Origin of the sequence: Streptomyces sp. NPDC046727, from assembly GCF_040645635.1 — a bacterium.
Classification (GTDB): domain Bacteria; phylum Actinomycetota; class Actinomycetes; order Streptomycetales; family Streptomycetaceae; genus Streptomyces.
This window is the reverse complement of the sequence record NZ_JBEYYR010000025.1, coordinates 1-102,820: the sequence shown is the minus strand read 5'-3', so window position 1 is coordinate 102,820 and position 102,820 is coordinate 1. Positions and strand designations below refer to the sequence as shown.

Sequence of the window (102,820 nt, the reverse complement as noted above, 5' to 3'; positions counted from 1 at the left end):
GGGGGGGGGGGGGCCGGGCCCCCCCCGGGGCCCGGGGGGGGGGGGGGGGGCCCCCCCCCCCCCGCGCCGTTCATGCCCCCGCCGCCTGTGCGAACAGCTCGTGCAGCGGCACCGGTGACAGCAGCCGGGTGAAGGGGCCGTACAGGCCCTTGCCCGCCCGGACCGCCCCGTGTGTGCGCAGCTTGCCGCTCTCCACGGGCAGATGGGGTGCGTCGAGGGTCTCCCAGGTGTCGCGGGCGAAGGCCGTGCGCCCGGCCCGGGCCCGCCGGCCGGTCTCCACCGCCCCGACCGCCACCAGCTCCGCCTGCGCCGCCTTGTGCCGGGCGGCCGTCCAGCCGTTCCAGCGGCGGACGTTGCGGTCCGTGGGCCGGGCGAGCGCGCCCAGCTGGAGGTGGAGCGCGGCGGCGTCCGCACCGACACCGAGCCGCCGCGCGACCTCGGCGACCAGGTCGGGGACGCTGAGCGCCGGGTTGGCCTCGTAGCCGCCCGCGGGCACCGGAGTGCCGGCCGCCCGGTCCGCCATCCGGACCAGGCCGTCGAGCAGCGCCCGGGTCTGCGTGACCTCCCGCCGGAGCCGGGGCAGGTCCAGCCGGTCGCACAGGTCCAGCGCCCGTGCCACGCGTTCCGGGTCCGCCAGGGCGGCCGTGCGCAGGAAGACGTCCCCGCTGGGGACCGCGACGACGAACATCCCGTCGTCCGTCGCCGCGGAAGCCTCCTTGACGGTGTCCAGGAGCGGCTCCGCGCACGGGATCACGGTGCCCGCGTAGGGCCGGAAGGCCGGATCCTCGGCGGCGGCCCGGGCGAGGGCCGGGTTCGACAGCAGCTGCAGCAGCGTGCCCGGCGCGGCGAACCAGGCCCGCAGTCGGGCGTGCAGCTTCAGCGCCCCGTCGGCGGCGGGGTCGCCGACCGGCCGCTCGGTCAGGGCCCAGGCGATCACGGACAGCGTCCGGGTGTGCGGGGCTCGGTCGCTGCGGATCCACTCCCCGGCCGTGCCGTCCGGCTCCGCCTGGTGCAGATGGAGCCGGCCGGTGCGGCTGCCGACCAGGACGTGGCCGCCCGGTTCGGCCGGCGGGCGGCCGGCGGGCAGGGTGCGGGCCCAGTCGGCGGACAGCCCCAGGTCCGTCTCCAGGGCCTCGGCCAGCTCCTCGTCGACGTAGGGCCGGGTGCCGAGCAGCTCGGCCCAGACGGCCGCCATGCGTTCCGCGGCGCGGACGAGGCCGTCCGGCGTCCACAGGTCGGCCGGGTCCTCCGGGACTCCGGCGGCGAGCAGCGCCCGGCGGCCGTGGAGGCCGAGCCGGTGGCAGAAGTCGTCGTACTCCGTGGCCGTGGTCTTGTTCGCCTTGTAGGGCTTGGAGCGCAGCATCCTGGCGTGCTCGTCGTACCCCGCGCGGCGCGGGAGGCCGCCGAGGGCCAGGGTGGCGACGGGACGGCGGACTCCGGTGCGCCAGGAGAAGACGGCGAGGGCCTCGGGGGTGAGCGGGACCAGTCCGTGGCGTTCGGTCAGTTCCAGGAGGCGGGTGAGACGTGCGGCGTCGTCCCGGGTGATCGTGACGGTCTGCTCCTCCTCGGTGCGGGCCGGGGCGGGGGCCGTGGCCGGCTGCACGAAGCGGCAGAGTCCGCCGCGGGCGGGGCCCGCCGCCGTGTCCGGTGCGGCGGCCAGCTCCTCCTGCGGTGCCCGGCCGGTGCGCCAGGTGCCGCCGGGTTCGGCGAAGGGCTGCCGGCTCCAGGTCCGCAGCAGGGCGTTCAGGGCGGTGCGCGCGTCCTCGGGCGTGGTCTCCACCGCGGCCCGCCAGGCGACGGCGTCGATGCCGCCGAGCAGCACCTGCCATTCGGCGGGGCGTGCGGGCGGGGCGAGGCCGCGGGTCTCGTCGTCGATCTCGCCGCGCAGGAAGCGGCCGTCGGCGGCGACGGCGGTGAGGGTGCCGGCGTGCCGCTCGGGGATGTGGGCCTCGTAGGCGCGCAGGTCGGGAAGCAGGCCGGACAGGGCGGGGACGAGGGCGGTGTCGGGGATGTCGGCGGGGAGGTCCACCACCGGCCCGGAGCGCATGATGCCGACGCGCCGGGACAGCTCCTCGCGGCGGCGCAGCACGTCGGCCGCGAGCCGGGCCGCGCGCACCACTCCGTCCCGCACGCGGGCGTCGCCGGCCTCGGGCAGCAACCGGCTGACCCGGTCGCGCAGCTCGTCGTCGTCGCGGGTGGCGAGGGCAGTGTCCAGGAGGGCGCGGACGGACGCGTCGGAGACGGTGCGCAGCGCCTTGGAGGAGCGTTCGTCGCGTGGGGTGAGGAAGTGCCAGAACGCGGGCGGCGGCACCGGGCCGGCCGCCTCGCCGAGGGTGGGCGGATGGTCGCGGTCGCGGCGGGAGGGCGGGCCGAAGCCGTGGACCTGCCAGAGCAGCGAGTTGTCGGCGGCGGCGTGGCAGCGGACGGTCGTCTCGCCGGCGGTGACGGCGTCCTCGCCGCCTTCGGGGAGGCCGATGATGCCCCAGGGGTGGCGGCCGAAGCGGCGGCTGCGGTAGCGGGCGGTGCGGCCGTCGACCGACTCCAGCAGGAACTCGGTGGGCGAGGGGCCCTGGTAGGGCGTGCGGTTGAGGACGCGGCAGCCCACGAGCCGGCCGTCCTGCCCGAGCGGGGAGGCCGGGACGTCCTCGGGGAGCACGGCGAGGTACTGGCCGCCCTCGAACTCCTCCATGCCGGGCGGGAGTTCCCGGTCGCGGTGGAAGTCCGGCAGGGCGCGGTCGGTCGCGGGGGCACCGGTCACGGGATCGTACGGCGTCCAGTTGCCGCGGGTGTGGAACACCCGGGCGCCGTAGAAGCGCCGGCCGTCGCTCATCTGGAAGTCGTGACCGCCGATGCCCTCGCGCCCGCCCGGCCGCAGCACCCGCTCCCCGTCGAACCGGCCGCCGCGGTCCGGGGTCTCGAACTGGAACCCGAAAGCGCCCTGGATCAGTCCGTCGTACGGCCGCAGGCCGAACCGCTCCTGCGGTGTGAACACCTCGTGCGGACGGTCGGCCCAGAACGCCTGGTCGGCGGCGGAGTAGCGGTCGCCGGTGCGCCAGCTGACCAGGAACTGCCCGCCGGCGTAGTGGACGGCGTGCGAGGTCGCCTCGTCCGGCACCCGGAAGGTGCAGGTGGCGCGGGTGCCCACGGGATCGACGGCGACGGCGCGGTCTTTGCCGAAGACCGTGAGGACCGGCCAGGTGCAGGTGACACGGAGGGTGTCGGCCGGGTCGAAGCCGGCGACGGCCGCTTCCAGGGCGGGCCAGCCCAGCTCCTCGGGCAGCCCGGCGTGCAGTGCGCGGGCCAGCGGGCCGGTGAGGTCCAGCGCGGCCAGCGCCTCCTCGATGCCGTCCAGGGCGACGGCGGTGGGCCGGTCGAGGAGGCCGGCCAGTTCGGTGACCGCCTCGTCGGCCGCGGCGAGACCACCGCCGCGCAGCGCGCCGAGCAGGCCCTCGATGCGGGTGTGCACCTCGGCGGCGATGCCGGCGTTCTCCGGCAGCCGGGTGATCGCCGTGCCCGCGCCGCGCAGCCCTTCGTGCACGGTGCCTTCCAGACGGCGGCCGAACACCGGGTGGGCGGCCAGGGCCTTCAGGTCGCGGCGCGACCGGTCGTCCCAGAACGTCAGCCGGACGGAGTCGCCGGGGTCCTCGACGGTGATGCCCTCGGCGAGGCACGCGTCCAGGAGGTCGGCGTCCAGGCCCGGCCAGTGGTACTTGTCCTCGTGGATCACCACGGGTGTTCCCGCCGCGCGCAGCCGGGGCGCGAACCGGGTGACGATCTCGAAGAGTTCGGCGGGCATGGGCTGGTTCGCCACGCCGCCGTACGCCACCCGCTGGTGCCGGTACGTGCGCGTGTACCGGCGCAGCCAGCCGGCCAGGCCGCCCTCCGGATCGAGGCGCCCGGACGCCGCCGCGTCCACGATGCCGCCGCGCAGCAGCAGTCGCAGCCAGGCCGCCGCGTCCTTGCGGGAGTCCGGGAACAGGTCGAGCAACGCGGCCTGCGTCTTCGGCCCTTGCGGATGGTCGCCCAGCGGCCCGGCGGCGGCCTCCAGCAGGGCGTCCGGGACCGCCTTGCCGCGTGCGGCACCGAGGACGTGGCCCAGGATCCGGGCGTCCTCGTCGATGCCGAGGCCGGCGGCCCGCGCCGACGCCCCGATCCGGCGGGCCAGGTCGGCGGGGAGTTCCCCGGGCGAGGCCGCCCAGGCCGTGAGCACGCGCACGTACTCCTCGTGCGCCTCGGCCGCGGGCAGCCGGCCAGCCAGCCAGCGCTGATGCTCGCTCAGCTCCTTCACCGGCAGGGCGCCGTGTGCCGCGAACAGCTGCGCGTTGGCCCGCCGCCAGTCCGGGTCGACGGGCAGCGCGTGCTCCTGCTCCGCCTTGCGGGCCAGGGTGTAGGCCTTGGCGGCGGCACCACCGGGATATCCCAGCAGCCGGTGCGCCACCGTGTCCCAGAACCAGGGCAGATGGGCGGGCGGCAGCCCGCGCGCCGGCCGCCGCAGCCGCTCCAGGCAGCGGCCCATCCTGGGATACGCGGACGACACGGCCGCCCCCACCTCGTCGAGCAGGGCGACGGCGGCGCTCTCGGCGCCCGGGTCGTGGGACGTCACCCAGCGCGCGTATGTCCTGGACCGGTGGGTCTCCGTGGGCAGCAGGTCGTGAGTGAGCATGCGGCGATCTTGGCACGAGGCTCCGACACCCGGTCCGGGCCTGTGGACAACGGCCGGTTGCCGCCGGCGCGGCCCTGGGGACGATCGGGGTCGCTTCCGGGACCGTTCCGGGAGAACCCTCAGCCGACCCCCGACAGAAACCCCAACCAACGCCGCACTAGGCCCTGTTAAGGTCCTGCGGTGCTCTCCCTGTCCGAACCCGCCTTCTTCACGCGCCTTCGCGAGGCCCGTCGCGTGCTCGTCGCCGGCGCCGGCGGCGGCTTCGACGTGTACGCCGGGCTTCCGCTGGCCCTCGCGCTGCGGTCGGCCGGCAAGGAGGTGGCGCTGGCCAACCTGTCCTTCGCCGACCTGTACGGGCTGGGCCCGGACACCTGGGTCGCGGAGGACGTCGCCGCCGTCCGCCCGGACACCCCGCTGCGCGGCGACTACTTCCCCGAGCGCGCGCTCGCCCAGTGGCTGCGGTCGCAGGACCTGCCCGACACCGTGTACGCCTTTCCCCTCACGGGTGTCGGGCCGCTGCGCACCGCCTACCGGGCGCTCCTCGCGCACCTGGGCGGAGTGGACGCGATCGTGCTCGTGGACGGCGGCACGGACATCCTGATGCGCGGGGACGAGCACGGGCTCGGCACCCCGGAGGAGGACATGGCGAGCCTGGCCGCCGTCGCCGGGCTCGATGGGGTCCCGGACCGATTGGTGGCCTGTCTGGGCTTCGGGGTGGACGCCCATCACGGCGTCAACCACTCACTGGTCCTGGAGAATCTGGCCGCTCTGGACCGCGAGGGCGGCTACCTCGGCGCTTTCTCCCTCCCCCGGGAGAGCGTGGAGGGGGCCGCCTATCTCGACGCGGTGGCGCACGCCCAGCGCTGCCACGCGAGCCGTCCGAGCATCGTGCAGGGTTCCGTCGCCGCTGCTGTGCGCGGGGACTTCGGCGACGTGCGGTTCACCGAGCGCACCCGGGGCAGCGAGCTGTTCGTCAACCCGCTGATGACGCTGTACTTCTGCGTCGACCTGCCCGCGCTGGCGCGCGCCAACCTCTACCTGGACCGGCTGGAGGACACCGTACTGATGCGCCAGATCAGCACGGCCGTCGCCGAGTTCCGCGACGAGGTGCCCCGACAGCGACCGCCCCGGGCCTTCCCGCACTGACCACCGTCCGCCCAGGACGAGACCGCCCGGCGGCGCCGGCCGGAAGCGCCGGGCAAGCCCGACCGGGAAGACCAGGCCGACTCGGCCCGAGAGGCCCCACCGGCCCGGTCCGAAACACCCGTCGGCCCGAACGCGTACGCCCCGCCTCCCCAGACAGAAACACCCGTCAGCCCAGACAGAAACACCCGGCAAGCCGACCACAAGCGCCCAGCCGACCCGCACCGAACAGCCCCGCCAGCCCCGACGGAAGCAACCGAAACACCGGCCGCCCCAGACGCGTACGCCCCTCCACCCCAGACCAAAACACCCGCCAGCCCCGACGAAAGCGGCCGAAACACCCGCCGGCCTGGACGCCGACGCCAGCCGGCCCCGGGCGGCGGCTCCCGGCAGGGCCGGTCAGCGGCGGATGAGGTCTCGGCTCGCGACCACGGCCAGTGCCGCCGTCAGCAGGACGAGGGCCGCCGTCTGGCCGAGGCCGCCGCCGAGGAGCACGCCGGCTCCCGGCACGTGCAGCCAGGGGTAGAGGGCCGCGACCCGCACCGCCAGGATGAGCAGGCCGAGCGCGGCCAGGGCGAGAGCCGCGCCGGGCGGCGTACGGTCCGTGCGGCGGGCGTGCCGGAGCAGCCAGCCGAGTGCGCCCACGACGAAGCCCGTGGCGGGCGCCCAGACCGTGTCCGCCGCGCCCGGCAGCAGGACGACGGACCCACCGGTCACCACGCAGGCGGCCAGGAACACCAGTCCCGGAGAGCCCACGGGCAGCCGGGCCGGCGGCGCGTCCCGGTGATGGGCGGCGCACAGGGCGAGCGCGGGCAGCCAGGCCAGCAGCGCCGCGGGGGTGTCGTACCACGGCATCCACGCCATGAGCTCGTCCCCGGTCAGCGGGCCGATCAGGGGCCACAGCGTGGGCAGGGCCGCGCCGAGCGCGCTGTACCGGGCCAGTCGGCGGTGGTCGTGCAGCAGGGCGAAGTAGGCCACCGTCCACAGCAGGGGCAGCGTCCACGTGAGCAGGGCGACGACCGTGTCGGTCGTATGGCGGCCGGTGAAGCCGGTGAAGAACATGTGCCGCCCGCTCGCGCCCCGGGTGAACGCCCAGGTCAGCTCCAGGGCCCGGTCCACCACCGCGGAGGCCGCCTGGAGCAGGACGGCGAACAGGGCGAAGAAGCGGACGGCGGAGCCGAGGAGGGCGTACCGGCGGGGTGCGCCGGGCGCGCCGAGCCGGCAGCGCACGGCGAGCGCCGCGATGCTGGCCACCTCGCCGAGCGTGGGCCGGCTCTGGTCCTGGGTGTCGCGGTCGAGGTCCCCCAGGTACGTCTCGACCATCTCCTCCTCCCGTTCACGCCGGTAGTAGGCGGGGAGCAGGCGCAGGACGGCTCGGTAGCGGGACTCCAGCAGCGTGGTCATGCGTAGCCTCCCGCGAGTCCGGGTGAGGTCGGGGGTTCGAGGCCGGCCGGGCCCTCGGCGGCGGGCCGGGCCGGGGCTCCGGCCCGGCGGCCCTCGGCGATGCGCCGCTTGGCGGCCCCGGCACCGGCGGCCATCCGCTCGGCCTCCGCGTCGAGTGCCGTCACGCCCTCGTCGGTGAGCCGGTAGTAGCGCCGCAGCCGGCCCTGCTGCACCTCTTCCCGGTCCAGCACGATCAGGCCGTCCGCGGTGAGCCGGTCCAGCACGCCGTACAGCGTGCCGACCCGCAACTGCACCTCCCCGTCGGACAGGTCCTCCACCTCGCGCAGGATGCCGTAGCCGTGCCGTGGCCGGTCGGCGAGCGCCGTGAGGACGAAGAACGCCGCACGGGTCATACCCTTCGCTGTCATGCGGCCAGGATATATCGGCTGCCGATATATATCGACGGAAGGACGCCGTCGGGCGTGTCCTGTCCGCCGACGGGGCGAGTCCGGTACACCGTCCGGGTGAATGCCGAGGGGCGCCGCGTCGAGGCGGGGACGGGGAGTGAACGGGGTCCGCCCCAAAGCGGATGGGCGGGCGGACCCCGTTCGCCCGCCCATTGTGGGCGCCGCGCCCGGCGTCCGGGCACGGGTGAACCGCGGTCACCTGACGCGTGTCACGCACACCCCGGGCGTACGGCGCACACCCCGTGCGCCGGTCTCGCATCCGGGCGACGCGCGGGGCCGGGCCCCCGGCCGCCGTGTCGCCCGCCGAACGGTGATACTGGGTAGCTCACCCGCCCCCATCAGCAGATTGGCCCATGTCGAACTCCACCACCGACCGCGCCATCGTCCCGCAGACCGTCTGGGCGGCCCGGGGCCGTCACACCGGCCCCGCACCCGAGGACGTCGTCAGCCGCACCCTGCGCCGGCACAAGGAGAGCGGGGACATCGACGACTTCGCCGAGCCGCCTGTGACCGAGGAATCCGGTCGGCGGGTCTTCGAGGCCCGCTGGCGGGCCGACGGCACGGTGATCGTGCGGGCCCGGCTCACCCTCGTACCCCCTCAGGGCCGGCCGCAGGGCCACGAGTGGCGGCTGGTCGCGGAGGCGGAACGCCCGTGGGACGAGGCGTGGCCCTCGCCCGCGACCCTGTTCTGGCCCGAGGGCGGCGCAGACGCGGGCGACGGATCCTGGGACCACCACCCCACGATCGCCGGACTGCGCTTCCGGCAGGTCAACGCGCTGCCCGAGGACGACAAGGAGATGCGGCGCCGGCTGCGCGACGCGGCCCGGGAGTCATGGTGCCTCCATGTCGTCGTGCACGAGGCGATGACGCCGGACGAGCAGGGCCGGCTGCCGCTGGCCCGGCTGCTGCCGCCCGGCCTGAGACACCGCGTGATCGAGCACCGGGCCGCCCCGCAGCAGCTGCGCGGCGTCAACTGGGCGCTGAAGGACCTCGGCGTCGAGGTGCCGCGCGGCGGCGCGGTGCTGCTGCCGCCGGATCCGGCACCGGAGGACTACGACGGCCGGGAGCACAGCGTACGCAGCGTCTTCCTGGACGGTTCGCAGCCGTCCGCACTCCTCGCGGCCCTGCGTCACTTCGTCGCCCTGCCCCGGCCGCTGCCGCAGCACGCCGAGGAGGCGCTGACGGACCTGCGCGAGAACTGGACCCTGTTGACCCTTCAGGAGCAGCTGGAGCGCGAACGGCGGCTGGTCGCCATGTACGCGGAGGCCCTGGAGGCGATGACGAAGTCCCGGGACCTGTACAAGCAGGCCGCCGAGCAGGCGCTGGAGGCCCTGGCCGCCTATCGCGACGTCCCCTCGCCTGGCGTGCCGCAGCAGCGGCCCGGCTCCCGGACACCGGGCGCGCTGCAGCAGCTGACCCGGACGTTCGAACGGCTGAAGCTCACGGCGAGGAACCGGCAGCAGGAGGAGTCCGCCGCGGATGCCTCCGCGAACGGCACCCCGGCCGACCCCGCGCGGGAGGACGACGACGGCACGGGCACCGGCGGTGACACGGACGACCGCTCGTCGTAGCGGTCCCGACCGGGACGAGGAGCCGGGATGGACACGACCACGACGCTGCTGGTGATCGGGGCCGTCGTCGCGGCGGTGCTGCTCGCCGTCGCCGTCGGGCTGCTGGTACGGCTGGTGCGGGCCCGGCGGACGCTGCGGCGGGCGGGGCTGCCGACGGGCCCGCGGTGGGTGTTCTGGGGCGCGGTCGCGTATCTGCTGCTGCCCACCGATCTGCTGCCCGACCCGGTCTACCTGGACGACATCGGCGTGCTGCTCCTCGCCCTGCGCAGCCTGCGCGCCGCCCGGCCGCTGCCGCGGGGGACGACCGGGCCCTGACCTTCGGCCCGGTCGACTCGCCCGCCCGGCTGCGGGCGCCGGCTCTGCGGCGTGGCTCAGCGCTGGGTGTTGCCCAACGTCAGGGCGGTGAGCAGGACCGCCAGTGCGCCCAGGGCGGCTGCCACGGACGTCGGGGCGGCCAGCCAGGGCGGGGCCAGGGTCGCCGCCTCCAGGCGGGCCGGATCCGGCAGCCCGGACCGTTGGCCGAGCATCTGTGCCACGGCGAGCAGCGCCGTGACCCCGACGGTGGCCGTCGCAGCGATGAGCCGGACCGGCGCCGCCCGCGCGGTGAGGGCGAGCGCCAGCAGCCCGCACAGTGCGGACGTGAACACGGTGGCCCCGAGGACGCCATGGGACAGCCCGGTCCAGTAGCGCGGGACGTGCGCCACCCCGCACAGGAGCACCAGCAGCGCGGCAGCCCGGGCGGCCCACACGCAAGCCGCCGGTGCCCGTCCGTCCCCGGAACGGTCCCCGACAGGCTGACGCTTCCTCACCGTCCGTACGCCGGTGGTCCGGTCCCGCAGGCCCCGCACGACCAGCGGTGCCGTGACAACAGGCATCGGCACGGCGTCGGCGGGCCCGGAAACCACCCGTTCGGGAACACCCCGTTCGGGAACACCCCGCTCGGGAACCACCGGCGCAAAACCCGGCCGCTCGGGCAGCGGACGCTCAGGCGACGGTCCCTCAGCAGGAGGGCACTCAGCGGGAGGGCACTCAGCAAGCGGGCGCTCGGGCGGCTTGCGGTCCTCGGCCAGGCGGCCGATCAGCTCGGCGAGTTCCTCGACGGGCCGGTGGACGGCCACCGCCCGCACGGCCGCCTCCCCGCAGTGGGGCCCCGCCGGCGTGCGGTGCAGCAGGTGCACCAGCCGGGAGACGTCCTCCAGGGGGCGGTGCTCGACGGCGGCGCGGATCGCCTCGTCGGCGCTGCCGGTCTCGCGGGGCGGCTCGGTCAGCAGGGTCACCAGGTGGGCGACGTCCTCCACGGAACGGTCGACCCCGGCCGCGCGCAGCGCGTCGGCCGTGGCCCGGGCATGCTCGGGTGAGCGCTCCAGCAGGGTGATCAGCCGGACCACGTCCTCCAGCGGGCGCTCGGCGACGGCCGCGTGGACCAGGCCCGGCAGCGGATCGTCGTCCGGGGAGACGCCCGGGGATTCGTCCGCGTGGTGCGGGTCGGGAGGCTCCTCGGGCGGCCCCATGGGCAGCGTGAGGAACTGGGGGAACGTGGGGGGAAGGCCTGGGACGGGTGGTGCCGGAGGTATCAGCGAGTCGTCGGGACGGGGGGACGAAGAGCGGATGGTCATCTCGGCTCCAGGGGAAGGGCGCGACCGCGCCGGCGCCCTCGTGCGGTCGCGGCAGTTCGCAGTCCATTACTAGGAGCGGGCCACGGGCCCCGCCACTCGGGCCGGGCAAAGGTGTGAGACGGCCGCATGACCGCCTTCTCCCCCTCCCCTCCTCCCCGCTCCGCCCAGGTGCGTTCCGCGCGTGTCGTGGCGCATTCTTGCTGTGTCATCCACCGGAGGCGCACGGGACGAGGTAGGGCCGATGGCTGGGAGCGACGAGCAGGCGGTCCGCGCGCGGGCCCGGCTGACCGCGCTGCTGGCCGACGCCTCGACCGGTGCGCTCGGCGCGGCCGGCGGCCGGGTGGCGGGTGTCTATCTGCGGTCCGGCACCCCGGGCCTGCTGCGCCTCTCGGTGCTCGCGGGACTCCCCTCGGCGCTGTTCAAGCCGTGGTGGCGGCTGCACGTCGACCGTCCCTTCCCCGTCGCCGACGCCTACCGGCTGGGCGTCCAGGTGGTCCTTCCGAACGCCACCGAGACCATGCGCCGGTACCCGCAGTTCGCGGCCGGCCTGCCCTTCCCGTTCGGGTCGGTGCACGTGCCGGTGCCGGGCGGGACCGAGCCGCTCGGTGTGCTCACGGTGCTGCGTCCGACGCAGACGGACAGCGCGGACGAACTCCTCGACCGGGAGCTGCTCGCCCGGCTGGCCGAGGGCCTGGGCGCCGAACTGCTCGGCCTGGCCGACGGGGACGAGAACGCGGTCCGCTGGGAGGGCGAGCCGGCGTGCGTACGGCCGCCCGCCACCCGGCCCGCCCAGGCCGCCGTAGGACGCTTCAGCTGGGACCCGGCGACCTCCTCGGTGGTCGCGGACGACCGGCTGTACGCCCTCCTCGGCCTGCGGCCCGGCGAGTTCGCGGGGACGGAGACGGCGCTCGCGGACGCCGTGGCCCCGGAGGACGCGCACCGGATCCTGGCCGCGCTGCGCGACGCCGCCGCCGGGAAGCCGCCGAGCGCGCCGCTGAGCCTGCGGGCCCGGGACGGCACGCCGCGGCTGATGGACCTGTGGCCGGCCGGCGCCGACGACGTCGAGCAGGCGGTGGGCGGGGTGGTGCTCGACCCCGGTTCGGCCGCCGCCGCCGAGGGCGCGGCCGACCTGCTGCCGCAGGGCGTGTTCTGTCTGGACCGGATGGGGCTGATCGTGTACGCCAACCCGGCCGCGGCCCGGCTCACGGGCCGGGAGCGGGAGGGGCTGCTCGGGTGCGCGCTGTGGGACGCGATGCCGTGGCTGACCGGGCCGCCGTACGACGACCATCTGCGCGGCGCCCTGCTCTCCCCGGACCCGGTGCACTTCCATGTGCGGCGGCCCGCCGGCGATGGCGACGCGCCCGGCGAGGGCGACTGGCTGGCCGTGTCGGTGCATCCCGGCACGGAGCTGCTGACCTGCACGCTCGTCCCGGCCAGCCGTATGGACACCGCGGCGGAGCCGGCCCCCGAGGCGCACGTCGCGGAGGACACGGTGGCGGGCGGTCACGCGATGGCTCCGCTGTACCGGCCGATCGCGCTGGCCATCGCGCTGACGGACGCGGTGACCGCCCGGCAGGTGTCCGCGGTGGTCATGCAGGAGCTGCTGCCCGCGTTCGGCGGCCGGCGGCTTGCCATCTATCTGCTCCAGGACCGGCATCTGTACCTGGCCTGGGAGACGGGGTTCCCGCAGGGCTTCCTCGCCCCCTTCGACGGCGTCGGCCTCGACGCGCGCATACCGGGCGTCGAGACCCTGACCACCGGCCGGCCGCTGTTCTTCGAGTCCATGGAGCAGCTCGCGGTGGCCTATCCGGGCATCCCGCTCGACGCGGACGTGGGGGCGCGCGCCTTCCTGCCGCTGATCGCCTCCGGCCGGCCGGTCGGCTCCTGCATCCTCGGCTTCGACCGCCCGCGCAGCTTCAGCACGGAGGAGCGTACGGTCCTCACCGCACTCGCCGGGCTCATCGCGCACGCGATGGAGCGGGCGCGCCGCTACGACAGCGAGGCGGCCCTCGCCCGCGGCCTGCAGCAGGCCCTGCTGCCGCGCCGGCTGTCGACGCATCCCGGGGTGGAGACCGCGGGCCGGTATCTGCCGGGCACGCAGGGCATGGACGTGGGCGGCGACTGGTACGACGTGGTGGAGGCCGGGGACGGGCTCGCGCTGGTCATCGGCGATGTGCAGGGGCACGGGGTGCAGGCGGCGGCCACCATGGGCCAGCTGCGCAGCGCCGTCCGCGCGTTCGCGCTGGGCGACCGGCCGCCGGACGAGGTGCTGAGCGGCACCAACCATCTGCTGATCGACCTGGACCCGGGCCAGTTCGCCAGCTGCTGCTATCTGCGCCTGGACCCCGCCACCGGCCTGGCCCGGATCGCCCGGGCCGGCCATCCGCCGCCGCTGCTGCGCTGCGCCGACGGCCGCACCCGGGTGCTGCACGTCCCCGGCGGTGTCGTCCTCGGGGTGGATCCGCAGGCCCGGTACCCGGTGACCGAGCTGCTGCTGGAGCCGGACGCGATCCTCGCCCTGTACACCGACGGGCTGGTGGAGCGGCCCGGCGCCGACATCGACGAGGGCATCGCGGCACTGCGGCTGGCGCTCGCCAAGGCCGGCGCCGCCGCCTCCCGGCGGGGCGGGCGGTCCCTGGCCGGGGTCGCCGACCGGCTCACGGCCGGCGCCCGGCACGCCACCGACCGCCCCGACGACGTGGCCCTCCTGCTCGCCGCCCGCCGCGCGGCACCCCCGCGCGACCGCTGGCCGAACCGCGCCACGGGCCGCCCGGCACCCCCCGCCGTCCGCTGACCGAGCCACACCGCGGCCGGCCAGGGCACACCGCCTGGCCGGACGCTTGCCGTCCGGTCGGCCGTCGCCGCCTCGGGCGACGGTCTCGCCTGACGGCGCGGGGCAGTGTAGACATGGGCACATGGTGCGACTGCTCGGCCGGTCCGCGACACGGCCGCCCCGATCTTCCGGGCACCCGCGCGCACCGCACAGACCGCCGGCGGAGGAACGCGGCGGCGGCCGGCCGGGGGTGCTCCGGTCCGCGATGACCGGGCGCAGCGTGGCCGGTCAGGTGTTCCTCCTCCAGGTGGCGATCGTGCTGCTGCTGATCGTGTCGGCGGTGGTGGCCCAGGTGCTCCAGGTACGGCACGACAGCGACATCGAGGCGACCAATCGTTCCCTCGCCGTGGCCGAGACGTTCGCCCAGGCGCCCGGCACGGCCGCGGCGCTGCGCTCCCCCGACCCCACGGCCGTGCTGCAGCCGCGCGCGGAGGCCGCCCGCAAGGCGACCGGCGTGGACTTCATCGTCGTGATGAACACCGACGGCATCCGCTACACGCACCCCAAGACCGACCGCATCGGCAAGAAGTTCGTCGGCACGATCGCCCCGGCCCTGGCCGGCCGCACGGTCATCGAGCACATCACCGGCACCATCGGCCCGCTGGTGCAGGTCGTGGTACCGGTGCGGGACAGGAACGGCACGGTGGTGGGCCTGGTGTCGGCCGGCATCACCACCGCGCACGTGGGCGGGGCCGCCCAACAGCAGCTGCCGCTGCTGCTCGCCGCGGCGGCCGCCGCGCTGGCGCTGGCCACCGCGGGCACGGCCCTGGTCAGCAGACGGCTGCTGCGCCAGACGCACGGCCTCGGGCCGCACGAGATGACCCGGATGTACGAGCACCACGACGCGGTGCTGCACGCGGTCCGGGAGGGCGTGCTGATCGTCGGCGGCGACGGCACGCTGCTGCTCGCCAACGACGAGGCCCACCGGCTGCTCGACCTGCCCGCGGACGCCGAGCGGCGGCACGTCCTGGAGCTGGGCCTGGACGACGAGACGGCGGGGCTGCTGGCCTCCGGGCGGGTCGCGACGGACGAGGTGCGCCTGGTCAAGGACCGCCTGCTGGCGATCAACCAGCGGCCCACGGACCTGCGCGGCGGCCCGCCCGGCAGCGTCACCACGCTGCGCGACTCCACCGAGCTGCGCGCCCTGTCGGGCCGTGCGGAGGTGGCCCGGGAGCGGCTGAACATGCTGTACGACGCCGGGGTCGGCATCGGCACCAGCCTGGACGTGACCCGGACCGCGGAGGAGCTGGCGCAGCTGGCGGTGCCCCGGTTCGCGGACTTCGCCACGGTGGACCTGTTCGACGCGGTGCTGAGCGGCGAGGAGCCGCGGCCGGGGACGGCGCTGTGCCGCGCGGCCTGCGCGGGCGTCCGCAAGGACGCCCCGCTGTACCCGGTCGGCGAGCGGATCCGGTGGGTGGCGACCTCGCCGCAGGCCCGTGCGCTGACGACCGGGCAGTCGGTCGTGGTGCCGCAGCTGCGCGAGGAGCCCGGCTGGCGGGCGCAGGACCTGGAGCGCACCGACCAGGTGCTGGCGTACGGCATCCACTCGCTGATCACCGTGCCGCTGCGGGCGGGCAGTCTGGTGCTGGGCGTGGCGAACTTCTGGCGCTCCCAGAAGCCGCAGCCGTTCGACTCCGAGGAGCTGGCCCTCGCGGAGGAGCTGGTGGCGCGGGCGGCGGTGTCCATCGACAACGCGCGCCGGTACACCCGGGAGCACAGCATGGCGGTCACCCTCCAGCGCAGCCTGCTGCCGCGCACCCTGCCCGAGCAGGACGCCCTGGAGATCGCCTACCGCTATCTGCCGGCCCAGTCCGGGGTGGGCGGCGACTGGTTCGACGTGCTGCCGCTGTCCGGTGCCCGGGTGGCGCTCGTCGTCGGGGACGTCGTCGGGCACGGGCTGCACGCGGCGGCGACCATGGGCCGGCTGCGGACGGCCGTGCACAACTTCTCGGCGCTCGACCTGCCGCCGGACGAACTCCTCGGCCTGCTGGACGAGCTGGTCGGCCGGATCGACCAGGACGAGACCGCGGCGACGGGCGCGGCCGTGGTGACGGGCGCGACCTGCCTCTACGCGATCTACGACCCGGTGTCCCGGGTGTGCACCGTGGCCCGGGCCGGCCATCCGCCGCCCGCGCTGGTGCACCCGGACGGCAGCGTGGAGTTCTCGGACGTGCCCGTGGGCCCGCCGCTGGGTCTGGGCGGGCTGCCGTTCGAGACGGCGGAGCTGGAGCTGGCGGAGGGCAGCCGGCTGGTGCTGTACACCGACGGTCTGGTGGAGGACCGGGAGCGGGACATCGACGAGGGGCTCGACCTGCTGCGGGACGCCCTGAGCCGGACGCCGGGCGCATCCCCGGAGGACACCTGCCGAACCGTGCTGGACCGGCTCCCGGCCCGGCCGAGCGACGACGTGGCGCTGATCGTGGCCCGCACCCGGGTGCTGGGCGCCGACCGGGTCGCGCAGTGGCAGGTGCCGTCCGACCCGGCCGCGGTGTCTCAGGTGCGGTCCTCGGTGACCCGGAAGCTGGCCGACTGGGGGCTGGACGAGCTGGCGTTCACGACGGAGCTGGTCCTGAGCGAGCTGGTCACCAACGCCATCCGCTACGGCCGCGGCCCGATCGGGGTGCGGCTGCTGCGCGACCGCACGCTGATCTGCGAGGTCTCGGACCGCAGCACCACCTCGCCGCATCTGCGGTACGCGGCGAGCACCGACGAGGGCGGCCGGGGCCTGTTCCTGGTCGCCCAGCTCGCCGACCGCTGGGGCACCCGGTACACCCCGCACGGCAAGGTGATCTGGGCGGAGCAGCCGCTGCCCTGAGCGGCCCGGACGCGAAGAATTCCGTTGAGGTCCCGCCGGGCGATGCGTGATGATCTCCGGCATGTTCTCGCGCAGGAATCGCCGGAAGAACCGGCCCGAGTCCCCCGCACTGCTCACCGCCTGGGAGGCCCTGGACGCCGGGGATGTGCCCGGTGCGCTGCGGCAGGTGCGGGCGGCCGGGGAGGACCAGCCGCTCGGTGAGGTGGCCCTGGTGGTGGGGCGGGCGGCCGGCGCCGCCGGCTTCGACGACCTCGCCGGGGCAGCGGCCGCGCTGGCCGCCGCCCCCGAGGACGCGCGGGCGCTCTACGACTACGGGTACGCGTGCATCGAGCGCGGGGTGTCCGCGCTGGCGGTCCCCGCGCTGCGTGCGGCGCTGAGCCGCAGCGGCGGCGCCCTGCCGGTACTGCGGGAGCTGGTGTCCGCGTACGAGGACGAGGGCCGGCACCAGGAGGCGATGACCGAACTCGCCCGGCACGAAAGCCGCCTCCTGGACTGGCCGGACCGCTATCTGCTGGTGTTCAACGCCGTGCTGGCGGGCGAGCTGGAGCAGGCCCGGCGCCAGCACGCGCTGCTGTCCGACCCGGAGGACGCGCAGTGGCAGCCGGCCCGGGACCGGCAGAACCGGATGCTCGCGCGGGCGGTCGACGCCGAGCGGGCGGGCCGGCTCGACCGGTCCGATCTGCGGGGCTGGCAGTACGTGATCGGCGGCACGGTCCTCGGCACGCTGTCGCCTTACGGCTTCGACGCGGGGATGAACGGCCGCTACGCCTGGCTGCAGGACACCCCGGACCAGTGTCTGCGCGGCCTCCTGCGGCTGCGCGCCCTCCTCGCGGCCACCGGGGTGCGGCCCCGGTCGGTGTCGCTGCTGCCGGACCGGGACTCGCGGATCCTGGGGCTCGCCGCGGCGGAGGTGCTGGGCCTGCCGGCCGAGCCGTTCGCGCCGGGCCGGGCGGACACGGTCGTCGTGGCCTACGACCTCGACGGGGTCGCGGCGCACGACGGCGGTCCCGAGCTGATCGGGGAGCTGTTCGAACGCGCCCCGGGCCAGGTGCTGCACGCGCACGCGTGCTGCTGGACGGACCCGCCCGCGATCACCCCGGACAGTGCCGCCCTGCTGCACCAGTCGGTGGTGGCGCCGTGGGGCGAGCAGCTGCGCCAGGGTAAGGACGGCGGGGTCGAGCGGGGGCCGGCGGACGACCGCCCGGAGGCGGAGGTCGCCGCCGGGATCACCGCCGCGGACCCGGCCGCCGATCCCGGGGACGGCGACGGCCCGGCGGACGGCGACACGGAGTTCACCGCGTTCGCCACGGCCGTCGCCGGCACATGGCTGCGCGGCGACCGGGCGCGCGTGCGGTCCGCCGGGCCCGTGCCCAGTTCCCGGTTCGCCTGAGCGGGGCGGTGGTCAGCCGCCGTCGATCCGCGAGCGCAACAGCTGCTTGCCCAGTTCGGCACCCTTGCGGCTGTCGGCCTGGGCCTTGCGGAACAGGTCCACGACCTCGCTGTCCTTGTCGCGCTCGGCGTCCTGGATGTACTGCTCCAGGCGAAGGGCGTTGCTCAGGCACGCCTCCACGTACCAGATGAGGTTGTAGTCCTTGTCTCGGGTACCGGTGATGCCGCCGGTCTCGCTGGTGCTGGTCATCCGGGGTCTCCTCCTTCGGTCGACCCTGTGTCGCTTGCGCTTTCGGACACCCCGGGTACCCGTGCGACCTGCGGGCACACAGCCCGCTTCGGCCCGGCCCTACTCGTCGATCACCGCGCCGAAGCGGGCCGCGTGGGCGGGGCCGCCGAGGCCGGCTGCGCCGTAGGTCCAGGAGCCGTCGGCGAGCAGGCCGCTGCCGCTCGCGGGGAGGAGCCACACCACGCCGTCGCCCGCGTTCTCGCCGGGCGCGGCGGCGATCAGTTCGGCGCGGCCGTCGCCGTCGGTGTCGGCGAGGCGCACCTGGGCGCCCCACGCGTCGTCGGCCTCGGCCGTGCCGGGGACGGCCCGGGTGTTCTGGTCGAAGGACTGGGCGTGGCTGCCGGTGAGGCCGGTGCGGGAGCCGCGCAGCAGCCAGACGGCGCCCGCGTCGGCGACGGTGCCCACGTCCTCGCCGGGCGCGCCGACCGCCACGTCCGCGTAGCCGTCGCCGGTCACGTCGGCGACGGACAGGTCGGCGCCCCACGCGTCGCCCTCCTCGGCGGTGCCGGGGACGCCCGGGGAGTTCTGCGACCACCACTGCGGGGCGGTGCCGGGGCCCTGGGTGCCGGCCGGGCCGTTCTTGCCGCCGTAGTAGACGCCGACCAATCCGCCGGGGGCGTTCGCGTCACCGGTGGCCTCGTCGACGGCGCTGGGCTGGCCGACGACGAGGTCGTCGTAGCCGTCGCGGTTGATGTCGCCGGAGGCCGAGCCGAGGCCGCCATGCAGGTCCCGGCGGTAGGCGAGCCCCTCGGAGCCGCCCGCGTAGTACGCCGACCAGCCCTGGGTGTGGTCGTCCTCGGGGTTGAAGCCGGAGACGACCAGGTCGGCGTAGCCGTTGCGGTCGTAGTCGCCGGTGGTGACGTAGGCGGGCTGGAGCCGATGGCCGGTGGAGTGCGGGGCTCCGACCTGCCGCAGGACGCCCGCGTGCCAGGTGAACGCGGTCAGGCCCACCTTCTGGTCGACCACGACGAGCTGGTCGGAGTCCACGTCGCCGGTGAACCGGGCGGCGGCCGCGGCCAGGCCGAAGCGGGCGCCGGCGGCGGGCTTCGCCGCGGTGACCGAGGCGGTCCGCTCGGCGCCGAGGCCCTTCTTCGAGCCGTACAGGACGGTCACCCGGCCGGCGTCGGCGACGGGGCCCTCGTCCTCGCCGGGCGCGCCGATCACCGCGTCGTCGTAGCCGTCGCCGTCCAGGTCGCCGGTGGCGACAGCCTGCCCGAAGTCGTCCCAGGCCTCGGAGGTGCCGGGCACGCCCTTGGTGGACTGGCTGACGACCTGGACCCGGCCCTTGGGGACGGTGGTGCGGGTGCCGATGCCGTTCGGGGCGCCGTACTGCACGGTGACGTAGCCTGCGCCTTCCTTGCCGTCGACGGTGCCCTCGGGGACACCGGTGAGCAGGTCGGTGTAGCCGTCGCCGTCGAAGTCGCTGTTGCGGTCGGCGGCCGTGGTGCCGCCGGGTACGCCCGCGAAGGCGGCCGGGGCGGCGAGGATGCCCGCCGAGGCGAGCAGCAGGAAGGAGGCCGCCGCGACGGCGGCGGAGCCTGCGGTGCGACGGGTGTTTCGAGTCATGTCCCTTGTCCCCCAGGGGAGTTGATGATCCATCAGCCGACCGGTCCGTGTCGGCGCATGGTTCGACCCGTGAGGGGTGGGGGTGGTTGTGGGGCGCGGACGGGCTGTGACACGGCGGTGACAGCCGTGGCCGGACCGGGATGTGCCGGACGGTTCAGCCGAGGGCACGGTCCAGGTTGAACGCGGCGCTGATCAGGGACAGATGGGTGAACGCCTGCGGGAAGTTGCCCTGTTGCTCGCCGGTGCGGCCGATCTCCTCGGCGTACAGGCCGAGATGGTTGGCGTAGGTGAGCATCTTCTCGAACGCCAGCCGGGCCTCGTCGACCCGTCCGGCCCTCACGAGTGCCTCGACGTACCAGAAGGAGCAGATGGAGAAGGTGCCCTCGTCGCCGCGGAGCCCGTCGGGGCTGGCCTCGGGGTCGTAGCGGTAGACGAGGGAGTCGGAGACCAGGTCCTCGGTGAGGGCGTCCAGGGTGGACAGCCACTTCGGGTCGGTGGGCGCGATGAACTTGGCGAGCGGCATCATCAGCACCGAGGCGTCGAGCACGTCGGCGTCCTCGTACTGCGCGAAGGCGCTCCGGCGCTCCGACCAGCCGTGGTCCATGATCCGCCGGTAGATGGTGTCCCGGGCCTGTCGCCAGCGACGATGGTCGGCAGGCAGCCCCCGGTGGTTGGCGAGGCGGATGGCCCGCTCGATCGCGACCCAGCACATCAGCCGCGAGTACAGGAAGCTCTTGCGACCGCCACGGGTCTCCCACACGCCCTCGTCGGGCTGGTCCCAGTGGTCGCACACCCAGTCGACCACCCGGCACACGTCGTCCCACTGGCCGCTGGAGATGGGCTGGGCCCACTTGTCGTAGAGGTAGATGGAGTCGATCAGGGCGCCGTAGATGTCCAGCTGGAGCTGGTCGGCGGCGGCGTTGCCGACCCGGACCGGCGCGGAGCCCAGGTGCCCCTCCAGGTGGGGCAGCTCGCGTTCGGGCAGGTCGGCGCGGCCGTCGATGCCGTACATGATCTGCAGCGGTCCGGAGGCGGCGCCGTCGCCGGGGCCGATGTGCGTGGTGAGGAACTTCATGAAGGCCGCGGCCTCGCTGCTGAAGCCGAGCCTGAGCAGGGCGTACACGGCGAAGGCGGCGTCGCGCACCCACACGTAGCGGTAGTCCCAGTTGCGCTCGCCGCCGATCTGCTCGGGCAGGCTGGTGGTGGGGGCGGCGACGATGGCGCCGGTGGGGGCGTAGGTGAGCAGCTTCAGGGTGAGCGCGGAGCGGTGCACCATCTCGCGCCAGCGGCCCCGGTAGCGGGACTGGTGCAGCCACTTCCGCCAGTAGCTGACCGTGGCGGTGAACTCGGCCTCGGCCTCGGCGTGGGCGCAGCCGCGGGGCAGCACTTCGTCGCCGAGCTGGTCGAGCGCGAACACCGCCGTCTCGCCCTCGCTCAGCTTGAAGTCGGCCGACGCGTCGCAGCCGTCGTCCTCCACGGCCACGGTGGAGGTGAGCGCCAGGGACCGCTCCGGGGACTCGAAGAAGACCATGCCGTCCTCGGAGCGCAGGGTGTGCGGGTCGGCGCCGTAGTTGAAGCGCGGGGCGATCAGGGCCCGGAACGGCACGGTGCCGCGGACGCACACCACGCGCCGGATCAGCCGGTGCCGGCCCACCTCGTCGGACCCGGCGCAGCAGACCGGCATGAAGTCCTGCACCTCGCCGACGCCCTCCTCGGTGAAGAAGCGGGTGATCAGCACGTTCGTGTCGGGGAAGTAGAACTGCTTGGTGCGGGCCGGTACGGCGGCGGCCAGCTCGAAGCGTCCGCCCCGCTCGGCGTCGAGGATCGCGGCGAAGACGCTGGGCGAGTCGAAGGACGGGCAGCAGTACCAGTCGATCGTGCCGTTGGTGCCGACCAGTGCGACACTGCGCAGGTCGCCGATGAGGCCGTGCTCGGCGATGGGCAGGTAGCGGGAGCGGGCGGCGGCGTGCTCGGGAAACAGCATCTCGGCCATCGTCGGCCTCCCGGTGAGCGGTGCGGTGCGCTGTCCCCGCCCGCGAGCCGCGTTTCCCGTGTGCGGGGTGTTTTCCAGCTTAGGAGTGCGTGGTTTCGTATGGCGTGGGAACGCGCTCCTCACCTGCCCCCGAGGCGCTTCCGGATGCAGGGTGCGCCGGGGAGGGCAATGGTGAGAGTGTGCCCCGTTCGGAGGCACCGGCACGGATGCGGTCATCCGGACCGAGGAGGAGGCATCATGTCGACATCCATACCTGAAGAGTCCCGTACGTCGGACGACGTCTGCACCCCGGACGCCCGGCTCCACTCCGCGCCCCGCGCGGGCGTCACCCCCGAGGACATGGTGATGGCGGCGGGCAGGGACGTCACACCGAAGAACCTCGAGTGGGCGCGTCGCAAGCTGGAGTCGGAGGGGCCGGCGGCCATCGAGAAGCTGCTGCCCTAGGGCGGTCCGGGGACGGAAGGGAAATCGAACGGGGAGACCGGCCGGGCGAGGGTGCCCGGCCGGTGCCGTGGGCGCGTTCCGTGTGCGGTACGTCGCTCACGGTCATCCGGCGCCTTCACGTGGCGTGGCCACCGGGTAGCGTCTTGACTCTCACACCGTGTCAGGCGATCAGCTCGGAGTCATCATGTTCACCATCGGAGACTTCGCCCGGCACGGCCGCGTGTCGGTCCGGATGCTGCGTCACTACGACGCGACCGGCCTGCTGCGCCCGGCCCATGTCGACCCCGCCACCGGCTATCGCCACTACACCGCCGCTCAGCTCGCCCGGCTCAACCGCGTCATCGCGCTCAAGGACCTGGGGTTCACCCTTCAGCAGGTCCGGGACATCGTGGACGAGAAGGTCGGCGCCGAGGAGCTGCGCGGCATGCTGCGGCTGCGGCGGGCCGAGCTGGAGACGGCCGTGGCCGCCGCGGAAGCGCGGCTGGTGCAGGTCGAGGCGCGGCTCCGAGCGATCGAGAGCGAGGGGCGCATGCCCGCGAACGACGTCGTCATCAAGACCGTTCCCGCCGTCCGGGTGGCCGAGCTGACCGCGACCGCCGCCAGTTTCCAGCCCGAGGACATCGGCCCGGTCATCGGACCGCTCTACGACGAGCTGTTCCGGCAGCTGCGCTCGGCGGGCGTCACCCCCACGGGCCCCGGCGTCGCCCACTACGAGGACGCCCCGGAGGGCGGCGGCAGGATCACCGTCCACGCCGCCGTCCAGGTCTCCGCCCCGCTCCAGGACGGCGCCTTCCGCGTCGTCGACCTGCCAGCTCTGGACCATGCGGCGACCATCGTGCACCGCGGCTCGATGGACACCGTGCTGCCCACCGCCCAGACCCTGGCCCGCTGGATCGACGCGGGCGGCTACCGGTCGACCGGGTACCCCCGCGAGGTCAGCCTGGAGTGCCCCGAGAACCGTGCCGACTGGGTGACGGAACTGCAGGCGCCGGTGATCCGGGCCTGATCACCCCGCTCGTGGCGCCGTTCGCTCAGCCGCACGAGGCCCGGGGTGCCAGATGCGGGAAGAGGCTCTTCCACTGGCTCTTCGGGACGCTCAGCGGGTGGGTGCGGCACAGCGTCCCGTAGACGCGGTCGCTGTCGAGGCCGAGCAGGAACGTCCAGTTGTCGTCGTCCACTTTCGCCACCACGACCATGCGGGAGTTGTCGCCCGGGAGGACCTGCATCTCGGACACGCCCGCGAGGCTGGTCCCGGCGGGAGTCCGCCAGCGTCCGTCCGGTCCGATGGTCCAGATCCGGAATTCCTTGGTCGTGTCGAACGACCGGCCGCCGAGCGTCAGGCCGGTCACGATGTGCCGTTCGTCCGGGGTCACGGTGATGGAATCGACGGTGTGGTCGAGCCTGAGGCTGTCCAGGCGCCGGGGGTGGGCGACGTCGCTGATGTCCCAGAAGAGGATCGTCCCGTTGTGCAGCAGGGTCGCCAGCCGGCCGCCGCCGACCGGGTAGTACCCGCCCGGTGCGGCGCGCAGCCGGCTCCCTTCCCGCGGACGGTCCGGGTCGCTGACGTTCCACAGTCGCAGGGTGTCGCCGGGCCGCTCGGTGATCAGCACGTGCTGCGCGTCGAGGTAGGCCGCCTCCTGTCCGTCTCCGCCCTCGGGGATCCTGGCGGCCTTGCGCGGGTGCCGGGGGTCGGTGAGGTCCCACAGCCGCAGGTCGCGAGCGGAGGCGTGGGTCTCGGCGGTGACGAGGGTCCGGTCGTCGAGGAACCACGGCCGGCCGTGTTCCGGATCGGTCGGTGCGTCCATCACGGACCGCCGCACCGGCCGGTGCGCGTCGGTGAGGTCCCACACCTCGGTACGGCGGGTGCCCACCAGGCCGACGGCGAACAGTCTGCCGTCGGCGCTCACGGCCGTCACCACGTCGGGCGCCGTCACCTTGATGTCCTTGCCGGGCCGGGGTGGACCGCTTCCGTCGAACTCCATGAGGCGGAAGAGGTGTTCGTCCGGTGTGGACGTCAGACGGTGGGTCACCAGCACCGAGGTCTTGCGGTGCGGCAGGAAGTAGCGTGCCTCCCAGGGCTGGGGCAGCGTGAAGGCGAGACGCGGCCGCACGGGGTTCCCGACGTCCCATACGCGGTGCAGTGTCGTGTACTTCTCCCCACTGGCCTCGGTGAGGAGGTAGCGGCCGTCGGGGCTGACGGCCTGCGTCCCGGGGTCGGTGTTGGTCAGGGCGGGCAGGGCCCCGGGGACCGCCGGCGCCGGCGGGCGCTCCGGCCACAGCCGTACCGAGCCGCCCATGTCGCCGGCCGCGATGTAGGTGCCGTCGGGGCTGTAGGCGACGGCCTGGACGGGTTCGCCCGCGGGCCTCGCGGCGAACTCCGCCAGGAGGTCGTAGAGCGAGGACTCGTTCTTTCCGACCCTGCGCAGCAGCATGGTGGGGTCGGCGGAGTTGGCGCCGGCGAGGATCTCGCCGTCCTTCCGGAAGGCGAGCGAGGGCATGCCGCCCTGGGGGTCGACGCCTCCCCATCTGGGCGGCCGGGAGTACTCTTCGCTCGGTGCGATGCGTCGCAGCCGCTCGCCGCCCTCGATCGCCCACCAGGCGATGCTTCCGGCCGCCCCCGTGGCGACGGCCAGGTCTCTGCGGGGATGCGCGGCGACGGCCATGACGCTGTCGGCCGCGGCGGTGTCCCGCAGTACCGGGCGGCCCGGATCCCGCACGTCCCACAGTTTCACCGCGGCGTGCCCGGAGCGGGTGCCCTCGGGATTGCCGTTGCCGGTCAGCAGGTGCCGTCCGTCACGGGTGAACGTCACCGAGATGAGTTCGACGCCGCCGGTGACGGACTTCTCGTACCGCAGCCGGGGCCGGTCGGGGACGGACATGTCCCACAACCGCAGCCGGCCGTCGTCGGAGCCGCTGGCGAGGGTCCTGCCGTCGGGACTGAAGGCGACGGAGTACGTCGTTCCCTTCGTGGTGGTGCGCTCCGCCACCTTCCGGGGCCTGTCGGGGTCGGAGGTGTCCCACACCAGGAGCCGGTCCCGGGTGTGGACGGCCAGCAGGTGGGTGCCCGGCTGGAAGGCGATGGCGGCCGTGCTGCCCAGTCGGAGCGCGGCGCCCTTGCGGGGAACGGCGGGGCGGGCGATGTTCCACAGCTGGACCCGCCCGCCGTGCTGGCTGGTCGCCAGGACCTCGCCGTCGGACCGGAAGGCGACGTTGAGCACGGGCTCCTCGGTGCCTTGGAGGTCCACGGGCGTGGTGGAGATGTACGAGGAGTAGAGCGCGGACCGGGTTTCGGGCGTGCGAGCGGTGCGGTAGGCGGCCAGGCTCAGCTGCAGCGCGGTCTGCGGGTCCTGTTTCCGCATCTCGTCGGCCTGCTTGGCCACCTGCTCCGCGATCAGCCGGGTCTCCCGCTCCTCGGCGCGGCCCTGCGCCACTCGCGCCACCACGGCGAGGGTCGTCGCCAGCAGGGCGAGGACCACGACCGAGGCGATCCCCGTCCGGATCAGCTTCTTGCGGCGGCGCTCGCTGCGCTCGCCGGCCGCGATGAAGTCCCGCTCCACCGGCCGCAGTCCGAACGTGCGCCCGTCGTCCTCCATCATGGCCCGCGCGACGGCGAGATGGCCGCCGGCGTACAGCCCGCTCGCCGGCCTGCCGTTCGCCGCCCAGGCGTCGGCGGCCTGGGCGAGCCTGCGGCGCACCAGCAGGACGTCGAGGTCGGCGTTGATCCAGTTCCGCAGCCGTGGCCAGCCGTGCAGGAGGGAGTCGTGGCAGAGCTGTGCCACGCCGTCGTCCAGGACGACGAGTCGGGCGTCGGCCAGCCGGTCGAGCAGGTCGCCGGCGCCGTCCAGATCCTCCAGGGGCACCCGGCGCCGCGCCGCTCTGCCCTCGTCGTCGACGAGGTGCACCATCCGCAGCAGGAGTGCCCGCAGTCGTTCGCGGCCGTCGGGGTCGAGCGCGTTGTGGATGTCCTCGGCGGTCTTCGCCACGGAGGTGCGGATGCCGCCGGAGGCCAGGTAGCCGGCGAAGGTGAGCTGCGCGCCGCGCCGTCGGTGCCAGGTCTCCTGGAGGGCGTGCGCGAGGAACGGCAGGGCGATGGCGTCACCGGCACCCACCCGCTCCTGTCGCAGGTCCCGCAGCAGCAGGTCCGGCAGGCCGTCCTCCCAGTGCAGTCCCGCACTCCGGGCGGGCTCCTCGATGGCGGCCCGCAGTTCGTCGTCGTCCATCGCCGGTACGGCGAACTGGCCGGCTCTGACGATCCGGGCGAGCCGGGGGTCCCGCAGACACTGGCCGAGGTAGTCGGCGCGCAGGCCGAGGACCACCCGCGGGCCGGTGCCGTCCGCAGGGCCCGAGCCGTCCGCAGGACGGGTGCCGTCCGCCGGGCCGGCGAGGGCGCGGACGAACAGGCGACGCTCCTCGGTGTCCCGGCAGTGGGTGAAGATCTCCTCCAGTTGGTCGATCACCAGCACACGGGGCACCGCGCGGCGGTCGCCCGGTGCGGTGAACCGGCCGGCTCCCAGGTCCCGTTCCACCTCGCCGAACGGCCGCCCGACGGCTTGGGCCCAGGCCGCCGTGAGCGTCCTGAACGGCAGTGCGCCCGGTGCGGGCACCATGAGCACCGGCTTGCGGTCCGTGGTGTCGAGCGCGGCGCCGAGACCGGCCCGGAGCAGCGACGACTTCCCGACACCGGAGGGGCCCACGAGCAGGAGGGGGCCGCTGTGGTCGGTGGCGGTGACCCGCTCCAGCAGGCGCCGGGTCAGTTCCTCCCGGCCGAAGAACAGATGGCGCTGCTCCGGCCGGAACGGCCGCATGCCGGGGTAGGGGCAGGGGCCGTCGCTGGGCTGCGGGACCGGGCCCGGGTCCGTGGCGGTGGGCGCGGCATAGCGCGGGTTGGCGGCCAGGACCAGGTCGCCGAGCCGGCCGACGCTGCCGGCGTGGGGCCGGGCGGGCGAGTCCTCGAAGCGTCGGTCGAGGTGCCGGTACACGTCGGCCAGGGTGAGCCACCTCGGCCCGCCGGTCTCGCCTTCGTCGAGCAGCCGCAGCAGTTCCCCGCCGAACAGGGTGTGCCTCTCGCCCTCGGGGGCGAAGGACGCCGCGTAGTGGGTGGCCGAGGCCAGCAGGAAGCTGCCGTGCGGCCGCACCGAGAGGTAGGGGTCCTCGCGCTGCCCGCGCCCCGCGGCCTCTGCGAGTCCCGAGAAGCAGCAGTCGAGGATCACCACGGGGCGCACCGGGGCGTCACCGAGCCGGTTCTCGATCTCGGAGTAGGGCACGGCGTGGATGGTGTTGTCGTGGGAGGGCGTGGCGGTCGTGGCCAGATACAGCTTCCCTCCCGGGCCCAGCAGCCCGTGGCCGACGAAGCAGAAGACGAGCACTCCGCCCTGGGCCTCGCCGAGGGCTTCCTCCAGCGGGCCGAGGATGTCGGCGGCCGAGTGCGGGTCGGTGACCAGACGCACGCGGTCGGCGGCCATTCCGCAGGCCGAGGTGAGGGTGTCCGCCAGTGCGCCGGCCGTCCGGACCGCGCTCGGCAGGTCGGCGAGCCGCGCGCCCTCGACGTGCCGGCCCGTGCCGACGACCAGGGCGCGGCAGTCACTCCCCAGCAGGCCTCGCGCGTCTCCCCCGTTCGCCTCCGCCATGCCTCAGGTTCTCTCTCCCCCGTCGCCCGCCGGTGCCGCCGGCCTCCCCGTGTCCGGCTCTTCGGGAGTCCCGCCGTCCCGCGGCGCACTCCGCTGGTTCCCTCCGTCCGTCGTGCGCCCGGACTCCTCGATCGCCGCCGCGATGCGCTGGGCCAGGTCGCCGGTGGCCTGTGCGGTCAGTCCGCGCACCTTGGTGGAGGCGACCGTGATCTGCGTCTGGTCGGGCAGGGTGATCGTGACGGTCTGGTCGCCACGCCTGTTCTGCAGCCAGGCCACGACGGCCGCCGCCAGGGCCGCGGTCAGGCCGCCGGGCGCCAGCAGCAAAGTCAGGAACTCCCCCGACGCGCCCATGGTCCCGGGCGGCGGCGGTGCCGCCGGCTGCCGCACGAGCCGGCCGCGCAGCTCCGGGTGGCGCTGCAGCCATCTGTGCAGATCGCTCGTGGCCGCGACCGCGCCGCCGTGCGGATCGCCCGGGGACAGAGTGACCTTCACATACCCTCCGCGACTGGAGCAACTTGCGGGCCACGCGACACTACCAGTATCAACTGAACGCGGTAACAGGGGAGTTCGGACAAGCGGAGCCTCCCGTCGGCTCCTCGCCGTCGGCGGCGGCAGCCTACTGAATGGACCACTGAAGTCGCTTCGGATTGGGTCTGCTGGTCGGCCCACCGGGCCTCTAGTGTCCTCGGTATGACGCATCGACCGCAGCGCCTCCTGGCGCTGGCCCAGCTCGCCAACTCCGTGGGGGACGGCGCCTATTACGTGACCTCGGCGCTGTACTTCACCCATGTCGTCGGGCTCGCTCCCGCACGCGTGGGGCTCGGGCTGACCCTCGCCTGGGCGGTCGGTTCGCTGGTCGGGGTGCCGCTCGGGCGGCTGGCGGACCGGCGCGGGCCACGCGGCACCTCGGTGCTGCTGGCGCTGGGCACCTCGACGGCGGTCGCCTCCTTCCTCCTCGTACGAGGCTTCGTACCGTTCGTCCTCACGGCCGGTGTCTACGCCTCCGCGCAGTCGGGACTCGCCGCGGCCCGCCAGGCACTGCTGGCGGGCCTGGTGCCGGCCGGGGAGCGGACGGGGCTGCTGGCGCGGCTGCAGTCGACCCTGAACGGCGGTCTCGCGGTGGGCGCGGCGCTCGGCGGGCTGGCACTGAGTGCCGGGACGGCGGCGGCGTACCGGGGTGTGCTCGTGCTGGACACGCTCTGCTTCCTGGTCTGCTCGCTGCTCCTGCTGCGGCTGCCCGCCGTGACCGCCGTGGCCTCCGTCGGTCCGGGCGGCGGCGGTCGCCGGTTCGCGGTGCTGCGCGACCGGCGGTACGCCCTGGTCGCGGTCCTCAACGCCGTCATGCTGCTGCGGCTGCCGCTGCTCAGCCTCGCGCTGCCGCTGTGGATCACCGAGCGGACCGGGGCGCCGGCCTGGCTTGCGTCGGGGCTGTTCGTGCTCAACACGCTGGCGGTGACGCTGTTCCAGGTGCGGGCGGCCAGGGCGGTGACGGGGCTCGGCAGCGCCCTGCGGGTGCTGCGCCGCTCCGGACTCGTGATGTTCGCCTCCTGCGCGGTGTTCGCGCTGTCGGCGGGGCGGTCCGGCCGGCCCGCGGCGGCGATCCTGATCGCCGGTGCGGTGCTTCAGGTCCTGGCGGAGATGCAGCAGTCGGCGGGCTCCTGGCAGCTGTCCTTCGACCTCGCGCCGGCCGACCGGGTGGGCGAGTACCAGGGCTTCTTCGGCACCGGGGTGACCGTCGCCCGCACCCTGGGCCCGCTGATGGTGACCTGGCTGCTCCTGGGCTGGGGGACGCCCGGCTGGCTGCTGCTCGGCGCGCTCATGCCGGCCGCCGCGTACGCGATGGGACCGGCCACACGCCTGTCGACGGGCCGGCGTGCGCCCGAAGAGGCCGGGGAACCGGTGTTCGCCGCCGGAACGGGCTGACGGGGACGCCGCTGCCCCATCGCGTGTTTCGTGCACGAGGGAAGGGGTGGCCGCACCGTCCTTCGCTAGGGTCGTGGGACCGGCCGCTGTCGTGCCGTCCCGGTGGCCCCCAGGCGGTGGGCCGTCAGCCTTGAGGAGTTCGTGTGGACTACTACGACCTCGGCAGCCACGGCCGGCGCGTGACGACGTCGTCCTCCGAGGCACAGACCTGGTTCGACCGCGGGCTGAACTGGACGTACGCCTTCAACCACGAGGAGGCCGTCCGCTGCTTCGAGGCCGCCGCCGCGGCCGATCCCGACTGCGCCATGGCCGACTGGGGCCTGGCCTACGCGCTCGGCCCCAACTACAACAAGCCGTGGGAGTTCTTCGACGAGCAGGACCTGGGGCGGACGGTGGAGCGTGCGCACGCCGCCGTGCGGCGCGCACAGGCGAAGGCCGCCGGCGCCACCCCGGTCGAGCAGGCCCTCGTCGCGGCCCTGGGTGCCCGCTACCCACGGGCCCAGGCCCCGGACGCGGAGGACTGCTCCGTGTGGAACGCCGCCTACGCCGACCGCATGCGGGAGGTCCACCGGCTGGCGGCCGACGACCTCGACGTGGCCACCCTGTACGCCGACGCCCTGATGAACCTCACGCCCTGGCGGCTGTGGGACATCCGCACGGGCACGCCTGCCGCGGGCTCGCGCACCACCGAGGCCAGGGCGGTACTGGAGCGGGCCCTCGCCACGGCGGCGGGCGCGCGGCACCCGGGCCTGCTCCACATGTACATCCACCTGATGGAGATGTCCCCGACGCCCGAGGCCGCCCTGCCGGCGGGTGACCGGCTGCGCGGTCTGGTGCCGGACGCGGGCCATCTCCGGCACATGCCGTCCCACCTGGAAGTCCTCTGCGGCGACTACCGCCGTGTCGTCTCCGACAACACCGACGCGAGCGCGGCCGACGAGAAGTTCTTCGCCAGGGCCGGGGCGATGAACTTCTACACCCTGTACCGGTGTCACAACTACCACTTCAAGATCTACGGCGCGATGTTCCTGGGCCGTTTCCAGGACGCGGTCGAGACGGCGGACCGCCTCGAAGCGGCCGTACCCGAAGAACTGCTGCGCGTGGAGAGCCCGCCCATGGCGGACTGGCTGGAGGGCTTCCTCGCGATGCGGGTGCACGTGCTCATCCGCTTCGGGCGCTGGGACGACATCCTGAGCCTGCCGCTGCCCGCCGACCCCCGGCTGTACTGCGTGACCACGGCGATGCTGCGGTACGCGCGCGGGGTCGCCCTCTCGGCCACGGGCCGGACCGACGAGGCCGAGAGGGAGCGCGGGTTCTTCCGCGAGGCGGTCGCCCTGGTCCCGGAGACCCGGATGCTGTTCAACAACACCTGTGCGGACATCCTGGCGATCGCCGCGCAGATGCTGGACGGAGAGCTGCACTACCGCAAGGGGGACCACGAGGCGGCGTTCGCGGCGCTGCGCCGGTCGATCGAGCTGGACGACGGCCTTCCGTACGACGAGCCGTGGGGTTGGATGCAGCCCACCCGGCACGCGTACGGCGCGCTGCTCCTCGAACAGGGCCGGGTCGCGGAGGCCGAGGCCGTCTACCGCGCCGACCTCGGACTCGACGACACGCTCCCGCGTCCGCTGCAGCACCCGGGCAACGTGTGGGCCCTGCACGGCCTCCACGAATGCCTGGTACGGCTCGGCAAGGAGGGGGAGGCCCGGATCCTGGCCCAGCAACTGAGGATCGCCACGGCGCTGGCGGACGTACCGATCGAGGCGTCCTGCTTCTGCCGCCTGGACACGGCCGCGCCCTCCGCGCCCCGGCACGGCTGCTGCGCGGAGGCCCACTGAGCGGTCACTCAGCCGCCCACGAGGGCGACGAGCTTGATGAAGACCAGGTCGGGGTCGGTGGTGAGGTCCACGACCTCGTCGAGGTCCTCGACCTGGCGGTCGCCGGCCAGCACGAAGAACCCGTTGGCCAGGAAGGCGCGCTCGGCGATCTCGGCCTGGCGCTCCCAGTCGATGCGGCGGGGTTCGCGGAGCCGGTAGCCGTTCAGCTCCGTCTCGGCGTCGTCGGGACGGACGAGACCGTTGAAGCGGTTGCCGGGGCGGGCGTTGTGCCGGACGACCTCCTCGCGGACCCGGAGGCGGACCAGCTCCCGTACGGTCATCCGGTCCGGCAGTCCGGCGACCTCCCACTCGGTGACCGGCTTGCCCGTCGCGGTCTCGTCCCGGAATGTCACGGTGGCCATCAGGCACCTCTCTTGATCTGCATGAGGATGGACTCGTCGGTGATCCGGGCGTCGGCGGCGAGCAGGAACGCCTTGCTGAGGATGAGGGAGAGCCGGTCGTCCTCGAACGGGAGGAAGACCTTCCCGTCGCCCGAGCGCCGCGTCTGCACGATGCACAGGTAGCTGTCGTCCGGCTCCATCAGGATGTTGGCCGAGCCCAGGTGGATCTTGTACGTGCGCAGATCGCCCCGGACCACGAGGAAGCGGCCGTCGAGCGCGCACCGGTCGGCGATCTTCAGGCGCGGCAGGATGCGGGTCAGGGCGTCGCGGCGCGCCTCGCCGCTCTCCGTCAGCTCGGCGAAGGAGGCCCGCTCCCAGTAGGCGCGCACCCAGCCGCCGTCCCTCCAGTCGGGATCGGCGGCGACCGAGGTCACCCCGACGAAGAGGTCCACATCGCGCATCGCCTCGCTGAACACCAGCGGCGGCACCTCGGCCAGCGGTGCCTCGCGCCAGGTGCCCGCCGCCTTCCGGTCGAAGCGCACCTGGTCGGTCGAGGCCAGTTCGTCGTCGCCCGCCCAGTCCGCCCAGTGGTGGAAGAAGCGGACCCGCCACTCCCCCGCCGCGAGCGTGCGCTCGGCCTCGTCGCCCTCCCCGCCGTCCCAGGGGCCGAGCCGGTCGCTCTTCCAGCCCCGGGCCCGCAGCAGGGCGAACATCCGGCGGTAGTGCACGAGGTGCGCGGCGAAGCGGTTGGAGTAGACGCGGGTCTGCTCCTCGGCCGGGGTGAGCAGGTAGATCTCCCGGAACGCCTGCTTGAAGGGCTGCCGTATACGCCGCTCGGTGAGCAGGTCCCGCCAGGCCCGCACGACGTCGGGGTCGGAGCGGAGCGGGTGCCAGAGGCGTACGGAGGCGTCGTCGGGGGCGTCGGGGAGGTCCTCGTCCGTCTCGGGCAGCACGGCCCGCCACTGGCCGGGGGCGACCTCGGTCTCCCAGATCAGCCGTCGCACGAGGGTCCGGGCCAGGGGGTGCCCGGCCAGCTCGGTGCGCCACCAGCCGTAGGGGTGGACGGCGTCCACGCTGAAGCCGCCCTCCAGCGCGCGGACGAGGGTGACGAGTTGCGCGTTCACCCGCTTCACCAGCTCGCGCAGCTCCTTGACCAGGGCGGGGTGGTCGCGCCGGACCGGCGCCGGGAGGCTGCGCAGCGGCTGGCCGTCCTTCTCCCAGGTCAGCGCGGCGGTATCGGTGACCGTGACGACGGCCTGGTAGTCGCCGGCCGCCCGGCGCAGGACGCCGCCCACGGCGGAGCCGCCGACGGCCGCGGTCTCGAACTCCAGCCTCGGCAGCCGCAGTGCCACGTCGGTGCGCTCGGCCAGGGCCGCGTCGGCCTTCTTGAGCATCTTGTCGAGCTGCTTGGGCACCCCGGCGTGCCGGACGGTCCGGCGCACGGTGCGGATCGCGGTCACCAGCTCGGGCGTCGGGTAGTCCTGCGCGGCGCGGACCACCTCGTACAGCATGGCCTGCGACGGAAGTGTCTTCGCCGTGGTCGGGGCGAGGGCGACGCCGGGCAGCAGCCGCTCGAACAGCTGGGGCAGCCAGGGCTCGTCGCGCAGCAGCGCCACCCGCAGGGCCTGCCCGAGCGAGGTGATCTCCCGGTCCGTGAACGCCTTGTCCGCCCGGTAGGGGATCTCGCCCGCCCGGATCGCGTCGGTGCGGTCGGCCGCCGCTTCCAGCGCGCGGCGGGCGAACGCCACGTAGGCGGGGTGGTCGGCCGCCCTGCGCCACGCGTGGTCGAGCGGCGAGAGGAACCTGTGCTGCCGGTCGATCTCGGCCAGCGGTGTCCGTTCGGCCGGGGTGAGGCCGGCGATGACGGCGATCTCGTCCGCGACGATGGGACCGACATCGCGGGAGAGCCGGTCCACGGCCGCGCGCAGTGTCGCGTCGCCGGCCAGCCTCGCGACCGCGAGCAGCGCGTACGGCTGGCGCACGGAGTCCTTCTCCAGCCACAGCCCGACCAGGGTGCGGGCCGGTCCGGACACGTCGGGCTGCGGTCCCGTGCAGTGCTCCAGTGCGTCCAGGCCCAGCGTGAGGTCGGCCCAGCCCTGCTCCTGGCACCGGGTGACGAGTACCTCGAACATCCGGCGGCACGCGTCGGGTGTGTAGCGCGGCGGGCGCTCCCTGGCCTCGTCCTCGACCGCGAAACGGACGGCCGACCGCGCGGGCGTGCCCGGGGCCCCGGGCCGGTGGACCTCCACGAGGAGGTCGCCGAGGTCCTCTTCGGAGACCTGTGACAGATCCGGGCGCCCGTCGGTGTCGTCCAGGGTGAAGTCCGGGTCGGTCAGTGCGCGCGTCAGTCGCTGGGGGAGGTCCATCAGGCGCCTCTCTTGATCTGGTGGAGGATCGTGGGATCGGTGATCTTCGTGTCGGCGGCCAGCAGCATCGCCTTGCTGAGGATGAGGGAGAGCCGTTCGTCCTCGAACGGCAGGAAGACGGTGCCGCCGCTCTTGCCGCGCGAGGGCACGATGCACAGGTAGGAGTCGTCCGGTTCCATGAGGATGTTGGCCGAGCCCAGGTGGATCCGGTACGTGTTCAGGTCCCCCCGGACGGTCAGGAAGCGGCCGTCGAGCGTGCACCGGGCGGCGATCCTCAGCCGCGGCAGGATCCGTTCCAGCGCCGCGCGGCGGACCTCGGCGCTCGCCGTCAGCTCACCGAACGTGGCCGTCCGCCAGTACCCGGCGTAGCGGTCCTCGCCTCGGTCGGTCCAGTCGGGATCGGCGGCGATCGACGTCACGCCCACGAACAGATCGACGTCCCGCATCGCCTCGCTGAACACCAGCGGGGGCACCTCGGCCAGGGGAACCTCCCGCCAGCGCCGGCCGTCCCGCCGCTCGAAGCGGACCTGGTCCGTCGCGGCGTGCTCGGGTGCGTGGCCTCCGTCGTCGTCCGCGGCGGGCTCGTGGTGGAAGCAGGCCCGCCACTCGCCGTCGCCGAACTCGGCCCGCGCCAGCCCGTCGTAGCCGCCGTCGTACCGGCCGAGGAAGTTGGCCTGCCAGCCGCGTTCCTTGAACAGCGCGTAGAGCTGCCGGTAGTGGACGATGTGCGCGGCGAACCGGTTGGAGTAGCCGCCGGTCTCCCGCTCCGCCGGGGTGAGCAGGTAGATCTCCCGGAACGCCTGTTTGAACGGCTGCCGCAGCCGCTCGGCGACAAGCCGCTCCCGCCAGGCCCTGATCTCGTCCGTCGCCGCCCGGATCGGGTGCCACAGCCGGACGCGCTCGGGCCGGCCGGACGGCCCATCCGCCGGTGCCACCGCGCGCCACTCGCCGTCCGCGTCCCGGAACTCCCAGATCAGGCCGCGCACGAGGGTTCCGGTGACCGGGTGGTCGCGGTAGTAGCGGCACCACTCGTCGTACGGCCATTCGCGCCCGGCGGACATCAGTGCCTCCGCGCGGGCCCGTTCGCCCGCCAGGGTGCCGCGCACCGCCTTGGCCAGGGCCTTCAGTGCCTGGAGTTCGTCCGGGAAGCCGTCCTTCAGTGCCGCCGGAGCCGTGCGGGACGTCTTTCCGTCGGGGCGGGTGAAGGTGAGCCGCACGGTCGCCGCGCCCTCGATCGCCAGCCGGACCCGGTGTCCGCCCAGTTCCCGTTCCAGCGAGCCGTCCGGTGCCAGACCGTGGTCCGGCACGCTGCGCTCGATGAGCTGCGCGGCCGTGATCCCCTGCTGTGCGGCCGCCGTCACCAGTGCGGTGTCGAGCTGCTTGCGCAGCGCCCGGTGCCCGATCCGGGACCGCAGCCCCCACAGGGCCTCCACCGCACCCGGATCGCCGGTCTCGGCCAGCGCGTTGACCGCCGCGCCCGCGAGTTTGAGGTCTTCCACGACGTCGCTCCGGGTGCCGCCGGTGCGCAGAGCCAGCGCGCCGAGGTGCCGCACCGCGGCCGGGCCGGCGGTCAGCGCGGCGGCCCAGGCGACACCGCGCGCCAGGTCCCCGTCGTTCTGGTGGACGAGGTAGTGGTAGTCGCCGCTGAGCCAGCCGGAGTGCGCACCGCTGTCCCTGCTGCACAGCGGGTCGTCCTCGGCCAGCGCGCGCAGGACGTCGGCCACGAGGCCCCGCGCCGACGCCGCGTCCACCAGTTCGAGGCACGTCCGCCGCCACCGCTGTGCCGGGCGCGGCGCCGAGAGGCTCGCCAAGTGCCGTATGAGTCCCGCCAGTTCCGGTGTCGGAGCGGTCTTCGCACGGTCGCTCAGCGGGGCCGCCCAGGGAGCGTGGGCGGGGATCAGCCCCTCGGGGAGGCACGCCTCGTCCGCGCCGGCGAGCAGTACGCGCAGGCGCTGGGCGAGCGACGCGCGCCTCCGCGCCTCGACCGTGGTGTCCATGAGCCGCGTGTACGCGTGCCGCAGCCAGGGCAGGACCGCGCGGCGGCCGTCGGCGTCGAGCTGGTCGGCGGCGTTCAGCACCAGCTCCAGCGAGGGGGCGAGCCGGTACCCCCTGTCGCACTCGGTGGCGCGGAGCAGCATCACCGCGACCTCGTCCGGCGTCCAGCCGCGCACCCGGGAGATCAGGGACTCGATCTCGATGTCGTACTGCCACAGGCTCGTGGCGTCGGAGCGGGCGGCCAGCATGAGGCACAGGACCGCGGCCCGGCCCTCCTCGTCCGCGCAGGCCGCGAGCCGCTGGTCGATCTCGGCCTGGGTCGCCGCGCCCGCCGCTCTGGATCGCCGGTGCTCGTGCCCCATGGCGTGCCGGAACTCGGCCCGCTGACGCTCCAGCAGGCCGACGAGCCAGCGGACGCGGTCGAGCGCGCCGGACCTCACGTCGTCCAGCGCGTCGTTCCTACGGGATTCGGCCGTCAAGGCGTCGTAGAGCATGGCGAGATGATGGCAGGGGGCACTGACAATACGATCAAGCCGCCTGGAAGCCGCCGACGAGGCCGGCCCGGAGCCTGGTCGTTCGTCGCTGAGGTAGGTTCGAGCCCATGACGCACTGCACGCGATGCCCGGTGCCCCGGTGAGCGGGTGGTGGGCCTACCTGGAGGAGCGGACCCGCCGGGAGGTCGACGCGAACGTGCTGTCGGACCGCCGGATTCCGGCGGTCAGGGCCGTGCTGGAAGCGCTGCGCCCGCTGGGGCTGGGCGTGCCCGAGGCGGAGCGGGTGGTCCACGCGCGCTACGAGGCCCTGGGCGATCGGGTGCGGCGAACGCCGCCGGATCCGCTCGACGTCACCTCTCTCGCCGCTCGCGCTCTCGCCCAGCCGGGCCGGGTGGCCGCGATCGAGGCTCTCTGGGACGGCGACACCGTGCACGACTGGTTCGTGCTCCTGGTCGCCGTCCTTGAGGAGCCGTCCGGGGAAGGCCACCTGGCGACCGTCCTCCACCGCCGTGGCGGGCCCGCGCCGGGGACGGCCGCCGCCGAGGCGGGACGAGCCCTGGCCGGCCACCTCGGCGTGCCGTTCCACTTCGCCTCCCCCGACGTCCCCGACGACGAGGCCCCCCGCTGGCGAACAGTCCACTCTTCCTGACCGTGCGGGAATTTTTTTGATCGAAGCCTGATCGAAATGACTCGGCTTCTGATTTCAATATTTTTTGACGGTCGACCTGCACGTTTCCCGCCCCCTGAACGCTCTATTGATGGAGGCGTTCGCCTTCCGACGCCGAGGGGGGAGGCGGCGAAATTGAGACCACTTCCAACGGGGAGGGCACGTGCACGACGCTGTTGCGGCGTTGCTGCTGACCGCACTGGCGATCCGGGTCTTCGGCCCCGACACGATCCGACTTTCCAAGCGGGTACTCACGGCCTTCGTCCGCGTGGGCATCAGCGGGATGCATCCGTCCAGGCCGGACCAACAGCACACCACGCCCGGCGAGTTGACCGGGAGGGACCGGTGAGCGAGGGCGGAACCGAGGAGTCCAGCGGCGCCGTCGGCCTTCCGAGCCGCCGGCGGAAGGCCGTGCCCATGGCACAGTGGCCGGATGCCGCCCGGGCCTCGTACTGGGCGTTCCACGCGGATCGGCGCCAGAGCTACATGGGCTTCGCCTATCTCCAGCTCGGCTCGGACGCCGACACCGAGGAGGCGGTGGATGCCGCCTTCGACGCCGTGATGGACAAATGGAATCAGATGCGCCAGATGGAACACGCCGAGGCGTACGCCTGGGCGATCCTGAAGAACCGCATCAGAGACCAGCAACGCAAGAGGCAGCGCCGCCCGGAACCCATGGACGTCGCCGCATTCGAAGCGGCGGTGCGGGACAACGCCGATGACCCGTACGACGGTCTGGCGGACGCGATCACCCTGTACTCCGCCACACGCAGGCTGAGCGAGCGCCAGCGCGACCTGATCACGCTCCATTACGGGCTGGGGTACAGCACCGTGGAGGCCGCGGCGCTCCTGGGCCTTGAGGAAGCCACCGTCCGCTCGCACCTGAGCCAGGCCCGTCGGCGTCTGGCCCGTCTCCTGCGGGCCGAGGACGCCGACCGTGCCGACGAGGGGAAGAAGACGTCATGACCCACCCTGCCAAGCCCACTTCGAGGCACACCCTCGACGAGTGGCTGGCCCGAGCACGGACGAAGGATCGATACGACACCTACGACCTGACCGCAGCCAGGGCGCGCCTCATGCGGCGCCGCGATCTCCGCCACAGGTTGGTGTGCCCGCTGCACGGCGGCGAAGGCATCGGTCCCACGGAGGCAGCGACCATCGTGCCGTTCGAGCTCGCCTGGACCGCTCCGGGCGCCCGCACCACCGCCGACATCGGCCGCGCGGACGCGGATCTGCGGGCTGTCAGCCTGCTCGTCCTGCTGTCCCCGGGGGCCGAACAGGACCTGGCGGCGTTCATCGACCACCACTACGCGCACCAGGCCGGCGCCCGGACCTTCGCCTGCATGCTCCACCTGTGGGGCCATGGCGAGGGAGCCAGGTTCTGGTGGCAGTTCGCCGCCGGCGCGGGAGACCACTCCTCCGCGTACTGCCTCTTCCTCGACCACGCCCGGCAGGGTGAGTTCTACGACGCGGAGCACTGGGAGAGCCAGCTCGCCGTGCACGGCTTCACTCCCGAGGAGTACCTGGGCGACCGTACGGACGCGCCCGTACTCACCGAGGATCTCCTCACCGGTTGCGTCAACGACTACATCGTCGAGCGGCACCACCCGGACGTAGGGGTCATCCCCTTCCCCAAAACCCTGCTCCTGCGCCACGTACGCCGCCTGGCCGGCCTCCCCACCCGGCCCTGCGCCACCTAGGACGCCGTCCGGCCAGGGAGCGGTGCCCCCGTCCGCAGGCCGTCCATGACGAGGTCGAGGAGGCGGGCGGCGCGGGGGCGCCAGTCCTGGTGCGGTTCGAGTTGCCACAGGCCCGCGATGGCGAGGAGGAAGTCGTCCGGGGTGACGCCGGGCCGGATGGTGCCGGCTTCCTCGTTGGCGCGGAGCAGGAGTTCCGCCGCCGAGGTCACCGGCGTGTGGGGCGGCTTCGCCGGGCCGCCCGGTGTGCCGGTGGCCTGCCGGATCGCGTCGGCCAGTCCGGCCTTGGTCATGGCGAACTCGGCGAGCCGGTCCATCCAGGCCCGCAGGGCCTCGTCGGGGGCCCGGGTCTCCATCAGGTGGGCTGCGCTGTCCGCGACCTGCTGCATCTCGTGGCGGTAGATCTCAAGGACGAGTGACTCGCGGTTGGGGAAGTTGCGGTAGAACGTGCCCTGCCCGACGCCGGCCTTCTTGGCGATCATGCTCAGCGGGGCGTCCGCGCAGTGCGACAGTTCGGCGAGTGCCACCTCCAGGATGCGCTCGCGGTTGCGCTGCGCGTCCGAGCGCCGGGGTGAGTCCTGCTGCTGCGGCACTCGTCCTCCTCGACCGAGCGTTCGTGGCCGAACCTCGCCCTTGCTAACCGGACAACTGTCCGGTACGTTCTCCAGGTAGCGGACAGTTGTCCGTTTAGGTCCACCATAGCTGCGGACGTGGCCCTGCGGCAGTCGCCGGCCGGCACTGTCCGGGGCCGGCATCCCGCACACGCGCTTCGCCCACACGGCGCAGGTCCGTACGACCACTCCCGCGCCACGCGGTATACCAGCTGCCGAATCCCCTTTGTCCTGGAAATGCGAAAGAAGCGGCTCATGGCCTCATCGACGTCCAGTGTCATCACCTTGAAGATCAACGGGGAGAAGTACACACTGCCCGTCGACCATCGCACCACGCTGCTCGACGCACTGCGTGAGCGCCTCGATCTGACCGGCACCAAGAAAGGCTGTGACCAGGGACAATGCGGGGCCTGTACGGTCCTGCTGGACGGGCGCAGGGCCGTAGCCTGCCTGCAGCTCGCCGTGGCGGCCGAGGGCCGGGAGATCACCACCATCGAAGGCGTGGCCGACGGCGAGCGGCTGCATCCCGTACAGCAGGCGTTCCTCGATCTGGACGGCTACCAGTGCGGCTACTGCACCCCGGGGCAGATCTGCTCGGCGATCGGGGTGATCGAGGAACACGCGGCGGGCTGGCCGAGCGCCGTCACGGAGGACGTCCGCCCCGAGGCGGGTCCCCCCTCCCTGACCGCCGACGAGATCCGGGAGCGGATGAGCGGCAACCTGTGCCGTTGTGGCGCGTACGTCTCGATCGTCGAGGCGGTGGCCCGCGCGGCCGCGGAAGGTGCGCGTCCCGACGCGGCCGCCAAGGAGGTCGCGGCGTGAGGGAGTTCGACTACCAGCGGGCGCACGACGTCGCCGGCGCCGTGGCGCTGCTCGGCGCCGACCCGGACACCCGCTTCCTCGGCGGCGGCACCAACCTCGTCGACCTGATGAAGTCCGGTGTCGAGCGCCCCACCCGGCTCATCGACATCCGCGAACTCCCGCTCGACGACATCGAGTCGACGCCCGGGGGCGGACTGCGCATCGGCGCCACCGTCACCAACGGCGACCTGGCCGCCCACCCCGAGGTCCGGCGCCGCTACCCCGCGCTCGCGCAGGCGGTGCTGGCCGGCGCGTCGGGGCAGCTGCGCAACATGGCCACGGTCGGCGGGAACCTGCTGCAGCGCACCCGCTGCGGCTACTTCACCGACGTCACCAAGCCCTGCAACAAGCGGACACCCGGCAGCGGTTGCTCCGCCGTCACGGGCGAGCACCACAACCACGCGATCCTGGGCGCGTCCGAGCACTGCGTGGCCGTACACCCCTCGGACATGGGCGTCGCCCTCACCGCCTTCGACGCCGTCGTCCACTTCGAAACCGCCGACGGTGCCGGGGAGTTGCCGCTCGCCGACTTCTACCTGCCGGTCGGCGACACCCCGCATCGCGAGACCGCCCTGCCGCCGGGCGCGCTGATCACCGGCGTGACACTGCCGCCCGCCCCGGTCGCCGTCAACTCCCGCTACCGCAAGGTGCGCGAGCGTGCCTCGTACGCGTTCGCCATCGGCTCGGTCGCCGCCGCGCTCGACGTCCGGGACGGCGTCGTCCGCGACGCGCGCCTGGCCCTCGGCGCCGTCGCCTCCCGCCCATGGCGGGCCCTCGCCGCCGAGCGCGTCCTGACCGGTGCGCCGGCCGGCCCCGAGACCTACGCCGCCGCGGCCGACGCCGAGCTGGCGGCGGCGCGCCCGCTGCCGCACAACGGATACAAGGTGGACCTCATCCGCAACCTCGTGGTGGCCGTCCTGACCGAACTCGCCGAGGAGGCCGTGCGATGACCGCCTTCACCACCGAAACACCCACCCGGACGCCCTCCGTCGGCACCGCGCGCACCCGCGTCGAGGGGCGGGACAAGGTCACCGGAGCGGCCCGCTACGCCGGCGAGGTGCCCTTCGCCGACCTCGCCCACGGCTGGCTGGTGCTGTCCACGGTGGCCCGTGGCCGCATCAGTGCCGTCGACAGCGCTCCCGTCCTCGCCATGCCCGGCGTCCTCGCCGTCCTGGAGCACGGCAACGCGCCGCGCGTCGAGACCGACTACGTCGGCCTGATGGGCATGAAGCCCGACCCGACCTGCGCCGTCTTCCAGCACGACCGGGTGCCGCACCTGGGCTGGCCGGTGGCGCTGGTCGTCGCCGAGACCTCCGAGCAGGCCAGGGAGGCCGCCGAGGCGCTCGTGGTGCACTACGAACAGGTGCCCCACGACGTCGGCTTCACCGGCGAGCACCCCGACGCCTACCCGGTGGACGGGCATATGCCGGGGGTGACGGAGAAGGGTGACCTCGACGCCGCACTGGCCGCCTCGGCCTTCGTCGTGGACGCCGAGTACACCACTCCCGAAGAGCACCACAACCCCATGGAGCCCCACGCGGCGACCGCCCGCTGGGACGACGGCCGGCTCGAAGTGATCGACTCCAACCAGGGCGCCACCTGGGTCGTCGGCGAACTCGCGAACCTCTTCTCGCTCGACCCGGCCTCGGTGCGCGTGCGCTCCGAACACGTCGGCGGCGGTTTCGGCAGCAAGGGCGTCCGCGCCCACCAGGTGGCCGCGGTGATGGCCGCGACCGTCCTGCAGCGTCCCGTGCGGGTGGTGCTGACCCGCCGTCAGATGTTCTCGCTGGCCGGCTACCGCAGCCCCACCATCCAGCGCGTCCGGCTCGGCGCCGACACCGGCGGACGGCTGCGCGCCCTGGAGCACCGCTCCGTCAGCCTCACCTCCACGGTGCACGAGTTCGTCGAACCGAGCGCCGGGGTGGCCCGGGTGATGTACGACGCCGACGCCCATCACACCGCCAACCGGGTCGTACGGCTCGACGTACCGACCCCGACCTTCATGCGCGCCCCGGGTGAGGCACCGGGGTCGTTCGCCCTGGAGGCGGCACTGGACGAGCTCGCCGAGCAGTGCGGGATCGACCCGATCGAGCTGCGCCTGCGCAACGAACCCGCCAAGGGGCCGGTGTCCGGCCTGCCGTTCGCCGGCCGGAACCTGACCGCCTGCTTCCGCGAGGGCGCCCGCAGGTTCGGCTGGGCGGAGCGGGACCCGCGCCCCGGGCTGCGACGCGACGGCCGCTGGCTGCTCGGCACCGGCACGGCGGCGGCCTCCTTCCCCTCCGGTGCCGCACCGTCGACGGCGACCGCCACTGCCCACCCGGACGGCACCTTCACCGTCCGGATCTCCGCGGCCGACATCGGCACCGGCGCCCGTACGGCACTCACGCTGGTCGCCGCGGACGCCCTCCAGGTGCCTCCGGAGCGGGTCACGGTGCGCATCGGCGACAGCGACTTCGGCCCGGCGATGATCGCCGGCGGTTCCATGGGCACCCGGTCCTGGTCCTGGGCGATCACGGTCGCGGCCGGCGAACTGCGCGAACGGCTGGCCCTGGGGGCCGACATCCCGCCGGAGGGGATCACCGTCCGGTCGGACACCACCGAGGCCATCGGTGCCCTCGCTCCCGCCGAACGGCACTCCTTCGGCGCGCAGTTCGCCGAGGTCGCCGTGGATGTCAGCACCGGCGAGGTGCGGGTGCGGCGCATGCTCGGCCTGTTCGCGGCGGGCCGGATCGTCAACCCGCTCACCGCACGCAACCAGTTCCTGGGCGGCATGATCTGGGGCATCTCCATGGCCCTGCACGAGGAGGCCGTCCGGGACGGTGCCTCGGGCGGCCATGTCGGCGCCGACCTCGCCGGCTACCACGTGGCGACGCACGCCGACGTACCCCGTATCGAGGCCGACTGGATCGAGGACACGGACCCGAGCGACCCGGTCGGGATCAAGGGCATCGGCGAGATCGGCATCGTGGGTGCCGCGGCGGCCATCGCCAACGCGGTCTGGCACGCGACCGGCACACGCCACCGCAGCCTGCCCATCCGGCCGGACCGCGTCATCCGGGCAGGGGCGCCGCGTGCTTGACATCGCCGAGGAGCTGCTCAACTGGGTCGAGCAGGGCCGGGAGTTCGCCGTCGCCACGGTGCTGGCGGTGGGCGGCAGCGCGCCGCGCGGCCCCGGCGCCGCCCTGGCCGTCGACAGCGAGGGCACCGTCATCGGCTCGGTCTCCGGCGGGTGCGTGGAGGGCGCGGTCTACGACCTGTGCCGGGAAGCGCTCCAGACGGGCGAGAGTGTCACCGAACGGTTCGGCTACAGCGACGAGGACGCCTTCGCCGTGGGACTGACCTGCGGCGGGACGATCGAGATGCTGATCACCCCGGTGGGCGCGCGGTCGCCCGCCCGGGCGGTCCTCGCGTCGGCGCTGTCGGCCGCCGCGCACGGCGAACCGGCGGCCCTCGCCCGGGTCGCCCGCGGGCCGGCCGAACTCCTCGGCCGGGCCCTGCTGGTACGGCCCGACGGTACGTACGAGGGTGGTCTCGGCGGCCACCCGGACCTGGACCGGACGGCGACGGCCGAGGCCCGGGCCCTGCTGGACGCGGGCCGCACCGGCACGGTGGAGCTGTCGGCGGACGGCTCCCACTGCCCCGGTGGCCTCACCCTGCTGGTCGAGGCGAACGTGCCGCCCCCACGCATGATCATCTTCGGGGCGATCGACTTCGCGTCGGCGCTGGCGCGGGCCGGCAAGTTCCTCGGCTACCACGTGACCGTCTGCGACGCCCGCCCCGTGTTCGCCACGCGGGCCCGTTTCCCCGACGCCGACGAGGTGGTCGTCGACTGGCCGCACCGGTACCTGCGGGGCACCGCGACCGACGCCCGCACGGTCCTGTGCGTGCTCACCCACGACGCGAAGTTCGACGTACCGCTGCTGAAGGCGGCCCTCCGCCTGCCGGTGGCGTTCGTCGGCGCGATGGGCTCGCGCCGCACCCACGAGGACCGTAACCGGCGGCTGCGCCAGGAAGGCGTGACCGAACGGGAGCTGGCCCGGCTGCGCTCCCCCATCGGCCTCGATCTCGGCGCCCGGACGCCGGAGGAGACCGCCCTGTCGATCGCGGCGGAGATCGTCGCCGCCGGACGGGGCGGAACGGGCGTGCCCCTGACCGTCTCGCGGACGCCGATCCACCACGACAGCGGAGACCGCGGAGAGCCGGCGGTGGCCTGACGCGACGGACCGGCATGCAGCTGAGGTGGCCGAAGTCGCGCGGGCCGTGCGCCTAACGCCTGCCGGCGGCCAGGACGGCGGCGAGGAGTCCCGGGAAGCGGGCGTCGAGGTCGGTGCGACGCAGCGTCATCAGGCGCGCCCTGCCCGCCCGGCGGGTCTCGGTGATTCCGGCTTCGCGCAGGATCCGCCAGTGATTGGACAGGGTCGACCTGGGCACGTCCACGCCGTCCGGGCTGCACGGGCTCTCGCCGCCCTCGGCCATCCGGCGGACCAGTGCCAACCGGACCGGGTCGCCCAGGGCATGGAGGACGACCGCCAGGTCCAGGTCCGGGTCCGCGTGGTCGGGCTGTCCCACTGGGTCTCCTCGTCCTCGTCCGTGTGACACCCCGTAGTATGCAGATCGCTTCGATGTTTCGGGAAAAGTCGAAATGATCCAGGAGACGACCGTGACCGTGCTCGCCACCCTCGCCCGCGTCTATGTCGAGGATCTGGACGTGGCCCTTCCGACGTTCGTCGAACTCACCGGGGAGCGGCCTCGGCTCCGGTTCACCTACGACGGCCTGGACCTCGCGAGTGTCGGCGGCTATCTGCTTCTCGCGGGTACGGAGGAAGCCCTCGCCCCGTACCGAGGCACCCACGCCACCACGATCGTCGAGTCCCTCGACGAGGTGCTGCGGATCACCGAGCAGCACGGCGGGACGATCCTGGACGGCCCCAACGAGGTCCCCACCGGCCGCAACCTGACCGTGCGCCACCCCGGGGGCGCGACCATCGAGTACGTGCAGTTCCACGCGACCGCACGAGCGGCGATCGCTTGAGTCAGCAGCGTCCCGCCCTCCGAACTCCGGGTCGGGTACCGGCCGTTGTCGATCGACGCCGGCGTACCCCCCTACCGCGGTGATCTCCCTCAGCGGTCGTCGAGCAGGGCCAGCTCCTCCAGCACCTTGCGCGCCTGAGGACGCCAGTCGACGTGGCCGACCTCGTGGTGGGCGGCGGGGAAGCGGCGGACGGGGGGCTTCCTGTCCCAGTCGCGTACGTCGGGTGCGGCGCGCCGTACGTGGACCAGGGCCCCGACGACGTTCGTGTGGAAGACGACCTCCAGCTGCTCCGGCCGACCGGCACCCGGTGAGCGGTCCGTGAGCAGGAAGGTCTGGTAGAAGCCGCGGTGCTGCTCCACCTTCGGGATGTAGGAGTCGATGACGTACGCGGAGTCGCAGTAGTACCCCTCCTCCGCGAACGCGTCCAGGACGGCCTCGTGCAGCGGCAGCGCGGAGAGGTGCAGGAGGTCGTCGTCGACTTCCGTGCCGTCGTCGTTCCAGTCGCGGCGGAACGTGCTCTTCATCGAGAGCACAACTCCCAGGGCCCGGCCGCCGAGTTCGCTCACCGGGGCCTCCCAGGGCAGCCGTTCGGAGAAGGTGAGGCGTTGCTCCTCGCCCTTGCGCAGGGTGAAGTGCGTGGGCGTGGCGGCGAAGCTGCCGAACTCGTAGTCGCGCTCCTCACCGTTGTAGCTCGTACAACGGACCTTGATGCGCAGGTAGATACCGTTGACGGGGGTGTCGCGCGATCCGCCCCTCAGGCGGACCTCGCCCTTCACGTGCCCGCCCGGATACACCGGCCCCTGGATCTGCGTGTCCACCTCGATCGCCTCGTCCGGATCCCCGATCCCGAACAGCCGCTTGAACCCCACGCGCCCCTCCCCAAGTCCGCGATGATCAGACGAAGAGGCTAACAGCGGGCCTCGCCCCCGATCAGCGCGACGTCAGCGTCTTCCGCCCTGCTCAGCGCGTCAGATCGCCGTGAAGGTGACGGGCAGCCGCACCGGGCCGCGGAGACCGCCGGGCCGCCAGCGCAGCTCGGCCGGCGGGACGGCCAGGGCCAGGTCCGGGAGGCGGCGCAGTACGGTCCCGATGGCGATCCGGCCCTCCAGCCGGGCGAGGGGCGCGCCCAGGCAGTAGTGGATGCCGTGCCCGAAGGCCAGGTGACCGTTGTCGCTCCGGGTGATGTCCAGCCTGTCGGGGTCGGGGAACCGCGTCGGATCGCGGTCGGCGATCGCGGACGCGACCAGCACCGTCGCGCCGCGCGGGATGGTCACGCCCGCGATCTCCACGTCTTCGCGGGCGAAGCGGGCGATGCCCGGGCCGTCGTAGCGGAGGAACTCCTCGATCGCGTCGGGCAGCAGTTCCGGATGATCCCGCAGCAGGGTCAACTGGTCGGGGTGGGCGAGAAGCGCGGCGATGCCGCCGCCGATCAGGTTGACCGTCGTGACGTACCCGGCCACCAGCAGCAGGAAGGTCATGGCGATCAGCTCGTCGTGGTTCAGCCGCTGCTCGTCGTCGTGGGCGCTGATCAGCGCGCTGAGGAGATCGTCGCCCGGCCGGGCGCGCTTGGACTCCAGGTGCTTCGTCACGTACGCGTGCATCCGCCGCCATGCCTCGTCGACGACGGCCGGGTCGGGCAGCCTCGCGCCTCGTACCAGCATGTCGTCGGTCCACCGCTGGAAGTCGTGCCGGTCGTCCGCCGGTACGCCGAGCAGCTCGCCGATGACGGTGACCGGCAGGGGCAGCGCGAAGTCCGCGACGAGGTCGGCCCGGCCGGCCGGTGCCACCGCGTCGAGCAGCTGGTCGGTGATCTCCTGGATGCGGGGCCGCATTCCGGCGACCCGGCGTGCGGTGAACGCCTTCGAGACCAGGCGGCGCAGCCGGGTGTGGTCGGGCGGGTCGGAGCGCAGCATGCTGCTCGTCATCGATGCGCGCTCGAACTCGGGCAGCTGCGCGATGAGGCGGGGGTCCGAGGCGTCACGGACGTCACTGCTCAGCCTCGGGTCCGACAGGGCGGCGAGCCCGTCCTCGTAGCGTGTGACCAGCCAGGCGTCCAGGCCGCCGGCGATGACCGCGCGCCGGACCGGGCCGTCCTCGCGCAGGCGCCGGTAGAGCGGGAAGGGATCCGCCACGAAGGCGGGGTCGGCGTAAGGGAGAAGGACTGGCTGCTGGTTCATCGTGCCTCCAGGGCAGGCATCGACCATAAATGGATCTTTAGCGCGATATAGGTCATATATACACACACCGACCCGATGGCGCAGATGCGGCCCCTCGGCCACCGGCCGAGGGGCCTTCCCTTTTCACGGCCGGAAGCGTAGGTTCCGGTTACCCCGCGTCGGCGCCTCCCGAGGCGTTGGCCCGCCCGTCCCGGGGCGGCGGGCCACGCGGGGGCCAACCACTCCGTATGCGCACAGCGAGCGTCACGGCCGGGTGCCGGAGCGTTCCGGCCGGTGGGCGGACAGCGCCTGACCCAGCGCCAGCACGCTCAGGCCGAACATCAGGACGCCCAGGGGGACATGGAGCGACGGCTTGTGCGCGATGCCCAGGACCACCTGCACCGAGGCGAGGGCGAGGAAGCCGGACGCGTAGAGGATGGGGCGGGGCGCCGCGCCGCCCGGCCGCCAGGCAAGGATCGCGGCGAGCACGTACAGCATCGACGCGCCGTACATCACACGCGCCCCGGCGCTGTGCAGCACCTCGCCGTGGGCCGAGGACAGCAGCAGTCCGGCGGTGACCGCCTGGAAGAAGAGGGACGAGGTCTGCAGGGCGATCGCGACCTGCAGGAACGTGCGGCTGCGCTGCTGTGCGGTCGTCTGTGTGGCCATGGCGCGGTTCTCCTCTGCTGCCTGACGGCAATGGGTCGGTAGGGTGTCTCGGTGGTCCGACGACGTGGGATCGCGAAATGTGAGGCGGGGTGCCGGCCTCACCTTCCGGCGCGCTGTTCCGTCGAAGGGGCGAGAGCGGAACCGGACGAGACGAACCAGGGAGCGGTCACGGCCATGGGCACCCCAACCGAGTCGGAGCACGGCTGGTTCGAGCGAGGCCTGAGCGAGGTCGTCGGCGAACGGCGCCAGCTGATCAACCTCGCCTACCGGCTGCTCGGTTCACTGGCCGAGGCCGAGGACGCCGTACAGGAGACCTACGCCCGCTGGTACGCGATGCCTCGGGACCGGCAGGAGGCCATCGAGTCGCCCGGCGCCTGGCTGACGACCGTGGCGACCCGCATCTGCCTGGATCTGCTCGGCTCGGCGCGGGTACGGCGCGAGCGGTATGTCGGCACATGGATACCCGAGCCGTTGCCCGACCGTACGGAGTGGATCAGCGGGTCGGCGGGCGGCGGCGGGGCCGACCCCGCCGACTGGGTCACCCTGGACGAGTCGGTGAACATGGCCTTCCTCGTCGTACTGGAGGCGATGACGCCGGCCGAACGCGTGGCGTTCGTCCTGCACGACGTCTTCCGCTACCCCTTCGCCGAGGTCGCCGAGATCGTCGGCCGGACCCCGGCGGCCTGCCGGCAGCTGGCGTCCTCGGCCCGTCGACGTCTTCGCGCCGCGCAGGCTCCGGCGGTTCCGACGGCCGGGCAGGCCGGTGTGGTCCGGGACTTCAAGGAGGCGTGGGAGGCCAAGGACATCGAGGCCCTCATCGGCCTCCTCGATCCCGGCGCCACGATGATCGCCGATGGCGGCGGACTGGTCGGCACGGTGCTCCGGCCGGTCGAGGGCAGCGAGCGCATCGCCGAGTACCTGATCCACATCGCCGGCAAAGCCCCCGGGCTGACACTCCTGGAGCGCACGGTCAACGGCCGGCCCGGCCTGGTCGCCCAGCACGCCGGCGTCACCGTGACCGTGGCGGCGTTCAGCCTCGGCGGCGGCCGCATCACGCGCATCTGGGCGGTCCGCAACCCGGAGAAGCTCCGTCCGTGGACCGAGAACGGACAGCCCTGAGCCCCGTCATCGATTTGTCTCGAAGCCGACAAAGGCCCACCCACAGCACTCCGATAACATGTTCGAACTTACAACAACCGCCCGACAAGTTACCCATTCCGTTTATATCTAACAAATCGGCCGAACAGTTGACATCTATACCATCGAGAATAATTTCGCGAGTAAACCCCAGAATTGTGTTCACCGCGTGGCGCCGGCCACGGGCGATGCTGTGGACCGCGGCGGGCGTGGTGGCCCTCGGATTCCTCATCGCACTGGAGATCGCAGCCCGCCACTACGGGCAACCGGGGCCGATCACCAATCAGGTGAAAGAGGTGATATTCGCCCCCAAGTCGGGGCCGCTGTTGTACGCCAGCATGGCGTTGATGATGGTGGTGCTCACCTGGCGGCAGCGGTTCATCGCGGCCGGTGTCGCGATCGGCATCGACCTCGTCTTCTTCGTGGTCCGGTGGGTGCTCGACGCCAAGCCGGCCCCCGGTGGCGGCCACCCGTTCGGCAACGGCGCGTTGTGGGTGCTTCTGGGCTGTGCGGTCATCGCTGTCACGCGCCGCACCGGCCGGGAACGTGTGCTGCTGCTGAAGGGCGTCGGGCTGGGCCTGCTGCTGGTGGCCGGCCGCAAGACGGGCGATGCCTGGCTGCTCATCACGTCGAAGACCCGCCCGGTGGTGCTCGACCAGTACCTGGCGACCGCCGATCACGCGCTGGGCGACCCGTCGTGGCTGGCCGGCCGGATCGTCAGGGCCAGCGGTCCGATCGGCGCCCATGTTCTCGACTACGTCTACATCCAGCTCGCGGTGGCCGCGGTCGTCGTCACGCTGTACCAGCTGCGCAACGTGGCGGTCGAGCGCCGCTTCCCGAGCCACCATCTGGTGCGCACCTTCCTGGTGATCGGCCTCCTCGGGCCGGGCATCTACATGATCTTCCCGGTGGTCGGACCGATCTTCGCCTACGGCGCCGACGGCGGGCACTGGGCGGTGGCCAACCTGTGGCCGGACGCGGTGCCCGTCAACACGCCGCACCACATGCCGTTCAACGGCACCACCCCCCGCAACTGCATGCCCAGCCTGCACACCGCGTGGGCCACCGCGATCTTCATCCATTCCCGCAAGGCCCCGCGGATTCTGCGCTTCGCGGGCACGTTCTGGCTGATCGCCACGCTCGGCGCGACGCTGGGCTTCGGCTACCACTACGGCACGGACATCATCGCCGGCGTGGTGTTCACGCTCACGATCGAGGCGGCTCTGCGCTCGTTGGAACGCGGCTGGGACCGGTCGGGAACCCTGCTGGTCGCCTACGGCGCGACGGTCTTCACGGCGCTCCTGGTGTCGTACCGCTATCTGCCGGTGGAAATGGCCGCGTATCCGTGGCTGTTCGGACCGCTTCTCCTGCTGGCGATGGTCTCGGTGATCTACTGCTACCTGCGGACCACCCAGCTGTGGGAACCGAAGGCCGCACCGGCGCCACAAGCGGAACCGCAGCCCGAACTGGTGTGAGTCATCGACAGGGCTCGTCTTCGAGCAGCTGGACGAGCCCTGCCGGCAGCACGGTCACGCCCGTCTCAGGCCATGGGGAACTCGTCACGGAGCACGCTGTAGAGCACGCCGTCGCGCCACTGCCCGTCGCGGAAGGTGATGCTGCGGAGTTCCCCCTCACGGCGGAAGCCGGCCTTCTCCAGCGCGCGCTGTTCCGCGACGTTCTCCCGCTCGGTGTCCGCCTCGATCCTGACCACGGGCGTGTGGGCGAACAGATAGCCGACGAGCAGCCGCTGGGCCTCGGTTCCGATCCCGCGCCCCCGGGCCTGCGGCAGCAACTGGATGCCGATGTTCCAGTGATACGAGGCGGCCGAGACGGTGATCTTCCGCCACGCCACGACCCCGTGCCGCTCCGCACCGGTGGTCACCATGAGCTGTCCGCCGTCATCGGCCAGCAGGCCGTTCTCCGACCAGCGCCGCCGGTAGCGCCTCGCGTCCGTCCAGCCGTACCACTGGAACGGACCACCGGCCCCGGGATCGGTCAGGAACAGCTCCAGTACGGGAAGGTCCTCTTCTCGCACGGGCCGCAATATCACCGTCTCGTCGTCACTCACGCCGGCCACGGTAGCGCCCGGCGCGGCACGGCCACGGGCGTCCGGGGTCGTTGACGCCGGAACGCGGTGAAATTACTTTTCGGAGTATGAGTGGCAGAACGAAGGAAACTTTCCTTCACGGCGCCACGCCGACGGCGGCTGTTCAGGAGTGAGCGTGCGTCAACTCGACCTGCTGGTGGTCGTCGTCTATCTGGTGGCGATCGCCGTGATCGGACTGCGCCTGGCCGGACGGCAGACGACGGCCAAGGACTACTTCGTCGGCGAAGGCCATATGCCGTGGTGGACCGTCTCCTTCTCCGTGGTCGCCACCGAGACCAGCGTACTCACCGTCATCAGCGTGCCGGGCGGCGCGTACAGCGGGCAGGGGTTCGGAAACGTCGAACTGGCCCTCGGCTACGTCATCGGGCGCGTCGTCGTGGCGACCGCGCTGATTCCGCTGTACAAGCGGGGCGGCTTCGTGAGCGCCTACCAGTACCTGGGAAGCAGATTCGGGCTGAAGCTCCAGGGGCTCGCCTCGGTGACGTTCGTCTTCACCCGGCTTCTCGCCGAGGGCGTCCGGTTGTTCGCCTCCGCCATCCCGATCAAGCTGCTGCTCGACGAGTTCGGCGTGCACGCGAGCTACCGCGTCATCATCATCGTGCTCACGGTGATCACCGTCGTCTACACCTACCTCGGCGGCATCAAGGCGGTCATCTGGACGGACGCCATCCAGATGGGCCTGTACCTGGGCGGCGCCCTCCTCGCGATCGGCGTGCTGGCCGGCCATGTCGGCGGCGCGGGCTTCCAGCGCGCCCTGCACGCGGGCCGGTTCACCCTCTTCGACACCGACTTCGGCCTGGCGCACATCCTCACCAGCCCGTTCGCCCTCCCCACCGCGATCATCGGCGGCGCCATCTTCGCGATGGCCAGCCACGGCTCCGACCAGCTGATCGTCCAGCGCGTCCTGGCCACCCGCTCGCTGCGCGACGGCCAGAAGGCCATGGTCGTGTCCGGCGTCTTCGTCACCCTGCAGTTCGCCGCGTTCTCCCTCGTCGGCGCGCTGCTGTGGTCGTACAACCAGGGCAGGAGCTTCCAGGAGCTGGGCCTGAGCAGCTCCGACAACCTCTACCCGGACTTCGTCCTGCACGGGCTGCCCGTGGTGATCTCCGGCCTGCTCGTGGCCGGCATCCTCGGCGCGGCGATGGGCTCGCTGTCCTCGGCGCTGAACTCCATGTCGAACTCGACGGTCGCCGACATCATCCACAGCCTCTTCCGCGCCGAGCCCTCCGAGGAGTTCCTGCTCAGGCTCGCCCGGCTGATGACCCTGGTGTGGGCGGTGCTGATGGCGCTCTTCGCCTGTGCCTTCAGCACCGGCACCGGGAACGTCTACCTCACCGGACTGACCATCGCGGGCTACACCTACGGCGCGCTCCTCGGGGCGTTCCTTCTCGGGCGGATCGTCCGGCGCGCGAACGAGACCGACGCCGTCATCGCGTTCCTGGTGACGGTCGGCGTCATGACGTACATCGTGCGCGTCGTGAGGATGGACGTCAGCGTGGCCGGCGCGACCGTGCCCACCGCGATCGCCGCGCAGTGGCTCGTCCCGATCGGTGTGCTGATCACCCTGGCCGTGGGCGGTGCGGCCAGCCTGTTCCACCGGGCGCCCGAGATCCCCCGCGGCCCGCTGGGCGACGGCGGGCCGGGACCCGATCGTCCGGCGGCGGCCGTCGCCCGGGAGTGACGCGGGGCGCGGCCGGCCCGGTGCGCAGCCGTCGCGGCCTCCTGAATCCCGACGGCCCCTCGCCGTTCCACGAGACAGGCCCTTCGTACAGCGACAGCCCCTTCGGGAGGAGCCATGCACCAGCCGCAGCCGATCCGGGCCGCCCGGCGGGGACCGTGCCAGGAGGCGCCGTGCGCGTGATCGGCCTGATGTCGGGCACCTCGTTCGACGCCATCGAGGCCGCCGCGGCGGACCTCGCCCTGGACGGCGACAGCCTGCTCCTGCGGCCCCTCGGGCACCTGTCCGTCCCCTACCCGGACGAGGTGCGGGACCTGATCGCCGCCACCCTGCCCCCGGCCGCCACGACCACGCGGGCCGTCTGCGCCCTGGACACCGGCATCGGCCGGGCCTTCGCCGACGCCGCCGGGCGCGCCCTGCGCGAACTGTGCGCCGGCACCGCCGACCTCGTGGTCTCGCACGGGCAGACCATGCACCACTGGGTCGAGGACGGTACGGTCCGCGGCACCCTCCAACTCGGCCAGCCCGCCTGGATCGCCGAGGCGACCGGGCTCCCGGTCGTGTCCGACCTGCGCAGCCGGGACGTCGCCGCAGGCGGCCAGGGCGCGCCGCTGGTCGCCATGACCGACTCCTTGCTGCTGTCCGCCCTGCCCGGCACCCCCGCCGCGCTCAACCTCGGCGGCATCGCCAACGTCACGGTCCTCGCGCCCGGCGCCGGGCCGCTGGCCTTCGACACCGGTCCCGCCAACGCGCTGCTGGACGCGGCCGTACGGCACTTCACCGGGGGCGCCGCCGCCTACGACGAGGACGGGCGCCGGGCCGCCGCGGGCCGGGTCAGCCCCGAACTGCTGCATGTCCTCCTGGATGACGCCTACTACCGCAGGCCCGCCCCGAAGACCACCGGCAAGGAGCACTTCCACCTGCCCTACCTGCGGCGGGCGCTCGACGCCGTGCCCGTTCCGGCCGTCGACGACGTCCTGGCCACCCTGACCCGGCTGACCGCCGTCACCGTGGCGGACGCGTGTCGCGCCCACGACGTCACCCAGCTCGTCGTGTCCGGCGGCGGCGCCCGCAACCCGGTGCTGATGCGCATGATCGGCGAGGAGCTGCCCGGCGTACCGCTGCGTCTCAGCGACGCTCTGGGGCTGCCGTCGGACGCCAAGGAGGCGCTGGCCTTCGCCGTGCTGGGTTTCCTGACCGCCCACGGCCTGCCGGGGGCCGTCCCTTCGGGCACCGGCGCCCGACGGGCCGTGCTCCTCGGCAGCATCACCCCCGGCCGCTCGCCGCTGCGCCTGCCCGAACCGGCCGCCCGACCGCCACTGCTGCTGCGGATCACGCGCTGAAGGGGAGGTCCGACGTGCCGGGCTCCTGGCCATGGGCGCTGCCGAGTTCACATACCCGTCGTGGTCGCTTCGGCTCGGGGGGGCGGTGGTTGTCACCTGCGGCCGGTGCAGTGGACCACCGATGGCCCTGGCGCGCGTGGGACGGCTGACCGGAATGTGAGGGGGATGTGCATGAGGTACACCCGCATCCAGGGGGCTGTACGGCGCCCTGCTCGAGTCCGCGCACGACTCGCGACAGCAGCCGTGCTCGCCCTGACGGCTCCTGCCCTGCTGCCCGGTGCGGCGCAGGCCGGCTCCGCGCACACCGCGGCGGCCGGGCGGCGGACCGCCGCGCCGACCGAGCAGTGGACGACACAGACCCTCGCACCCGGAGTCGTCGTCCGCACCGGTGTCATCCGGCGCCCCGGCACGAAGCACTCCTGGACGGTCACCGTTCAGGCTCCGAGCAGCACCCGGTGGACCGCGAACGATCCGGACGCGCCCGCCACCTGGGCCGAGGTCTCCACCCGGACCTGGGCTGACGACACGTCACGCGAGCTGGCCGAGGCCGGCTTCCGGACGCGCGTGGAGAGCGTGCGGTGGCCCCGCTACGCCGACACCCCGCAGGGCCTGATGGGGTACCGGGTCCGCATCGGCCGTTACGCCACTCAGGAGGAGGCGAGGACGGCCGCGTCGGCGGTCACCGCGGCCGGGTTCCGTACGGCCCTCTCCTGGACCGGCTACGACATCCAGGAGCCGGCCGACCAGGAGAACGTCCATGTCGCCGTGATCGACCCGAAAGCCTTCGACGGAACGGTCGAGGCCACCCATGACGGCAATGTGGCACAGCGGGAGACGACCTCGGCGGTGGCTCGGAAGCTCACGTCGCTCGTCGGGGTCAACGGTGGCTTCTTCGTGCTGTCACCGGGCGACGGCGTGCCGGGTACCGTGTCCGGGCTCGGTGTCTACCAGGGCGAGACGGCATCGATGGCCGCCGGCTCCCGCTCCGCGCTGATCCTCGGGGACGGCGGTCACGACGTCCGGATCGCGGACCTGACCAGCACCGTCACCGCCCGGGCGGGCAAGGCCGCCTTTCGGATCCAGGGCATCAACCGGGTGCCCGGCACGGTCCGGGACTGCGGGCGTCCCGGCGGCACACCCAGCGAGCTGCCCTGGCAGGACGTGACGTGCCGACTGGCCGATGACATGGTCCAGTTCACCGCGGCCTTCCAGGCCGACCTGCCGACGGGTCCAGGAGCGCAGGTCGTGCTGGACGCGTCGGACCGTGTCGTCTCCGTCGGCGCGCGCGGCGGTCGCGTACCGGCGGGCGGGCACGTCCTCCAGGGGATCGGGCGGGCCGCCGACTGGCTGACGGCGCACGTCGAGCCGTACAGCCGCGTCAAGGTCGGCGAAGTCGTCCGCACCACCGGGGGCCGGCGCATCGCGCTCGACGGCGACGACTCCGTCGTCAGCGCGGCACCGACGCTGGTGGAGGACGGCCGCATCGACATCGACGCCGCCGCCGAAGGCGTGGTCGACCCCGAGTACACGTCCTTCGGCTATGCGTGGGCCAACGTCCGTCAGCCCCGCACCATGGCGGGTGTCGACGAGCGGGGCCGGCTGATCCTCGCCACGGTGGACGGACGGCTGAAGAACGGCAGCGAAGGGTTCACTCTCCACGAGGCCGCCGCGTTCATGAAGTCCCTCGGTGCCGTACAGGCGATGAACCTCGACGGCGGGGGGTCCACCGCGATGGCCGTCAACGGCAGGCTGGTCAACCAGCCGTCCGACGCCGCCGGCGAACGCGCGGTCGGCGACACCGTGCAGGTCCTGCCGGGGGACCGCTGACGGCGACGCGGACAGACGCGCGGGTCGACTCCCGCGCGCCGCTCCGCGGCCACTCACCTCATGAGGTGCCGCAGTGGCACGTGTACGAGCGTGAGGGACGTCGCCGCCGCCGCGAACCCGAGGACGGCACCGGCCGCTACGTCGCCGGGGTAGTGCACGCCCGTGTGGACCCGGGAGTAGCCGACGGCGGCCGCCAGCGCCCCGAGCGGCACCGCGGCCGGGGGCAGCACGACGCCCACGGCGGTGGCGAACGCGGTCGCCGAGGCCGTGTGGCCGGAGGGGAAGGACGCGGACTTCGGCATGGGCACGTGCCGGTCCACCACCACCCGGGCCCTTTCCCGGTCGGGCCGGCGCCGGCGGACCATCCGCTTGCCGAACAGGTTCGCCGCCGCCGAGGCCAGCGCGACCGAGCAGACCCCGGCCAGAGCCGCGCGACGGGGACGGCCCGGGACGAGGGCGAGGCCCACGGCCGCGGTCAGGGAGATCTTCGAGTGGTCGGCCGCGTGCGACAGCCGCCGCAGAGTGCGGTCCAGCGTCGGCGTGGGGGTCGCGGCCACGGCCGCGTACAGGGCGCCGTCGATCGCATGGAGGTCGCGCAGCACGGAGGTCGCGGCGGACCGGGCAGTGGCCACGGTGCGCCGGACCGACGCGGTGGGCGGCGCGGAGTTCGGGTCAGGCACGGGTCTCTCCTTCGGGCGTCCGCCCGGTACGGCCGAACGCGAGGTCGAGGAGCCGCCGCCAGTCCACGGGCGGCGCTGGAACCACGATGCCCGGACGGTCACGCGGTACCAGGACCCGCAGTGCGGCCGGGCGCAGCGAGCACACGACCGGCGTAGCCATGCGCAGGGCCTCGCCGTCCACGGCCACGGGGATCTCCTCCACGAAGGAGGTCACCTCGACCCGGTGCGCGGTCATGACGGTCAGCCCCGTGGACTGCGGGCCCCGCACAGCCAGGTCCGCGGCCTGTGCCGCGCTCTCCACGCGGATCCCCAGGACGCCCAGTTCGCCGCCGTCGAGCCGGGGCCGACGGCCGCCGCCGACCGGCTCGTCGGGCAGGACGTACGGGTTGTTGCTGACCAGCAGCGCCTGCTGGGACGAGAGCGCGGTGCCGTCGACGCGTGCGTCGAGTCGCCGCACTCCCTCGCCGAGCAGCAGGTCCGGCATCAGGTTCAGCGCGGTGCCCGCCTTGTCGTCGCGGTACTCCGGGCGCTGCACGACGTCCGCGTACACCCCGAACGACACGGTGTTGACGAAGGCCCGGCCCGCGACGTCGCCGAGATCGACCCGGAGTTCCTCGCCGTCGGTCAGCGCGTCGAGGCAGCGGCTCGGGTCGGACCGGTCGAGGCCGAGGTCCATGGCGAAGTGGTTGCGGGTGCCGGCCGGGATCACGAGGAACGGCAGGCCGTGTTCCGCGGCGACCGCCGCGACCAGCGCCTGGGTGCCGTCGCCGCCCGCCACGCCCAGCAGGTCGGCGCCCTCGGTGACAGCCCGGCGGGCCAGCGCGGCGACATCGGCCGGGACGGTGGGATCGAGCAGGATCACCCGCGCGCCCAGTTCCTCGGCCCGCTCGACGAGGCCCAAGCGGCCGACCTTCCCGCCGCCGGACTTCGGATTCATGATCAGTACCGGCCGCTGTGGCCGGGGCGCGGCGGTCGCCCGCATCGGGCGCTCCGGACGGGACCTGCGCAAGGCCGCCCGGGAGAGGGTCAGCGTCGCGCCCCAGCACAGGCTCGACACCAGGGCCGTCTGCCACAGGCCCTGCTGGGTGAAGAGCACCAGGACGCTCACCGGCGCGGCGCCCGCGGTCACCGCCCCGAACAGACGTACCGCGCCGCGGTGCGCCAGGAACCACCAGACGCCGACGGCGCAGACGATCAGCCCGAGAAGCCCGGCGCCGGCGACCAGCAGCCCGCCCTGGCCCAGCGCGCGCACGAGCACGGCCACCGCGCCGATCGCCGCCAGCACGGCGAGGCGCGCGAGCAGCCGCGTCGCCGCGCCCTCCCGGGAGCGTGTCGTCCGCGTCCTGGCGATGTCGTCCTCCCGCGTCGGATTCGTCCTCGCTGCCCGGTCCGTTGTACCAGCCGGGCGCGCACGGAGCCGCGTGCGTGCCCGCCTGGGCCGGGTGAGTCCTGCACCCGATCGCGCCCTGCGCTCAGAGGCCGACGGTGGCTCTGCGCTGTGCCTGTTCGAACTCGGTGAGAGGGTCGCCGGCACTCTGCCAGGGCCAGGCGGTGACGATCCCGCCGACGGCCTCGAACGCCGTACGGGCCTCGACGCGCCGGTCGGCGGCCATCAGCGCGTGGGCGAGGAGATTCAGGTCGGCGAGAGACTTGGCGTGACGGAGGAATCCCGGCTGCCCCCAGGTGTGCGCCGCGCGATCGAGCGCCTGGGCGGCCGTCCCCTGGGACCAGTGGGTCCGTGCCACCAGTGCCTCGTATCCGCCCCGGCCGAGGATGGCGTGGTACTGGAAGACCTGGGCGGTGAGTTCCGTCGCCACGCAGGGTGCGTTGGCGGGCATACGGGCGCCCAGCGCGTCGACGAAGTCCAGGACCTGCATCCGGGAGCCCGCTTCCTCCGGAGCGAGATAGCCCAGCATGTTCATGTACGCCTCGCGGTTCCAGCGGTCACGCGCGAGCACCTCGTTCCACACCCCGAACACGTGGGGCTGCTTCCAGCGTTCCCGGCGCGCCACCTTGAGCAGGGCCACCCAGGGGGTGGGGTCGTCCGGCGCGAGTTCCGCGGCGCGCAGACAGCTCTCCGCGGCGTCGGACGTGTCGCCGGGACGGTCCTGGGCGCGGGCCTGTGCGACCTGGGACCAGGCGTGCAGTACGAGGGCGGTCGCGTTGCGGGGCTCGCGTGCGGCCCAGGATCTCGGCAGATGCGATGCGGCGAGGAAGTCCGCCAGGACGCTGATGCGGTGGGTACGGCGGTCCCAGTCGCCCGGGTCCTGGTCCAGCAGCCGGGACATCTGCGCCATGCACAGGTCGGTGGTGGCGATGGTTCCCGTCCGGGTGGTCGCCAGCAGGGACTTCAGCAGCCTGCCCAGCTCCTGGTCGTCGAGTTCAGGAGCCAGACGGGTCCGTTTGCGGCGGTTTGAAAGAAATCCCATGCCTGGAGGCTAAAGCGGATCACATGACCCGCAAGGTCTGCGCTGAGATCGTTATCGTCCCTTCCCCGGGTGGCCGGGGGCTGTCAGACTCCCGAGCGTGCCCGACTTCGACATGCTCGTCATCGGATCCGGACCCGGTGGTCAGAAGGCCGCCATCGCCGCGGCCAAGCTCGGCCGCCGGGTCGCCGTCGTCGACCGCCCCGACATGCTCGGCGGCGTCTCCCTGCACACCGGCACCATCCCCTCCAAGACCCTGCGCGAGGCGGTGCTGTACCTGACCGGCCTCACCCAGCGCGACCTGTACGGGCAGAGCTATCGGCTGAAGGAGGACATCACCGTCGCCGACCTGACCGCGCGCACCCGGCACGTGGTGGGTCGCGAGGTGGACGTCGTCCGCAGTCAGCTGGCCCGCAACCAGGTGACCGTCTACTCCGGCACGGCCCGCTTCGCCGATCCGCACACCGTCGCCGTGTCCGAGGCGTCCGGGCGGGAACGGCTGGTCGGTGCCGAGCACATCGTCATCGCCACCGGCACCAGGCCGGCCCGCCCCGGCAGCGTCGAGTTCGACGGGCGGACCATCATGGACTCCGACAACGTGCTCTCGCTGGAGCGGGTGCCGCGGTCCATGGTGATCGTTGGTGCCGGTGTGATCGGCATGGAGTACGCGAGCATGTTCGCCGCGCTGGGCAGCAAGGTGACCGTGGTCGAGAAGCGTCCCGGCATGCTGGACCTGTGCGACGTGGAGATCGTGGAGTCGCTCAAGTACCACCTGCGGGACCTGGCCGTGACCTTCCGGTTCGGGGAGACCGTCGCCGCCGTCGAGCGGCATCCGCGGGGCACGCTCACGGTGCTGGAGAGCGGCAAGAAGATCCCCGCGGACACCGTGATGTACTCGGCGGGCCGGCAGGGACTCACCGACGGCCTCGCCCTCGACCGGGCCGGCCTCGCGGCGGACGCGCGCGGCCGGATCGAGGTGGACGAGAACTACCGCACCGAGGTCCCGCACATCTACGCCGTCGGTGACGTCATCGGTTTCCCGGCGCTCGCCGCGACCTCCATGGAGCAGGGCCGGGCCGCCGCCTACCACGCGTGCGGCGAGCCGGTCGGGCGCATGCACCACCTCCAGCCGATCGGCATCTACACCATCCCGGAGATCAGCTTCGTCGGCCGCACCGAGGACCAGCTCACCGAGGACCGGGTGCCGTTCGAGGTGGGCGTGGCCCGGTACCGGGAGCTGGCGCGCGGGCAGATCATCGGGGATTCGCACGGCATGCTGAAGCTGCTGGTGTCGCCCAGGGACCGCACCCTGCTCGGGGTGCACTGCTTCGGCTCGGGCGCGACCGAGCTGATCCACATCGGACAGTCCGTGATGGGGTGCGGGGGCACGGTCGACTATCTGGTCAACGCGGTGTTCAACTATCCGACGCTGGCGGAGTCCTACAAGGTCGCCGCGCTGGACGCGACGAATCGGCTGCGCCAGATCGACCGCCTCGACTGAGGGAATGCCGACCGGTACCGGTCAGGGCGTGGCGCGGGGGCCGTCCGGGCGTTCGGTGCGCTGCCGGACCGTCTCGCGGCTGAGTTCCTCGGTCTCCGGCTCCGGCAGCCGCTCGAAGCCGTCCGCGGTGATGACGGAGACGACGGGGAAGATCCGGCGGTTCAGGTCGGGGCCGCCGGTGGCCGAGTCGTCGTCGGCCGCGTCGTACAGCGCCTGGAGCGCGGCGAGGGCCGCCTCCCGGCGGGTGAGGTCCGGCCGGTACAGCTTCTTCAGGGCGCCCCGGGCGTACGGGGAGCCGCTTCCCTCGGCGTGGAAGTGCCGCTTCTCGTACAGCCCGCCGGCCGCGTCGAAGCTGAAGATCCGGCCGTGTCCGCCGCCGGGCGCGGTGAGGTCGTAGCCGACGAGCAGCGGGACGACGGCGAGACCCTGCATGGCCTGGGCGAGGTTCTGCCGGATCATGGCCGCGAGGCGGGTCGCCTTGGCCCCGAGGGTCATCGGTATGCCCTCCACTTTCTCGAAGTGGGTCAGCTCGACCTGGTAGAGCCGCACCATGTCGAGGGCGAGGCCGACGGTGCCGGCGAAGGCGACGGCCGTGTGGTCGTCGGCGGGGTGCACCTTCTCCAGGTCGCGCTGGGCGATGAGGTTGCCCATCGTGGCCCGGCGGTCGCCGGCGATCAGCACGCCGTCGCGGTAGGTCAGGGCGAGCACGGTGGTGCCGTGCGGGAACCGGTCGGGCGCCGCGCGGACGCCGGACGGGAGCGGGGGTGCGGTGGGCAGCAGCCGGGGGCGGTGCGCGGCCAGGAACTCGGTGAAGGACGATGTCCCCGGTGTGAAGAAGGCTTCGTTCGGCAGGCCCGCGCTGTCGTACCCCGGCATGGCTCCCCCTCCTGAGTCGCATGGCAGTACCCGACTCCTACCTGGAGCGGGCGCGCGGGAAACTCCCCGGCCCTCACAGGGCCTTGCGTCGCACCAGTACCCCGAGCACCAGCAGGCCGGGGAGCAGTGGCAGCCAGACGGTCAGCAGCCGGTAGCCGAGGACCGCGGACGCGGCGGCGGCACCGGGGGTGCCGGCGGCGGTGAGGGCGAAGGCGAGCGCGGCGTCCAGCGAGCCGAGGCCGCCGGGGGTGGGCAGCAGGGCGGCGGCGCTGCTGGCCGCGAGGTACAGCAGGGCCACCTGGAGCGGGGCGAGGGGGAGTTCGACGGCCCGGGTGACGGCGATGAGCACCAGGGCGTGCAGCGCGGCGAAGGCCAGGGAGCCGCCCCACAGGGCCGCCGCGCGGGCCGGGCAGGCGTGCAGCGTGCGGATGTCGGCCAGTACGGCGGTGAGGGCCCGCCGGCAGCGCGACCACACGGGAGTGGCCGGCAGGACCGCCACCGGTGCGGCCACGCCCAGGACGACGGCGACGGCCATCAGGGAGATGTGCGGGACGCGCAGCAGGCCCGGGCAGGCCGGGGCGAGCAGGGCGATCAGCGCCAGGCGGACGGCGGCGCCCGCGGTGGCCTTGACGGCGAGTGCGCCGGCCGAGCGCCCGGCCGGCAGCCCGCAGCGCATCAGGAACCGGAGGTTCACCGCGCCCGCGCCGAGGCCCGCGGGCAGGAGGTGGTTCGCGGCGGAGGCGGCGAACTGGGCCGCGACCAGCCGGCCTCCGGGCAGCCGCCGTACGACGGCGCCCTGCTGGGCGAGCGCGGAGGCCGCCCAGGTGCCCATCGCCGCCGCCGCGCCGATCAGCAGCCAGCCCTGGTCGGCGACCGCCAGCCGCCCGGCCCCGCTCTCGACCGCGGGCCAGTGCCGGCGGGCCAGGTACAGCGCGCCGAGCAGGCCGACGAGGCAGACCGCCGCGTGCCAGCGGGCGCGCCGTCGGCCGAGGGGGGCGGCGAGGTCGGCCGGGGACGTCATGAGCCGGCGTCCGGTACGACGTAGTACAGCCGGACCGCGCCGACGGGTGCGGACGCCCAGCCGCGGGCGTACCCGGGCGGCGCGGACCCGGCCGGCACCAGCGTGGCGACCGGCATCCGCCGGGCGGTCCGGGCGATGCCGTCCTCGGTGGTGTTGGCGTTGGGCCCGGCCGTGGCGGCCGAGGCACAGCCGGCCGCGAACGCCACCGGGATGGCCTCGTGCCCGGTGAGCAGACAGGGCGGACGGACCCCGTGCACGTGCAACTCGGCCACGGTACGGGCCCAGGCCCCACGGAGGACGGTGACGTTACCGACCGCCCGCGCGACGACACTGACCTGCACCACGAGATGGAGGACGAGCGCGGCACAGACCAGCGTGACAACGACCGGCCGCCGGGCCAGGCGTGGGGCCGGGGGCAGCGCGAGACGCAGGGCCGGATGCGGGTGCGGGCGCGGGGTCAGAGGCGGGTGCGGGGCCGGATGCGGGTGCGGGGTCGGAGGCCGGGACGAGCGCGGGGCTGGACGCAAGGCCGACCGCAGGACCGGGCGCCGGGCCGGGCGCGGCCCGCGACGCAACGCCGACCGCCAGGCCGGTGACCGGTCCGAGCGCGACACCGGGGACGGGCCCGAGCGCGGGGCCGAGCGCAGGATCGGGCACACGAGCGGACACCGGGGCGAATGCCGGCCCGGACGCACGGCCGGTAGCGGGGCCGGACGTACGGGCGGCGGCTGGGCCGGGCGCGCGGGTGATGGCGGGGCGGGGCGTGCCGGCGGTGGCGGCCCCGGACGCAGAGCCGCACGCGGCGCCAAGCCCAGAACCGAGCGCCGGCTCCGGCGGAGAGCCGGGCGCCAGATCGTCCCAAGGACCGGACGCGGCGCCAAGCGCAGCACCGAGCGCAGGATCGGGCACACGAGCGGACACCGGAGCGGATGCCAGACCGGACGCACGGCCGGTGGCGGGTTCGGGCGCACGGCCAGTGGCTGCGCCGGACGCGGAGCCGCACGCGGCGCCGAGCCCAGAGCCGGGCGCCAGGTCGGCCGGAGAGCCCGGTCCCAGGGCTCGCGGTGGGGTGTCACCAAGTGCGTCAGTGCGGTGGCCGCCGGTACGGCCAGCAGGGCGTACGTCGGTAGCAGGAAGCGGGGTGCCGCGTAGCCGATCAGGAACAGGTAGGGGAAGGCCGCCGTCGCCGCGCAGGCGAGTGGGAGGGTCGTGGGCGCCGGACGGCGGGCGCGGACGGCGACGGCCGACGCGAGTCCGGCGAGCACGGGCAGCGCGAACCACCAGAGGGTGAGCAGCGGGTGGGGCAGGGCGCCGCTGCACGGCCGGCACAGTGTCCGCCCGCCCAGGCTGCGCAGTTGGTCCACCACCGCGACATGCCAGCCGAGACCGCCCTGGATCGCCGAGCCGTCGGAGAGCCGGCGCGCCAGGCCGCCGTAGCTCACGTACGCCTCGATCACCCACTCGGCGGCGCCCGCGGCGAGCCCGGCGAGCAGGACGAGCAGGGCCCGCCGGTGGCGCCGTGTCAGGCCTAGGGCGAGCAGCGGCAGGGCCGCCCAGACCGCGTCCACCGGCCGCATCCACGCCATCACCGCCGCGCTCACCGCGAGGCCCCACAGCGCGGCCCGTTCGGCAGGGGCGCGCAGGAAGCAGGCGACGGCGGCCAGCGCGGCCACGGCCACCCAATAGTTGGGCATGGCCTGAGGGCCGTAGAACAGGGTCACCCACAGGGAGGCGAACAGGGATCCGGCGAGGGCGAGTACGCGGACGGGGAAGAGGCCGCGCCAGGCGCGCAGGGCCAGGAACAGGGCGAGGCCGGAGACCGCGGCGAGGTAGAGGCGGAGCAGTGTCGTCGACGACGACCAGGCCGCGACCGGTGCGACCAGCAGGGAGATGCCTCGCGCGCGGGGTGCGCTGAAGAAGGCCGCGGGAGCGTGTCCGCTGACCTGGCTGACGTAGATCGTCTCGTCCCAGCCGAGTCCCATGCCGGGCCCGACGAGCAGCAGTTGGGTCAGGGTGAAGGCCGCGGCGACGGCCGCGAGCGGCCAGGTGGCGCGGGTGGTGCCGGCGGGCACGCGGCGCGAGCGCTCGCGGCTCGCCGCGTCGGGTGTCGCGTGCGCACTGCCGGCCATGACCACCCCTCCGTCCCTACAGCTCGTAGGGACCACTGTCACCCTACGGCCTGTAGGGCCGGGGCGGGAGCGGAGGAAAACACGGAAAAACTAACGCGGATCACCCGCCCGCGCCCGGCAGGCAGGGCCATCCGGCCGACGGCCCTACGCGCTGTAAGGTTGGGGCATGGCTGGCACAGGGTCCCGCGGCAGGGCGGAGCGACGCAGCGCCGGGGAGCTGGAGAGCGAGGTACTGGCCGCCCTCTGGGCCACCGAGCGGCCACTGACCCCGGCGGAGATCCAGCAGGAGATCGGCGGCGGACTGGCGTACAACACCGTCCACACGATCCTCAAACGCCTGTACGACAAAGGGCTGGTGCTGCGGGACGCCGACGGGCGGCGCGGCGCGTACCGGCCGGCCAAGAACGCGGCCGAGCTGACCGCCCAGGCGATGCACGAGGCCCTGGACCGGGGGCCGGACCCGATCGCCGCGCTCCAGCAGTTCGTGACCGGACTGAGCGCCGAGGAGGAACGGGCGCTGCGCGACCTGCTCGCCGACGGCGCCGCATGAGGTCCGGACGGGCTGCCGGATCCGGGGCGTCCGGAGCGTCGGGCGCGGAGAGCGGCGACGAGCGCGTGAGGTCCGGCGTATGACGTTCGACGTGTACAGCCCCCTGGTGCTGTCCCTGCTGCTGTCGGCCGTCACTCCCCTGCTCGCCCGGCGGGCCGCTCCCGCGCTCGCCGCGCGGGTGCTGGCCTCGGCCGCCGTGCTGACCTCGGCGGCGACCGCCTGGTCGCTCCTTCTGCTGGCCGCCGCGCTGCTCGGGGACGCGCCGCCGGTGGTCCGCGCGGCCCGGGAGGACGGGCGCCCGCTCACCGACCCGGTGCCGGAGGTGATCGGGCTCGCCGCCTTCCTGGCGTTGGTGGTGGTCGCGCTGCGGGTCCACCGGGCCGTGCGCGCGGAGCGGGGCGCGCGGCGGGCACTGCGGCGGCTCGCCGCGGGGCAGCCGGCCGGTACCGAGCTGATCGTCGCGGACTCCGCGGTGCCGCGGGCGTTCGCGGTCCCGGGCCGGCCGGGCCGGATCCTGGTCACCTCCGGGATGCTGGGCGCGCTGGACCCGGCCGAGCGCCGGGTGCTGCTGGCGCACGAGCGGGCCCATCTCGCGCACCGGCACGGGCTGTTGGTGACGGCGGTGACGCTCGCCGCGGCGGCCGATCCGCTGCTGGGTCCGGTGCGGTCGGCGGTCGTCTTCCTCGTGGAGCGGTGGGCCGACGAGCGGGCGGCGGCCGTGGTCGGGGACCGGCGGGTGGCCGCGAGGGCGTTGGCCCGGGCCGCGCTCGCCGCGGGCCGGGCCCGCACGGCCTGCGCCCTGCAGTTCACCGACCGGGCCGTCACCCGCCGGATCGCGGCCCTGCGGACGAACCCGCCCCCGTCTCTGTGGCCGGCCGCCCTGGCCGTCCTCGCGCTCGGCGCCCTCCCGGCGCTGCTGGCGGCCGACGCGACCGGTGATCTGCTGGAGCTGCTGCCCGGGGTGCTCGGCTGATCGCCGGGCTCAGCCGCCGTTCGGTGCGCGGTGCGGCGGCTGTTCGGGGGCGGGGCGGCGGACCACCGGGGGTACGGCCCGGACGGCCGGCTCGTCGGTGCCGACCGTGAGCCGCTCGCCGTGGTGATGGAGCGTCAGCGGCTCGCCGTCCAGGAGCGCGTACGTCACCTTGTCCGCGCCGATGTCCACGCGCAGCCGGCGCCCGCGGAACTGGACGTGGAAGGCGATCCGGCGCAGCCGCTCGGGCAGCCGGGGCGCGAACCGCAGCCCGCCGCTGTCGCGGCGCATGCCGCCGAAGCCCGCGACCAGCGCCATCCAGGTGCCGGCGAGCGAGGCGATGTGCAGCCCGTCGCGGGTGTTGTGCTCCAGGTCCTGCAGGTCCATCAGCGCGGCCTCGGCGGTGTAGGCGTAGGCGAGGTCCAGATGGCCGGTCCGGGCGGCGATGACGGCCTGGCAGCAGGCGGACAGGGAGGAGTCGCGGACGGTCAGCGGCTCGTAGTAGGCGAAGTTCCGGGCGATCTGCTCCTCGTCGTGCTCCCGCTCGAACCAGTCGCCGCACGTGTACATGGCCAGCACCAGGTCGGCCTGTTTGACGACCTGCTTGCGGTAGAGGTCGAAGTAGGGGAAGTGGAGCAGCAGCGGGTACTGGTCGGGGCGGGTGCCGTCGAAGTCCCAGCGCTGGTAGCGGGTGAACCCGGCGTGCTGTTCGTGGACGCGGAGTTCGGGGTTGTAGGGGATGTGCATGGCGTCGGCGGCGTCCCGCCAGGCCGCGCTCTCCTCCTCGTCCACACCGAGCCGGCCCGCCTCGCGCGGGTGGCGTTCCACGGCGTCGGCAGCGGCGCGCAGGTTCTGCCGGGCCATCAGGTTGGTGTACGTGTTGTCGTCGGCGACCGCGCTGTACTCGTCGGGGCCGGTGACGCCGTCGAGGTGGAAGACGCCGCGGGTGTCGTGGTGGCCGAGCGACCGCCACAGCCGGGCCGTCTCCACCAGCAGCTCCACGCCGGTCTCCCGCTCGAAGGCGGTGTCGCCGGTGGCCTCGACGTACCGGACGACGGCGTCGGCTATGCCGGCGTTCACATGGAAGGCGGCGGTGCCGGCCGGCCAGTAGGCCGAGCCCTCCGGTCCGGCGATGGTCCGCCAGGGGAACGCGGCCCCGGCGAGCCCGAGCTGGGTGGCGCGTTCGCGGGCCTCGTCCAGGGTGTTGTACCGCCAGCGCAGCGCCTCGGCGACGGCCTGGGGCGCGGTGTGGGTGAGCAGGGGCAGCACGAACATCTCGGTGTCCCAGAACGCGTGCCCGTCGTAGCCGGAGCCGGTCAGTCCCTTCGCCGGGATGGCGCGCTGCTCGGCGCGGGTGCCGGCCTGCAGGACGTGGAACAGCGCGAACCGGACGGCCTGCTGGACCTCCTCGTCGCCGTCCACCTCGACGTCGGCGCGGGCCCAGAAGTCGTCCAGGCAGGCCCGCTGGTCGGAGAGCAGGCCCTGCCAGCCGTCGTGCCCGGCGGCGGCGAGCGCGGCGTCGACCTGGTCTGCCATCGCGGGTAGCGACCGGGTGCCGGACCAGCCGTGGGCGACGAGCTTGTCCACCCGCAGGGTCTGGCCGGGCTCCAGTACGGAGGTGACGGTGAGCCGGGCCACGTCGATGCCGCTCTCGCTGCGGCTGGTGGTGCGCTCGGGTCCGGTGACGACGTGGTCGGCGGCCACGGCGACCCTGAGGCCGCTGCGCCGGGTGCGGTGCACCAGCCGCAGCCGGTTGCCGGAGGCGAAGCCGTCCTCCTGCTCCAGCGGCGACTTCAGCGCCCTCGCCGCGCGCGGGTCGCCGTCGGGGTCCGGCAGGCTCTCGTTGGCGACCAGCTCCGACTGGATCACCACCCGGCTGCGGCTGCCGACGGCCTCCACCTCGTACGCGACGGCGGCCACCGCCCGCTGGGTCAGGGACACCAGCCGGGTGGAGCGCACCCGGACCGTGGAGCCGGCCGGTGAGGTCCACTCGCAGGTCCGCTCCAGCACTCCGCGGCGCAGGTCGAGGACGCGTTCGTGGGCGACGAGGCGGCCGTAGCGCAGGTCGAAGGGTTCGTCGTCGACCAGCAGGCGGAGGATCTTGCCGTTGGTGACGTTGATGACGGTCTGCCCGGACTCGGGGTAGCCGTAGCCGGCCTCCGCGTACGGCAGCGGGTGCACCTCGTGCACGCCGTTGAGGTAGCTGCCGGGCAGACCGTGGGGTTCGCCCTCGTCCAGGTTGCCGCGCCAGCCGACGTGCCCGTTGGACAGGGCGAACACGGACTCGCTCTGGGCGAGGACGCCGAGGTCGAGGGCGGTCTCGCGGACGGCCCACGGCTCGACGGCGTACGACCGGTCGGTGATCACTGCTTGCCTCCCAGCTCGGCGAGGTCCTTCACCACGATGTCCGCGCCGTGCGCGTACAGCGCCTCGGTCTGGCCGGTCCGGTCCACGCCGACGACGTACCCGAAGCCGCCCGCGCGGCCCGCGTCCATGCCGGCCAGGGCGTCCTCGAAGACGGCCGCGCGGGACGCTTCGACGCCGAGGTCCCGGGCGGCGGCGAGGAAGGTGTCGGGGTGCGGCTTGCCCGGCAGGTTCCGCTCGACGGCGACCACACCGTCGATGCGCACGTCGAAGAAGTGCTCGGCGCCGACGGCGCGCAGCACGTCCCGGCAGTTGGCGCTGGAGGAGACGATCGCGGTGCGCAGCCCCTCGGCGCGGACCGCCTCCAGATAGCGCACCGTGCCCTCGTAGGCCTCCACTCCGCCGCTGCGGATCCTGGCGAGGAGCAGTTCGTTCTTGCGGTTGCCGAGGCCGTGCACGGTGCGGGCGTCCGGCGGGTCGCCGGGGCCGCCCTCGGGCAGGTGGATGCCGCGCGAGTCGAGGAAGGCCCGGACGCCGTCGGCGCGCGGGCGGCCGTCGACGTACTCGTCGTAGTCGGCGACGGCGTCGAACGGCCGTCCCTGCGTGCCCTCGTAGCCGCGCAGGAACGCGTCGAACGTCTCCTTCCAGGCCGCCGCGTGCACGACGGCCGTCTTGGTGACCACCCCGTCGAGGTCGAACAGACATGCCTGGACGGTGTCGGGCAGACCGAGCTGTGTCATACCCGCACTGTTCCCCGCCGGGCGGCCCTCCAGCGGGTGGCGCACGCCACACCCCCGGCGGACCGGCGGTGCGACACTCTGCTGTGTGCCGCTGACCTTCGACGACCTCCTCACCCGCGCCCGCGCCCTGGCCCGGGGCGGCCGGCGCGCCCTGCTCGGCATCGCGGGCAGCCCCGGTGCGGGCAAGACGACGCTGGCCGAGCACCTGGTGCGCGAGCTGAACGCCGACGGCCCGCCGTGGGCCGCGCACGTGCCCATGGACGGCTTCCATCTCGCCGACGCCGAACTGGACCGGCTGGGCCGCCGGGACCGCAAGGGCGCGCCGGACACCTTCGACGCGGCCGGGTACGCGGCGCTGCTGCGGCGGCTGCGCGAGGAGACCGACGAGGTGGTCTACGCGCCCGGGTTCGAGCGGGTGCTGGAGCAGCCCCTCGCGGGCGCGATCCCGGTGCCGCCCGAGGCCCGGCTGGTGGTGACCGAGGGCAACTACCTGCTGTTGGCGCAGGGGGCGTGGGCGCGGGTGCGGCCGTGCCTGGACGAGGTGTGGTTCTGCGAGATCGCCGAGGACGAGCGGATCCGCCGACTGGTCGCCCGGCACGAGGAGTTCGGCAAGGAGCGTGCGGCGGCCGTGGCCTGGGTGCTGGGCACGGACCAGCGCAACGCCGACCTGGTCGCGACGACACGGGAGCGGGCGGACCTGGTGGTGCCGGCCACCGCGCTGCCCGTGCCGCTCCCGGAGGGCTGACGTCCAGGGCCCGGCGTCAGTTGCTGTCGATGGCAGGCGCGAACGGGTCGCCGGGGCCGTACCGCGCCCCTCGGGTGCGCCCGGTGCCGGTCCGGCCTCCAGGGCGGTGGAGCCGGCCAGGCGGCGCCGGCCGTCGTCCGGGTCGCGCGAACGCGGCCCGCTCCTGGGTGAGTTCGGCGCGGGCGTCGCAGATCGGGCCGTGGTGGGTGTCGTAGGCCCCGCCGTGCTCGGTCGGCGGCGGTGCGCCCCGGTCACGGAAAGCGGACGGCGGGCCGGCATCAGTCCCCCGGCCACACACGGCTCCCACGGGACCGCGCGCGTTCGATTCTGTGAACCCGGTACACGCGTTCACCCACCGCACATGTGCCCGCCGCCGAAGACTCCCCCGAGGGACACGAACCGGCCCTAGATATGCACCCGTTCAGCTGTTTCCCCCGGGATCGCACAAGTCCGCACACCGGCACGGGCGTTCCCGCGTTCCCTTTCCGAGAGGCACAGGCATGCCGTCATCTGCCGGGCACCGCTCCCCCGTCCTGAACCGGCGCGGGTTCCTCACGACCTCGCTGGCCGCGTCGGCGGGGGTGCTCACCGCGCCGGCCGTCGCCGTCTGGCTGCCGGCGGCCGACGCGAAGGCCGCGACCGCGCCGGCCGCGTTCGTGGACGACTACCGGACCAACACGCCGGCGAACCGCACGCCCGAGACCAACGCGGTGGTCCGGATCCTCGGCGGCTTCGCCCAGGTGTGGAAGACCGGCGACGCCTGGAGCACCGGCGCCCCGCTGCGCCCGGAGATCCTGCGCGCCAACCTGCGCTACTGCGCCCGGATCACGGCCGACCGCACCGACGCCCAGGCGAAGGAGGCGTTCGTCTACGACCGCCAGCACCAGAGCTACGCCATGATCGCCGGCCTCGGCCCGCTGGCCGGCCCGTACCGGAGCGGCGCGAAGGCGGTCACCTCGATCACCGGCGCGCCCGACGGCACCCCGGCGACCACGGTCAGCGACGCGGTGCCCGCGGACGCCCCGGCGGGCTCGGCCCTCGGCGCGGGCGCGCACGACTCGGCGCTGGGCAAGGTCGCCGAACTGGTCGACACCGTGCGCGGACCGTACGCCTCGGGCAACCCGGCCAAGTACGCCTACCAGTACCCGCGGCCCTGGCGGCTGACCGAGGACAGCGAGGTCGTCGACACCGGCGGGACGGACGCGTTCGGCTTTCCGGTGTACGACTCGGACGTGGTCGTGGCCCCGCAGCTGCTGCGCCAGCGCGGCACCTCGGCCGCCGAGGACGGCGGCTTCCCCAGCGGTCACACCAACGCCTTCCATCTGGCCGCGCTCGCCTACGCGTACGCCGTCCCGGAGCGTTTCCAGGAGCTGGTGACGCGCGCGTTCGAGCTGAGCCACACCCGGATCGTGGCGGGCATGCACCACACGGTCGACGTCATCGGGGGCCGGATCATGGCCACCGCGCTCGCCGCGGCCACGCTCGCCGACCCGGCCAACGCCGAACTGAAGGCCGCCGCCCGGGCCCAGGCACTGGCCTACTTCACCGCGCGGACCGGCACCACCGCCGACACGCTGTACGCCTACGCCCACCCGGCCGACGACCCGTACGCCGACCGGGACGCGGGCCGGCGCGCGGTCCGCGAGCGGCTGACGTACGTCCTCCCCCGGCAGGGCCGCGACCTGCCGCTGACCGTGCCGAAGGGCGCGGAGGTACTGCTGGAGACCCGGCTGCCGTACCTCACCGCGGCCCAGCGCCGCGAGGTGCTGCGCACCACCGGGCTGCCCTCGGGGTACGTGCTGCTCGACGGGTTCGAGCAGTGGGGGCGGCTGGACCTGTTCGCCGCGGCGGACGGCTACGGCGCCTTCGACTCCGGCGTCACGGTGACCCTGGACGCGGCGGCCGGCGGCTTCTCGGCGGCCGACAGCTGGCGCAACGACATCGACGGGCGCGGCGGCCTGACCAAGCGGGGCACGGGCGCGCTGACGCTGACCGGCCGGAACCGGTACACGGGCGGGACCGTGCTGGCCGAGGGCACGCTGACGGCCGGCTCCGAGGACGCGCTCGGCCACGGGGACGTGCGGGTGACGGGCGGCACGCTGGCGGTGGCCGGGCGGCTGCGGGTGCGCGGCGCCTTCGCCCAGGACGCGGGCACCCTGGAGGTCACCCTGCGGGCCGGCCGCAAGGCACCGCTGACGGTCGGTCACCGTGCCGTGCTCGGCGCCGCGGCCGTGCTGGCGCTGCGGCTGGACACCGAACGCCCGCCGGCCGCGGGCAGCACGCTTCCGGTGCTGGCCGCGCCCCGGCTGGCCGGGCGGTTCGAGCGGATCGAGGTGAACTCCGAGCGGCTGCGGGCCGTACCCGTGTACACGGCAGAAGGTCTGTCGGTACGACTCGTGCGGCGGTGACGGCCGCGGCGGCGGGAGCGGTGCGACAGTGGGGCCATGACCGGCCCCCCGCCCCCTCCGCCGCCGCCCGGCCGGTGCCGCCGCGGGACGGATGATGGCGCCCGAACAGCACCCGGTCCTCACAGCGCCGGCTCCCGCCGCGGAGCCGGTACGGCCGACCCCCGCCGGCCCGTGCGCCCGGCTGCGCCGGCACCGGCGGTGGCTGCTGCCGCTCCTGGTCGTCCTGCTGCTGGCGCAGATGGCCGCGGCGATGGTCACCACGGCCGTCCGGCAGACCCCCACCATCGACGAGCCGGTGTACGTCGCCACGGCCACCGACTCGCTGCGCGAGCACCGGCTGCGCTACAACCCCGAGCATCCGCCGCTCGGGAAACTGCTGATCGCGGCCGGGGTGGCGGTCGCGGACCCGCACTACGACCCGTCGTACACCGGGCCCCAGGGGGAGGTGGGCCGGCATCTGCTGTACGAGTCGGGCAACGACCCCTGGCGGCTGATGCTGTGGGCGCGGCTGCCGGTGATCGCGCTGACGCTGCTGTGCGGACTGGTCGTGTTCGCGTTCGCCCGGGACCTGGCGGGCACGGCGGGCGGACTGGTCGCGCTCGCCCTGTACGCCTGCTCGCCCGATGTGGTCGCGCACGGTTCGCTGGCCACGCTGGACATGCCGGCGGCCGGGTTCGTGCTGACGTCGGCCTGGCTGGTGTGGCGGGCCCGGCGCCGGCCCCTGCCGTACCTGCCGCTTGCCGGGGCGGCTCTGGGGGCGGCCGTGGCGACGAAGATGAGCGCGCTGCCGGCGGTGCCGGTGCTGATGGTGCTGGCGGCGGTGTCCGAAGTGGCGGCGGAGCGGGCCGGCGTGGGCTTCCGGTGGCCGGGCCGGCCACGGTTCGGCGGCCGGCGGCGGGTGCTGTCGGCGCTCGGGGGCGCGGCCGTCGTGGCGGTGGTGGCGGTCGCCGTCGTGTGGGCCGTGTACCTGGCCGTCGATCCCCGGCTGCGGTTCGCGCCCGCCGAGCCGGTGCCGGCCGTGCACGGGCTGCGCGGGCGTCTGACGGAGCTGCTGCCGCTGCCGGAGGCGTACCGGGCCGGGATGCGGGTGCAGTTCGGCCTGGAGGACCACCCCTGGCAGGGCTTTCTCTTCGGGCACCTGTACACCGGTTCGCTCTGGTACTACCTGCCGGCCGCGCTGCTGGTGAAGACACCGCTCGGGCTGCTGGCGCTGGGCGCGGCCGGTGCCGTGGCGGTCGTGGCGCGACGGCGGCTGCGGCCCGCGGCGCCGTATGTGGTGCTGCCGCCGGCGGTGCTGCTGGCGGCGGCGATGACGGGATCGCGGGACTTCGGCACCCGGTACGCGCTGTTCGTGCCGGTGTTCCTCGCGGTCGCGGCGGCGTGCGTGGGCACGTTCCGGTGGCGGTGGCGCCCGGCCCTGACCGGTGCGCTGGTGCTGTTCGCGGCGGTGAGTTCGCTGCGCACGTTCCCGTACTACCTGCCGTACGCGAACGAGGCCTTCGGCGGGCCCGCGCACACCCACCGGCTGCTGCACGACTCCAACGTGGACTGGGGGCAGGACCTGGGCCGGCTCGCCGACCGGCTGCGGGACCGGTACCCGGGCGAGCGGGTGTGGCTGGTGTACAAGGGCAGCGGAGTGCCGTCCTACTACGGCATCCACGGCGCCGATCCGCGCAGGGTGCCGCCGGAGAGGGTCCACGGGCTGCTGGTGGTGTCGGACTCCGCCGTCGCCAAGGCGCGCGGGCGGCTCGCCGAGCTGATCGAAAGCAGCCGGCCGGTCGGCGACGTGGGCCGTTCCATCAGCCTCTACCGGCGGTGAGCCCGCTGCCTCAACCCCCTGGTCACGACGGTCGGTGAGCTATGTTGAGTGCTCGTGGCAGAAAAAGGAGACCGACCGGTGCCCTCGCCGCAGCAGGCACGCGCACAGGCATCAGCGATCACGTCGGGCAAGGCCGTGCCCGCGGCCGAGGCCGCCCCGACCTCCAGGCTGCGGGAACTCTTCGACGGCCCCCGCCTCTCGCCGGGGCAGCGGCGCATCGCCCAGTACCTGATCGAGCACATCACCGAGGCCGCGTTCCTGCCGATCACCGAGCTGGCCGACCGGGTCGGGGTCAGCCAGCCCTCGGTCACCCGGTTCGCCGCCGCCGTCGGCTTCAGCGGCTACCCCGCGCTGCGCGAGCGGCTCCAGTCGATCGCGCTGAGCAGCCTGGCCGGCGGGCCCGGCGAGGAGGACCGGGCCAACGAGCTGCAGGCGGCCGTCGACGCCGAGATCCAGAACCTGGAGAACCTGCGGCGCGACTTCGCCGACCCCGACCAGATCATCCAGGTCGGCCGCGAGCTGTCCCGCTCCACCCCGCTGACCGTGCTGGGCCTGCGCATCTCGGTGTCGCTCGCCGAGTACTTCGGCTACGCCGCCCGCCGGATCCACCCGGATGTGCGGCTGGTGACCCGGGGCGGCAGCGTGGCCTACGATGCGCTGCTGCAGTCCCGCGAGGCCGGCGGCAGCTGGGTGCTGGCCTTCGCCATGCCCCGGCATTCCCAGGAGACGCTCAACGCCGTCCGGGTGGCCCGCGGCGCGGGTCTGAAGGTCGCCCTGGTCACCGACCTGGCGCTCGGACCGGTGGCCGACGAAGCCGACATCACCTTCGCCACCGGCACCGGCTCGCGGCTGGTGTTCGACTCCTACGCCGCGCCCGGCGTACTGGCCGCCGCGCTGCTGCAGGCCATGACCGACGCCGATCCGGAGCGCACCCAGGCCCGGCTGGAGAAGTACGAACAGCTCTCCGAGCAGCACCAGTTCTTCCTCAGGGACTGACCGGCTCCCGCCCCCGAGGAGGGAGCGGCCGATCCTTCCGCCCGTCCCGGGCATCCGTGAAGATCTTGCGGCCACACACCGCCTGGACGGGGATCATTCACCGCATAACGAGCATGAATGTTTTCATACGTCTTGCAAACCAGTCGGCATATATAAATACTGCTCACGGATCGCGCCCGTCCTCTTCCGGGTACGGCCCGCACCCGCGGACTCACCGCTCGTACACCGCCCCGAGAAAGCCGACGGACCGCCCATGCGCACGCAGCACCACTGGCAGCGCCGGTTCCCCGCGCCCGGGGCACCCGCACGGACACCCTCTGCCGCCGTCCCCTACCCACGTCGGCGGCGGGGGTGTACCGGGGCGTGTCGTCTGCGCGACGCGCCCGTGGCGGCCCCGGTCATCCCCTAGGCCGGGGCCGCCCCGAATCCGTCGACACCCTCACGACGCCGCACACCGGAAGCGATGATCATGCCCCTGACCAGCACGCGCATCAGCCCCGACTGGCCCTGTCAGGTCAAGACGCCGGGCAGCTACGACTGGGAGCGCTCGGCGGCCAAGTGGCTGCGCGAGCTGATCCCCGCGCGCTACGCCAGCTACCCGGCGCTCATCCGGCACCCCGTCCTGCTCGCCCGGCACGCGCAGATCCAGGTGCAGCAGGAGATCCGGGTGGCACGGACCGCGCTGCAGACCGCGCGGGCCGAGCTGCCGATGCTCGGGATGCCCGAGTCGGTGATCGAGCACACGATCAAGATGTACGCGGCCGAGGTCCTGCAGCTGCAGCACATCGCGCGCAGCGTCCGAGCGGTCAGCGAGGCGCTGTCCGGGCGTGGCACGAGCCGCTGATCCGCTCCCCGGGCCTCACCGCCGCCTTCTCCCCGAGAGCCCCTCGATGAATCCGGAACCGGCAGACGAGTGATCGAACGGGCCCGCATGTGCCATGCTCGATCCGTGACGAGCGAGCCTTCGCCTCCGGCGGACCGCGACACGAGCGCCGATGTGGCGGCACTGGCCAAGGTCGTGGCCCGGCAGCGCGCGGAGATGGAACGGCTGCGGGACCTGGCCGCGACCTCGGCGGTACTGGAGCGGGCCAAGGGCGTACTGATGGCCGTCACCGGCTGCACCCCGGACGCCGCGCACGAGAAGCTGCTCCAGCGTGCCAAGGACGGCAACCGCACCCTCCTCGAACAGTGCTGGCTCACCCTGGGCGCCCTGCCGCCGCAGGCACAGCCCGCCGCCGCCCCGCCGGCACCACCCGCGGGAGCGCGCGCCGCCGGCGGCTCCTGGCAGGGCGCGCCCGCCGGCACCGTGGACCTGGCCGGCGTACTCGGGCACATCGGCCGCGACCTGGTCCGGGTCGGCTCGCCGCACGAGCTGGCCGGCTGCCTGCTCGACCATCTGGCGCCCGAGGTCGACGCCGACGCGGTGCTGCTGTACGAGCAGCTCCCGGAAGGCGGGCTCGCACTGACCGGGCACGCGGGCGTCGACCCCACCCTCGCCGCCCAGTGGCGTCACGTACCCCCGGTGACCGGCATGCCCGCACTCGACGCCCTGAAGTCCGGGCAGCCGCGCTGGCTGGAGAACGTCGTCGAGGACCGCACGCGCTACCTGCTCATCGGGGACCCTCCGGAGCGGTGGTGCAGCCGGGCCTGGCTGCCCATGCCGGCCGGCGACACCGCGAGAGTCGCCCTCGGGGTGCTGCGCCGGCGCGGTGCGCCGTTCGAGCCCCGCGAGCGTGAGCTGCTGCGGGCCGTGGCCCGGCTGTGCGCGGGCCGGCTGCGGGCCTTCGACTGCCCGCAGAACAGCGCGCCCGGAGACGTCTCCCAGACCGTGCAGGCGGTGTTCGACGCGCTCCCGGGCCCGGCGATCCTGCTGACGCCGCTGCGCGCCGCCTCCGGCGAGGTGGAGGACTACCGCATCGAAGCCGCCACCCCGGAGGCGGTCGACGTGTTCGGCCGGACCGGGCGGGACATGGTCGGCAGACACATCCTGGAGAGCTACCCGTCGGTCGCGGGCGAGCCGCTGTGGCAGGGCTATCTGCAGGCGCTCGAGACGGGAGTGCCGTTCGAGGGGGAGCCGTTCGCCTACCAGGACGTGATCGGTGACCGGCCCGTGACCGCCACCTACACGGTGCGGGCGTCCTCGCTGGGCGAGGGCCTGCTGGTGACCTGGCTGCGGCACGACCCGATGGAGCGGCAGGAGCAGCGCCTGGCCGATGTGCAGCGGCTCGGCAACCTGGGCTGGGCGAACTGGAACCTCATCACCCAGGAGGCCTCCTGGGCCGCGCAGACGTACGCCGTGCTCGGCCGGCAGCCCGGACAGCAGCCGGTCCGGCTGGAGCAGCTGCCCGAGCTGGCCCTGGCGCCGGACAAGGGACCGCTGGCCCACGCGATCGCGGGACTCGTCTCCCACGGGCGCCCGTTCGACGTGCCGTTCCGGATCGAGACACCCGTCGGCGTCCGGCATCTGCGGATGGTCGCGGAGGCCGTCACGGCTGCCGACGGCACCCCGGTCGAGGTGCACGGCTTCGTCCAGGACCTGACCGCGCAGCGCAGCGCGGAACTCGCGCTCGTGGAGAGCGAACGCGCGATGCTGCTCCAGCGCGGCATCCTCCAGGCCGAACGGGCCCTGGCGGCCCGGCTGCAGCACGCCCTGCTGCCGCTGCCCAGCAGACCGGTGCGGCTGGCCGGGCTGCGTATCGAGGTCGCCTACCTGCCCGCGCAGGCCGGCATCCATGTCGGCGGCGACTGGTTCAGCGCCATCGAACTTCCCGACTACGACGCGCTGTTCGTGGTCGGCGACGTGGCGGGCCACGGCATCGACGCCGTGGCGACCATGGCCCAGCTCCGGTTCACCGCGAAGGGCATGGTCAGCACCGGCTCCTCGCTGACCGGGGCGCTGGCTCGGCTCAACCAGCTCCTGCTGCACTCCCGTGACAGCCAGACCACCGCCACCATGGTCCTGGCCCGCTACGACCCCGAGCGGCACGTCCTGGCCTGGGCACAGGCCGGGCACCCGCCGCCGCTGCTGGTACGCGGGGGCGAGCCGCGCTTCCTCGACCGGCCGGGCGGCATCCTGCTCGGCGCGACCGCCGCCCCCGTCTACGAGTCGCTGGAGCTGCGGCTGGAGCCCGGCGACCGGCTGCTGCTGTACACCGACGGCCTGGTCGAACGCCTCGGCGAGAGCCTCGACGCCGGCTTCGCCCGGCTGGCCGAGGCGGTGCGCGCCCACGACCGCGGTGCGTCCGGCTCCCTGGAGGCGCTGCTCGCGACGATGCTGGCGGACGAGCGGCGGGACGACGTGTGCGTGCTGGACATCCGGATGCCGCTGGAGGAGCCGGGCGCTTAGCGGGGCGCTCGGTTCAGTCCACGGGGTGGCCGGCGTCGATGCTGCGGGCGTCGGAGATGCGCAGCAGTGGTCCGCCGCGGCCCTCGCCCCACTGGACCGGGTCGAGGACGAAACCCACGTGGTCACCGCCGTCGGTGCGGTGCAGGACGGTGCCGACGAACCAGGCCGCCACGTCCGGGAGGACGGCGGCGCCGCCGTGCCCCTCCCGCCAGTCGAGCCGCGCGAACTTGTCGGTCTCGTCGCCCGTCTCGCCGCCGAAGAGTTCCGCCAGGTCCCGCTGGTCACGGGTGAGCAGATGGACGGCGAGGCACTGCGCGGCCCGGGCGACCCGGTAGGTGCGGTTGGCCTTGGAGAGCCACACGGCGAACCGGGGCGGCCGGATGGAGCACTGCGAGGCGAAGCCGACCAGGCAGCCGGCGCGCTCACCGTCCGCCGCTGCGGTGACCACGCACATGTCCGGGTCCAGCCGGTCGAAGAAGCCGTCCAGGTCCGCCACCTGCTGGTCACCGCCCCTGCCCGCGGCGCCGTTCTCGTCCGCCATGCCGCTCCGCTCCCGTCCACCGTGTTCCCGGTGTACTCGACGTGCCGTTCATGCATCGTCGCCGATGCCGGTGCGGGACTCCAGCGCGCGACGCGTGTCGTTCCCGTAGACCCCCGTCTCGTCGCCGCTGATGCCGTACCAGAGCTGGAAACGGGCCACGGCCTCGGTGAGCGTGGCGTCGTAGGTGCCGCTGGTGGAGCCGTCGCGGTAGACGTCCGGGATGCGCAGCAGACGGTGCTGCAGGTCGGTGACCTCGGGGCCGGTGTCGCCCTGGCGGAGGGTGCCGGGGCCGTCGGGGTCGGCGGGCGCGGACGGCGTGCCGGGGGTCGGTGAGGGCGACGCGGTGGCGGGCGGTGCGGTCGAGGCGGGCGGTGCGGTGGAGGCGGGTGGGGAGGGCCGGGCGGTCGCGGCGGCCTGCTGGCGGCCGGGGAGCAGCAGGGCGCAGCCGAACCCGACAAGTGCCGCTGCCGATACGGCCACGGCGACGGCGGCCCGGCGCCGCCCGGGTCCATGACCGAGGCTGCCTGCGGCGCGGGTGCCGGTGGGCCGGGCGTCCGTGGACCGGCTGGTCGTGGGCCGGGCGGCGGGCACGGGCGGGAGTTCCTGGGTTTCCTCCTCGGTGGTGCGCGGCGGAGCGGGGTCCGGGACGGCTGTCGTGCCGAGGGGCTCGAAGGTCACGGGGTCCGGGCGGATCTCCCGCATCAGCTCCGCCAGGGCGTCGAAGCGGCGGGGTCGCAGGATCCGGACGGGCTCCAGGACCCGTCCGGGTGGCGGCTGTTCAGGGTCGGGCGGTGTCGGCACCTGACTCTCCTTCCGTCCCACGGATACGCGGGCTTCCGAGGTCCCCGCGCTGAGATACGGCGCCCGTCGCGGTCCCGTTCAGACACCCCCACCACCCCACCGAACGATCGATTCACTCAACTCGGTAAGAAGCATCGAGCGTTTGAGCGCGCGACCGGAAGGGCTCCGCGGCGGCCACCGGTTCCGCGCTGACGCTGACGTTCGGCGATCTGACGGGCACGGCGGGGGCCACCCAGCGGATCACGGTCAGGCTGGACTGAGCGCTCCCTGCGCGAACCGGCTCAGGGAAGCCGTGAACGCGGCGACGAAGGCGTCCCTGGCCTCCTCCGGCAGCGCGTCCAGGGACAGATAGGGGTTGAGGTCCTCCAGCTCGACCAGCAGCAGACCGCCGTCGGGGGCGCGGCAGGCGTCGACGCGCTGGATGCCGTACCCGAGGTCGTTCCAGTCGATGAACCGGCGGGCGAACTCCAGGTCGGCGGCGGTGGCCGCGTAGGGCTTCAGCTCCCAGCGGCGCCGGGGGTCGGGGGCGTACAGGGCGTACTGGAAGTCGTCGTCGACGAAGTAGAAGGACACCTCGTAGGAGAAGTCGACGCAGGGCTGGATCAGGACGTCGCCGGCGGAGTGTTCGGCGAGCCGGCTGCCGGGGACGATGCGCAGGCCGAGGGAGTCCGCGCCGAGCTTCGGCTTGACCACATACCGCTCCGCGGACGGCAGCAGGTGCAGGTCCTCGGCGCGGTCGACGGTCGGGATCACCGGGAAGCCGGCCGCGGTCAGGTCGAGCAGGTACTGCTTGCCGGCCATGTCCGCCTTCCCGGTGAGCGGGTTGTACACCCGGGCGCCGGCGGCGAGCGCCCGCGCGCGGAAGGCGTCGTACTCGCCCTGATAGCCGAGGACGGGCCCGCTGTTGCGGACGACGACGGCGTCGAAGCCGTCCATCAGGGCCGCCGCGTCCAGCGGATGGGACAGGGCCAGGTCGAAGTGGGCGCGCAGCCGGGAGGTGAGGTGGATGTCCTCGTCGCAGTAGCGACGCCCGCGGGCCTGGTACGCCAGGTCGGTGACGTAGAGCAGGCGGGGGCGGGCGGCGGGCATGGGGACTCCTCGGGGTGGTGCGGGGGTGGCGCCAGGGGGTGATGCGGGCCGGCGTCGGCGACGGCGGAGAGGCGGCGGAGAAAGGTTACGCCGCAGGGCATGGGGGCTTGGGGCCGCCCCCGGCAACCCCCGCCGCCTCCCCCGGTTCCTCACAGTCCGGCCGCCCACAGTTCCTCGACGCCGATGCCGGTCAGGCCGCGGCGGACGGTGCGGGGTCGATAGGTGTGTACGACGGTACGGCGAGGACCCGGCAGCGGGCCGTCGGCGGTCGTCCGCCGCAGGAGGAGCGGACCCGCAACTCGGGAGGTGGTCCAGGTGTTGACGGGGCCCTGTGGGCCGGCCGCCGGTCTGCTCGGCGATGCGGCGCGGCAGGAGCGTGGCGGCGAGTTCGCCCACCGCGTGCGTGGGCGGGGCGACGGCGGTGAGGGGGACGTCGGCGAGTCCGGCGACCTGGTCGTCGTAGGCGATGAGGGCGAGGGCGTCGGGGACGCGGACGCCGCGCGCCTGGAGCCGGGGCACGAGCACGATGGCGTCCTCGTCGCTGTGCACGAGCGCGGCCGTGACGCCGCGTTCGCGGACCGCCTCGACCAGGTAGTCGACCGAGGCCTCGTAGTCTCCGTGCTCGCGCACGCCGGGCGCTCCCCGGTCGGTCTCGATGCCGCGCGCGGCGACGGCGGCCTCGAAGCCGGCGCTGATCCGGGCGGCGTGCGGGCACTCCTGGAGAACGGCGGTGACGCGGCGGTGGCCGAGGGCGGCGAAGTGGCCGACGGCCGCGGCGGCGCCGTGGGCGCGGTCGGTGCGGACCCGGTCGAGTTCGGCGGCGGGGTTGCCGGGCGGGGCGGAGCGCTCGACGAGGACGCTGGGCACCCCGCACTCCACGAGCCACTTCTCCTGCCCGTCCGCGGGAACGCCGCCGAACCAGCTGGGTGCCGCCGGCAGTCCCTGCGCACCGCCCGCGATCAGGTGCTCCGCCTGTACGGAGTCCTCGCTGTCGACATAGCCGGAGACGCCGAGGACGAGGCGTCCGCCGTGCGCGCCGACGGCCTCGCGGGCGCCGCGCACGATGTCGGCGAAGACGGACACGGTGCTCGGCACGATCATGCCGACCACCACGCCCTCGGCGGTCTCGGTGCGTGCCTCACCGGCGGCGGCCGGGACGGTGGCGCGGGTGGGGTCGGATGGACAGCCTCCACAGCACTCAGTTCCCCCAGGAAGGCCCTTGCACTGCACTGAGTGTCATGAGTCCGGTCCGGGTGCTACGTTCCCGTCCATGAGCTCCAGCAGCGCGGTGCCGGCCGCGAAGCCGCCGATCCGGGACGCCCTGGTGGCGGCGGCCTTCCGGCTCTTCCTGGAACGCGGGTACGAGCAGACCACCGTGGACGACATCGTGGCCCTGGCCGGGGTCGGGCGGCGTTCGTTCTTCCGCTACTTCCCCTCCAAGGAGGACGTGGTCTTCCCGGACCACGAGCGCTGCCTGGCCGACATGACCGCCTTCCTCGCGGCGAGCGGCGCCGAGCACGAGCCGGTGCGGCGGGTGTGCGACGCGGCCCGGCTGGTGCTGCGGATGTACTCCGAGAACCCGACCTTCTCCGTGCAGCGCTACCGGCTCACCCGGCAGGTGCCGGGGCTGCGCGCCTACGAGCTGTCGGTGGTGTGGCGCTACGAGCGCGCACTCGCCGAGTATCTGCGCGGGCGGTACGCGGGGCGGCCCGACGGCACGCTGCGGGCCGACGTGATCGCGGCCGCGGTCGTCGCCGCGCACAACAACGCTCTGCGCTCCTGGCTGCGGTCGGACGGGGAGGGCGACGCGGAAGTGGCCGTGGACCACGCGCTGGCGTATGTGCAGATGACGTACGGCCGGTCGGCGGACGCTCCGGCGGCGCCCGCCCGGATCGGTCCCGTACGGACGGGCGGGCAGGCGGGGCAGCCGGACGAGGTGGTGGTCCTGGTGTCCCGCCGGGACGCCCCGCTGTGGCGGCTGGTGCAGGAGCTGGAGACGGCGCTCGGCCGCTCCTGACCCGCGTGCGTGGCCGGCCGATGGCAAGAATCGGGTACGGAGTGCCTTTACGAGTGACACTGAGTGCCATACGCTGTCGGCGTGCACGGTGGCACGACAACCGTGCACATGCGTGCACGGTGCGCCGGGCACGCGGGATTCCGGCCGAGCGCAGGGAGTTGACCAGCGTGTACCACCACTCAGCAAGCACCTCGCAGCCGGCGGCCGGTTCCGCGACGGGTGTTCTCGAACCCTCCGCCGCGGACTCCAAGGACGCCATCCTCTTCCAGCGCTGCACCTGGTGCGGCACCGCGATGTACCACCGGCTGCTGTGTCCGGTGTGCCAGGGCAGCGAGCTGCGCACGGAGCGCAGCGAGGGCACCGGCACGGTCCGTCACTCCACCGTGGTGCACCGCAACACGCCGGCGGCGCGGAATGTGTCGCTGATAGAGATGACCGAGGGGTTCGTCGTCCGGGGCAGGGTCATGGGCCCGCCGGTCGGGATCCACAGCGGCGACCGCGTCCGGCTGTCCACCGCCAAGGACCCGGTGCGCGGTGAGCCGGTCTTCCAGCTGATGGACGAGCCGTACCGGGCCTGGACCTGACAGCCGTACACCACCACTGAGCACCCGGCCGGCCGCCACAGGCACACAGTCCCCGGGCCCAACTCCCGTACGGCGATGTGCCGTACGGCACCTGAAGGTAGTTCTCCTCCCGCTCGACCGCACCGCCGACGGTGAATCACCCATGTGATCCATCACCTCCTCTCCACAGGCAACCCACAGCCCCCGCATTTCATCCTCCGGGAGCGAGGGGCGCCCGGAAGGGCCGGGTCGTCCGAGGTCGGGGTTCGAGGAGGAACTGTGGTCCGTGCCCGGCGTATAGGGGTGACCGTCGCCGCGTTGCTCGCGGTGGCGGGGGCATCCCCGGGGGTGGCAGTCGCCCACTCTCAATCGCTCAGGGGGGAAGGGGTGTTGACGGCCGGGGACGGCGCGCCGCTGCCGCGGGGGTGGCGGCTGGCTGCCGAGGGTGAGTCCCCGCAGCTGGTGTGGCGGTCGGACCGGCGCGTGCCGATGGGGGACGCGAGGGTCGAGTTCCGGGCCGGTGGAAGGCTGCTGGGCGTGCCGCGGCCGGCGGCGGACGGACGCACCTTCCGGTTGCCGCTGGACGGCCGGCGGGCGAGCGAGCTCGGCGGACTGCAAGTCTGGTCCGGCGGGCGGCGGTTGGACGCGGCGCAGGCGGACGGTGCCGCGTCGGCGGCCCGGTTGCCGGCCCCGCTGCCGGCGAACGGCGTGGACCCGGGCAAGCCCGGCACGTATCGCACCAAGACCGGCGAGTACGGGCTGAAGTCGGTGCGGCTGCCGGGCTTCAAGCAGCCGGTGGAGATGCGGGGGGTCGTCGTCGCGCCGGTCGGCGCGTCCGGCAAGCGTCCGCTCGCGCTGTTCCTGCACGGACGTCACTACACCTGCTACAAGGGCCGCACGGACATCACCGGTGACTGGCCGTGCAAGGCCGGCACCAAGCCGGTGCCGAGTCACCGCGGCTATCTGCGCGACCAGAAGCTGCTGGCCTCCCAGGGCTACATGACCGTGTCGATCTCGGCCAACGGCATCAACGGGCAGGACTACGCGGCGGACGACGGCGGCGCCCAGGCCCGGTCCTCGCTGGTGCGGCTGCACCTGGACCGGTGGGCCGGCTGGGCCGAACACCCCGAGACCGCGCCGAAGGTGGTCCGTGAGGCACCCCGCGCCGATCTGTCGCGGGTGCTGCTGGTCGGGCACTCGCGGGGTGGCGAGGGCGTCAACCGGGCCGCGCTGGACAGCCTCGCCCCGCCGCCCGCGGACCAGGACGGCTATCACGGGCCGGTGCGCTGGAACATCCGGGGCACGGTGCTGATCGGCCCGACCGTCTTCGGTCAGAACCCGGTGCCCGACGTGCCGTCGGTGACCATCCTGCCGGGCTGCGACGGTGACGTCTCCGACCTGCAGGGCGAGGTGTACGTCGACGGCACGCGCGCGGTCAGCAACGGCACCGCGCTGCACAGCGCGGTGTACGTGATCGGCGCCAACCACAACTTCTTCAACTCGGAGTGGACGCCGGGCCAGGCCGCGGCGCCCGCCGAGGACGACTTCTCCGACGACCCGCAGCACCACGACCCGGTGTGCGCCAAGCGGGCCGCGACCCGGCTGACCGCCGACCAGCAGCACCGGGCCGGCTCCACGTACATCGCCGCCGCCGCGCGGCTGTTCCTCGCCGGGGACGACCGGGTGCGCCCGCTGCTGGACGGCTCCGGGAAGCGGGCTCCGTCGGCGGACCCGGCGCGGGTGCTGAGCCACGCGGTGGGTGCCGGCCGGGGCGGCGGGTTCCTGCCGGACGGCGGGGTGTCGGTGACCGGCGGCAAGCTGTGCGCCGCGGTGGACCCGAGCCCGGGCAGGACCTGCCTGGGCGGGAGCGCGAAGGGGTCTTCGCCGCACTTCGCGCAGTGGGAGACCGGCCGGGAGGCCGGCCGGCACGCGATCGCGCTGCGCTGGACGCGCGCCGGTACGCCCGCGCGGGTGACCGCCGCGAAGCCGGTGTCGCTGACCGGCTCCAAGGCGTTGGCGCTGCGGCTGTTCGTGCCGCCGAACTCGCGCGGTACCCAGCTGGACGTGTCCCTGACCGACGCCTCCGGGAAGAAGGCGAAGCTCGGCCGGGTCGCGCCGGCCGGGCTGCCGGGCAGTGAGCGGACCGCGTCGTACTGGGCGCAGGAGATCCGGCTGCCGCTGACGGCGGCCACCGCCGCCGGGCTCGACCTGGGTTCCGTCAAGTCCCTTGAGCTGACGCCGCGTTCGCCGTCCGGGCGGGCCTGGCTCATGGACGCGTGGGGCTGGCGGCCGGGGACGCCCGCGGTCCGCACCGACGCGCTGCCCCGCGTGGACGTGGGCCGGACGACCGTCGACGAGGGTGACTCGGGCACGCGCACCTACCAGGTTCCGGTGCGGGTGACGGGCCAGGGCGGCAGCGGCCAGGTCCGCGTGTACGTCACCGACCCGGCCACCGGCAGCGTGAGCGACCGGCTGGTTACGGTGCGGCCGGGCGGCCAGGACGTCGACATTCCGGTCACGGTGAAGGGCAACACGCGGTACGGCCCCGACGTGTCGTACGACGTGCTGGTCAAGGCGGTCCACGGTGCCGTCGTCGGCTCCTACCGGGGCGGGATCACCGTCCACGACGACGACCCGGCGCCGAAGATGACGGTCACGCCGATCGCCGACAAGGTGACCGAGGGGCAGTCGCTGAAGTGGCGGGTGTCGCTGTCCGAGCCGGTGGACGTGGACATGGGCGCGATGTTCGCGGTCACGCCGGCCACCGCACCGGAGCTGTCCACCAAGGACGTGCCGGCGCGCTGGCTGAAGGACATGACCGGGGAGAAGCCGGACCCCGAGCGTCCGCTGTCCAAGCTGAACGGGCTCTACCTGTGGGCGGACATCGCCCCCGGCCGCACCAGCGCGGACATCGTCCTGCCCACGGTCAAGGACCGGGTCCGGGAGTCCACGGAGTCGGTGCGGTTCCGGCAGCTCGACCCGCAGACCGGGGAGCCGCAGGCCGGCGGCCTTGAGCTGGCCGGTTCGGTGCGGAACGCGTCGTAGGACGCGCGTCCCGGGTGGCCCTCACTCCGCGAGGGTCACCCGGATCCCGACCGTGCCGTCCAGGCCGCGCCGCAGCCGGCTGCCCAGCAGGGTGAGCCGGCCGAGGATGCCGTACTTGCGGGCGATGAGGGTGCGGTAGCGGGCGGTGGTGGCCGGGTCGGTGATCTCGGCCGTGGCCGGCTGCTGCTCGCCCGTGGGGTTGCCGCGCAGGTCGCAGGGGCCCACGAGGACGTCGCGGCGGCGCCGGATCCGCTTGACCTTCCAGCTGTCGGCGGCCGTCCACACGCCGAGGGTGCCCCCGTCCCGGACCACCCACACCGGGGTGGCGACGGGGGTGCCGTTCTTGCGGTAGCTGGTCACCAGCAGGTACTTCCCGGAGCCGAGCCTGTCGAGCCGCGTGTCGTCCATGCCGGCAGTCTAGAAGGCGGCCCACGAGCCGGCCTGCGCCAGTGACCCGGAGCTGACTGACCGGGCAGTTCCCGGGCCGTGCGGCGGCGATCAACTCGGGCGTCTAGATTGCCGTCTCGTACGGTGAATCTCTCGTCAGGCATCTCATCAGGCACCCAGGAGCTGACCCACGTGACCGACAACCCGGCAGCCACCAACGACGTGGCCGTGTCGCTGCGCGCCCGTATCAACACCGGCCAGCCGCACACCGCCCGGATCTGGAACTACTGGCTCGGCGGCAAGGACAACTACGAGGTCGACCGGGCGGCCGGCGACCAGATCCGCCAACTGCACCCGGGGATCGGGGAGTACGCGCGCGCCGACCGGCTCTTCCTCGGCCGTGCCGTGCGCCACCTGGTCGGTGAGGTGGGCATCCGGCAGTTCCTGGACATCGGCACCGGGCTGCCCACCGCCGACAACACGCACGAGGTGGCGCAGCGGATCGCGCCGGAGTCCCGGATCGTGTACGTCGACAACGACCCGCTCGTCCTCGCGCACGCGCGGGCCCTGCTGACCAGCACGCCCGAGGGCCGTACCGACTATCTGGACGAGGATCTGCGCAACGTCGACGCCATCGTCGAACACGCGGCGAAGACGCTGGACTTCAGTGAGCCGGTGGCGCTGATGCTGCTCGGCGTGGTCATCTTCATCGGCGACGACGAGGACCCGTACGGCCTGGTGCGGCGGTTGACGGACCGGCTGCCGGCGGGCAGCCATCTGGTGCTGTCGCACACCATCACCAGCCCGTCGATGCCGGACGTGGACGAGGCGGTGAAGTTCTGGAACGAGCACGGCACGCCGAAGCTCACCCAGCGCACGCCCGCGGACGTGGCCCGGTTCTTCGACGGTCTGGAGCTGCTGGAGCCGGGTGTGGTGTCGTGCTCGCGGTGGCGGCCGGAGCACGCTCACGGGGCCGAGCCGGAGGAGGTCGCCATGTTCGGCGGGGTGGCCCGCAAGAGCTGAGCGCTGTCGGTGAACGCCGCCGCCCCGGGGCCCGTATGGAGGTGCGGGCCCCCGACAAGCCGGGGGCCACGCGGTGCCGGTCCGGGCATCGCGCGTTCGGGTTCGGCTTCGGGAGCCATGCATGCGGCACGCACGACGACGGGTCGTCCGGCGAGTGACACGGCTGGCGGCGGTCGGCGGACTCCTCCTGGGCGGCGCGATGGTCGCCCAGGCGGCCATGGCGAGCGAGACTCCGCCGGCCTCCGCCAGACCGCTCAGCTCCGCCGCCGGCGCCGGGGACACCGGTGCCGCGCTGGTGGCACGGCTGGGCACGGCCCGTACGGCGGGCAACTGGATCGGCGCCGACGGGCGTCCGGTGGTGGCGGTGACCGACGAGGCGGCGGCCCGGGCGGTGCGGCGGGCCGGGGCCGAGGCGAAGGTCGTGTCGCACAGCATGAACGAGCTGAAGTCGGCGACGGCCACGCTGCGTTCGGCGCCGCGGGTGCCGGGGACGGCGTGGGTGGTGGACTACCGGACCAACCGGGTGGTGGTGCAGGCGGACCGTACGGTGTCCGCGGGTGACTGGTCCCGGCTGACCGGGGTCGCCGAGGGGATCGGCGGTTTCGTGCGCATGGAGCGGACGAAGGGCACGTTCACCACGCGGCTGAACGGGGCCCAGCCGATCCTGTCGACGGGCGGTCGCTGCTCGGCGGGGTTCAACGTCACCAACGGGCAGTCCGACTTCATCCTCACGGCCGGGCACTGCGGGCCCGCCGGGTCCATCTGGTTCGCCGACAACCAGGGCGACCAGCAGCTGGGCAACACCGTCAACAGCTCCTTCCCCGGCAGTGACTTCTCGCTCGTGCAGTACAACGGCGGCAAGGCCGGTGCGGGCGCCGACGTCGTCGCGGTCGGCGGCGGCAAGGGCGTGCGGATCACCGGGGCCGCCGATCCGGCGGTCGGGCAGCGGGTGTTCCGCAGCGGCAGCACCAGCGGACTGCACGACGGCCAGGTCACCGCGCTGAACGCGACCGTCAACTACCCGGAGGGGACGGTCACCGGGCTCATCGAGACGAATGTGTGCGCCGAACCGGGCGACAGCGGCGGCCCGCTGTTCTCCGAGGGCATCGCGCTCGGTGTCACCTCGGGCGGCAACGGGGACTGCCGGACGGGCGGGACGACGTTCTTCCAGCCGGTGACCAAGGCGCTGACGACGCTCGGTGTCCGGCTGATCGTGTCGGCGCAGAACGCGGGCGGCGCGGCGGGCGGTGCGCCCTCCCCGGCGCCGTCGGCCGCGGCGACCCAGGGCGCGATGGCCCCCAGCGCGGCCTCACCGGGCTCCTCGGCCCCGGTCACGGGCACGGCGCAGGGCAGCACCCTGCTGGCACGGCTGACGGACACCCGGAACATCGGGCCCGGGCTGCTGGTCATCGCGGGCAGTCTGATCGCGCTGGTGGCGACCCGGTTCATCCGGGCCGAGCAGGACCGCAAGGCGTACCAGCGGTACTACTCGGCGACGTGGGGCTGACAGGACGGCGACGGGGCCCCGGCGCGGTGCCGGGGCCGTGGCGTACGACGAGAGGGCACCCGTGCGCTCACGGGTGCCCCTGGACGGTGCGGCGCGGTGCGCGCGGGGTCGGTCAGGCCGCCCGGTGCGTCTGCGGGGCCGCGGCGGCCCACTCCATCACGAGGCGCTGGTACTGCGCGCGCTGCTCGGTGGTCAGTGTCCCGCCCGCCCGGCGCCACAGGGCACGGATCTCCTCGTTGACCTCCGCGGCCGATCGCTCGGAGACGGCTTCAACAGTGGTGGACATGCTGTGAAGCATATGCCGCCCGAGGTGAAGGCGCTGTGAGCAAGTATCCGCAATACGGACATTTCGGACCGTGTTACTCATCACGTCAATGTGTCAACCGGAAGCGGGAGTTCGCCCCGGAACTGCGGGCCGCCTTCACCGCCGACGGCTCAGGTGCCGGGCTTGCGGCCGTAGACGAAGACGTCGTCGCCGTTCTTCAGCAGCGACCAGTACTTCTTGGCGTCCTTCGTGGTCATGTTGACGCAGCCGTGCGAGCCCGGCGGGTTCCACATGCTCAGGCCTACCGAGTGGAAGGCCTGGCCGCCGTCGAAGAACTGGCTGTAGGGCATCGGAACGTCGTATATGTCCGATACGTGATCGATGTCCCGCCAGTAGATCTTCTTCAGACCGGTGCGGGTCTCGTAGCCGTCACGGCCGGTGCGGACCGGCACCGGCCCGTAGACCAGCCGGTCGCCGTCCTGGATCCAGTTGAGCTGGAGCGTGAGGTTCACGCAGGCGATCCGGCCCTTGTTCACCGGGCACTTGCCGTCCCTGTTCGGCTTGTTCCCGACGGCCTTCTGCTTGTTCATCAGGTCCATCACGCCCCAGGTGACGGGACCGGCGTAGCCGACGCTGGGCGTGATGCCGTGCTTGTTCTGGAAGGCCTGGATGGCCTTGCAGTCGGCGGCGGACTGCTTGCCGTCGACCGGCCGGCCCAGGAACTTCTCCACCTGCTTCTGGTACGGCCCGGTCCGCGTGGTGCAGCTCGCGGCCTGAGCCGGTGCCGCGGTGAAGGCGAGCGCGAGCGGCGCCACCAGTCCCGTGACACCCAGCGCGACGACGCCTCGTCTGCGTATGCCCCCCATGGCGGCCTCTTCCCTTCCCTTGTCCGGTTCGCCAGTCGTTCGCCCGGTCCTCCCCGGGTTCCTCCAGCGCGATTCCCTCGGTCTCGGACTACTAGACCCGGCCGGGGAGGGCATGGTTGTGTTTCCGGTCAGGTTGTGACGAAACGGTGAAGTTCAGACCGTACAGCACGCCCGCAGCAGCCCGACCGCCCGGGTCAGGGTCTGAGGCGTCGCCGTGAACGGCAGGCGGAGATGACGGGTGAGGGTGGCCTGGTCGGCGCTGAAGCGGGGGCCGGGGGTGAGCGCGAGACCGCGCGCGGCGGCCCTCGCCGCGAGGTCGATGGCACACGGCCCGGCGCCGCCCAGGTACAGCCAGAGGGTCAGCCCGCCCGGCGGCACGGTGTACGTCCAGCCGGTGTCGGCGAGCAGCGTGGCGAGGTGGTCGCGCTGGGCGCGCAGCCGGGCGCGCCGGTCCGCGAGCAGGGCGGGGAGCGGATCGCCGAGGAGCTCGGCGGCGATGAGCTGCTCCAGGGGCGGCGGCGCGAGCTGCGGCTGGAGCGGATTGCCCCGCAGCTGCCGTACCAGCTCCGCGGTGGCCCGGATCCAACCGACCCTCAGGCCGCTCCACAGGGTCTTGCTCGCGGAGCCGATCTGGATCACCCGCGGCCCGGCGAGATGCGGTTCGCTGCCGGGCGGGGTGCGCAGGTCCAGGTCGCGCATGGTCTCGTCGGCGAGGACGGTCAGCCCGTGGCGGTCGGCGAGCGCGGCGAGGGTCCGGCGGGCGGACCGGTCCATGTGGGCGCCGGTCGGGTTGTGGAAGTCGGGGACCAGATAGGCGAGATGGGGGCGGTGCCGGCGTACGGCGGCGGTGAGGTGCTCGATGTCCCAGCCGTCCCGGGCGGACACGGGGACCGGGAGCAGGCGGGCCCGGCGGGCGCGCAGTACGGCGAGGGCGCCGGGGTAGGCGGGGTTCTCCACCAGCACGGGTGCCCCGCGGTCGGTGTGCAGATGGTCGAGGAGCAGGGTGAGGGCGGCCTGGGCGCCGGCGGTGACCAGGATCTGCTCGGGGCGGGTGGCGAGGCCGGCGCGGGTGTAACGGTCCGCCAGCAGTTCGCGGAGCCTGGGCAGTCCGGCCGTGGCGACCCCGGAGTCGACGAGCAGGGGTGCGCACCGCTCGGCGGCGCGGACCAGGGCCGCGCGGTAGGCGTCGTGGGGTGCGGCGGTCACCGCGAGGGTGAGGTCCAGGTCGGCGTCGGGGGCGCCGCCGCGGTCGAGGGACCAGGGGGTGGTGCGCTCGGTGAGGCGGGCGGGCAGGCGGACGGCGCTGCCGCTGCCGTGCCGGGTGCGCAGCCAGCCGTCGGCGCGCAGCAGGCTGAGCGCGGCGACCACCGTGCCGCGGCTGAGGTGCAGGGTGCGGGCCAGTTCCCGTTCCGAGGGCAGCCGGGTGCCGGCCGGGAGCCGGCCGTCGACCACGGCGTCCCGCACGGCCGCGGCCAGGGTGCGGGCGAGCGGTCCCGGTCGGGTGCGCCAGTCGCCGAGCGCGGCGACGAATCCGGTCTCCACCGGTCCATTTTCGCTGGTCCACTTCCCGTGAAGTGGACCAGGTGCCGGGCGCCCGCCCCGGTCTACGCTGCGGCGCATGGACCGTACCCTCGCCGAGGATCTCTCCCGGCTCCCCGAACTGCTCCAGGCCGCCCGTGATCTCGCCGCCCGGGAGGTGGCGGGGCTGGTCGAGCGGCCGGTGGCCGCCGAAGGGCGGCTGCCCGGGCGTGCCCCGCTGCCGGCCGAGGGCGCGGGGGGCGACGGCGCCCTCGCCCGGTTCGCCGAGCGGTGGGCGCCCGGCTTCTCCGGCTCCGCGGGGCCGCGCTATCTCGGCTTCGTCACCGGCGGTGCGACGCCCGCGGCCGTCGCCGGGGACTGGCTGACGTCCGCGTTCGACCAGAACCTGTCCGGGGCGGGCGGATCCTGGGCGCAGGAGCTGGAGCGGGAGACGGTGGCCTGGCTGCGCGAGCTGTTCGGGCTGAGCGAGGCACACAGCGGGGCGTTCGTGACGGGCGCGACCGTGTCCAACACGGTCGGGCTGGCGATCGGCCGGGAGTGGGCCGGCGAGCGGCTGGGCGTGGACGTCTCCCGGGCGGGCGCCGCCGCGCTGGGCCCGCTCGACGTGCTCTCCGGCAGCCCGCACTCCAGCATCTCCAAGGCGATGTCGGTGCTGGGCCTCGGCAGGGACCGGCTGCGGCAGGTGCCGCTGCTGCCCGGCAACCGGGAGGCCGTCGATGTGACCGCGCTGGAGGCGGCGCTGACCGAGGCCGGTGGCCGGCCGGTGATCGTCGTGGCGAACGCGGGCACGGTGAACACCGTCGACTTCGACGACCTGCGGGCGATCGCGGCGCTGAAGGAGCGGTACGGCTTCTGGCTGCACGTGGACGCGGCGTTCGGCGCCTTCGCCGCGCTCTCCCCGGAGCACGCCGCGCTGGTCGCCGGGCTGGACGCGGCCGACTCGGTCTGCGTGGACCTGCACAAGTGGCTCAACGTCCCCTACGACGCGGCCGTCCAGTTCACCCGGCGCCGCGATCTGCAGGTGGCCGTGTTCCACAACGCCTCGCCGTATCTGGGCCTGCCCGCGGGCGACCCGGACTTCCTGCACCTGACCCCGGAGAACTCGCGCCGGCTGCGGGCGCTGCCGGCCTGGTTCTCGCTGGTGGCGTACGGGCGGGCCGGGCACCGGGAGATCGTGGAGCGGAACGTGACGCTGGCCCGCAGGCTCGGCGCGGGCGTCGACGCGCTGCCGGGCCTGCGCCTGCTGGCTCCGGTCCGGCTCAACGTCGTCTGCTTCACCCTCGCCGCGGACCCCTCGCAGGAGCGGGTGGCGGCGCTGGCCCGGGCGGTCGCCGAGTCCGGGGAGGCGTATGTGACACCGACCGTGTACGGCGGGGTGCCCGGGCTGCGCGCCGCGTTCAGCAACTGGCGCACCACCGAGGCCGACACCGAGCGGGTACTGAAGGTGCTGGCGGCGGCCTCGGGCTGACCATCGCGAGGCGCGGGGACGGTGGCTGAGGCTCGCGAGGCGTGCCTTATGGCCGCGCGTTCACAGCAGGCACGTGTCAGCCGCACCCCGCGCCGCCGCGTGCCCTGCGAGGTGCACGGGCCGACGGTACGGCGCCGGGCTTCAGCGGTATCCGGTGACGTCCGCCGGCTTGCCCGGGTCCTGTACCTCGACCAGGTACCGCCAGGCGTCCGGCCGGCTGCCGTCGAGGTCGGTGAAGCCGTACACCCGGGCGAGGCCGCCGCTGGAGAGCGACGTGCCGTTGAACCGGGCCACGCCGGGGTCGGCGGCCAGGGCGGCGACGGCGCGGCCGGTGAAGCGCGGGGTCTCGGAGATGGCGAAGTGCGGTTCGCGCGCCAGGGCGTCGCGCCAGTTCTCCTCGCGGACGCCGTACTCGTCGAGCATGTGCTCGGAGCGCATCCAGCCCGGGGTGAGCGCGACGGCGGTGGCGCCGCGCGGGCCGAGTTCGTGGCCGAGGGCGAAGGCCATGCGCAGTACGGACGTCTTGGCGAGGTCGTAGAAGAGGTTCACGCGGTAGGTGTCGCGGTTGTAGTCGGCGGTGCCGTCGGTGACCTCCACGACCAGGCCACCGGGCCGGCGCAGCAGCAGCGGCAGCGCGTAGTGGCTGGTGACGGCGTGTGTCTCCACCGCGAGGCGGAGGAGCCGGAGCCCGTTGTCGAGGTCGTGCTCCCACACGGGGGTGTTCCACTCGAAGAGCTTCTCGCCGCCCCAGATGTCGTTGACGAGGACGTCGAGGCGTCCGCGCTCGTCCGCGATGCGGTCCACCAGGTCCCGTACGGCGGACTGGTCCAGGTGGTCGACGGGTACGGCGATGCCCTGTCCGCCGGCCGCGGTGACCAGGTCGGCGGTGTCCTCGATGGTCTCGGGGCGGTCGTACTCGGAGCGGCGGGCGCGGGTGCTGCGGCCGGTGACGTAGACGGTGGCGCCGGCCGCGCCGAGTTCGACGGCGATGCCCCGGCCGGCGCCCCGGGTCGCCCCGGCGACCAGCGCCACCTTGCCTTCCAGCGGTCCTGTCATGCCCTGCCTCCCGTGGGGTGCGACTGCTGTCGTTCTCCACTGTCACCGGGAAACCGGACATCCTCTGTCGGCTTTACCCGCGAAGTCGCGGGCGGCCCGGGTCAGTGGCCGCGGGTGATCCACTCCTCCAGGTGGGGTGCCTCGGCTCCGATGGTCGTGGCGTCCCCGTGGCCGGTGAGGACCTTGGTCTCCGGCGGGAGGGTGAGGAGGCGGTCGCGGATGGACTCGATGATGGTCGGGAAGTGGGAGTAGGAGCGTCCGGTGGCGCCCGGGCCGCCCTGGAAGAGGGTGTCGCCGGTGAAGACGGTGCCGAGGCCGGGGTCGTACAGGCAGACGGCGCCCGGGGCGTGGCCGGGGGTGTGCAGGACGGTGAGGTCGGCGCCGGCCGCCTCGATGACCTGGCCGTCGAGGAGATGCCGGTCGGGGTCGCGGTGGGGGTGGGTCTGCTTCCACAGCGGCAGGTCGTCGGGGTGCAGCCAGATGGGGGCGCCGGTGAGGTCGGCGAGTGCCGGCGCGGCGTTGACGTGGTCGTTGTGGGCGTGTGTGCACACGATGGCGGTGAGGCGCCGGTCGTTGACGGCGCGGGCGATGGCGTCGGCGTCGTGGGCGGCGTCGATGACGATCACTTCCCGCTCGTCGCCGACGATCCACACGTTGTTCTCGACGTCCCAGGTGCCGCCGTCCAGGGTGAACTGCCCGGAGGTGACGAGGCGTTCGATGCGTACGGTCATCAGAGCGTCACCACCGAACGCAGGACGTCGCCGTGGTGCATCCGCTCGAACGCCTTCTCCACCTCGTCGAGCTGGATCGTCTCGGTGACGAACGCGTCGAGCGGCAGTCGGCCCTGGAGGTGCAGGTCGATCAGCAGGGGGAAGTCGCGGGTGGGCAGGCAGTCGCCGTACCAGCTCGACTTGAGGGCGCCGCCGCGGCCGAAGACGTCCAGCAGGGGCAGTTCGAGCTTCATCTCGGGGGTGGGGACGCCCACGAGGACGACGGTGCCGGCGAGGTCGCGGGCGTAGAAGGCCTGCTTGTAGGTCTCGGGGCGGCCGACGGCCTCGATGACGACGTCGGCGCCGAACCCGCCGGTCAGCTCGCGGATCGCCTCGACCGGGTCGGTCTCCTTGGAGTTGACGGTGTGGGTGGCGCCGAGGGTGCGGGCCTTGTCCAGCTTGCGGTCGTCGATGTCCACGGCGATGATCTTCGCCGCGCCGGCGAGGTTCGACCCGGCGATGGCCGCGTCGCCGACACCGCCGCAGCCGATGACGGCGACCGAGTCGCCGCGGCCGACGTTCCCGGTGTTGATCGCGGCGCCGATGCCGGCCATCACCCCGCAGCCGAGGAGGCCCGCGACGGCCGGGGAGACGGCCGGGTCGACCTTGGTGCACTGCCCGGCGGCCACCAGCGTCTTCTCGGCGAAGGCGCCGATGCCCAGGGCCGGTGACAGTTCCCGGCCGTCGGTGAGGGTCATCTTCTGCCGGGCGTTGTGGGTGTTGAAGCAGTACCAGGGGCGGCCGCGCAGACAGGCCCTGCACTGCCCGCACACGGCACGCCAGTTGAGGATCACGAAGTCGCCGGGTGCGACGTCGGTGACGCCCTCGCCGACCGACTCCACCACGCCCGCCGCCTCGTGGCCGAGGAGGAAGGGGAAGTCGTCGGAGATGCCGCCCTGCTTGTAGTGCAGATCGGTGTGACAGACCCCGCACGCCTGGACGCGTACGACGGCTTCGCCGGGCCCGGGGTCCGGCACCACGATCGTCTCGACCCGTACGGGCTCGTTCCTGCCCGGTGCGATCACGCCGCGTACTTCCTGCGCCATGGTCTGGTCCCTTCTTCGTTTGCCTTCGCCGCCGACCCTACGCGCGACGGATCGGTGGCGTGCCGGACCACGAGGTTGATCGTGGATCTTTCCGCCACACGGGGACATGGCCGGTTGCCGTCATTCCATGATGGCAATCTTTTTGCGGGCTGCGGGGGTTTGTCTGGTGTCTCCGCCCCGCCCGGGCGTGCCTCAATGGAGCCATGCTCCCTGACGGCAGCAAGGGACGTACCGCGTTCCTGTTCTCGGCCGGTGCCCCGCCACGGCCCGGGACGGCCCGGGAACTGCAGGCGGCCTTCCCCGTGTTCGCGCAGGCGCTGGACGACCTCTGCGCGCGCCTCGACCCGTACCTCGAACTCCCCCTGCGGAGCGTGCTGTTCGCGGCGGGCGGAACGCACACGGCGGCGCTGCTGGACCGGGCCTCGTTCGCCGGTCCGGCGGTGTTCGCGCTCCAGGTGGCGCAGTACCGGCTGCTGGGCAGCTGGGGTGTCCGGCCGGACGTGCTGTTCGGCCAGGGGGCCGGGCGGATGGCCGCCGCGTACGCCGCCGGGGTGTTCTCCCTGGCCGACGCCTGTCACGCGGTCGGCACCCTGGCCCGGCTGCTCGGTGGCCGCCAGGGGCCGGCGCCGCGCTCCCCCGACCCGGCCGGTGTCTTTGCCGCGTACGGCCGTACGCTCGCCACCCTCCACCCGCGTGCCCCGCGCCTCCCGTTGGTCTCCGACGTCACCGCCCGGCCGGTGACCGCCGAGACCGCCGAGCCGGAGTTCTGGGTGATGCGCGGCCCGCTGCGGTTCGCGGACGCGGTCGGCCGGATGCACCGGGAGGGCGTCCGCATCTGGCTGGAACTGGGCCCTGGGGACCCGCTCAGCCGGCTGCTCCCGGACTGCCTCCCGGACGGCCCGGCTTCGGTGTACGCCCTGGCCCGGGACTGGCCGGAGCTGCGGGCGGGGAGAGCGGGGTGAGCGGCACCGACGGCGTGGGCGGACTGAACGGCGTGCGTGGGGTGGCGTGAAGGCTTCTGCCCGCGCACAGCGGTGAGGGCCGCCCCTGCCGGGACGGCCCTCGGGTACGTGGGGCGGGTCAGGCCCTGACGGCGGGCAGCAGGCCCAGCACGGGCGCCACCGGGCCGGTGACCTGCCACAGCTCGTTAAGCCGGTTCAGGTCGTCGATCTGGTCCATCGCGCGCGTCTGCTCGGAGACCCGCGGGACGCCGGCCCTGTACTGCGCCGGGATGTGGCTGACGGTGAGCGAGTCGACCGTGGCCATGGGGCTGAGCCGGCCGGCGCCGGCTGCGCTCGCCTCGGCGGCGTGCGCCAGCGGCGCGGCGAGACCGGTGACCCCGGCGGCGACACCGAGGGCGGCGACGATACGTCGTGTTGAGATCATGCCCTCAGCAACGGCCACGGGCCCCGGCCGGACACGGGCGGCGGGCCCCGCTCACCCGTGAGGCGGAGCACGGCGGCTGCGCTTGCCGAGGCCGCCGGGGCGGAGGAGTCTCGGAGATGGGGCCGCGCGGCCCGCTCCCGGACGGGCCGCGGGCGCCTGAAGGAGGTCACCATGGGTACCGCGATGGGGTCCGCGTTCAACGCCGAGACACTGCGCCGGGGCATCGAGGGCAACACCGGCAACAACCTTCTGTCGCTCTATGCGGACGACGCGGAGATCCGCATCGTCGACCGCAACAACCAGCCCAGTCACCCCACGGTCCTGCACGGCCGCGGCCAGATCGCCGAGTTGCTGGACGACATCTACAGCCGCGACATGACGCACAAGCTGGAGCAGTGCGTCGTCCAGGGCGACCACGCCGCGTACAGCGAGTCCTGCGAGTACGAGGACGGCACCCGGGTCCTCGCCGAGTCGATGGTCACCCTGCGGGACGACAGGATCGTCGATCAGCTGATCATCCAGGTCTGGGACGAGTAGGGGATCCGGCCGGGTACGGCGGGCACCGGCACCGGTGCCGGTGCCCGCCGCGCTGCTGCTCGGGTCGTACGCACTCTCGGTTACGCTGTACGCGGGCCGTGACTGGCGCTGAGGTGGAGCACCACCGGGGAGCGGCCCGTGGTGGTTGCCGCGCGCCTGGGCGAGAGAGTCGATCCAGCTCAGGAGTGTGCAGCATGACCCAGGCCCGTCTGATGGACGGTACCGCGCTCGCCCGCCGCATCGTCGAGGAGACCGCGCGGCAGGCCGCCGTCCTCACCGAGCGGACCGGCACCGCGCCGTGTCTCGCGACCGTGCTGGTCGGCGAGGACCCGGCCTCCGTGACGTACGTCCGGATGAAGCAGAACCGCTCCCGCAAGGCCGGCATCGAGTCCCGGCACGTCGCGCTGCCGGCCGCCACCACGACGGACGAACTCGTCGGCACGCTGCGGGAGTTGTCGGCCGATCCCGGCGTGCACGGGATCCTGCTCCAGCACCCGGTGGGCGACCATGTCGACGAGCGGGCCGCGTTCGAGGCGATCGCACCCGAGAAGGACGTGGACGGAGTCACCTTCGCCTCGTTCGCCACGATGAGCTTCGGGCTGCCGGGCTTCGTCTCCTGCACGCCGGGCGGCATCCTGCGGCTGCTGGACGAGTACGGCGTCGACCCGGCGGGGAAGCGGGCCGTGGTGGTGGGCCGCAGCGCGATCCTCGGCAAGCCGGTGGGCATGCTGCTGCTGGCCCGGGACGCGACCGTGACGTACTGCCACTCGCGCACCCGGGACCTGTCGGCGGCGGTCCGCGAGGCCGACATCGTCGTGGCCGCGGTCGGCCGGCCGCGGCTGATCCGCGGGCAGGACATCAAGCCGGGGGCGGTCGTGATCGACGCGGGCTACAACCCGGGGAACGTCGGCGACGTCGACTTCGACTCGGCCGTGGAGCGGGCCGCGCTGATCACCCCGGTGCCGGGCGGTGTGGGTCCGATGACCATCGCCACGCTGCTGGAGCAGACCGTGCGGGCCGCCGCCCGGCAGCTCGGGGTGTGAGGGGTCAGCGCATCCAGGCGGTGTACTGCATGACGTCCCCGGCCTTCAGGCCGTACCGGGGGTCGGCCTTCGTGGCGGTCAGCTCCAGGCCGAGTACGGCTCCGGTGGACGGGTCCATGATCAGCATGCGCCGGGCTCCTGGACCGTCGACCACATAGGCCTGTCCGCTGCGCCCCAGCCGGTCCGTCACCTGGCCGACGGGGCGCAGTCCCGGGGTGCCGGCCAGGAGCCGGGCGAGCGTCGCCGACTCACGGGCACCGAGGGTCCAGTGGTCCAGCAGGGTGTCGACGGCGTCGAGCAGCTCACCGGGGTGCGGCTCGGTGTGGAGGTAGGCGGCCTCCCGCAGATAGTCGCGCAGCCGTGCGACATCGTGCGGCGGCGGCGACTCGGGAGGGGCGTCGCTCCAACTCGGCGGATAGGTCTGCCGGCTGATGACGTGGCCGTCGGCGACCAGGCGGGGACGCTCACCCTCGTCGCTGAGGACGGGACGGCCCGGGTGGCGCGGGTCGGTCGCCACGACCAGCTCCGTGTGACTGCCGTCCGGCTGCCAGCGGACGATGGTCTCCTGGGGCACGGTGATCGGGGGTGCGTGGTCGCTCATGCCCATGCTCCACGTCTGCGCGTGCGTGCCCTTGCGCAGGCCCGGTGCGTCGTCGGTGGCGGCGGCCTCGGCCCGGTCGGCCAGCAGTGCCAGGGGTACGGGGGTGGAGCCGGCCCGCACGACCAGCGGGCGGGGCGCGGCCACGGCGGGCTGTGTGCTCGGTCCGCCGACCAGTGCGGTGACGGCGACGGCCAGGACGACGCCGGTGGCGGCGAGGCCCCACAACAGCCGGGCGCGCGGGGCTCGGCGCGCCGGAGGGGTCTGCTGCAGCAGCCGCTCCAGCCGGCGTTCGGCGCGGTGGTCCAGCGGGCCGTCGCCGAAGTGCGGCCCGTCGGCCGGGACCGGGTTGGCGTCGCGGAGGAGGTCGAGTTCGTCAGGCATGGCGGGGGTCCTTGCGCAGGGCTGCCCCGGCGGGGGCGGTGGAACGGGACGAACGCCGACGCGGGCCGTCCTGCCCGGCGGACGTCGTGTCGTCGCCGGGGGCGGACTCCCCCGCCGGCCGGCCGTGACCGGGCAGAATCCCGTCCGGCGGGACGACAGGACGCGTACGCTGCCCGTCCTCATCGGTGGGTGACGCGGACGCGGGCACGACAGAGTGCCCGAACGGCTCGGACACCGGACCAGCCATCGGTCCGGCAGCGCGCGGGCGGTACTCGGAATGGACACCGGCCACGGGCCCGGCAGAGCGCGCCCCTTCATCGGTGGGCGGCACGGACACGGGCACGGCAGAGTGCCCGAACGGCTCGGACAGCGACCCGGCAGCACCCGAGCGGCGCCCGGACCGGACACCGGCCCCGGGCCCGGCAGAGCGCGCCCCTTCATCGGTGGGCGGCACGGACGCGGGCGCGGCAAGGTGCCCGTACTGCTCGGACATCGGATCGGCAGCAGGTGTGCGGCGCTCTGACTCCAGACCGGCCACCGGGCCGGCGGGATGCGGGCGGTCGTCGGCGGGTGGCGCCGCTGGCGGCGCGGAGCGTAGGTGGTCGATCTCGGCGCGCAGGCGGCGACGGGCGCGGTGCAGGCGCATCGCCGCGGCGCGTCGGCCGCAGCCGAGGGCGACCGCGATCTCGTCGGCTCCGAGTTCCTCCCAGGCGGCGAGGCGCAGCACCTCCCGGTCGGCCGGGGAGAGCCGGTCCAGTGCGTCGTGCACCCAGGCGCCCGGTGCCTCGGCGTCGGGCCCGGCCGCGATGTGCCGGCCGTGCGCGGCGTCGTCGTTGCCGAGCCGGTCCACCAGCCGGCGCCGGCGCCCGTAGCCGCGTACCGCGTTCGCCAGGCAGTTGCGGGCCACCCCGTACAGCCAGGGCAGCGGCGCGGCCGGCAGGTCGGCCCGGCGTCGCCAGGCGACCGTGAACACCTCCGCCACCACTTCCTCCACCTCGTCGGCCCGCCCCTGCAGTCGCCTCGCGACATAGCGGCTGACCGCCCAGTAGTGCGCGCGATAGGCAGCGGCGAAGATCTCGTCGTTGCTCATGCTCGGTTCGTGTCCGGCACTCCCCGGATCGTCACACCCTTCTTCCGTGATCCTCCTCGCGTCGTCCGAGTGTGACGCGCGGGCCGGGCGCGGACACAGGCGGGGCGTGAAGAGGATCCGAGACTCCAGGGCCGTGCAGTGGCTCACCAGCACCGATCACAAGACGATCGGAACGCTCTACTTGATCACCGCGTTCGCGTTCTTCCTGATCGGCGGTGTGATGGCGCTGCTCATGCGCGCCGAGCTGGCCCGCCCGGGCCTGCAGATCATGTCGAACGAGCAGTTCAACCAGGCGTTCACGATGCACGGCACCGTGATGCTGCTGATGTTCGCCACCCCGCTGTTCGCCGGTTTCGCGAACTGGATCATGCCGCTGCAGATCGGCGCGCCCGACGTGGCGTTCCCGCGGCTGAACATGTTCGCCTACTGGCTGTACCTGTTCGGCTCGACCATCGCGGTCGGTGGCTTCCTCACCCCGCAGGGCGCGGCCGACTTCGGCTGGTTCGCCTACTCCCCGCTGTCGGACGCGGTCCGCAGCCCGGGCATCGGCGCGGACATGTGGATCATGGGTCTGGCCTTCTCCGGCTTCGGCACCATCCTCGGCTCGGTCAACTTCATCACCACGATCATCTGCATGCGCGCGCCGGG

Annotated in this window: 80 protein-coding genes, 3 pseudogenes and 1 riboswitch; of the genes and pseudogenes, 43 read left to right on the top strand and 40 right to left on the bottom strand. The window is 73.7% G+C overall.

Annotation, left to right across the window (positions count from 1 at the left end; genetic code table 11):
* Positions 1 to 70: 70 nt before the first annotated feature.
* Positions 71 to 4,663, bottom strand: a complete 4,593-nt coding sequence (locus ABZ937_RS27540; protein ID WP_361696012.1) for a hypothetical protein — start codon at positions 4,661 to 4,663, stop codon at positions 71 to 73.
* A 180-nt stretch (positions 4,664 to 4,843) separates the two neighbouring features.
* Here ABZ937_RS27540 and ABZ937_RS27535 point away from each other — a divergent pair, with 180 nt between their 5' ends.
* A complete protein-coding gene (locus tag ABZ937_RS27535; protein WP_361696011.1) occupies positions 4,844 to 5,809 on the top strand; it encodes a DUF1152 domain-containing protein in 966 nt (321 codons plus the stop codon).
* Positions 5,810 to 6,205: 396 nt separating this feature from the next.
* On the opposite strand, the gene ABZ937_RS27530 is transcribed toward ABZ937_RS27535, so the two are convergent.
* Positions 6,206 to 7,210: a hypothetical protein gene (locus ABZ937_RS27530; RefSeq protein WP_361696010.1), complete on the bottom strand. Its 1,005-nt coding sequence runs from the start codon at positions 7,208 to 7,210 to the stop codon at positions 6,206 to 6,208.
* A complete protein-coding gene (locus ABZ937_RS27525; protein WP_361696042.1) occupies positions 7,207 to 7,602 on the bottom strand; it encodes a PadR family transcriptional regulator in 396 nt (131 codons plus the stop codon). Before ABZ937_RS27525 ends, ABZ937_RS27530 begins: the two co-directional genes overlap by 4 nt.
* A gap of 407 nt (positions 7,603 to 8,009) precedes the next feature.
* Between ABZ937_RS27525 and ABZ937_RS27520 the strand changes: the two genes are divergently transcribed.
* Both ABZ937_RS27520 and ABZ937_RS27515 read left to right on the top strand, forming a co-directional pair.
* On the top strand, positions 8,010 to 9,227 hold the full coding sequence (locus tag ABZ937_RS27520; protein ID WP_361696009.1) for a hypothetical protein: 1,218 nt from the start codon (positions 8,010 to 8,012) through the stop codon (positions 9,225 to 9,227).
* 27 nt (positions 9,228 to 9,254) lie between these two features.
* Positions 9,255 to 9,542, top strand: a complete 288-nt coding sequence (locus tag ABZ937_RS27515) for a DUF1232 domain-containing protein (RefSeq protein ID WP_361696008.1) — start codon at positions 9,255 to 9,257, stop codon at positions 9,540 to 9,542.
* Between the two features lie 56 nt (positions 9,543 to 9,598).
* Here ABZ937_RS27515 and ABZ937_RS27510 read toward each other — a convergent pair whose 3' ends face one another.
* Positions 9,599 to 10,738 carry a hypothetical protein gene (locus tag ABZ937_RS27510; RefSeq protein WP_361696007.1) on the bottom strand — a complete coding sequence of 380 codons (1,140 nt, stop codon included), beginning with the start codon at positions 10,736 to 10,738 and terminating at the stop codon, positions 9,599 to 9,601.
* A 346-nt stretch (positions 10,739 to 11,084) separates the two neighbouring features.
* Here ABZ937_RS27510 and ABZ937_RS27505 point away from each other — a divergent pair, with 346 nt between their 5' ends.
* The 3 genes from ABZ937_RS27505 (at position 11,085) to ABZ937_RS27495 (ending at position 17,881) form a co-directional block, all read left to right on the top strand.
* Positions 11,085 to 13,637: a SpoIIE family protein phosphatase gene (locus ABZ937_RS27505; protein ID WP_361696006.1), complete on the top strand. Its 2,553-nt coding sequence runs from the start codon at positions 11,085 to 11,087 to the stop codon at positions 13,635 to 13,637.
* Positions 13,638 to 13,881: 244 nt separating this feature from the next.
* Entirely contained in the window at positions 13,882 to 16,491 is a 2,610-nt protein-coding gene (locus ABZ937_RS27500; RefSeq protein ID WP_361696005.1) for a SpoIIE family protein phosphatase, read from the top strand.
* A 61-nt stretch (positions 16,492 to 16,552) separates the two neighbouring features.
* Positions 16,553 to 17,881, top strand: coding sequence for a hypothetical protein (locus ABZ937_RS27495; protein ID WP_361696004.1), 1,329 nt, complete (start codon positions 16,553 to 16,555; stop codon positions 17,879 to 17,881).
* Positions 17,882 to 17,893: 12 nt separating this feature from the next.
* Here the strand turns inward: ABZ937_RS27495 and ABZ937_RS27490 are convergent, their stop codons facing one another.
* The 3 genes from ABZ937_RS27490 to ABZ937_RS27480 form a co-directional block, all read right to left on the bottom strand.
* Positions 17,894 to 18,130 (bottom strand): hypothetical protein, encoded by a 237-nt coding sequence (locus tag ABZ937_RS27490; protein ID WP_361696003.1) that lies wholly within the window; start codon positions 18,128 to 18,130, stop codon positions 17,894 to 17,896.
* A gap of 99 nt (positions 18,131 to 18,229) precedes the next feature.
* Positions 18,230 to 19,735 (bottom strand): FG-GAP repeat protein, encoded by a 1,506-nt coding sequence (locus ABZ937_RS27485; RefSeq protein WP_361696002.1) that lies wholly within the window; start codon positions 19,733 to 19,735, stop codon positions 18,230 to 18,232.
* A 154-nt stretch (positions 19,736 to 19,889) separates the two neighbouring features.
* The gene (locus tag ABZ937_RS27480; RefSeq protein WP_361696001.1) at positions 19,890 to 21,728 is read right to left on the bottom strand and encodes a glycoside hydrolase family 15 protein; all 1,839 of its coding nucleotides are present in this window, start codon (positions 21,726 to 21,728) and stop codon (positions 19,890 to 19,892) included.
* A gap of 237 nt (positions 21,729 to 21,965) precedes the next feature.
* Between ABZ937_RS27480 and ABZ937_RS27475 the strand changes: the two genes are divergently transcribed.
* Positions 21,966 to 22,172, top strand: coding sequence for a hypothetical protein (locus ABZ937_RS27475; protein WP_361696000.1), 207 nt, complete (start codon positions 21,966 to 21,968; stop codon positions 22,170 to 22,172).
* A gap of 184 nt (positions 22,173 to 22,356) precedes the next feature.
* Positions 22,357 to 23,178, top strand: coding sequence for a MerR family transcriptional regulator (locus tag ABZ937_RS27470; protein ID WP_361695999.1), 822 nt, complete (start codon positions 22,357 to 22,359; stop codon positions 23,176 to 23,178).
* A 25-nt stretch (positions 23,179 to 23,203) separates the two neighbouring features.
* Here the strand turns inward: ABZ937_RS27470 and ABZ937_RS27465 are convergent, their stop codons facing one another.
* Both ABZ937_RS27465 and ABZ937_RS27460 read right to left on the bottom strand, forming a co-directional pair.
* Positions 23,204 to 27,799, bottom strand: coding sequence for a caspase family protein (locus ABZ937_RS27465; RefSeq protein ID WP_361695998.1), 4,596 nt, complete (start codon positions 27,797 to 27,799; stop codon positions 23,204 to 23,206).
* 3 nt (positions 27,800 to 27,802) lie between these two features.
* The gene (locus tag ABZ937_RS27460; RefSeq protein WP_361695997.1) at positions 27,803 to 28,291 is read right to left on the bottom strand and encodes a hypothetical protein; all 489 of its coding nucleotides are present in this window, start codon (positions 28,289 to 28,291) and stop codon (positions 27,803 to 27,805) included.
* Between the two features lie 198 nt (positions 28,292 to 28,489).
* Between ABZ937_RS27460 and ABZ937_RS27455 the strand changes: the two genes are divergently transcribed.
* Together ABZ937_RS27455 and ABZ937_RS27450 are read left to right on the top strand one after the other, a co-directional pair.
* Entirely contained in the window at positions 28,490 to 29,722 is a 1,233-nt protein-coding gene (locus ABZ937_RS27455) for an MFS transporter (protein ID WP_361695996.1), read from the top strand.
* Between the two features lie 143 nt (positions 29,723 to 29,865).
* Positions 29,866 to 31,560 (top strand): hypothetical protein, encoded by a 1,695-nt coding sequence (locus tag ABZ937_RS27450; protein WP_361695995.1) that lies wholly within the window; start codon positions 29,866 to 29,868, stop codon positions 31,558 to 31,560.
* A gap of 8 nt (positions 31,561 to 31,568) precedes the next feature.
* On the opposite strand, the gene ABZ937_RS27445 is transcribed toward ABZ937_RS27450, so the two are convergent.
* The 3 genes from ABZ937_RS27445 to ABZ937_RS27435 are packed head-to-tail and all read right to left on the bottom strand — an operon-like array spanning position 31,569 to position 36,795.
* Positions 31,569 to 31,961, bottom strand: coding sequence for a hypothetical protein (locus ABZ937_RS27445; RefSeq protein WP_361695994.1), 393 nt, complete (start codon positions 31,959 to 31,961; stop codon positions 31,569 to 31,571).
* Positions 31,961 to 34,306 carry a DUF4132 domain-containing protein gene (locus ABZ937_RS27440; protein WP_361695993.1) on the bottom strand — a complete coding sequence of 782 codons (2,346 nt, stop codon included), beginning with the start codon at positions 34,304 to 34,306 and terminating at the stop codon, positions 31,961 to 31,963. Before ABZ937_RS27440 ends, ABZ937_RS27445 begins: the two co-directional genes overlap by 1 nt.
* On the bottom strand, positions 34,306 to 36,795 hold the full coding sequence (locus ABZ937_RS27435) for a DUF4132 domain-containing protein (RefSeq protein ID WP_361695992.1): 2,490 nt from the start codon (positions 36,793 to 36,795) through the stop codon (positions 34,306 to 34,308). The genes ABZ937_RS27440 and ABZ937_RS27435 overlap by 1 nt, the downstream gene beginning before the upstream one ends.
* Before the next feature lie 139 nt (positions 36,796 to 36,934).
* Between ABZ937_RS27435 and ABZ937_RS27430 the strand changes: the two genes are divergently transcribed.
* From ABZ937_RS27430 to ABZ937_RS27415, 4 genes are all read left to right on the top strand, one after another.
* Positions 36,935 to 37,444 carry a hypothetical protein gene (locus tag ABZ937_RS27430; protein ID WP_361695991.1) on the top strand — a complete coding sequence of 170 codons (510 nt, stop codon included), beginning with the start codon at positions 36,935 to 36,937 and terminating at the stop codon, positions 37,442 to 37,444.
* Positions 37,445 to 37,625: 181 nt separating this feature from the next.
* Complete coding sequence (locus ABZ937_RS27425; protein ID WP_361695990.1) at positions 37,626 to 37,811, top strand: hypothetical protein; 186 nt, start codon at positions 37,626 to 37,628, stop codon at positions 37,809 to 37,811.
* A complete protein-coding gene (locus ABZ937_RS27420) occupies positions 37,808 to 38,428 on the top strand; it encodes a sigma-70 family RNA polymerase sigma factor (protein ID WP_361695989.1) in 621 nt (206 codons plus the stop codon). Before ABZ937_RS27425 ends, ABZ937_RS27420 begins: the two co-directional genes overlap by 4 nt.
* Positions 38,425 to 39,162: a hypothetical protein gene (locus tag ABZ937_RS27415; RefSeq protein ID WP_361695988.1), complete on the top strand. Its 738-nt coding sequence runs from the start codon at positions 38,425 to 38,427 to the stop codon at positions 39,160 to 39,162. The genes ABZ937_RS27420 and ABZ937_RS27415 overlap by 4 nt, the downstream gene beginning before the upstream one ends.
* On the opposite strand, the gene ABZ937_RS27410 is transcribed toward ABZ937_RS27415, so the two are convergent.
* Complete coding sequence (locus ABZ937_RS27410; RefSeq protein WP_361695987.1) at positions 39,159 to 39,752, bottom strand: TetR/AcrR family transcriptional regulator; 594 nt, start codon at positions 39,750 to 39,752, stop codon at positions 39,159 to 39,161. The two genes, ABZ937_RS27415 and ABZ937_RS27410, sit on opposite strands and share 4 nt — an antisense overlap.
* Positions 39,753 to 40,025: 273 nt before the next feature.
* On the opposite strand from ABZ937_RS27410, the gene ABZ937_RS27405 reads away from it, so the two are divergent.
* The 4 genes from ABZ937_RS27405 to ABZ937_RS27390 are packed head-to-tail and all read left to right on the top strand — an operon-like array spanning position 40,026 to position 44,845.
* Positions 40,026 to 40,592, top strand: a complete 567-nt coding sequence (locus ABZ937_RS27405; protein ID WP_361695986.1) for a 2Fe-2S iron-sulfur cluster-binding protein — start codon at positions 40,026 to 40,028, stop codon at positions 40,590 to 40,592.
* Positions 40,589 to 41,581 carry a xanthine dehydrogenase family protein subunit M gene (locus tag ABZ937_RS27400; RefSeq protein ID WP_361695985.1) on the top strand — a complete coding sequence of 331 codons (993 nt, stop codon included), beginning with the start codon at positions 40,589 to 40,591 and terminating at the stop codon, positions 41,579 to 41,581. The genes ABZ937_RS27405 and ABZ937_RS27400 overlap by 4 nt, the downstream gene beginning before the upstream one ends.
* Positions 41,578 to 43,710, top strand: coding sequence for a xanthine dehydrogenase family protein molybdopterin-binding subunit (locus tag ABZ937_RS27395; protein ID WP_361695984.1), 2,133 nt, complete (start codon positions 41,578 to 41,580; stop codon positions 43,708 to 43,710). Before ABZ937_RS27400 ends, ABZ937_RS27395 begins: the two co-directional genes overlap by 4 nt.
* Positions 43,703 to 44,845, top strand: a complete 1,143-nt coding sequence (locus ABZ937_RS27390) for an XdhC/CoxI family protein (protein ID WP_361695983.1) — start codon at positions 43,703 to 43,705, stop codon at positions 44,843 to 44,845. The genes ABZ937_RS27395 and ABZ937_RS27390 overlap by 8 nt, the downstream gene beginning before the upstream one ends.
* Positions 44,846 to 44,897: 52 nt before the next feature.
* On the opposite strand, the gene ABZ937_RS27385 is transcribed toward ABZ937_RS27390, so the two are convergent.
* Positions 44,898 to 45,200 carry a helix-turn-helix domain-containing protein gene (locus tag ABZ937_RS27385; protein WP_361695982.1) on the bottom strand — a complete coding sequence of 101 codons (303 nt, stop codon included), beginning with the start codon at positions 45,198 to 45,200 and terminating at the stop codon, positions 44,898 to 44,900.
* Between the two features lie 73 nt (positions 45,201 to 45,273).
* Here ABZ937_RS27385 and ABZ937_RS27380 point away from each other — a divergent pair, with 73 nt between their 5' ends.
* On the top strand, positions 45,274 to 45,663 hold the full coding sequence (locus tag ABZ937_RS27380) for a hypothetical protein (RefSeq protein WP_361695981.1): 390 nt from the start codon (positions 45,274 to 45,276) through the stop codon (positions 45,661 to 45,663).
* A gap of 89 nt (positions 45,664 to 45,752) precedes the next feature.
* On the opposite strand, the gene ABZ937_RS27375 is transcribed toward ABZ937_RS27380, so the two are convergent.
* The 3 genes from ABZ937_RS27375 to ABZ937_RS27365 all read right to left on the bottom strand — a co-directional run bounded on the left by ABZ937_RS27375 (position 45,753) and on the right by ABZ937_RS27365 (position 48,488).
* The gene (locus ABZ937_RS27375; protein ID WP_361695980.1) at positions 45,753 to 46,532 is read right to left on the bottom strand and encodes a sporulation protein; all 780 of its coding nucleotides are present in this window, start codon (positions 46,530 to 46,532) and stop codon (positions 45,753 to 45,755) included.
* A 99-nt stretch (positions 46,533 to 46,631) separates the two neighbouring features.
* Positions 46,632 to 47,840, bottom strand: coding sequence for a cytochrome P450 (locus ABZ937_RS27370; RefSeq protein WP_361695979.1), 1,209 nt, complete (start codon positions 47,838 to 47,840; stop codon positions 46,632 to 46,634).
* 243 nt (positions 47,841 to 48,083) lie between these two features.
* Positions 48,084 to 48,488 (bottom strand): hypothetical protein, encoded by a 405-nt coding sequence (locus ABZ937_RS27365; RefSeq protein ID WP_361695978.1) that lies wholly within the window; start codon positions 48,486 to 48,488, stop codon positions 48,084 to 48,086.
* Between the two features lie 174 nt (positions 48,489 to 48,662).
* Between ABZ937_RS27365 and sigJ the strand changes: the two genes are divergently transcribed.
* Together sigJ and ABZ937_RS27355 are read left to right on the top strand one after the other, a co-directional pair.
* The gene (gene sigJ / locus ABZ937_RS27360) at positions 48,663 to 49,607 is read left to right on the top strand and encodes an RNA polymerase sigma factor SigJ (protein ID WP_361695977.1); all 945 of its coding nucleotides are present in this window, start codon (positions 48,663 to 48,665) and stop codon (positions 49,605 to 49,607) included.
* Between the two features lie 206 nt (positions 49,608 to 49,813).
* Positions 49,814 to 51,100: a phosphatase PAP2 family protein gene (locus ABZ937_RS27355; protein WP_361696041.1), complete on the top strand. Its 1,287-nt coding sequence runs from the start codon at positions 49,814 to 49,816 to the stop codon at positions 51,098 to 51,100.
* A 65-nt stretch (positions 51,101 to 51,165) separates the two neighbouring features.
* On the opposite strand, the gene ABZ937_RS27350 is transcribed toward ABZ937_RS27355, so the two are convergent.
* On the bottom strand, positions 51,166 to 51,693 hold the full coding sequence (locus ABZ937_RS27350) for a GNAT family protein (protein ID WP_361695976.1): 528 nt from the start codon (positions 51,691 to 51,693) through the stop codon (positions 51,166 to 51,168).
* Between the two features lie 154 nt (positions 51,694 to 51,847).
* On the opposite strand from ABZ937_RS27350, the gene ABZ937_RS27345 reads away from it, so the two are divergent.
* From ABZ937_RS27345 to ABZ937_RS27335, 3 genes are all read left to right on the top strand, one after another.
* Positions 51,848 to 53,413, top strand: coding sequence for a sodium:solute symporter (locus ABZ937_RS27345; RefSeq protein ID WP_361695975.1), 1,566 nt, complete (start codon positions 51,848 to 51,850; stop codon positions 53,411 to 53,413).
* 170 nt (positions 53,414 to 53,583) lie between these two features.
* Positions 53,584 to 54,753 (top strand): anhydro-N-acetylmuramic acid kinase, encoded by a 1,170-nt coding sequence (locus ABZ937_RS27340; protein ID WP_361695974.1) that lies wholly within the window; start codon positions 53,584 to 53,586, stop codon positions 54,751 to 54,753.
* A 243-nt stretch (positions 54,754 to 54,996) separates the two neighbouring features.
* Positions 54,997 to 56,580 (top strand): phosphodiester glycosidase family protein, encoded by a 1,584-nt coding sequence (locus ABZ937_RS27335; RefSeq protein ID WP_361695973.1) that lies wholly within the window; start codon positions 54,997 to 54,999, stop codon positions 56,578 to 56,580.
* Between the two features lie 53 nt (positions 56,581 to 56,633).
* On the opposite strand, the gene ABZ937_RS27330 is transcribed toward ABZ937_RS27335, so the two are convergent.
* The 3 genes from ABZ937_RS27330 to ABZ937_RS27320 all read right to left on the bottom strand — a co-directional run bounded on the left by ABZ937_RS27330 (position 56,634) and on the right by ABZ937_RS27320 (position 59,689).
* On the bottom strand, positions 56,634 to 57,212 hold the full coding sequence (locus ABZ937_RS27330; protein ID WP_361696040.1) for a phosphatase PAP2 family protein: 579 nt from the start codon (positions 57,210 to 57,212) through the stop codon (positions 56,634 to 56,636).
* 40 nt (positions 57,213 to 57,252) lie between these two features.
* Complete coding sequence (locus tag ABZ937_RS27325; protein ID WP_361696039.1) at positions 57,253 to 58,611, bottom strand: diacylglycerol kinase family protein; 1,359 nt, start codon at positions 58,609 to 58,611, stop codon at positions 57,253 to 57,255.
* A gap of 121 nt (positions 58,612 to 58,732) precedes the next feature.
* A complete protein-coding gene (locus tag ABZ937_RS27320; RefSeq protein WP_361695972.1) occupies positions 58,733 to 59,689 on the bottom strand; it encodes a hypothetical protein in 957 nt (318 codons plus the stop codon).
* Between the two features lie 97 nt (positions 59,690 to 59,786).
* On the opposite strand from ABZ937_RS27320, the gene sthA reads away from it, so the two are divergent.
* A complete protein-coding gene (sthA, locus tag ABZ937_RS27315; protein WP_361695971.1) occupies positions 59,787 to 61,187 on the top strand; it encodes a Si-specific NAD(P)(+) transhydrogenase in 1,401 nt (466 codons plus the stop codon).
* A gap of 21 nt (positions 61,188 to 61,208) precedes the next feature.
* On the opposite strand, the gene prcB is transcribed toward sthA, so the two are convergent.
* From prcB to ABZ937_RS27300, 3 genes and pseudogenes are all read right to left on the bottom strand, one after another.
* Complete coding sequence (gene prcB / locus ABZ937_RS27310; protein WP_361695970.1) at positions 61,209 to 62,063, bottom strand: proteasome subunit beta; 855 nt, start codon at positions 62,061 to 62,063, stop codon at positions 61,209 to 61,211.
* 73 nt (positions 62,064 to 62,136) lie between these two features.
* Complete coding sequence (locus tag ABZ937_RS27305) at positions 62,137 to 63,084, bottom strand: lysylphosphatidylglycerol synthase domain-containing protein (protein ID WP_361695969.1); 948 nt, start codon at positions 63,082 to 63,084, stop codon at positions 62,137 to 62,139.
* A 1,073-nt stretch (positions 63,085 to 64,157) separates the two neighbouring features.
* A pseudogene (locus tag ABZ937_RS27300) lies at positions 64,158 to 65,213 on the bottom strand (hypothetical protein); the annotation flags it as partial.
* A 166-nt stretch (positions 65,214 to 65,379) separates the two neighbouring features.
* Here ABZ937_RS27300 and ABZ937_RS27295 point away from each other — a divergent pair.
* Positions 65,380 to 65,763, top strand: coding sequence for a BlaI/MecI/CopY family transcriptional regulator (locus ABZ937_RS27295; RefSeq protein ID WP_361695968.1), 384 nt, complete (start codon positions 65,380 to 65,382; stop codon positions 65,761 to 65,763).
* A 79-nt stretch (positions 65,764 to 65,842) separates the two neighbouring features.
* The gene (locus ABZ937_RS27290; RefSeq protein WP_361695967.1) at positions 65,843 to 66,736 is read left to right on the top strand and encodes a M56 family metallopeptidase; all 894 of its coding nucleotides are present in this window, start codon (positions 65,843 to 65,845) and stop codon (positions 66,734 to 66,736) included.
* A 9-nt stretch (positions 66,737 to 66,745) separates the two neighbouring features.
* Here ABZ937_RS27290 and ABZ937_RS27285 read toward each other — a convergent pair whose 3' ends face one another.
* Both ABZ937_RS27285 and ABZ937_RS27280 read right to left on the bottom strand, forming a co-directional pair.
* Positions 66,746 to 69,100 (bottom strand): glycosyl hydrolase family 65 protein, encoded by a 2,355-nt coding sequence (locus ABZ937_RS27285; protein ID WP_361695966.1) that lies wholly within the window; start codon positions 69,098 to 69,100, stop codon positions 66,746 to 66,748.
* The gene (locus ABZ937_RS27280) at positions 69,097 to 69,837 is read right to left on the bottom strand and encodes a beta-phosphoglucomutase family hydrolase (protein WP_361695965.1); all 741 of its coding nucleotides are present in this window, start codon (positions 69,835 to 69,837) and stop codon (positions 69,097 to 69,099) included. The genes ABZ937_RS27285 and ABZ937_RS27280 overlap by 4 nt, the downstream gene beginning before the upstream one ends.
* Positions 69,838 to 69,922: 85 nt before the next feature.
* Here ABZ937_RS27280 and ABZ937_RS27275 point away from each other — a divergent pair, with 85 nt between their 5' ends.
* The 6 genes from ABZ937_RS27275 to ABZ937_RS27250 all read left to right on the top strand — a co-directional run bounded on the left by ABZ937_RS27275 (position 69,923) and on the right by ABZ937_RS27250 (position 79,151).
* Entirely contained in the window at positions 69,923 to 70,582 is a 660-nt protein-coding gene (locus tag ABZ937_RS27275) for a nucleoside/nucleotide kinase family protein (protein ID WP_361695964.1), read from the top strand.
* Positions 70,583 to 71,082: 500 nt separating this feature from the next.
* Complete coding sequence (locus ABZ937_RS27270; RefSeq protein ID WP_361695963.1) at positions 71,083 to 72,990, top strand: phosphatase PAP2 family protein; 1,908 nt, start codon at positions 71,083 to 71,085, stop codon at positions 72,988 to 72,990.
* A 91-nt stretch (positions 72,991 to 73,081) separates the two neighbouring features.
* Positions 73,082 to 74,809, top strand: coding sequence for a phospholipid carrier-dependent glycosyltransferase (locus tag ABZ937_RS27265; RefSeq protein ID WP_361695962.1), 1,728 nt, complete (start codon positions 73,082 to 73,084; stop codon positions 74,807 to 74,809).
* A 78-nt stretch (positions 74,810 to 74,887) separates the two neighbouring features.
* Complete coding sequence (locus ABZ937_RS27260) at positions 74,888 to 75,805, top strand: MurR/RpiR family transcriptional regulator (RefSeq protein ID WP_361695961.1); 918 nt, start codon at positions 74,888 to 74,890, stop codon at positions 75,803 to 75,805.
* A gap of 463 nt (positions 75,806 to 76,268) precedes the next feature.
* Complete coding sequence (locus tag ABZ937_RS27255) at positions 76,269 to 76,649, top strand: hypothetical protein (protein ID WP_361695959.1); 381 nt, start codon at positions 76,269 to 76,271, stop codon at positions 76,647 to 76,649.
* A gap of 195 nt (positions 76,650 to 76,844) precedes the next feature.
* The gene (locus ABZ937_RS27250) at positions 76,845 to 79,151 is read left to right on the top strand and encodes a SpoIIE family protein phosphatase (protein WP_361696038.1); all 2,307 of its coding nucleotides are present in this window, start codon (positions 76,845 to 76,847) and stop codon (positions 79,149 to 79,151) included.
* Positions 79,152 to 79,164: 13 nt separating this feature from the next.
* Here ABZ937_RS27250 and ABZ937_RS27245 read toward each other — a convergent pair whose 3' ends face one another.
* The 4 genes and pseudogenes from ABZ937_RS27245 to ABZ937_RS27230 form a co-directional block, all read right to left on the bottom strand.
* Positions 79,165 to 79,692: a flavin reductase family protein gene (locus ABZ937_RS27245; RefSeq protein ID WP_361695958.1), complete on the bottom strand. Its 528-nt coding sequence runs from the start codon at positions 79,690 to 79,692 to the stop codon at positions 79,165 to 79,167.
* Positions 79,693 to 79,740: 48 nt separating this feature from the next.
* The gene (locus ABZ937_RS27240; RefSeq protein WP_361695957.1) at positions 79,741 to 80,493 is read right to left on the bottom strand and encodes a peptidoglycan-binding domain-containing protein; all 753 of its coding nucleotides are present in this window, start codon (positions 80,491 to 80,493) and stop codon (positions 79,741 to 79,743) included.
* Positions 80,494 to 80,739: 246 nt separating this feature from the next.
* Positions 80,740 to 81,582 (bottom strand): hypothetical protein, encoded by an 843-nt coding sequence (locus ABZ937_RS27235; RefSeq protein WP_361696037.1) that lies wholly within the window; start codon positions 81,580 to 81,582, stop codon positions 80,740 to 80,742.
* A 402-nt stretch (positions 81,583 to 81,984) separates the two neighbouring features.
* A pseudogene (locus ABZ937_RS27230) lies at positions 81,985 to 82,683 on the bottom strand (substrate-binding domain-containing protein); the annotation flags it as partial.
* 169 nt (positions 82,684 to 82,852) lie between these two features.
* On the opposite strand from ABZ937_RS27230, the gene ABZ937_RS27225 reads away from it, so the two are divergent.
* The 3 genes from ABZ937_RS27225 to ABZ937_RS27215 all read left to right on the top strand — a co-directional run bounded on the left by ABZ937_RS27225 (position 82,853) and on the right by ABZ937_RS27215 (position 87,207).
* Entirely contained in the window at positions 82,853 to 83,599 is a 747-nt protein-coding gene (locus ABZ937_RS27225; protein ID WP_361695956.1) for a TetR family transcriptional regulator, read from the top strand.
* Between the two features lie 167 nt (positions 83,600 to 83,766).
* A complete protein-coding gene (locus ABZ937_RS27220) occupies positions 83,767 to 84,183 on the top strand; it encodes a zinc ribbon domain-containing protein (protein WP_361695955.1) in 417 nt (138 codons plus the stop codon).
* Positions 84,184 to 84,441: 258 nt separating this feature from the next.
* Positions 84,442 to 87,207, top strand: coding sequence for a hypothetical protein (locus ABZ937_RS27215; protein ID WP_361695954.1), 2,766 nt, complete (start codon positions 84,442 to 84,444; stop codon positions 87,205 to 87,207).
* A gap of 21 nt (positions 87,208 to 87,228) precedes the next feature.
* Here the strand turns inward: ABZ937_RS27215 and ABZ937_RS27210 are convergent, their stop codons facing one another.
* Positions 87,229 to 87,615: a PPOX class F420-dependent oxidoreductase gene (locus tag ABZ937_RS27210; protein WP_361695953.1), complete on the bottom strand. Its 387-nt coding sequence runs from the start codon at positions 87,613 to 87,615 to the stop codon at positions 87,229 to 87,231.
* A 171-nt stretch (positions 87,616 to 87,786) separates the two neighbouring features.
* Between ABZ937_RS27210 and ABZ937_RS27205 the strand changes: the two genes are divergently transcribed.
* Together ABZ937_RS27205 and ABZ937_RS27200 are read left to right on the top strand one after the other, a co-directional pair.
* A complete protein-coding gene (locus ABZ937_RS27205; RefSeq protein WP_361695952.1) occupies positions 87,787 to 88,617 on the top strand; it encodes an SAM-dependent methyltransferase in 831 nt (276 codons plus the stop codon).
* Positions 88,618 to 88,738: 121 nt separating this feature from the next.
* Complete coding sequence (locus ABZ937_RS27200) at positions 88,739 to 90,124, top strand: S1 family peptidase (protein ID WP_361695951.1); 1,386 nt, start codon at positions 88,739 to 88,741, stop codon at positions 90,122 to 90,124.
* 112 nt (positions 90,125 to 90,236) lie between these two features.
* Here ABZ937_RS27200 and ABZ937_RS27195 read toward each other — a convergent pair whose 3' ends face one another.
* From ABZ937_RS27195 to ABZ937_RS27185, 3 genes are all read right to left on the bottom strand, one after another.
* Positions 90,237 to 90,422, bottom strand: a complete 186-nt coding sequence (locus ABZ937_RS27195) for a hypothetical protein (RefSeq protein WP_361695950.1) — start codon at positions 90,420 to 90,422, stop codon at positions 90,237 to 90,239.
* 137 nt (positions 90,423 to 90,559) lie between these two features.
* Positions 90,560 to 91,255 carry a L,D-transpeptidase gene (locus tag ABZ937_RS27190; protein ID WP_361695949.1) on the bottom strand — a complete coding sequence of 232 codons (696 nt, stop codon included), beginning with the start codon at positions 91,253 to 91,255 and terminating at the stop codon, positions 90,560 to 90,562.
* Positions 91,256 to 91,408: 153 nt separating this feature from the next.
* Positions 91,409 to 92,797 (bottom strand): PLP-dependent aminotransferase family protein, encoded by a 1,389-nt coding sequence (locus ABZ937_RS27185; protein WP_361695948.1) that lies wholly within the window; start codon positions 92,795 to 92,797, stop codon positions 91,409 to 91,411.
* A 76-nt stretch (positions 92,798 to 92,873) separates the two neighbouring features.
* Between ABZ937_RS27185 and ABZ937_RS27180 the strand changes: the two genes are divergently transcribed.
* Positions 92,874 to 94,262, top strand: coding sequence for an aminotransferase class I/II-fold pyridoxal phosphate-dependent enzyme (locus tag ABZ937_RS27180; protein WP_361695947.1), 1,389 nt, complete (start codon positions 92,874 to 92,876; stop codon positions 94,260 to 94,262).
* 141 nt (positions 94,263 to 94,403) lie between these two features.
* Here ABZ937_RS27180 and ABZ937_RS27175 read toward each other — a convergent pair whose 3' ends face one another.
* The 3 genes from ABZ937_RS27175 to ABZ937_RS27165 form a co-directional block, all read right to left on the bottom strand.
* Entirely contained in the window at positions 94,404 to 95,318 is a 915-nt protein-coding gene (locus ABZ937_RS27175; protein WP_361695946.1) for an SDR family oxidoreductase, read from the bottom strand.
* A 101-nt stretch (positions 95,319 to 95,419) separates the two neighbouring features.
* On the bottom strand, positions 95,420 to 96,049 hold the full coding sequence (locus tag ABZ937_RS27170) for an MBL fold metallo-hydrolase (RefSeq protein ID WP_361695945.1): 630 nt from the start codon (positions 96,047 to 96,049) through the stop codon (positions 95,420 to 95,422).
* Positions 96,049 to 97,134 carry an S-(hydroxymethyl)mycothiol dehydrogenase gene (locus tag ABZ937_RS27165; RefSeq protein ID WP_361695944.1) on the bottom strand — a complete coding sequence of 362 codons (1,086 nt, stop codon included), beginning with the start codon at positions 97,132 to 97,134 and terminating at the stop codon, positions 96,049 to 96,051. Before ABZ937_RS27165 ends, ABZ937_RS27170 begins: the two co-directional genes overlap by 1 nt.
* Before the next feature lie 203 nt (positions 97,135 to 97,337).
* On the opposite strand from ABZ937_RS27165, the gene ABZ937_RS27160 reads away from it, so the two are divergent.
* Positions 97,338 to 98,096, top strand: coding sequence for an acyltransferase domain-containing protein (locus ABZ937_RS27160; protein ID WP_361695943.1), 759 nt, complete (start codon positions 97,338 to 97,340; stop codon positions 98,094 to 98,096).
* Between the two features lie 118 nt (positions 98,097 to 98,214).
* Here ABZ937_RS27160 and ABZ937_RS27155 read toward each other — a convergent pair whose 3' ends face one another.
* Positions 98,215 to 98,520 (bottom strand): hypothetical protein, encoded by a 306-nt coding sequence (locus tag ABZ937_RS27155; RefSeq protein ID WP_361695942.1) that lies wholly within the window; start codon positions 98,518 to 98,520, stop codon positions 98,215 to 98,217.
* 171 nt (positions 98,521 to 98,691) lie between these two features.
* On the opposite strand from ABZ937_RS27155, the gene ABZ937_RS27150 reads away from it, so the two are divergent.
* Entirely contained in the window at positions 98,692 to 99,057 is a 366-nt protein-coding gene (locus ABZ937_RS27150) for a nuclear transport factor 2 family protein (protein ID WP_361695940.1), read from the top strand.
* Between the two features lie 88 nt (positions 99,058 to 99,145).
* Positions 99,146 to 99,226: riboswitch (ZMP/ZTP riboswitch) on the top strand.
* Positions 99,227 to 99,251: 25 nt separating this feature from the next.
* On the top strand, positions 99,252 to 100,100 hold the full coding sequence (locus tag ABZ937_RS27145; protein WP_361695939.1) for a bifunctional 5,10-methylenetetrahydrofolate dehydrogenase/5,10-methenyltetrahydrofolate cyclohydrolase: 849 nt from the start codon (positions 99,252 to 99,254) through the stop codon (positions 100,098 to 100,100).
* Between the two features lie 4 nt (positions 100,101 to 100,104).
* Here ABZ937_RS27145 and ABZ937_RS27140 read toward each other — a convergent pair whose 3' ends face one another.
* Together ABZ937_RS27140 and ABZ937_RS27135 are read right to left on the bottom strand one after the other, a co-directional pair.
* Complete coding sequence (locus ABZ937_RS27140; protein WP_361695938.1) at positions 100,105 to 101,082, bottom strand: CU044_5270 family protein; 978 nt, start codon at positions 101,080 to 101,082, stop codon at positions 100,105 to 100,107.
* Positions 101,083 to 101,683: 601 nt separating this feature from the next.
* A pseudogene (locus ABZ937_RS27135) lies at positions 101,684 to 102,172 on the bottom strand (sigma-70 family RNA polymerase sigma factor); the annotation flags it as partial.
* A 106-nt stretch (positions 102,173 to 102,278) separates the two neighbouring features.
* Here ABZ937_RS27135 and ABZ937_RS27130 point away from each other — a divergent pair.
* On the top strand, positions 102,279 to 102,820 hold a 542-nt coding region (locus ABZ937_RS27130), incomplete at its 3' end, for a cbb3-type cytochrome c oxidase subunit I (protein WP_361695937.1).

What these genes read in the sequence shown, in the direction of transcription:
- ABZ937_RS27540 (WP_361696012.1), bottom strand. Translation starts at nt 4,663, where the DNA reads ATGCTCACTCACGACCTGCTGCCCACGGAGACCCACCGGTCCAGGACA.
- ABZ937_RS27530 (WP_361696010.1), bottom strand. Translation starts at nt 7,210, where the DNA reads ATGACCACGCTGCTGGAGTCCCGCTACCGAGCCGTCCTGCGCCTGCTC.
- ABZ937_RS27525 (WP_361696042.1), bottom strand. Translation starts at nt 7,602, where the DNA reads ATGACCCGTGCGGCGTTCTTCGTCCTCACGGCGCTCGCCGACCGGCCA.
- ABZ937_RS27520 (WP_361696009.1), top strand. Translation starts at nt 8,010, where the DNA reads ATGTCGAACTCCACCACCGACCGCGCCATCGTCCCGCAGACCGTCTGG.
- ABZ937_RS27515 (WP_361696008.1), top strand. Translation starts at nt 9,255, where the DNA reads ATGGACACGACCACGACGCTGCTGGTGATCGGGGCCGTCGTCGCGGCG.
- ABZ937_RS27510 (WP_361696007.1), bottom strand. Translation starts at nt 10,738, where the DNA reads ATGGGGCCGCCCGAGGAGCCTCCCGACCCGCACCACGCGGACGAATCC.
- ABZ937_RS27505 (WP_361696006.1), top strand. Translation starts at nt 11,085, where the DNA reads ATGGCTGGGAGCGACGAGCAGGCGGTCCGCGCGCGGGCCCGGCTGACC.
- ABZ937_RS27500 (WP_361696005.1), top strand. Translation starts at nt 13,882, where the DNA reads ATGACCGGGCGCAGCGTGGCCGGTCAGGTGTTCCTCCTCCAGGTGGCG.
- ABZ937_RS27495 (WP_361696004.1), top strand. Translation starts at nt 16,553, where the DNA reads ATGTTCTCGCGCAGGAATCGCCGGAAGAACCGGCCCGAGTCCCCCGCA.
- ABZ937_RS27490 (WP_361696003.1), bottom strand. Translation starts at nt 18,130, where the DNA reads ATGACCAGCACCAGCGAGACCGGCGGCATCACCGGTACCCGAGACAAG.
- ABZ937_RS27485 (WP_361696002.1), bottom strand. Translation starts at nt 19,735, where the DNA reads ATGACTCGAAACACCCGTCGCACCGCAGGCTCCGCCGCCGTCGCGGCG.
- ABZ937_RS27480 (WP_361696001.1), bottom strand. Translation starts at nt 21,728, where the DNA reads ATGGCCGAGATGCTGTTTCCCGAGCACGCCGCCGCCCGCTCCCGCTAC.
- ABZ937_RS27475 (WP_361696000.1), top strand. Translation starts at nt 21,966, where the DNA reads ATGTCGACATCCATACCTGAAGAGTCCCGTACGTCGGACGACGTCTGC.
- ABZ937_RS27470 (WP_361695999.1), top strand. Translation starts at nt 22,357, where the DNA reads ATGTTCACCATCGGAGACTTCGCCCGGCACGGCCGCGTGTCGGTCCGG.
- ABZ937_RS27465 (WP_361695998.1), bottom strand. Translation starts at nt 27,799, where the DNA reads ATGGCGGAGGCGAACGGGGGAGACGCGCGAGGCCTGCTGGGGAGTGAC.
- ABZ937_RS27455 (WP_361695996.1), top strand. Translation starts at nt 28,490, where the DNA reads ATGACGCATCGACCGCAGCGCCTCCTGGCGCTGGCCCAGCTCGCCAAC.
- ABZ937_RS27445 (WP_361695994.1), bottom strand. Translation starts at nt 31,961, where the DNA reads ATGGCCACCGTGACATTCCGGGACGAGACCGCGACGGGCAAGCCGGTC.
- ABZ937_RS27440 (WP_361695993.1), bottom strand. Translation starts at nt 34,306, where the DNA reads ATGGACCTCCCCCAGCGACTGACGCGCGCACTGACCGACCCGGACTTC.
- ABZ937_RS27435 (WP_361695992.1), bottom strand. Translation starts at nt 36,795, where the DNA reads ATGCTCTACGACGCCTTGACGGCCGAATCCCGTAGGAACGACGCGCTG.
- ABZ937_RS27415 (WP_361695988.1), top strand. Translation starts at nt 38,425, where the DNA reads ATGACCCACCCTGCCAAGCCCACTTCGAGGCACACCCTCGACGAGTGG.
- ABZ937_RS27405 (WP_361695986.1), top strand. Translation starts at nt 40,026, where the DNA reads ATGGCCTCATCGACGTCCAGTGTCATCACCTTGAAGATCAACGGGGAG.
- ABZ937_RS27395 (WP_361695984.1), top strand. Translation starts at nt 41,578, where the DNA reads ATGACCGCCTTCACCACCGAAACACCCACCCGGACGCCCTCCGTCGGC.
- ABZ937_RS27380 (WP_361695981.1), top strand. Translation starts at nt 45,274, where the DNA reads ATGATCCAGGAGACGACCGTGACCGTGCTCGCCACCCTCGCCCGCGTC.
- ABZ937_RS27370 (WP_361695979.1), bottom strand. Translation starts at nt 47,840, where the DNA reads ATGAACCAGCAGCCAGTCCTTCTCCCTTACGCCGACCCCGCCTTCGTG.
- ABZ937_RS27365 (WP_361695978.1), bottom strand. Translation starts at nt 48,488, where the DNA reads ATGGCCACACAGACGACCGCACAGCAGCGCAGCCGCACGTTCCTGCAG.
- sigJ (WP_361695977.1), top strand. Translation starts at nt 48,663, where the DNA reads ATGGGCACCCCAACCGAGTCGGAGCACGGCTGGTTCGAGCGAGGCCTG.
- ABZ937_RS27355 (WP_361696041.1), top strand. Translation starts at nt 49,814, where the DNA reads ATGCTGTGGACCGCGGCGGGCGTGGTGGCCCTCGGATTCCTCATCGCA.
- ABZ937_RS27320 (WP_361695972.1), bottom strand. Translation starts at nt 59,689, where the DNA reads ATGGGATTTCTTTCAAACCGCCGCAAACGGACCCGTCTGGCTCCTGAA.
- prcB (WP_361695970.1), bottom strand. Translation starts at nt 62,063, where the DNA reads ATGCCGGGGTACGACAGCGCGGGCCTGCCGAACGAAGCCTTCTTCACA.
- ABZ937_RS27305 (WP_361695969.1), bottom strand. Translation starts at nt 63,084, where the DNA reads ATGACGTCCCCGGCCGACCTCGCCGCCCCCCTCGGCCGACGGCGCGCC.
- ABZ937_RS27295 (WP_361695968.1), top strand. Translation starts at nt 65,380, where the DNA reads ATGGCTGGCACAGGGTCCCGCGGCAGGGCGGAGCGACGCAGCGCCGGG.
- ABZ937_RS27290 (WP_361695967.1), top strand. Translation starts at nt 65,843, where the DNA reads ATGACGTTCGACGTGTACAGCCCCCTGGTGCTGTCCCTGCTGCTGTCG.
- ABZ937_RS27280 (WP_361695965.1), bottom strand. Translation starts at nt 69,837, where the DNA reads ATGACACAGCTCGGTCTGCCCGACACCGTCCAGGCATGTCTGTTCGAC.
- ABZ937_RS27270 (WP_361695963.1), top strand. Translation starts at nt 71,083, where the DNA reads ATGCCGTCATCTGCCGGGCACCGCTCCCCCGTCCTGAACCGGCGCGGG.
- ABZ937_RS27265 (WP_361695962.1), top strand. Translation starts at nt 73,082, where the DNA reads ATGATGGCGCCCGAACAGCACCCGGTCCTCACAGCGCCGGCTCCCGCC.
- ABZ937_RS27255 (WP_361695959.1), top strand. Translation starts at nt 76,269, where the DNA reads ATGATCATGCCCCTGACCAGCACGCGCATCAGCCCCGACTGGCCCTGT.
- ABZ937_RS27250 (WP_361696038.1), top strand. Translation starts at nt 76,845, where the DNA reads ATGGAACGGCTGCGGGACCTGGCCGCGACCTCGGCGGTACTGGAGCGG.
- ABZ937_RS27245 (WP_361695958.1), bottom strand. Translation starts at nt 79,692, where the DNA reads ATGGCGGACGAGAACGGCGCCGCGGGCAGGGGCGGTGACCAGCAGGTG.
- ABZ937_RS27235 (WP_361696037.1), bottom strand. Translation starts at nt 81,582, where the DNA reads ATGCCCGCCGCCCGCCCCCGCCTGCTCTACGTCACCGACCTGGCGTAC.
- ABZ937_RS27225 (WP_361695956.1), top strand. Translation starts at nt 82,853, where the DNA reads ATGAGCTCCAGCAGCGCGGTGCCGGCCGCGAAGCCGCCGATCCGGGAC.
- ABZ937_RS27210 (WP_361695953.1), bottom strand. Translation starts at nt 87,615, where the DNA reads ATGGACGACACGCGGCTCGACAGGCTCGGCTCCGGGAAGTACCTGCTG.
- ABZ937_RS27200 (WP_361695951.1), top strand. Translation starts at nt 88,739, where the DNA reads ATGCGGCACGCACGACGACGGGTCGTCCGGCGAGTGACACGGCTGGCG.
- ABZ937_RS27195 (WP_361695950.1), bottom strand. Translation starts at nt 90,422, where the DNA reads ATGCTTCACAGCATGTCCACCACTGTTGAAGCCGTCTCCGAGCGATCG.
- ABZ937_RS27190 (WP_361695949.1), bottom strand. Translation starts at nt 91,255, where the DNA reads ATGGGGGGCATACGCAGACGAGGCGTCGTCGCGCTGGGTGTCACGGGA.
- ABZ937_RS27180 (WP_361695947.1), top strand. Translation starts at nt 92,874, where the DNA reads ATGGACCGTACCCTCGCCGAGGATCTCTCCCGGCTCCCCGAACTGCTC.
- ABZ937_RS27175 (WP_361695946.1), bottom strand. Translation starts at nt 95,318, where the DNA reads ATGACAGGACCGCTGGAAGGCAAGGTGGCGCTGGTCGCCGGGGCGACC.
- ABZ937_RS27170 (WP_361695945.1), bottom strand. Translation starts at nt 96,049, where the DNA reads ATGACCGTACGCATCGAACGCCTCGTCACCTCCGGGCAGTTCACCCTG.
- ABZ937_RS27165 (WP_361695944.1), bottom strand. Translation starts at nt 97,134, where the DNA reads ATGGCGCAGGAAGTACGCGGCGTGATCGCACCGGGCAGGAACGAGCCC.
- ABZ937_RS27160 (WP_361695943.1), top strand. Translation starts at nt 97,338, where the DNA reads ATGCTCCCTGACGGCAGCAAGGGACGTACCGCGTTCCTGTTCTCGGCC.
- ABZ937_RS27155 (WP_361695942.1), bottom strand. Translation starts at nt 98,520, where the DNA reads ATGATCTCAACACGACGTATCGTCGCCGCCCTCGGTGTCGCCGCCGGG.
- ABZ937_RS27150 (WP_361695940.1), top strand. Translation starts at nt 98,692, where the DNA reads ATGGGTACCGCGATGGGGTCCGCGTTCAACGCCGAGACACTGCGCCGG.
- ABZ937_RS27145 (WP_361695939.1), top strand. Translation starts at nt 99,252, where the DNA reads ATGACCCAGGCCCGTCTGATGGACGGTACCGCGCTCGCCCGCCGCATC.
- ABZ937_RS27140 (WP_361695938.1), bottom strand. Translation starts at nt 101,082, where the DNA reads ATGCCTGACGAACTCGACCTCCTCCGCGACGCCAACCCGGTCCCGGCC.